This is a genomic window from Marinobacterium sp. MBR-109 (genome assembly GCF_040547565.1).
GTDB lineage: Bacteria > Pseudomonadota > Gammaproteobacteria > Pseudomonadales > Balneatricaceae > Marinobacterium.
In genome coordinates this window covers 452,784-566,734 of record NZ_JBEPPZ010000001.1, presented here as the reverse complement: position 1 = coordinate 566,734, position 113,951 = coordinate 452,784, and the positions used below count along the sequence as shown (strand labels likewise).

Sequence of the window (113,951 nt, the reverse complement as noted above, 5' to 3'; positions counted from 1 at the left end):
TGAGAGCCAACGGGGTTATTGAAACCCGTCAGGGTGGGCGCAGCCGCTGTATCAATCTGCTGGCGCAACACCTTGAACTGCCGCTGGAAGGGCGGGGGGATGATATCGATTTCCAGATGCAGGTGCTGGAGGCGCGCGCCGTGCTGGAGGCTGAGGCGGCCTGGTATGCGGCGCAGCGTGCCAGTGATGAGGAGCTGTTCGCTCTGGAGCAGGAGTATCAGCAGATGTGCGAACGTAATCGCCGCCCGCTCGGTCGTGGTGACAGCACGCTGGAAAAGGCCAAGGCGGATCTGCAGTTTCACATGCTGATTGCCCAGTCCAGTCATCATCTGCTGGTGTGTTCCTTCAGTCAGTTGTTCTACAGCCGTTACTTCAATGCGATCTACAGTGTGCTGTCACGCACACTGGGTCGTTTGGGACGCTACCCCGACGGGATAGGCAAGCAGCACGACAGCATTCATCGTGCGCTGCAGGCGAGGGATGCCGGCGCCGCGCGGGAGGCGGCCAGAACCCACATCCTCTATACCCGTGACTTGCTGCAGCGATGCCGCTGATTTTTACGTTCCCTGATCGCGCTTTGCAGGCTTGGCCGCTATAATCGCCGCTCGGACTGGCCGGCACCTCGTACCTGTCGCAGCCACAAGTCCGCTTTCATTTACCGTGTATCAATCAGGATGTGGCCTTTCGTATGGGTACATCCGTCAATCAGGGAACAGAGCATGCCTGTCATTACGCTTCCGGATGCGAGTACTCGCACCTTCAACGAGCCCGTTACCGTTCACGATGTGGCCGCCGATATCGGTACTGGCCTGGCCAAGGCTGCCCTCGCCGGCAAGATCAACGGTGAGCTGGTGGATACCAGCTATCTGATCGAAAACGATGTCAATCTGGCGATCGTCACCGCGCGTGATGAAGAAGGGCTGGAAGTGATTCGGCATTCCTGTGCGCATCTGATGGCGATGGCTGTACAGGATCTGTTTCCGGGTGCACAGGTCACCATCGGCCCGGTGATCGACGACGGCTTCTATTACGATTTTGCCTATGAGCGTCCGTTCACACCGGAAGATCTGGAAAAGATCGAGTCCCGCATGAATCAGCTGGCCAAGGAAAATCTGCCGGTCAGCCGCTCCGTGATGTCGCGTGAAGAGGCGATCAAGCTGTTTGAGCAGATGGGCGAGAAGTACAAGGTCGAAATCATCGACTCCATCCCGGGTGAGCAGCCGTTGTCCTTTTACAAACAGGGCGACTTCATCGACCTGTGTCGAGGCCCGCATGTGCCCTCAACCGGCCATATCAAGGCATTCAAGGTGATGAAGGTGGCCGGTGCCTACTGGCGCGGTGATGCCAAGAACGAGATGCTGCAGCGAATCTACGGCACCGCCTGGGGCGACAAGAAGGAGCTGAAAGCGTATCTGCACCGTCTGGAAGAGGCCGAAAAGCGTGACCACCGCAAGCTGGGCAAGCAGCTGAACCTGTTCCACATGCAGGAAGAGGCGCCGGGTATGGTGTTTTGGCACCCGCACGGCTGGACGCTGTATCAGCAGATTGAGCAGTACATGCGTACCAAACAGCGTGGCCATGGCTACCAGGAGATCAAGACTCCGCAGGTGGTTGAGCGTACCCTGTGGGAAAAGTCCGGCCACTGGGGCAAGTTCCAGGAGCAGATGTTCACCACTCACTCCGAGAGCCGTGATTTTGCCATCAAGCCGATGAACTGCCCCTGTCATGTGCAGGTGTTCAATCAGGGGCTACGTTCCTACCGTGACCTGCCGCTGCGTCTGGCCGAGTTTGGCTCCTGCCACCGTAATGAGCCCTCAGGCTCGCTGCACGGCATCATGCGTGTGCGCGGTTTTGTACAGGATGATGCGCATATTTTCTGTGCCGAGAACGCTATTCAGACCGAAGTGGCGGCGTTTATCGACTTCTTGCATGAGGTCTACGCCGACTTCGGCTTCAGTGACATCCTCTACAAGCTGTCGACCCGCCCGGACGAGCGTGTCGGGTCCGATGAAAGCTGGGATAAGGCTGAGAAGGCTCTGGCCGATGCGCTGAATACCGCCGGTCTGGACTGGGAAGAGCTGCCGGGCGAAGGCGCTTTCTATGGCCCGAAAATCGAATTCTCACTGCGTGACTGCCTCGGTCGCGTCTGGCAGTGCGGCACCATTCAGGTGGACTTCTCGATGCCGGGGCGTCTTGGCGCCCAGTTTGTTAACGAGCATGGCGAACGTGAAACGCCGGTGATGCTGCACCGTGCCATTCTCGGATCGTTTGAGCGCTTTATCGGTATTCTGATCGAGCATTATGCCGGTGCACTGCCACTGTGGCTGTCACCGCTGCAGGCTGTGGTGATGAATATTACCGATAATCAGGCGGCCTATTGTCGCGAACTGGCAGAAAAACTGGAAAAAAGCGGCCTTAGAGCCACTGCGGACTTGAGAAACGAGAAGATCGGCTTTAAAATCCGCGAGCGTACTCTACAAAAAGTGCCCTACCTGTTGGTGGTGGGTGACAAAGAGGTCGAGTCCGGAACCGTTGCAGTGCGTACGCGCTCCGGTGAGGATTTGGGTACGCTGACCGTCGATGCGCTGATTGAGCAGCTGGTTCATGAAACCGAGCGCAAAGGCCGTCAGGCAAAATAAAATCGTCAGGAGATATAGCTATCAGGCGTGATAACAGACGTGGAGGCCGTGCGCCTCTGCCGCCAATCAATGAAAATATCCGTGCCACCGAATGCCGTCTGATCGGCGCGGATGGAAACCAGATTGGTGTTGTTTCGATTCCAGAGGCTCTTGAGAAAGCTCAGGAAGCCGAACTTGACCTGGTTCAGATCTCGGATTCTGATCCCATTGTCTGCAAGATCATGGACTATGGTAAGCATCAGTACGAGGCCAAGAAGAAAGCAAATGAGGCGAAGAAGAAGCAGTCTCAGATGCAGGTCAAGGAAGTGAAATTCCGTCCGGGTACGGAGGAAGGGGATTATCAGGTAAAACTGCGCAACCTGATACGTTTCCTTGAAAGCGGAGACAAGGGCAAGGTTACCTTGCGCTTCCGTGGTCGTGAGATGGCTCACCAGGAGCTGGGCATGCAGCTGATGGAGCGGATCGAAAAGGATCTGACCGAAATCAGTACTGTTGAACAGCGTCCGAAAATGGAAGGTCGTCAAATGGTCATGGTACTGGCTCCGAAAAAGAAATAGTCACCCGACAGCAGGACCCGTCACCTCGATCTCTTCGGAAATCCGGTGACGGGTCTTGTCGTTTGTCCGGGTAGGCTGACTAACAAACGAATGCGTGGAGAAAGTTAATGCCTAAGATCAAAACTGTCCGCGGTGCGGCAAAGCGTTTCAAGAAAACCGCTAACGGCGTGAAGCACAAGCAGGCCTTCAAAAGCCACATTCTGACCAAGAAAAGCACCAAGCGTAAGCGTCAGCTTCGCCCGATGCTGCAGGTTCATGCTGCTGACCAGGCTCTGGTTAAGCGCATGCTGCCTTATCTCTGAGTTTTTTTCGGTCATTATTAGTTTTTATAGGAAGGAATTGCCATGCCTCGCGTAAAACGTGGTGTACAGGCTCGCGCCCGTCACAAGAAAATTCTGAAACAGGCCAAAGGTTACTACGGTGCCCGCAGCCGTGTGTTCCGTGTAGCCAAACAGGCTGTCATCAAAGCTGGTCAGTATGCGTACCGTGACCGTCGTCAGCGTAAGCGTCAGTTCCGCGCTCTGTGGATTGCACGTATCAACGCTGCCGCTCGCATCAACGGTCTGTCCTACAGCCGCTTTATCGCTGGCCTGAAAAAAGCCAACATCGAAATCGACCGTAAGGTTCTGGCTGACCTGGCTGTATACGAGCAGGGTGCCTTTACTGCGGTTGTCGAGAAAGCCAAAGCTGCACTGGCGTAACATACGCCCGCCTATTGGTAGGTAAATGATCGAATCGAATAGGGGAAGGGTGCAAGCTCTTCCCCTATTTTTGTCTGGAGCCGGAAATGGAAAATCTTGAGACCCTGTTGGCGCAAGGCAAACAGGCTGTTGCTGAAACTGATACGCTGGCTGCGCTGGACGAAATCCGGGTGCAGTATCTTGGCAAAAAAGGTGAGCTGACTCAGCTGCTCAAGGGGTTGGGCAAGCTGTCTGCAGATGAACGTCCTGCTGCGGGTGCCCGCATCAACGAAGCCAAGGATGCTTTGCAGGCCGACATTACGGCGCGTCGCGATGCACTGGAAAGTGCCGCGATGGAAGCAAAACTGGCGGCGGAAACCGTTGATGTGACCCTGCCGGGTCGCGGTCAACCGGTGGGTGGATTGCACCCCGTGACCCGCACCCTGGAGCGTATCGAGGCCTTTTTCGGCAGTATCGGCTACAGCGTTGCAGAGGGTCCCGAGATTGAAGACGACTATCATAATTTCGAAGCGCTGAATATTCCGGCTCATCATCCGGCGCGGGCAATGCATGATACCTTCTACTTCGATGCTCATACTCTGCTGCGGACCCACACCTCGCCGGTGCAGGTGCGTACCATGGAAGCGCAGCAGCCGCCCATCCGCATCATCTGCCCCGGTCGCGTATATCGCTGTGACTATGATCAGACACACTCTCCGATGTTCCATCAGGTCGAGGGTCTGTTGGTCGATCGCAACATTACCTTTGCTGACCTCAAGGGCACGCTGGAGCAGTTCCTGCGTGAGTTCTTCGAAGAGGATGTGAAAGTGCGCTTTCGTCCATCCTACTTCCCCTTCACCGAGCCTTCCATTGAGGTGGATATCGACCGCGGTGACGGCAAGTGGCTGGAAGTACTCGGCTGCGGCATGGTGCACCCGAAGGTGTTTGAATACTCCGGCATCGATCCGGAAGAGTTTACCGGGTTTGCGTTCGGTATGGGCGTTGAGCGTCTGGCGATGCTCCGCTACGGCGTGGATGATCTGCGCCTGTTCTTTGAAAACGATCTGCGCTTCCTCGGCCAGTTCAAGTAAGACGTCAACGCACACCAACAGATTTTTCAGGAAAGCAGCATGAAATTCAGTGAACAGTGGTTGCGCGAGCTGGTTCAGCCGCAGATCGGAACTCAGGAACTGGCTGACCAACTCAGCCTGTCCGGCCTTGAGGTCGATGATATTGAGAGCGTTGCCGGAGAGTTCAGTGGTGTCGTGGTCGGTGAAATTCTGACCGCCGAACAACACCCCAACGCCGACAAGCTTCAGGTATGTCAGGTCAATGACGGCGAGCAGACCGTGCAGGTGGTTTGCGGTGCACCCAACGCACGTGCCGGGCTGAAAACCGCGTTTGCCCGTGTCGGTGCCGTTCTGCCGGGTGACTTCAAGATCAAGAAGGCCAAACTGCGTCAGGTCGAGTCCTTCGGCATGCTCTGCGCCGAAGATGAGCTGGGTCTCTCCGAAGATCATGGCGGCATCATGGAGTTGGCGGAAGACGCACCGGTCGGTCAGGACATTCGTGAGTTTCTGAACCTGAATGACAAGATCATCGATGTTGATTTGACGCCAAACCGTGGCGACTGCCTCAGCATCGCCGGCATGGCGCGAGAAGTGGGCGTGCTTAACAAGACCGCAGTGGCTCAGATTGAAGCGGCACTGGTTGCGCCGCAGAAGGATGATCGCTTCGGGGTCGAACTGGTCGATGGCCATGCCTGCCCGCGTTATCTGGGCCGCGTAATTCGCAATATCAACCCGGGTGTTGCCACACCGCAGTGGATGCAGGAAAAGCTGCGTCGCTCCGGAGTGCGCAGCATCGACCCGGTGGTAGATGTGACCAATTATGTACTGCTGGAACTGGGCCAGCCGATGCATGCCTTTGATCTGAGCAAGCTCGAAGGCGGCATTCGCGTGCGTCTGGCTGAGCAGGGTGAAAAGCTGGTGCTGCTGGATGGTCAGGAAGTCGAGCTGAACGCCGATACTCTGGTGATTGCCGATGCCAATGGCCCGGTGGCCATGGCCGGTATCATGGGTGGCGAGCCGACCTCGGTCACTGAAGCGACACGCGATATCTTCCTTGAAAGTGCCTTCTTCGCGCCGCTGGCGATTGCCGGTCGTGCCCGCAGTTATGGCCTGCACACCGATTCCTCGCACCGCTTCGAGCGTGGCGTCGACTGGCAGCTGCAGCGCAAGGCGATCGAGCGTGCTACAGCGTTGTTGCTGGACATTGTAGGCGGTGAACCGGGTCCGGTGGTAGAAGCCGTTTCCGAGGCCGATCTGCCTGAAGTGCAACAGGTCCTCCTGCGTCGCAGCAAGCTGGCGGCGGTGCTGGCACTGGAAATTCCGGATGCCGAGGTTGAAGAGATTCTGAATCGTCTGGGCATGTTGCTGGTTGAAGTGGAAGATGGTTGGCAGGTCACCGTGCCGAGTTATCGCTTTGATCTCACCATCGAAGTCGACCTGATCGAAGAGATTGCCCGTGTGTATGGTTACAACAACCTGCCGGTGCACACGCCGACCGCTCAGCTGCCGATTCCGCCCATTGCGGAAGCGCGTTTGACCCTGCAACAGCTGCGCCGTCACCTCATTGCGCGCGGCTATCAGGAAGCGATCACCTACAGCTTCATTGAAGCCGAACTGCAGAAGGCGTTTGATGACCAGCATCAGGCGCTGGCACTGGCCAACCCGATTTCGGCTGAAATGGCTGTGATGCGAACTACGCTCTGGCCGGGCCTGGCCAAGGCGCTGCAGTACAACCAGCATCGCCAGCAGAGCCGCGTGCGTCTGTTTGAAACCGGCCAGCGCTTTGTACCCAAGGCTGAGGGTTTGCTGCAGGAAAACGTGATTGCAGGTCTGATCGCCGGTAACCGTGATGCCGAAGGCTGGACTGCAGGCAAGGACAAGCTGGATTTCTTCGATGCCAAGGGTGATCTTGAATCACTGCTGGCACTGGGCGGCTGTGCGGCCGAGTTCAGCTTTGTGGCCGACCGTCATGTGGCATTGCATCCGGGGCAGGCGGCGCGTATTGAACGCAAGGGTGAAACCGTCGGTTTCATAGGTGCGCTGCATCCGTCACTACTGAAAAAACTGGACCTGAACGGCCCGGTCTATCTGTTTGAAGTCACGCTCGATGCCGTGACGGGTGGACGCCTGCCGCGCTTTGCGTCACTGTCGAAATTCCCTGAGTCGCGTCGCGATCTGGCACTGGTGGTGGATCAGGCAACGGCGTTTGCCGACATCCGCAATACCGCTGCTGAAACGGCAGGAGAATTCATCAAGCAGGTTACACTGTTTGATGTATACCAGGGCCAAGGTATTGAACCGGGACGAAAAAGTCTGGCTCTGGGCTTGACCTGGCAGCACCCATCACGCACTCTTAATGAAGAAGAGATCAACAGTGCGGTGAGTGCCGTTGTATCTGCACTCCGCGACCGTTGTGGTGCAACGTTACGAGAGTAAACACAGGGTGACCGACATGAGCTCGTTGACCAAAGCCGATATGGCCGAGCGCCTCTATGAGGAACTGGGCCTGAACAAGCGCGAAGCCAAGGATATGGTGGATTCGTTTTTTGATGAAATCCGCACCAGTCTGGCGCACAACGAGCAAGTAAAGCTCTCTGGTTTCGGTAACTTCGACCTGCGCGACAAGCGCGAACGCCCGGGTCGAAATCCGAAGACCGGAGAGGAAGTCCCCATCTCTGCTCGCCGGGTGGTTACCTTCCGCCCGGGGCAGAAACTCAAGGAGCGCGTGGAGATCCATGCCGGACACCAGCCAGACAGCGTCTGAACTGGGGCCCATCCCTTCCAAACGCTATTTCACCATCGGCGAGGCCGCCGAGTTGTGTCAGCTCAAGCCCCATGTGTTGCGATACTGGGAGCAGGAGTTCAAACAGATACAGCCGGTTAAACGCAACAATCGCCGCTATTACCAGCACAAAGACCTGTTGTTGCTGCGCCAGATCCGAAGCCTTCTGCATGAGCAGGGCTACACCATTGCCGGTGCACGCCAATGGCTTGCCGGTGAAAGTGCCGGTGACGATGCGGCGCGTTATCGTCAGCTGCTGCGCCAGACGATTACGGAGCTTGAGGAAATACGTACACTGCTGAAGTCGGTATGACGGTTCAGGCCTGTACCCCGGTTCCGCTGCCAGTGGGTAGCTCAGGGGCAAAATCAACGCGTGCAACCAGTCCTGCTTTACCATCACTGCGCTCAAGCAGGGTAATCCTGGCCTGATGCAAGTGTGTAATCAGGCGCACAATCGATAGGCCCAAACCGCTCCCGGTACCGTTCTGCCCCTGGCGATAGAACCGCTCGAAGACGCGCATCTTCTGTTCATCATTGAGACCCGGGCCTGAGTCGATTACGCTCATTACGATATGATCATCGACCGATTCCAGCGTCAGGGTAACCTCACCCCCTGAAGGGGTGTAGCGCAGGGCGTTGTCGATCAGATTGCGCAGCATCAGGCTCAGATAAAAGGCATTGCCTTGCAGAGACAGGGGGTGGTCGGGTGCATTGAGTCCAAGGTCGATGTTCCGTGCAATCGCGAAACCGATCTGATCGTCAATGACGTCTCGGCACAGCTTGTTGAGGTTGACCTTTGCGCTATCAGGCAAGTGGGCTTGCGGGTCAAGTCGGCTCAGCTGAAGCAGCTGTTCGACCATCCGGTTCATCCATGATATTCCCTTTAACATCTGAGCACAGCTGATGCGACTCTCGCTGTCACCCAAGTCCTGATACAGATTTTCGCAATGAATTTGCAAGGCGGCCAGGGGCGTGCGCAGCTCGTGTGAAGCATCGGCGGTAAAACGGCGTTCGCGCTCGAAGCTCTGCTGCAGTCGTGCCAGCAGTGCGTTGAGTGCTCTGACCAAGCCATCAATTTCATCAGGTATTTGCTGTAAAGCCAGTGGCTCAAGGTGATCTGAGCCCCGCGCAGCAACCTCATGACTCAATGTTACCAGTGGGCGCAGATTGCGCCCAATCAGCCACCAGATCGTGAGTCCGAACAGTCCCAGAAAAATCAGGATAGGCAAGGTATTGGATATGGCAATTTTCACTGCCAGCTCACGGCGGATGCGATAGTCCTGAGAGACCTGTATATAGCGTTGGCCGATTGGTTCGGCAAGTGTAAAGAGTCTCCACTGGGTGCCGTTGACAGTCAGATTGCGGTAGCCGCTGGAGGCGACTGGCGGCGCGTCGATCTGTTCGGGGAAGCTGGGCGAGGTAATTAATACGCTGCCCGAAGCGTCGACGATTCGGTAGGAGAGCTGTTTCTCATAAGGGTGAGCCGGTGTCCATTCGAATTCGGTTGGCGTTTTGAAGTGAGGCAGCGGGCCTGTTGGCGCGAGCTGGCCTGTCAGGCGGGCCATCTGGGCCATCTGGGCATCAAACAGCTCTTCTGCTTCATCGGTCGCGGCCCAGAATGAAAGCGAAGCGGTGACCAGACCCGTAACGAGGCCGATGCTGAGCAGACTGAGGCTGAGTGTGCGGCGAATGGATGTCATGTGTCCACCCTGTCCATCATATAGCCCACTCCGCGTACGGTACGTATGACCGAGGTGTTAAGCTTCTTGCGCAGGTGGTGGATATGGACTTCGAGCGTATTGCTCTCAACCTCATTCCCCCAGCCATACAGGGACTCCTCCAGCCGACTTCTGCTAAGAACCTTGCCGGCATTTTCAGCCAAGGTCAGCAACAGGCCATATTCGCGTCTGGAGAGAACAACTGCGTGTCCACAATAGCTTACGCTTTGACCCTGCGTGTCGATGCTGAGATCACCTAGCTGCAGCAACGTGTCGCTATAGCCCTTGTAGCGGCGGGTAACTGCGCGCAGACGCGCACGCAGCTCAGCCAGGTCGAAGGGCTTTAGCAAGTAGTCATCGGCGCCGGCGTCCAGCCCTGCGATACGATCTTCGATGGCATCACGAGCAGTCAGAATCAACACCGGCAGGGTGTTACCCGCCTTGCGTAGCTGACGTAACAGACTGAGACCGTCCATACCGGGCAGCCCGAGATCGAGAATCATGCAATCAAAGTGCTCAAACTGCAAAATATGCCAAGCCTCTTCGCCCGAGGTAAGCCAATCTGCACTGTTACCCGTCTTGGTTAATGCGCGGGTGATGCCATCCCCCAACAGGGGATCATCCTCGACGATCAGTATGCGCATCCGCAGGTCCTTATTTCAGTTGTTGCAACAGCGTATGAATCTCTTCGCGTCGACCGGCATCAGCCTGTTGTCGTCCCGGGCGTGCCGGTGCCGCCAGCGCCTTGTCCAGTAATGCTTTAGCGCGAGTATTGTCGCCTTTTTCGAGCAGGAAGGCCGCATAGAAATAGTTGCTGTCGATGCCGTCCGGATTGATCGCCAGTGCCTGTTCGAACAGCTCCTGTGCCTTGTCATCGCTACCGAATCCAAGTGGCCAGCCCGGGACTTGATGGTAAAGAGTAGCGAGGCTGGTCAGTGCCGATCCGTTCAGAGCAGAGGCATCCTGTTCAATGGCGGCCTCAAACAGTGTGCGTGCCTGCTTTACCAGCTTTAAGGCTCCCAGGCCGCCCTTGGCGCCCGCTTGGGAGCTGAGAACGATACCTTGCCAGATCATCAGCTCGGGGTCGTGGGGCTGAGCGGTCAGCTGCTCGGCCAACTGTGTTGCAAGGTCATCGAAGGCATCGGCCTGGGCTTTTTGATCCAGACTGTACTGTATTTCGGCCCAGCGTTGCTGGTACGGCAGCAGCTGTTCAGGTGTGGCCGCTTGGGTAATAGTGGCACAACCGAGCGTGAGGGTCAGCAAGGCAGTACGCATGTGTGTAGCCAGTTTCATGACAAGGCTCCCGTTTAGTGGTGCTTGGCGAAGGGTTTTATTTTGCCGAGTTGCTTGTTGAGGACTGCGCTGATCACCTCAGGGCGCAGGCCGTTGAGTCTGACCAGCAGTTTTTCCGGCCAGCCGATGGTCACCTGGGCCCGGCCAGAGCGCAGCAGTTTCAGTGCGATCTGAGCAACCTGTTCCGGACTGTCAGAGGCGCTACCTGTGGCTGCCAGCATGGCGTTGGTACTGTCAGAGTTGATGTCGGTGCGGGTGGCACGGGGGGCGAGATACTGTACCCGCAGCGGCGTGTCACTGAACTCGCGAGCCAGTGCTTCGGAGAACAGGCGAATCGCTGCTTTGCTGGCACAGTAGGTGCTGTAACCGGGAAAGCCGAGCGCACCGAAGGCGGAGCCGATATTGAGGATGACCGGTGATTCGCCCGCTGTTTCCAGCAGGGGGGTGATCAGTGCACGGGTCAGCAGGATGGGTGCGGTGATGTTGGTCGTCAGCAGTTGCTCAATCTGCTCGGGTGTTTGCTGGTCGAACACCTGAAAACGACTTATCCCCGCGTTATTGATCAATGTGTCCAGCTTTGAAAAGTTGCTCTGTACATGGTCGGTCAGTACGGCACGTCCTTCGGTCGTGGCCAGATCAGCGCTGCAGACCTGGACCTCTCGGGCGCCGAGCTGGCGACATTCATCGGCCAGTGTTGTGAGTGTGTTCCGGTTACGACCATGCAGGAGCAATGCCGCCTTTTCGGTGGCGAGTGCACGGGCGAGTGCGGAGCCGATACCACCGCTGGCCCCGGTAATCAGGATATGTCGACGGTCAAATTGCATGGCTACCTCTCATGCGGTGGGCAGGCTACGGAAAATATCGGCGTAGAGGCGGTAGAACACCTGTGCGCTGTGGATAATCAGGGCCTGCTCGTCAGGGTTGTCGATACGTTCCATCAGACTTTGAAAGAACTTGATGTGGTCCTGATCCAGTGAACCGTGTGAACGCAGATAACTGAACGCACTGTCAGGCAATGCCAATCGATCTTGAATGATGTGTGACAACGGCGTAGCCAGCGCAACGCTGGTGCCTTCGAGCACCTGAACCATGCCGAAGAAGCCGACCGGGTTGACCCGCTGGATCATGTCGTAGGCGTAGGCAACCATCAGTTCCGTTTCGATCGACGGCTGCCCTCGACGTACGGCTTCCTTGTCCAGGCCACAGGCGGCCAGATCGTTGAGTATCCACTCCTGGTGCCCGGTCTCTTCCTCGATATATTCGGCGACCGCTTCGCGCAACCACTCATGGCTTTCGGGCAGTCGTCCACCGCACGCCATCAGCAGCGGCAGGGTATGTTTGACATGGTGGTAGGCCTGGGTCAGAAACTCAGTGTACTGGTTGTGACTGATCTCGCCGCGTTGGCAGGCGACAATAATCGGTGCGTCCAGCAGGTACTGGCGTGCATCGCCAGTGTCGCGTTGTAGCTGATCGTAGAAGGACATGGCGCTATCCCTTTCAGTGGTCAAGTTGATAAACGGATTCAAGACGTTCGGTAAAGCGTGTGGCGATCGCATCGCGGCGTGGTCGTCCATTCAAAGTGAACAGCCCCTCGGCACTGCTCATCGCATTCGGGACCCGAACCCAACGCAGGGCGCGAGCGTAATCGGGCAGGCGGGTGTTGACCTGAGTAACACTTCGTTGCAGCGCCGCATCGTCCAGTGTCGGGGCGTGGATCAGTGCGGTATTGAAGGGGCGTGCTTCACCAAACAGAACGGCTTGCTCGATTCCCGGCTGTGACAGCAGTTCCGATTCCACCCACTCAGGGCTGATATTGCGACCGAAGCTGTTGATAATGACGTTGCGCATGCGACCTTCGATATGCACAAAACCGTCTTCATCAAGGCGTACAAGATCGCCGGTCGCATAGGGGCCAGTCGGGGCCGGTTCTCCGAGGTAACCGAGCATTCGATTACCGTCAATCAGCAGTTCGCCCGCGGCGCTGACGCTCAGACTGTTGTGTGCCAGTGGCGCTCCGGCACTGCCGATACAGTCTTGCGCGGGCGTATTCAGACTGACAACCGAGGCACACTCCGACAAACCATAGCCTTCGTAAGCGGGCAGGCCAACGGCACGTGCGCGCCGGATCAACTCAGCCCCCACGCGGGCACCGCCAACGGCGATAAATTTCAACATCGGCAGCGCTGCGCCCTGCTCAGCAGCCCGGGTGAGGGCCGACAGTACGTGTGGCAGCGTGATCAGAGAGTCCGGCTGATGCTGGTGCAAAGCACCCAGCAAACATTGGCTATCGAGCCCGCTTGAGCCTTGCCAGCCCAAACTCTGCAGCGAAGGTAGCTCGATACAGGCTCCCATCAGAAGGGCGGTGTAGACGCCCGCGATGTTCTCCAGCAAAGTGGCCAGAGGCAGCAGGCACAGGTGTCGGCGGATGGCCAGCGGAGCCAGTTGTGTGGTGAGTGCGCGGGCGACGTTGAGTTGCTGCTCAGCGCTCAAACAGACCCCTTTGGGTGCCCCGGTGGTACCCGAGGTGAAGGTGATCTTGGCGGTGCCCGCATGCAGATCGGTAACAGGATTGCTCAGGCGATGCAGTTGCAGTTGATCCTGTTCGCAAGTGATCAGTGTATCGATGCCCGCCCGCTCAAGCAGATGGCTGCGTTGTGTGTCAGAGAAGAACAGAGGCACCGGCACCAGGACCCGTCCCAACTTCAGTGCCGCCAAGTCGGTCAGTATCCAGTGACGGCTATTGTCGGCGAGCAGTGCGAGACGCTCGCCTCCGTGCTCGCTCAGGCGCAGAGCCAATGCATCAACCGCCGCCGGTAATTCACCCCAGTGCACGGTGCCATGGGTATCACGCAGTGCGACAGCATCAGGCTGGCTCTGAGCCAGCCGGGTCAGTTCAGCAAACAGATGGGAGGGCATGGGCGTTCTCGGTGGTGGTAAGTGTTGGGCGCTCGTACGTGGCGTGAGTCGGGTGGGTCATTGCCTGGCGACGCAGGCAGGCAGCACCGGCCGGAATGGAAACGGCAACCACCATAGGCTTCTGGTCGTAATAATGCCCCCAATTGCTGCTGCCATGGCTCAGCCGTTCGTGCCGAGCGGGTGCCAGCGGATGCAACTCCAGTCCCAAGCGTCGAAAGCTGTTGATCAGCGTTGGCGTCAGAGTCAGCACTGCCCACTCGAGCTGGCGGCGGTCGAACCAGGCTGCCAACGTCACAATCAACTGGCGAACCTGGCCGGGCTTAAGGGTGGCGAGATTGCCGACCTCAACGATCCTGTCGCGTGTCGGCATTACTGTAAGCCGGTCAGCCAGACAGTGTTCGATGGGCGTATCGAGATAGGTCTCCAGAAACAGGGATGCCTCAGCGGCCAGCTGGAAACCGGCAGCGGCTACCAGCTCGCCGCGTGCGTTACGGCAACTGACCAGCGTCGGCAGAAAGTCATGAATATCAGCAGCATGTACGACTCGGAAACGTTCGCGAATAAACGCTTCAATACCCGGACGCACTGCGCAGGCCTGATCATGCAGACTAAGACTGGTCGGCTGGTTGATGCGTGGAGGGTTAAGACTCATGGCGTGACTCCTGTTCATAGCCACGCATTCTGGTCTTGAAAACTTAAAGAAGTCTTAAGGGAGTGAAAATCACGTTTTAACGAGGTTGAGGTGAGGCAAAGCAGGCTGAATTTCGGATTTGGATACAGACACCCCGGTCAGGGGGTGTCTTGTCAACGACTGCCTTCAGAGACGTTCAAAGATAACCGCGATGCCCTGACCGCCACCAATACACATGGTGACCAGCGCATATTGCCCTTGAGTTCGCTGCAATTCGTGCAGCGCCTTGGTGGCAATATAGGCGCCTGAGCAGCCTACCGGATGACCCAGTGCAATGGCGCCGCCGTTGGGGTTGGTCTTGGCAAGATCCAATTCCAGCCCTTTGGCCACCGCCAACGCTTGTGCAGCAAAGGCTTCGTTGGATTCAATAACGTCCATTTGGGCCAGACTCAACCCGGCTTTCTTGAGTGCCAGGCGTGTAGCCGGGATGGGGCCTTCGCCCATGATTTCATTGGAAACACCCGCTACCGCGTAAGAGACCAGCCGGGCCATCGGTTTGTGGCCATCCCGTGCGGCTGCCTGGGCAGACGCAAGCACCAGATAGGAAGCACCGTCGTTGATGCCTGAGGCGTTACCGGCGGTCACCGTGCCATCTTTTTTAAACGCGGGTCGCATGGCGGCCAGAGTGTCGACGGTTGTGCCGGCTTTCACATGTTCATCGGTATCGACAATCAACTCACCCTTGCGCGTTTTGATACTGATCGGGACAATCTGATCCTTAAAATGACCTGCCTCAATTGCCGCAACGGCGCGACGGTGAGATTCAGCGGCGAATGCATCTTGTTCTTCGCGAGTGATCCCCCACTTCTCGGCCAGATTTTCTGCAGTGATGCCCATGTGTCCGACACCGAACGGGTCACTCAAGGTAGCGACCATCATATCGATCATGGTGCTGTCACCCATACGTGCACCATTGCGGAGGGCGGTCGACAGGTAGCCTGAGCGCGACATGACCTCGACGCCGCCGCCAATACCGTATTCGTAATCATCCAGCATGATACCCTGAGCCGTGGACACAACTGCCTGCAAACCGGAACTGCAAAGACGGTTTACCGACATCGCCACCGAGTCCATGGGCAGCCCCGCCTGAATGGAAGCCACACGTGCAACGTAGGCAAAACGCGAATCAGTCGGTATGCAATGCCCTGAGGTCACGTAGCGGATCAGCTCAGGGTCTACTCCTGAACGTTCAATGGACGATTTCATTACCTGTCCGGCCAGTTCAGAAGGCTCCAGCTGGCTCAGACCACCGCCGAAAGAGCCGATAGCCGAGCGCGCAGCGCTCAGCACGACAACATCATTATTGTTCATATATGTCTCCATTGTTCTGATTGTTTTCTCAACGTTATATATTCCGAGGTTGGTTGTCTTGTCCTCAATCAGCGTAGACAAAAAACCATTGTGAAAGCTTCCTTTTTTCAAAACCTTAAGGTAATATTCGCGTCCTCTTCGGAACTGATCAGTCAGTTCCCGCCTAGTCGGGGCGTAGCGCAGTCTGGTAGCGCACTTGCATGGGGTGCAAGGGGTCGCAGGTTCAAATCCTGCCGTCCCGACCATTTAAATAAAGCAGTTACATCAATCGCCACTTGGCGATTTTTTTGTTTCTGGCCCAGGGCGCATTTGGGTTGACACCCAATCTAGCCGATTCACCACTGCAGTACTGGAACCCACAACTGTCGACCGGGTGCGCTGACCAAAAAGCCCATCAAACCCACGTTAAGAATAACCGTCCACCAGAAGGTTGTCCGAAAAGCCGCTTTGCGCGATTTGTGACGCAGCATGTTCTGTGCGCACAGTGCACCAGGCCAGCCGCCCAACAATGCCAACAGGTGCAGGGTTGACTCAGGTGTGCGACGGCGGTCTGCCTGTGCTGCGGATTTGTCGATGGCATAGACAATAAAGGTCCAGATACTCAGCAGTCCCATCAGTAGGGGCAGTTGCCAGGGGAGCAAGCCAACCATCGCAGCCATTCCCAAGACAACAAAAAGAGCAAGAAGCGGTATAAGCACATGGTTGGAGGAGTGTTGGACTCGGCTCTGTCGCCGGACACTGGTGCCTGCCAAAATGACCGATACGGCGCGGGGCCGATTGTCTTTATCAGTGTCAGGCTCAAAAGTGACCAGCTGATTGATCTGGGGCAGAAGGCTTCGGTCGCGCATGGCGCTGATATGGAAAAAGAGGTCATCCCCACCTTCCAGCGGCTGAATAAAGCCAAAACCTTTCTCGGCGTTCCATTTCTTGATGCGTCCTTTCATCGCCATATGTCATTCCTGAAAGTATGTGATGGCAGCCGATCATCTTCGTCCATCCATTGAGCAAGGGCTCAGGGCTTGATCTGCCAATAGGGCTTGGGAGCGTTCGGGCAAGCCGTCTACTCCCGGTTCAGCACTTCCAGCAGCTCAATTTCAAATATCAGGTTCGCGTTTGGCGGAATCTTCTCGCCAAAGCCGCGCTCGCCATATCCCATCTGGGCAGGCACCCGCAGTTTGCGTTTGCCACCGACCTTCATGCCTTTCAGCCCTTCGACCCAGGCAGCAATCACTTTCTTGCGGCTCAGTACCGTCTGAAATGGCTGAGCTCTGTCGTAGGAGGAATCAAACTCGGTTCCGTCTTCGAGAAAGCCGCGATAGTGAGCCGTGATCAGGGCACCGCCTTTTTTCACTTCGATGCCTGTGCCCTCGACAATATCCTCAATTACCAGTTGTTCAAATTCAGCCATGGTTGTTCCCGTAAGTATCAACAAAGTCGTATCCAGCCGCTGAAAAGTACGGCTCTGGCTCAGCACAGTACCAAACCAGAGCCTGCGAGCAGGTCGGAATCAAGTTGCCAACCAGTGAGTATCAGTCTTCGCGGCTGGTCACTTCCAGAAGGTGATAACCGAACTGGGTTTTCACCGGTCCCTGAACTTCATTGATGGGTGCACTGAACACGACTTCATCAAACGCTTTAACCATCTGGCCTGGGCCGAAACTGCCAAGCTCGCCCCCCTGCTGACCTGAGGGGCACTGGGAGTGCTCTTTGGCCAGGGCGGCAAAATCGGCGCCATTGGCGATTTGATCTTTCAATGCCTGGCATTTGGTTTCAGAACTGACAAGGATGTGACGTGCGCTTGCGCGGGCCATGGGTTTTCTCCGTAGCAGGTTGGATATTAGCTTAAGCATGGTTGTGTTTTCTGTCGGGTTACATCAATTCTACGTCAGTGGTGGTGACCGCCAACGCCATGCGCGTGGCCGTGAGCGATCTCTTCATCTGTCGCGGCACGCACATTTGCCACTTCAATATCGTAGATCAGGGTCTTGCCGGCCAGCGGGTGGTTGGTATCGACCAGTACCATTTTCAAGCCAGGTTTGACTACGGTCACCTGACGCATGCCCTGATCGGTCTGTACCATGGCGACCATGCCGGGTTTCCAGCTGCGTACGCCTTTGGGCAAGCCTTGCAAATGCTTGAGCGGCACACGCTGTTGCTGGCCGTCCTTGCGCTCACCGTAGGCCTGTTCGGGCGTCAGAGTCAGGTGCAGCGTTTCACCGGCGGATTTGCCTTCCAGTGCGGCCTCGATGGCCGGCATCATGCTGCCATGGCCGTGGAGGTAAGCGACAGGATCGGCTCCATGGTTGGTTTCGATCTGGATATCGTTGGTGTCGGTCAGCGTGTAGTAGAACTGAACCACTGTATTGTCGGTAATCTGTGTCAACGCAAGCCCCTCGTGCATCAATTGTGAAAGCGTGAAGTATCCGGGTATGAAAAAGGCTGCGCAAGGAAATCACAGTCGGGACACTCGCGCAATTTGGATCCGCACCGCTCTGGCCTGTATCCATCGGGTCATGAGCCTGGTTCAATCGTGATTGTACAACCCTGAACTGGAAAAGCCCGGCTCACTTATTGTTGTTGACCAGAGGCAGCAGCCGGTCGTACTCACGCTTGACCACTGCATAGCACTCGCAGACCCTCGATTCCAGTCCTGCCCGATCCATAACGGTGATATGGCCACGGTGGTAGTGAATGAGGCCGGCAGCCTGAAGTTTGCCTGCGGCTGCGGTAACACCTTCACGGCGTACTCCCAGCATGTTGGCGATCAATTCCTGAGTCATCAGTAGCTCGCTTGATGGCAGTCGGTCAAGACTCAGCAGAAGCCAGCGGCACAGTTGCTGGTCAAGTGAGTGGTGTCGGTTGCATACGGCAGTCTGGGACATCTGTGTCAGAAGCGCCTGGGTATAGCGCAGCAACAGGTGCTGTTGTGTGATCGAGTCGTGAAATGCCTGCTTTAATAATGCTCCCGGAAGCCGGTAAGCGTTGCCGGCACCCTGTACCACGGCACGATTTAGCATGGTTTCACCACCCATGAACAGGGCTATGCCGATGATACCTTCATTACCAACCACGGCGACTTCGGCTGGCGCACCATCGAGCATGACGTAAAGAAGCGAGACAAGGGAATCAGTAGGAAAATATGCGTAGCGCAATTCGCAACCCGATTCATACAGGACCTGTCCGAGCGTTAAGGAGACCTGCTCCAGATGTGGGCTGATGCGGGCATATTCATCGGACGGAATGGCTGCGAGCAAGTGGTTCTGTCGTGGGTCAAGAGGGGCAGACACGCTTGATCTCCTGTTCTTGCGGGTCAAAACAATACAATACACCTCTATCGGTATTGATGTTGGATGGAGTGCCATCCCTGGCGCTTATCAGGCTACGGGGGCGTTACTTGACCCTCATATCATTTCTGACGGATTTTACGCCCTCGACACTTCTCGCTATTTCAACAGCCTTGTTGATATCAGACTGAGAATTGACGAAGCCACTGAGCTGCACGACACCCTTGAAGGTCTCGACGTTGATTTCGGCCGACTTCAGAGTGGGTTCGTTGAATATCGCCGCTTTCACTTTGGTGGTTATGACCGTGTCATCTATATACTCGCCGGTCCCTTCCTGTTGGGATGTGGATGCGCAACCTACCAGCAAGGCCAACATTGCAGCCAGGAAAAAAGCGGGGAAACGTTGTAGTAATGTCATGATTTAGTGCTCCGGATAGTCTTGAAGACTGGCAGTCGGTTAGCGTTCGACTGAACTGACAAGCAGCACGTACGGCGCACGTCCTCTCTGTCGGTCTTAATGATAGTTGAATTCTGCAATTGCGCTTTTATCTGTGTACGGGTGCTAGCGCACAGATGACAGGGAACAATAGAGGGACAATGACAATTGCAACCGAACGGTTGTGGCTAGACATCCTGTGAAAGGATGAAAGAGGTAATACCATGAAAAACTTGCAGCGTTTAGTACTTGTTCCTGCAGCGGCTGTCATGCTGTTTGGCCTGACAGCCTGTTCGGGCATGTCGGCACAAGACCAGAATACCGCGATAGGTGCCGGTGTTGGTGCCGTTGGTGGTGCGGTTTTAACCGGAGGAAGTGCAGTCGGCACCGTTGGTGGTGCGGCAGTGGGTGGCGTAATCGGCCACGAAATTGACAAGTAAAGGTTGGTCGGCGGTACATGGATCGGTCTGGTCTTTGTATCGCCGGCTGACGGTGATCTCTGCGGCACGTTTACAGCGGCCACACCAGCAACAACAGTGGAATACTGATAACCACGACGAGCAGAGAAACGGGCAGCCCCAGACGCCAGTAATCTCCGAACTTGAAGCCACCGGGCCCCAGGATCAGGGTGTTGTTTTGATGCCCTATTGGCGACAGGAAGGCGCATGAAGCGCCGATGGCAACCGCCATCAGAAAGGCATCGGCATCAACACCCAAGGCAGCGGCGGTACCCAGTGCGATGGGGCACATGGCGGCGGCTGTCGCGGCGTTATTCACAACACTGGAAATCAGCATGGTGAGCGTCAGGATCAGCGCGATTGCGATCGGGCCGTTGCCTTGGGCGACATGCTGCATTAAAAGCTCGGCAATCAATGTTGCAGTACCTGTGCTTTCCATCACGGAGGCAACGGGCATCAGCGCCCCGAGCAAAACGATTACCGGCCAGTCGATGGCGTCATACACTGAGCGCAGAGGTACCGTTCGCAGCACCATTGATGCCAGTACGCCTGCCGCAAAGGCGATGGCGGTGGGCAGGAGTGCGAAAGCGGCTGCCGCCACCGATGCCAGCATGATCAGGCTGGCGGTCAGCGCCTTGCCGCGATCAGGGATGCGCAACTCCCGCTCTGCCAGTGGCACACAGCCGGTATCCGCTGCAAATCCGGCCAGCGCCTCTTCAGAGCCTTGCATCAGCAGCAAGTCGCCGGGTCTTATTTTGAGTGTACGCAGGCGGGCCTTGGAACGGGAGCCTTCACGCGATACGGCCAGAAGGTTGAGTCCGTAGCGAGTGCGCAGCAGAATATCACGAGCGGAACGGCCCTGCAGTGATGATTCGGCACGCACTACCAGCTCCATCAGCATCATGCCGTCGCCGTTGTTGTCAGACTCGCTGTCATCCTCTTGCTGCTCTGTATCTTCATCAGTTTTGGCAGCCTTTTCGTCCTCCTCGTCCTCCGATGACGAGCCAGCTTCTTCCAGCTCCAGTCCCAGTGCGCTCAGTACACCGGCCAATGACTCCACATCAGCCTCGATGACCAAGATATCCCCCGCCTTGATACGACGTCCGGAAGAGGGCGCATTCACTTTGACTTCGTTACGTACCAGGCCGATAACCTGGGCATCAGCCTCATCGAGTTCGGCCTCTACCTCACGCAGGTACATGCCGGCCACTTTGCTGTCCTTGGGGACCCTGGCCTCAGTGATATAGGCGCCGGTCTCGAAGCCTTCTGTGCCCGGCTGCTTACGTGCCGGTACCAGCCGCCAGCCAAGCAGAGCGATAAACAGCACACACAACACAGCCACCGACAGGCCCACGGCGGTGAAGTCAAACATTTCGAAACCGGTGCCGATACTCTCACGGCGAAAGCCGGACACAATCAGGTTGGGTGGGGTACCGATGAGCGTTGTCATGCCCCCAAGAATGGTGCCAAAAGCCAGTGGCATCAGTACCTGTCCGGGGGTAAGTCCAAGACGGCCAGACAGTTGCACCGCGACCGGCATCAGCAGCGCCATGGCGCCGACATTGTTCATGAAACCGGACAGGAATGCACCCAGCCCCGTCAGGGCGGCAAGGCTGAGTGTAACGCCTGCCTTTTTAGGCAGTGCGTGACGCGTCAGAATATCCACAGCGCCGGATATCTGCAGGCCTCGACTCAGGACCAGCACGCAGGCAACCGTCACGACGGCCGGGTGTGCGAAGCCAAGAAAAGCATCCTGCGGATCGATCAGGCCCACAAGTACGCATGCAAGCAGTGCACTGCCCGCCACCATGTCATGCCGCCAGCGGCTCCAGATGAACATCACCATGGTAACCAGCAGGATGAATATGATCAGAAGCTGGTCCTGAGTCATCAGGTTGGCTCTTGTGTTGGGTTAGGTTGCTCCAGTCGCAGATTGGCCGGTGGAGCACTGCCGTTCTTTTCCTGACCGAAGTACAGGGTGGTATGCGGGAAAGGAATCTCGATACCGGCATTGTCGAAGTGGATTTTGACCAGCCGGTTGTAGGCTCGGCCCACCGAAAACTGATCGCCCGGTGTGGTTTTGATCCGGACGCGAATATTGACCGAACTGTCAGCCAGTGCCGTTACGCCTGAAATCTCGATCGGTTCCAGTATCTTGCTTTTTGTTTCTTCATTGGCCGCCAGCTCCTCAAATGCGTTCTGCAAATGAATGATCGCCTCATCAATGCTTTCCCGATAGGCAATGCCATAGACGCCCACGTGATAACCGAACTCACGCATGTAGTTGGAGACGGTATCTACGCTGGAAAATGGAATCAGGTGATAGGTGCCGTTCAGGTCACGGATCCCGACCGAGCGGATGCTCAGGCGCTCAGCCGTGCCGGTGATACCGCCTACGGTGACGATATCGCCGGTATTCATCGCATTTTCGAGCTGGATGAACACTCCGGTGATGATGTCCTGGACCAGTTTCTGCGAGCCGAAGCCGATCGCCAGCCCCAGTACCCCGGCACCGGCGATCAATGGGCCAATATTGATACCGATTTCGGACAGTACCACCATACCCGTCATGGTGATGAGCGTGATTGCCGCCGCGTTGCGGAACAGTGCCAGTAGCGTTTTGATGCGCGGTGACGGTTCACCGGTACCGGTTTCGGGATTCAGTTTATGCTCAATCACACTGGCAAGAGCGACCCAAGCTGCAAAGGCGACGGTGAGGATGACCGCAATTGCGATGGTCTTGCCAACCAGCATACGACCGATTTCAGAGGCAAGCCAGTCGCTGATGTTGAATGCTCCCCAGGCGCCCAGGATCAGCATGACAACAAAAACAAACAGAATGGCCCGCAGGAAGTAGAGCGCACTGGGCAGATAGCTGTTGATGCGAGACTCCAGCAGCGGCAGTTTGTGTTTCAGCTCGTCGGACAAGGTCAGTCGGCGGCCCAGTGTCTGACCGAGAAGAGTCGAAAGCAGCAGGCCAGCCACGATGGCAGCAATACCCTTGATGGTTGCCAGCAGTACAAAGGGCAGTGCATCTTCCGGCCGAGTGAACGTAAGTACCAGTACCAGTGTAAAGTAGGCAATTGCCAGCAAGTGCCAGCTGCGGGACAGCAGTTTCAATAATACCTGGGCAATACCACCCTCCGTATTGTTCGCGCGCAATTCAATCGCCATGCGCAGGCGATTGCGGTGCTTTAATACCACGGTCATTGCATAGCCATATGCCAACAGCGTGATCAGGGTACCGACTGCTTCGCCCAGTGTTTTGGACAGGTACAGGTTGATCAGCGGTACCAGTGTCATCAGGCCGTAGCCCACAAGGCTGATCAGCTTGCCGATCCAGCGGTTCCAGAACTCTGCTTCGTTGGCATCAATGGCCAGCAAGCGCAGCCCCTGATGTTCGGATTGAAGCAGCATGCGAATACCCACTTTCAGGCCTTCGATGATCAGAAACGCGTTCAAAAACAGGGAGGCCCGAGTGGTCAGCTCACCGCTCTCGCCAATCAGGAATGTGCCGATCAGGCTGCCGCTGACATAGGCCAATACCACCAGCAGCAGGTCCAGTACCGTTGCAAGTGCGACACAGAGCACCAGGCGCAACACGGGTGTGGGTCTTGCACCTGCGCCAGTCCAGCGACTGAATACAGCGAACAGGGGACGCGTGAGGCGCCTCACCAGAAAGAAAACGGCCAGAGTGGACAGGATCACCATGCCCAAATTAAGGGCTGCATCAGTGAAGACGACAGAGTCGAAACCGGACTCGGACCCGGTGAGTTCGCCTGACAGCAAGTCACGGGCCGTTGAGGCCAGATGTATGACCTGCTGTCCCATATCGGCTGCGATACTGCTGCTTAGCTGTGCCAGTTTACGCGGCAGCGAGAGGGGGGCTTCCGCATCGGTTTCAGCCGTGAGACTTTCAATGTGTGCGGAGTCTGCAGCGGGATCGGTGCTGGCGGGTTCGGCGAGGGCCAAAGGGGTGCATACAAGACTGACAAGAATGAGCAGGTATCGCAGTGTAAACGTCAATTTGGGCCTCCGTTGATTGCTCGACGCAGGTCCAGATTAGCATAACGCCGACAGCGGGAATATCTGTCGGCGTTGTCGTTTCTGGCTCAGCCGTCAGCGTTGATGCGTGTGATCAGCTCGTTCAGAACCGCTTCGGCACGGTCGTTCTCAACCTGACAGGTACCGGCTGCATGATGACCGCCACCGCCGTATTGCAGCATCAACTCGCCGACATTGGTTTTGGCGCTGCGATCAAAAATGGACTTGCCGGTGGCAAACACCGTGTTCTGTTGCTTGAGGCCCCAGAGTACGTGAATAGAAATGTTGCACTGGGGGTAAAGCGCATAAATCATAAAACGGTTGCCGGCCCAGATCTGTTCCTCATGGCGCAGGTCCAGTACCACAAGATTGCCGTGAACGGTCGCGCAGCGTTGAATCTGCTGCTTGAACTTCTCTTCCTGTTCAAAGTACAGCTCAACCCGCTCCTTCACATCGGGCAGGTCAAGGATCTCCTCAATGCTGTGGTTTTTACAATAATCGATCAAATCCATCATCAGGGAATAGTTGGAGATGCGAAACTCCCGGAAGCGCCCGAGGCCGGTACGGGCGTCCATCAGGAAGTTGAGCAGTACCCATCCTTCTGCGTTAAGCACCTCTTCCCGAGTGAACTGGGCCGAGTCGCCCTTGTCCACGGCGTCCATCATCTCGTCCCACGCAACGGGGAAGGCGTCATGGCCGCCGTAGTATTTCCATACCACGCGGGCGGCTGAGGGTGCATCGGGGTCGATGATGTGATTGTCCACCTTCTCGTTACGAAGGGTTTCAGACAGGTGATGATCAAATGCCAGATTGACCCCTTTTACGTAGGGCAGGTTAGTCGTGATATCGCGAGCGGTGATATCCACCTTGCCATCCTGCATATCCTTGGGGTGAACGAACTTGATATCGTCGATCAGGTCCAGGTGCTTAAGCAGCACGGCACAGACAAGACCGTCGAAATCACTGCGGGTAACGAGGCGAAATTTTTCAGCGGACATCAGCAACAGCTCCCAGAATTAATTGACCGTATCCGGAAAGTAACACAGCCGTACGGGTGGCTGAAGCCTGAAGCGCTTTGTGGGGCAGGAAAAAGCGTGCTTGTTGACCTGTAACGCCTATGCACGAGGTGAATGTAGCCAGCTGCGCAAAGCCGGCCAGCGATTGACCAGCATCGCTGTAAAGATGAGCGCGCAGCCACTGAGCTGCAGTGTGGTCATGGATTCTCCGAGCCAGAGCATCGCCAGCAGGGCTGTCCAGACGGGTTCCAGTGTCATGATAATGGCCGTGTGACTGGGGGGGGCCAGGCTTTGAGCATGGGTTTGCACCAGAAAGCGCAGGCTGGTGGCAATGAGTGTGCTGGCGATCAGCCAGCCCCAGATGCTCGCCGACTGATCAAATTGCCACTCCTCCAGAAACACCGAGGCCAGCGCGCTTATCAGGCCAGTGACCAGCAGTTGCACGGCGGTCAGGGGCAGCACCGGCAGGCGTGCGGCGGCACGACTGTTGAGAATAAACGTGAGCGAGAAAAACAGGGCGGACAGCAGAAACAGCGCTTCCGCCACGCCAAGGTGAAATTCACTGTCCAGTGACAGACAGGCAAGGCCAGCGATGACCAAAGGCAGTGACAGGAAAACATAGGGCCCGGAGCGGTCACCAAACAGCAGGCTGATCAAGGGCACGAGGACGACCCCAAGCCCGGTCAGAAAGGCACCGACTCCCACATGATTGGTCATCTCCAGTGCCACTATCCAGAAGCTAAGTGCCGTACCAAAAAAGACACCGACCAGGCAGGCACTTTTCCATTGCAGCCGTGTAAACAGACGCATGGCTGACCAGCCAATAGCCGCCAGAATCAGGCCGGCACTGATAAACCGCAGTGCCATGAACAGCAGGGGTGACATGCCCTGCACGGCCTCACGCGAGAAAATCCAGCCAGCCGCAGCAAGAATGGTGGTGAGCAGCAGCAACAGGTCGGCTTTCTGATGGGTGGACAAGATCTGCATCCCTTGCGTAGTCGGTGGGCAAAGCGTGTATGTTAGCAGAAAGTCTAAATCGGGACGTTCTCAAAAAGATGACCGATGCCCAGTGGATCAGGTGCAGAGCGCAAACAGCTGGGCGCGGCTGGTGATGCCCAGTTTTTCATAGGCGCGTTTGCGATAGGTGATCACGCTGCTGGCGGCAATGTCCAGCTCGGCGGCGATGGCTTCATTTTTTTTGCCACGCAGTACTGCCCGGCATACCTGTTGCTCGCGTTCGGACAGAAACGCCAGCGGGCCCTCGAGGCGCAGCCGTTCATTCAGAGCAAAGTGCTTGGTCAGCAGTACGCTGATCAGGGCGCCCACGCGGCGAGTAAAGCTGTCGTCGTCAAAGCGGCTGTCAAAGCTGGAGCTGCGGCGGTAAAGGTTGACGTAATAGTTGCCGCTTTCGGTCCCCCTGATGATCGCCAGCTTGTCGAGAAAGCCCGGCGATTCAAAAAAGGCCTTGCGATAATGTAACCCCATATCATTGCTGACGGAGTCAAAGCGAACCACCTGTACCTCGCCCGGCGCGATGGTTTTCAGGATGCTGAAATTCGGGTCCTGCAGGTAGTGTCGCTCGCCGACGTAGGCTTCGGCCAGCTGTCTGGCGGAGGCCTCTCGCGCATAGTCCTTGAACAGCAGAGTCGAGACCTGATGGCCGTCTTCACAGTAGAACACCATGCACTGTTCGGTACCGAACTCCTGGTGAAGCCAGTCAAGAAAGACATCGTAAAAACTGTGAGTACCCAGTTGTTCGAGTACATCCAATACATTGAACAATGGGCTCCAGTCAGGTGTCATCTGTGATGGCATCCAGCTCTCCTGCGGCAAGTGCGGGTGGTTCTTATGCTTTGCTGAAGCTTAACCCAGAACGGGCACGGGCGGGAGAACGCAATCAAAAGCCGGAGAGCGGTTCGACCACGGACTGCCGTCTAATCAGTCGGTGGCCGGCCCTCCGGCAACCGGCATGCTCGGGGGAACATGCCGGGGTGGAAACAGCGTGTCGTGCTTAGCGGCAGGCGAGACTGGTCAGAATCTTCTTGAAGGTTGCGATCTCGTCTTCGCTGAACTCACCGAACATCTTGTCCTGTTCCTGCCTGGACAGTGCCCAGAGGGCTTCGGCCTGCTCTTCGCCGCTGGCGGTGATGTTGTAGTGCTCATCCGAAAGGCTCACCAATCCTTTGCGCTGCAGGATCTCAGCCGCATTGTCGACTTCAACCTCAGGCATGTTGACTTCACGCAGCAGTTCCTTGCGGCACAGCTTCGGCGTTTCCTGAAGTACCATCAGCATGCGTGCTTCACTGGTGCGCAGACCTGTGGACAGCTGCAGCGGCGCATAATCGGCCTGATAGGTACGAATCGCCTGCACCATCAAGTAGTACAGGTTGTCCTTGAAGCGGGACTTGAGACGTTCGATGGCAGCCGGCTCATCCTCTTTCTTGGCAGGGAAGCGGGAGTGTGGCATCACCACAGAGTAGCTGCCCTGATGGTAAACCAGTGGTGCACGGCCGGTATCCTCAAAGGCTACAACCTTGCCGATCAGAATCCAGTGATCGCCACCATCAACGGTTTCGTAGGCTTCACACTGGAAGCAGGCAGCGGTATCCGGCAGCAAGGGAGCGCCACCGAGACCGGCGTTGAAATCAGTACCGGCAAATTTGTCTTCGCCGGGACGAGCAAAGTGGTTTGACAGATCGATCTGGTCAGCAGCAAGGATGTTGACGGCAAAATGAGTTGCCTTCTGGAAGATTTCGCAGCTGCCGGAGCGCTTGTCGATGCTCCACAGAATCAGAGCCGGGTCCAGGGAAACGGAGTTGAAGCTGTTGGCGGTTACACCTGTTTTAACGCCGTCCGGGGTTTGTGCGGTAACAACGGTAATACCGGTGGCGAAGTTGCCCAGCGCACGACGAAATGCCTTGGGATCGAATTCAGTGACTTGATTGCTCATAACAGCACCTGGGGGTCGGGTTAACAACATTCTTATAGTAGACGAGCTACAGACAACACACCTGACAGCGGGTGAGGTGTTCCCGTCAAAAGGAAAAAGGCGCCCGCCCGCAAGGAACAGGAGGGCGCCTCTGGATATTGCAGAGATCAGAGCAGTGTGGGATCCGGCTCAAGACCCAGCAGTTCACGACCAATGATCTGGGCACAGACATCATAGTCGGTGTAGGCGTGGGCCGCGGTCATGTTGGACTCGTGCCACAGGCGCTGGCTCTCGCGATCCTCATACCAGTTGGAAGCACCCATCACCGCCCAGAGGCGGTTGACGGCTTCAACACACATCTTGATGGCATAGGCCTGGTTGGTACGCCAGTGCGCCAGAGTGTAACGGTCCGGGTATTCGTGACGCTCACCATACTCCTTGTGCTCGTTCCAGGTCTTTTCCAGATAGGCGCGAGCGGCACATACCTGCTGATAGGACTCGGCGATACGCAGGATCGGCGGAATGGACTCTTTCACCTGAGCGCCGGTGTAGGCACGGACACGGTTCTGGGTCAGTTCCTTGTAAACATCAATCATGCGCTCGGCGACACCCAGGCTCATGGCAGCAAAGCCACAGGCAAAGTATGGGCGGTATGGAGTATGGAAAATCTTGCTGTCCGGGTACAGAGGACGACCGGCGTGGCGGCCTTCCATCATGTCGCGGGCTGCCTGGATGCGGTGTTCGGGAACGAATACACCCTTGATGCTGGCGGTTTTGGTGCCGCTGCCCTGCATGCCGACCGAGTACCAGTCATCGATGATGGTGAAATCGCTCTTGGGGATGACCGCAAAGCTGTATACCTTTTCACCGGCTTCGTCGAAGCGGTTAAAGCCGACGATGATCCAGTCAGCATGGTCAACACCTGAGCTCCACCTCATATCACCGGTAAAGATGATGCCGCCTTCGGTTTCTTCATGCTTGCCAAAAGGTGCGATGGAGCTGGACGCTACAGTATCCGGGTTTTCGGCCCAGAACTCATCCTGTGCCTTTTTGGAGAACATCGCCATCTGATGGTTGTGGGTGCACAGCAGGCTGTAGGCCCATGCAGTGGAGCAACAGGCGCCGGCCAGGGCAGCGATGCAGTCAGTAAATTCGGGCAGAGACATTTCCAGGCCGCCGTAGGCCTTGGGCAGGAACGCACGGTTCAAACCGATACCGTGCAGCATCTCAATGTTTTCCTGAGGTACCTGACGCAGCTCAATCGCCTTGGGAGCGTTGGCGCGAATGGCAGGGAGGATCTCCTTGAGTTTGTCGAGCATCGGATTCTGTTTGTTCATCTGGATCGTCTCTCTTCTAATAATGGAATCGGTTACATCGCAATTGGGTTTTCGAGTGGCTACCCGAACAACAACTTGATAATGATCCGTGAAGGATTGAAACGATTATGCGGAGTCAGGCTCGTGCAGGAAATGTAAATTTCTGGTTTATTATTGCACTTTTCTTTATTTAAGCCGGATTGCTGTTGTCTGCCTGGCTTCGGGCTATCGATCAAAAAGTAACCGATAGCCCAAGTATAGTTCAGCCAGGCTCAGGCTGCAGAGTGACGGGTCAGGGCCAGAGCCGCCAGTGAGCCGCAGCCAGTCAGGCCAATGATCAGTGCCATCGGCAGGGCCGTACCATCGTGCAGAGCACTGGCGATTGAGCTTGCCAGAGCCCCCAGACCGAACTGACAGGCAACCGCCAGTCCGGCTGCGGCACCGGCCTGTTCTGGATAGCGTGACAGCAGGCTGGCCATGCAGTTGGCGCCGAGTACACCGGTGACGCTGACAAAGCCCAGCAGGGCCAGCACAATCAGCGGCAGGCCGCCGATCTCCGTAATGCCGGCGAAGGTCAGTAGAAGCCCTGAAAAGGCCGCAAGAGAGGCTCCGGCGAGCAGCAATCTCTGTGTACCGAATTGTCCCACATAACGGGCATTCAAGCTCACCAGCACGATAACGCCGCCGATGTTCAGGCTGAACAGCCAGGCGTAGTTCTGTGGGCTGACACCAAAGTACTCGATGTAGACGAAGGGCGATGCCGTGATATAGGCGAACATGCCCGCAAAGGTCAGCGACATGCAGAGAATGTAGCCGATGGCCACCGGCTGCAGACCAATCCTGAGGTAAGCCTGAAACACGGCCAGTACACTGGCGCGGCGTGAATCGCCGTGATGGGTTTCAGGAATTTTCCAGGCACTGGCCAGCAGTACGATTGCCGCGAAGATGAACAGCACGACAAACAGTGAACGCCAGTCAGAGATCATGATCAGATAGCCACCGACCAGTGGTGCAATCAGGGTTGCGATCATGGTGACCAGGTGCATCAGCGACAGGACGCGGGCGGCTTCGTTCAGCGGGAACAGGTCACGCACAATGGCGCGGGCCAACACCGAGGCGGCGGCTGCACCCAGTGCCTGCAGGAAGCGTGCGGCGATCAGCCACTCGGCACTGGTCGCCAGCATGCAGGCGATACTGGCAAACAGGTAGAGTGTGATGCCGCCAAGCAACAGGCGACGACGGCCGTACTTGTCCGACAGTGGGCCGTAAAACAGCATGCCGATAAACAGGCCGATCAGAAAGGCGCTGATGGTCAGCTGGATACTGGATTCAGGGGCCTGCAGGTCCTGTGCGATCAGGGGCAGGCTGGGCAGGTACATGTCGATCGACAGTGGGCCGAAGGCGACCAGCGCGGCCAGCAGTACGATCAGGCGTTGGGGGTTGGCTACCGATGACATCCTTGGGTCTCCCGGTGAGGTGTTGGGTTGTTACAGTCAGGATATTACCACTGCTGAGAAGCTATTTAATATGTTAACAAACTTTCGTGCACAGGGTGCCCAAAATGAAAACGGCCTGCAGGTGCAGGCCGTTGGGAGTGCGGGCATCAGGTATCAAACGCGGCTTGAACCCGGTGCAAAGGACTTGGTGACGGATGCCTGTGGTGCAGGAACCTTATCACCTGTAACGGGAGACACCGGGAACACGGCGTTGATCTGGCCGGTACCGGAGCTGCCGAAGTAGGGGGTCAGCACTTCCACTTTCTGATCGTACTCGGACCAGCCCAACGCACCCAGCAGCATGGCGGTGTCGTGCATGAAACCTTCACCGTGACCTTTCACGGCGTATTCAGGCAACATTTCGCAGAAATCTTCCCACTCGCCGTTCTGCCACATTTCAACGACCTGATGGTCCAGTCGCTCAAGGAACGGGGACCAGGTTTTGGTGGCAAAATCCGGTGCCTGACCGTTCTGGGCGAAGCGGTGTGACAGCGAACCGGACGCCAGAATGGCCACGGTACCGTCGTACTTCTCTTCAATCGCCTTGCGCATGGCCCAGCCCAGACGTGCACTGTCGTTCAGGTAGTGCACAGTGCACATGGCGGATACCGAGATTACCTTGAAATGGCGGTCCTGGTTCATGTAGCGCATGGGCACCAGCGTGCCGTATTCCGGGTCGAGGCTGGTGGAGTCATGCGCCAGGGTTTCAACGCCCTGAGCGTTACACTCTTCTGCCAGCAGGCGGCCCAGTTCCGGGTTACCATCGTATTCAAACTCCATGTTGGAGATGAAGTGTGGCAGCTCGTTGCTGGTGTAGTTGCCGGCCCAATGCGCCGCACAGTTGATGTGGTAGTTTGCGTTGACCAGCCAGTGAGTGTCGAACACGATGATGGTGTCAACGCCCAGCTCGCGGCAGCGACGGCTGATTTCGTGATGGCCGTCGATGGCCGCCTGGCGGAATCCCTTTTGCGGGCCGTCCAGCTCGGACAGATACATCGACGGGACATGCGTAATTTTTGCAGCTAATGCGAGTTTACCCATCAGGTTTTCCTCTCTTGTCATTGCCGGGGCGGTCAGGCCGCGACCCGGTCAGCATAGTCTTGAATCATTGACCGGCGTGTTGTGGTGGGCGTCCCTGCGCATTGTCAGGCAGCCTGGTCGCAGCGCCGGCGCCAGGCACTGAAGTGTGCCAGCAGAGCGACTACGGGTGCTGCCAATATGCATCCGAATACCAGTGTAGTGCCATGCTCCAGCAGGGATGGCACCAGCTGGGCAATGGCGGCACCTGTGAGCAGCTGGATAAAGCCCATCAGCCCTGAGGCGGTCCCGGCTGAGCTGTCACTGCTGCTGATGGCCGCCGATTGTGCATTGGGCTGGCTCAGCCCCCGGCCAAAGATCACCAGCGCCATCGGCAGGAACAGGCCCGCAAAACTGAGCTGGTCCAGCAGTGAAAGTCCCAGCAGCAAGGCGGCTCCCAACAGTGAGAGCAGATTGCCACAGAGAACCATCTGGTCGACACTGAAACGGCTCGCCAGCCGCGTTGACAGAAAACTGCCTGCCATGAACGCCAGCGACACCGTCAAAAACCAGCTGCCGAACTGTGCCGAATTGCCGCCCAGCTCACCCGTAACGATGTAAGGGCTGCTGCCGACAAACAGGTAGAAGGCAGCGGCTACGGCCGTGGTTGACAGCACATAGCCCAGATATTGCCCTGAGCCGAGTACTTCGCCATAGCGCCTGAAGATGCCGCTCAGGTGCAGACTGTCACTGCGTGCCAGGCTGGTTTCAGGCAGCAGGCGCAGCGCGACCAGCCAGACCAGTGCGCCCATGAACACGGACAGATAGAATATAGAGTTCCATCCTGTCCAAAGGTTCAGGAAGCCACCGATGGTCGGCGCCACGGCCTGCGCGATGGCAATGGCCATCACCACATAGCCCATACGCCCGGCAGCCCCTTCACGGCCATGTACATCCAGGATGATGGTGCGAGCCAGGGCCATGCAGGTACTGCCACCCAACGCCTGCAGGACGCGCCCGGCAATCAGTACCTCGACGCCATCCGCCGAGGCGGCCAGCAGGCTGCCAAGGGTGTGTAATCCCAGACCTGTCAGCAGCACCGGGCGACGGCCAAAATAGTCCGCCAGCGGTCCAGTGATCAGCTGGCCAATGGCCAGGGTCAGCAGATAGCAGGTAAAGGTCAGCTGAATGGTGGCGATATCCGCATCCAGCGCAACGGCTGCATCCGGCATTGCCGGCACGAATGCATTCAGGGCCAGCGGGCTGGCCATGGCGATCAGTGTCAGCAGGGCAACAGGTGGATTCGGTTTCACGATATATCAGCCGGTCAGGCGGTCGGTGCAGCCCGACAGGACTGCACCGGACAGCACTTACTTGGGATCGCGAATCACCAGCAGGCGCAGCTCAGTCATGTCCTCGATCGCATAGCGAACGCCTTCACGACCCAGACCGCTGTCCTTCACGCCACCATAGGGCATGTGGTCCACGCGCCAGGACGGAACATCACCGATCACAACGCCGCCGACTTCCAGCTCGTTCCAGGCCTTCTGGATCTTGTAGATGTCACGGGTGAAGATGCCGGCCTGCAGACCAAAATCGGAGTTGTTGACTTCCTTCAGTGCTGCATCAAAGTCGGAGAACTTCGACAGGATCGCAACCGGACCGAAGGCTTCCTGGGTATTGACGTTCTGATCCGCGTCCACGTTTTCCAGAAGTGTCGCCTGCAGCATGGCGCCATCACGTTCGCCGCCGGCCAGAACCGTGGCACCGGCGTCTTTTGCTTCCAGTACCCAGTTGTGCAGGCGTGTGGCTTCCTTCTCGGAGATCATCGGGCCGATGAAGGTGTTTTCGTCTTTCGGGTCGCCGTGAACCAGTGCGTTGACCGCCTTGGACAGCTTCTCGCGGACTTCATCGTAGTGCGCTTCGTGCACCATGATGCGCTGTACGCTGATGCAGCTCTGGCCGGACTGGTAGTAAGCGCCGAACACGATACGGGCAACCGCATCGTCAAGGTCAGTGCCTTCGTCGACGATACAGGCGGCGTTGCCGCCCAGCTCCAGTACCACCGGCTTTTTGCCGGCCTTGGCCTTCAGCTGCCAGCCCACATCCGGTGAGCCGGTGAAGCTCAGCAGTTTCAGACGATCATCGGTGGTGAACAGGTCGGCACCATCGCGGTGGCAGGGCAGAATGGAGAATGCGCCCTTGGGCAGATCGGTTTCGGCCAGTACTTCACCGATGATGATGGCGCCGATCGGCGTCAGGCTCGCCGGTTTCAGAATGAACGGGCAGCCCGCTGCGATGGCCGGGGCCACCTTGTGTGCCGCCAGATTCAGCGGGAAGTTGAACGGTGAAATGAAGGAACAGGCGCCGATGGGGACGCGCTTCCACATGCCGGTGTAACCTTCGGCGCGGGGGCTGATATCCATGGGGACAACCTCACCGCCGATGCGGACCGCTTCTTCGGCCGCGATACGGAAGGTATCGATCAGACGGGTGACTTCGCCACGGGCGTCCTTGATCGGTTTGCCGGCTTCGATGCAGAGGGCTACGGCCAGCTCTTCGGCACGCTCTTCAAAACGCTTCACGCAGTGATTCAGGATCGCCTGTCGCTTGTAGGCCGGCAGTTTGCGCATCGGCTCAGTTGCGGCATCGGCCGCTGCGATCGCCTTGTCGATGGCGGCAGCATCGGCCATGGCAACACGGGTAGCCGCTTCGCCTGTGAACTTGTCATACACCACCAGGTCCTGATTCGGAGCTTGGGCTTCGTTGGCCAGGTAGTAGGGGTAAGATGTCTGCAGCATGGATGGTCTCCGCCTGCTTATGAGTGTTGGGTTATGTGTTTAGAGTAGGCTGAATCAGCCGCCGGGGCGAGGATCCCCGGCGGGTGTTGCAAGAGTTACTGTACCGGGAAGATCACATTGGCCTGACCGGTACCGGAGCTGGGGAAGTACTCGCCAATCAGCTCGCCCTTACCGGTGTACTTGTCCCAGCCGAGGGCGCCGAACAGCATGGCGGTATCGTGCATGCCGCCTTCGCCGGAGCAATGCTGAGCGTATTCCGGCAGCATTTTCAGGAAGGTGTCGATTTCACCGTTCTGCCACAGCTCCAGTACTCGCAGATCCACCTGACGGTTGAATTCACGTGAAATGGTGAAGGTGCCGTTGTTGGCTTCGTACAGCTCGTTTTCCCAGATCTTGTGCGACAGTGAACCGGACGCCAGCAGCAGAACCTTGCAGTCGCTCTCTTTTACCGCTTCAGTGATCGCTTCACCCAGCTTGCGTGAATCCTGCAGGTTGTGAACGGTGCAGAAAGCGGCTACGGATACGATCGGCATGTCGCCGGGCTCCATGAAGTGCATGGGTACCAGGGTGCCGTATTCCAGATCCAGTGTTTCAACCTGATGCGACAGAGTGAATACACCTTTGTCGGTCGCCTTGGCGGCAATCGCATCGCCCAGAGCCGGATTACCCTTGTATTCATATTCCAGATTCTGGATGAAGTGCGGGAACTCGTGGCTGGTAAACTTACCCTTGAATACCGGGTTGCTGTTGATGTGATAACCGGCGTTGATCAGCCAGTGAGTATCCAGCACCACAATCGTGTCAGCACCGAGCTCACGCGCGCGGCGCATGATCTCGCGATGACCGTCGATCGCCTGCTGACGACAGCCCTGAAGTTTACCCGGCTGCTCGGACAGCAGCATGGTCGGTACGTGAGTCACTTTTGCAGCTAATACGATTTCGCCCATGGTTAACACCTTCTTTTATTGTGGGACAGCCGCCGGAATGATGAGCATGCCTGTGTGCAGTTCTGATCAAGGTTTTTGCAGGTGCAAAAACCCGGGCTGTCTTTCGTTAACATGTTAAGTAATGCTAGTTAACATATTATCTAAAGTCAACGGCCGTCCAAAAGGGGCGGCACGTTCAACCTTGAAGATTATTGACGGGTGTCAGGGTTTAATCTGGCAGAGCTGATTCAGCAGCTTGTCCAGCTGCTCCATGTTCTCTTTGGAGAACTGCTCGGTGATCTGCTGGTAGCAGGCTTCCAGTGACGGGCTGATGCTGTCAAACATCTGCTTGGCCCTGTCGGTCAGGCTGATCAGCACGCGGCGCTGATCTTCCGGTGAACGTCGACGCTGGATGTAGTCCTGCTGTTCCAGTCGGCTGATGATGCCGGTGAGGCTAGGGCTGAGGATGCAGCACAGGTCAGCCAGCTGCTTGGATTCAAGCTCGCCGTGTTCATCGAGTGCACGAATCACGCGCCACTGCTGTTCGGTGAGCGGGATCTCCTGCAGCACAGGGCGGAAGAAACTCATGGTCACCTCGCGCGCCTTCAGCAGTTTCAGGGGGATGGAGTCTTCGTATTTACGCATCAGAGTCTCACTACCTGTTGTTCGTATCGGCTGCAGGATGGTCACCGGACCCCCATATACTGCATTAAGTAGATCAGCAGGCTGGCCGCGACCAGCATCATCACTGAATAGTTCAGGTTGTTTGTCAGCAGGCTGCGCGCCGGGCAGGCAAAGCGCGCCTGAAGAATAAAGTTTACCCCGCTGAAGGTGCTGCCGGACATGGAAACCGATGTGGCCACTATATAGGCGATCGCCATCAGTGTCGGGGCCGTGGTGACATCAGCCAGCAGACCGGCACAGATCGCCACCAGCGCGAACTGGTGAATGCCCAGATAGGCAAGCACCACGATCGAGACCATCACCATTGATGCCACCGTCGCATCGGTGTGGGTGAACGGCAGATCGATCAGCCCTGCAGCAATGCATGCCTTGACCCCGGCCGCGAGAAAGCCGGCGCTGAGAAAAAGTGATATTTCGGCGCGAGTATCCGCCAGACGTTGGGTGACATGCTCAATCACTCGGGATGTCGCCTGTAACGGGCCGCTGCGCAGCGTCAACAGCAGCAGTGGCGTCAGTATCGCCAACAGTGATACAGCACCCACGGTCGGCAAATGTGGCCAAATCCATGCAACGAGCAGGATTGTACTGATCAGGCACAGCGGCAGCAACAGGGTACCCAGTGTCATGGGGTAGCCGGAATAGTGACGATATTCGTCGTTATGTCGATGGCGCACATCCACAAAAGTGAGCAACAGGCCGATCACCGCCAGTGCGGCCGAGAACGGATAAATACTGTAGAGGTCAGCACCGGGCACCTGCTCAAGCACCAGCGGAAGTATGCTCAAAAAGGGTGACCACATGATCGCAAGGCTGAAGCCGCGTGCCAGAATGATCTGTGATAACGGGCTAAGGGTTCCTTTGCGCTTGATCTGCTCGCCCACCAGCAGCATGGATGAGAAGTTGGCGACGGATGAAAACAGGTGCATCCCGCCGAGCGTGAGCAGAAAGCTGCGCGGACCGGGCGTATCGGTGGCCGGTGCCAGGCGGGTACTGAGGCGGATGAAGTTCACGGCCGCCAGCAGCATCGCCAGTTTGAGGTGCTCACCCAGCAGGTCGATCAATCGTGCATCCGAGCCTTGGCTCCAGGCCCAGCTGGTAAACGCCGCTCCGATGGCACATAGTGCGCTGATCTGAATGCGTTGCTTGCGGTTCAGGCGCAGATATTCGAGCAGCACAAAGGCCCAGGCCGTGAGCGTTGCCGGCAGGGCCAGCACGGCCAGATCGAAGGTATCGATCAGTGCCATGACCAGGGTGGCAAAGATCAGCAGGCCTGAAAGGGCGTCTATGGCGATTCCGGAGCGTTCCCCGGCAGTTGGGTTCTGTTGCATGGCAGCATTTTATTAATATATTAATTAACAGTCCAGCCAGCCTATTGCTGTTGGCTGCGATAACGCTGTGCCGTGACGCCGGTGTGGCGTTTGAAGAAGCGGGAAAAGTAGGCAGGATCAGAAAATCCCAGCTGATAGCAGATGTCACTGCTGGAGAGGTTGCTGAAGGTAAGCAGCCGTTTGGTTTCCTGAATGATGCGGTCGTGGATCAGTTTTTTGGGTGAACGGTTGGAGACCCGCTGACAGATCTGATGCAGCCGGCTCTCGGAGATACCCAGCCGATCGGTGTACTCCGGCAGGTGCCAGTGTTCGCGGTAGTGCTCTTCGATCAGATCGGAGAAGCGCCGGAAGATCTGCAGGTCATCGTTGTTGACGGCGGTGCTTTCCGCCTCCTTGGCCGAGAGTCGGCTGATCTGAATCAGCAGTAGCCGTACCAGTGTGTGCAGTGCCAGCCGCTTGGCCGGATGTTCCCGAAACCACTCGACCTTGAGGTTGCGAAAGGTCTGGGTAATCAAAGGCCACTGGGTGCGCTGTTCGGGCTCCAGATCGGCACGCACGATGCAAATGCCATGATTCAGTTCGGTCTGCATCTCCTGCTCAAGGCCATCCTTCAGCAGTTGCCAAACGATGGACTGATGAATGGTCAGTACATGGCCGCAGGCTTCGGGTTCGGTCAGAAATGAGTGAGGGACTGAAGGGGGTGTCAGGATCAGGCTGGGGCCGCGGGCGTGGTAGATCTTGTCATCGATGTGGAAGCTGATCTCGCCCCGGTCGATGTAGTGAATCTGCAGGTATTGCGCGTGGCGGTGAACCGGCATGTCCCGGCCGAAGAATACGGCCAGATTTTCCAGTACGTCATAATGGATCGGCGCGTCGATATAACGACGGTCGTAATCCTGTCCCAGAATGATGTTGGGAATCCATTCGCTGTGATCGCTGGCGCTCATGAGGCCACTATAACAGAAAAGGCAGGCAGCCACGCCGGCACCCGAAGGTGCCGACAGGGCTGTAGCGGCAAGGCTTAGCGCTTGCCAAGCGTCGGTACACGGTGGGTGCCGTGCGCGATGCAGACGTTCTTGGTTTCCATGTAGAAGTCGAAGCTCCAGTCACCGCCGTCACGGCCGATGCCGGACATTTTGATACCGCCGAACGGAGACGGCAGGTTGCGGTTGTTTTCGGAGTTCACCCACAGCATGCCGGCTTCAACGTGCTTGGCCATGCGCATGGCGCGACCGGTGTTCTCGGTCCAGATGTAGCCGGACAGACCGTACTGGGTGTCGTTGGCAATCTGGATCGCTTCTTCTTCGGTATCGAAGCTGATGGCGGTCAGCACCGGGCCAAAGATCTCTTCCTGGGCGATGCGCATCTTGTTGTTGGCACCGGTGAACAGGGTCGGGTGGACATAGTTGCCAGCCGGGTTCAGCTCAGCCTTGGCTTCGGTAATGCGGCTGCCGCCCACGGCGATGTTGGCACCATCTTCCTTGGCGATGTCGAAGTAGCTCAGCACCTTGTTGAAGTGCTCGGTGGCGACCAGCGGGCCCACTTCGGTTTCCGGATCCAGTGAGTGACCGACACGCAGGTTACGCACACGCTGCTCCAGCGCCGCGATGAACTTGTCGCGGATACCGCTCTGAATCAGCAGACGGCTGGAGGAGGTGCAGCGCTGACCGTTCAGGCTGTAGATCATGAATACGACTGCATCCAGTGCGCGTTCAAAGTCGGCATCGTCAAATACGATAACCGGGTTCTTGCCGCCCAGCTCGAAGTGCATGCGCTTCAAGGTTTCGGCACCCTGACGCATGATGTGAGACCCGGTAGCGGATTCACCGACCAGCGCCACTGCCTTGATGGCCGGATGTTCGGTCAGGCGTTTGCCGGCGTCTTCGCCGAAACCGTTGACCATGTTCCACACGCCCTTGGGCAGCACTTCGTCCGCGATTTCAGCCAGGATGTAGGCGCTCAACGGTGTCAGCTCAGCCGGCTTGTGTACTACGGTGCAGCCGGCTGCCAGTGCCGGTGCGATTTTCCAGGTGGACAGCATGAACGGCGTGTTCCACGGGGTGATGATGCCGACCGGGCCAATCGCCTTGCGGATGGTGTAGTTGGTGTGTTCATCCTGATGCAGTGCCAGACCGTTCTGCGCTTCCGGTGCCTTGTCGGCAAAGAAGCGGAAGTTGGCGGCGCCGCGCAGGGCAGCCTGCTTCATGAAACGGATCGCCTGACCACAGTCCATGGACTCGACCAGTGCGATCTCGTCGGCACGCTCAACCAGACGGTCGGCAAACTTGTGCAGCAGGCGCTTGCGCTCCGCACCCGGGGTGTTGGCCCAGGCATCGAATGCATCTTCGGCCGCCTGGCAGGCAGCATCCATGTCGGCGACAGAACCGGCCATGACCTTGCCGATGGAGCTGTTGTCGGTCGGGGTGTGGTTGTCGTACTCACGACCGCCGTTGCCCAGCGTGAATTCACCGTTGATGTAGTGACCGGTGGTGTTGTTCTTGAAGCGCTCCAGGTATTTCTGTGCGCGTTCCAGATTGGTAGCCAGTGTATCGCTCATTATAGTCTCCTGAAGCTCTTAGTATTTATCGCCGTAGTATTCCTGCTCGCTGACCATGCGGGTCTCGAGGGAGCAGACATCTTCGATAGAGCAAACAATGGTATCGCCCGGCTGGCAGTCAACGATGCCGTGCGGTGTGCCGGTGCAGATCATGTCGCCGGGGTTCAGGGTCATGATCTTGCTGAGGTATTCGATTACGAACGGCACATCAAAGATCATGTCCTTTGTGGAGCCGTCCTGAGTCACCTTGCCGTTGACCGTTGTGGTCAGTTTCAGCGCGTTGGCATCAGGGATGTCAGCGGTATCCACGATCCAGGGTCCCATCGGCAGCAGCGAGTCACGGCTTTTTACCCGCAGGTTGGGGCGGTAGTAGTTTTCCAGATAGTCGCGGATCGCAAAGTCGTTGCAGACGGTGTAGCCAGCCACGTAATCCAGTGCATCTTCACGCTTGATGTTCTTGCCGGATTTTCCGATCACGGCGACCAGTTCACACTCATAATGCTGATAGTCGATGTTGTCGGGGCGGTAGCTCACCTGCTTGTGGCCGGTCAGCGTGTTGGCGTGCTTGATGAAGACCAGCGGCTCTTTGGGTGGCTCAAACGCCAGCTCGGTCGCGTGATCGGCATAGTTGATGCCCAGCGCGAAAATGGTGCCCGGCTCTTTTACCGGCGGCAGCCAGGTGATCTGGTCAGAGCCCAGTGCTACGTCCAGCACCTCACCTTCGGAGGTGGTGATGCGGTCATTGGCGTCGATGTCGATATCCAGCTCGCGGCCGTCAAAAATGATGCGTGCGTGTCTCATGGTTCAGGCACCTCCCAGCGTGTTTTTCAGGGTGCCAACACCCTCGATGCTTGCTTCAACCTTATCGCCCTTGGCAACAGGTACACGGTCACCGGCAAAGCCGACGGCGATGATTTCACCCGGTTGCAGGGTCATGATGCGCGAGATGATGCTGATCAGCTCGGCAACGCTGCGTTCCATGTTGGCCAGCTCGAAGACGCTCTTCTGCGTGCCATTGACGCTGACAGTGACTTTCAGCTCGCTCGGGTTGCCGATTTTGTCGGCCGCTACGATTTCAGGGCCCACCGGAGCGGAGGTGTCCAGGCACTTGCCCTTGATGTCCGGGCGATAGTAGTTCTGCTCCGGCAATGAGTAGTCGGCCACGACTGTGTAGCCGCCGACGTACTGCAGCGCTTCTTCAGCGGATACCCGGCAGGTTTCCTTGCCGATCACCACGCCCAGGCTTGCGCCTACGGCCATTTCAGCCACGTCGTTGCCGTCAAAGTCTTTAGCCCACTCGACTTCGGCACCGTCAGCACTCCAGGTGTTGCGCGGCTTGTAATACAGTACCGGCTGGGTGGGCGGCTTTTTGTAGGGAGCTTCGTTGAATGTCGCGTCCAGAGCAGCCAGCTGCGCCTTGTCGTTCAGTGCGACGCAGACCAGCTTGCTGTTGACCAGAGTGTTTGCAGTCATGGTTAACCTTCTCGTAATGATGACCGGCGATCAGTAGCCGGCCTGAGGTTTTTCGTCTTCAACCGGAGCGCCCTGTTTAAAGCGCTGCGCCAGCTTGCGGGTTTCGTTGGCCAGAATCATGGTGTCGACACCGACGCCAACAAAATTGGCGCCCTGCTCAACATAGTCCTGTGCCAGTGACGGGTCCAGGCACAGCAGGCCGGCATATTTGCCTGCATCGCGGATCTTGTTGAGTCCGGTGTTGATGGCCTTGACCACCACCGGATTGCCGGCATCGCCGATGTAACCCATGGATGCGGACAGATCGGACGGACCGATGAATACGCCGTCAACACCTTCGACCTGCAGGATCGCATCCAGATTTTCCATCGCGCCGGCGGTTTCCACCTGTACGATCAGGCAGATCTCGTCGTTGGCCTTTTTCAGATAACCCGGTACCTGGTTCCAGCGTGCAGCACGCGCCAGCGATGTACCCAGGCCGCGAACGCCGGCTGGCGGGTAGCGCACGGCACGCACCAGCTGCTCGGCCTGTTCGGCGGTTTCCACCATGGGAACCAGCAGGGTCTGAACGCCAATATCCAGCAGCTGCTTGATCAGAGCCGTGTTGCCTTCCACGCAGCGTACGATCGGCGCCACGTCGTAGGGCGCCATCGCCTGCAGATGTGACATGATGGTGCGCAGGTCAAACGGGGCGTGCTCGCCGTCGATCAGCAACCAGTCAAAGCCGGCAACGGCGGCGATTTCAGCAGCACTGTTGTCCGGCAGGCCGAGCCAGAGGCCGTATTGTGGCTGACCGCTGGCCAGTCCCTGCTTGAAGCGGTTTTGTGGCAGTTCCATACTGCGCTCTCCTGTTCAGCGGGTGCTTATTCGAAATGCAGGGTGACGCCACCGAGTGAGCCGAAGTCGGCATGTACGGTGTCACCGGCCTTGACCGGAACCGGACGGGTAAAGGAGCCGGACAGAATCACCTGGCCCGGCTCCAGGCCGATGCCGTGCGGTGCAAAACGTTTGCATACCCAGGTGATGCCCTTGAGCGGGTTGCCCAGTACGCCGCCGGCCAGGCCGGTCTCTTCGATCTGACCGTTCAGGTACAGCATGCAGCCGGCCCAGCGCAGATCGATATCCATCGGCTTGATCGGGCGGCCGCCCATGACGATGCCGGCGTTGGCGGCATTGTCGGAAATGGTGTCATAGACCTTTCGAGTGTAGCCGGTTTCCGGATCGGTACGCAGGCAACGAGCGGCGATCAATTCCAAGGAGGGGATAACGTAGTCGGTGGCGTTGATGACATCAAAGATGGTGACGTTTTCACCGAACAGCGGCTTATTCAGTACGAAAGCCAGCTCAACTTCGATACGCGGGTCAAGGAAGTCAGATGCCTTGATGGTGGCGCCGTCATCAAACAGCATGTCGTCCAGCAGCACGCCGTAATCGGGCTCGTCGATGTTGGAAGACATCTGCATGGCACGAGAGGTCAGGCCGATCTTGTAACCGATCACCTTGCGGCCTTCGCTGATCTTGCGATCAACCCAGGCTTTCTGCACGGCGTAGGCATCGGCCATGTCCATGTCGGGGTGGTCCAGTGTGAGCGCCGGAATCTGCTTGCGGTTGACTTCGGCTTCATACAGACGATCGGCCGCAGCCTGGATCTGCTCTTTATTCAACATGCTCGGATGCACCTTTCTTGTTGTCCGGTTTGTTCGCGCTCTGTGCACCAAGGATATGCACAGATGATCTGAAAATCATTTTAGTTAAGATGTTAACTAAGTCAATACCCGTTGCCCTTTCGGCGTGCTGGAACTGTGAACCTTGGCTCAAGTATTTCGGGAACTGCAGACTGATTCTGAGACAATGGCAGGTCAGGTTGCAGTCCTGGCAAACGCGGGACGATTGTCATTTCGGCTGGAGTGAACCTGACTGTCATCTTGTTGACAAAAGTTAATATGTTAATTAGATTCCGCCTGTTTGGCTGCGGTGCTCTGGCTGTTCAGAGCCTGGTGGCCGCATGCGCACTAATCATCTGGAGGAGTGGAGCGATGCCCCATTTTATCGTTGAGTATTCAGGCAACCTGCATGATCGACTGGAATTCCAGGAGCTGTTCAAGGAGCTGCATGAATATGTGGTGTCCACTGGCCACTTCCCGTTGGGTGGCGTGCGCAGCCGTGCCATTCGCTGTGATGACTTTCGGGTTGCAGACGGGCGTGAGGACTTTGCGTTCCTTAACCTCAATCTGAAGATCGGTCATGGCCGAGACATGGCGCTGAAACAGGAAGTTGCGGAAAACGTCTTTCGTATTTTGTGCGATTGGATGAGACCGATCACCGACAACAGCTACTGCCAGATTTCGTTTGAGATGACTGAACTTGATCCCGTGCTCAAGTTCAACAAGAACAATATTCACGCCCTGTTTGCCGCTAAATCCTGAGCAGCAGCCGGCGTATACATAACAAGCGTGGCCAGAGCGGAACACCGTATCAGGCCCGATATTGGCTGGATAACCGGCTTTTAAACCACTTCCGAGCAACAGACTTTAGATTCAGGAGACAGACCATGAAAACCCTTTTCAAGTCGTTGGCGGGCGCCGCTGCCCTGACACTGGGGATGGCAGCATCAGCTAGCGCATCCGCAGAAACGACACTGGTAGTCGGTACCTGGCAGCCGCCGGGCAACCCGATGAACACCATTGTGTGGCCGACTTGGGCTGAGTGGGTTGAAGAGGCGACCGAAGGGCGTGTCAAGGTCAAGATCGAGCAGGATGTCGGACACCCCAAGACCTACTTCCAGCTGGTTGAAGATGGCGTCATAAACGCGGGCTGGAGCTATCACGGCTATGTGCCGGGTCGCTTCAAACTGCCGATCGCGGTTGAGCAGCCGGGTCTGGGTGTCAGCGCTGAAGCGGCATCCGTTGCGCTGTGGCGTGTGCAGGAAAAATATTTTGCCGATGCAGGCGAGTTTGAAGGCCTGACGCTGCTGGCGATGCTGACGCATGGTCCTGGCCAGATTCACTCCATCGACCCGATCAACAGCCTGTCAGACCTGAAGGGCAAGAAAATCCGCATCGGTGGCGGTGTTCAGACCGAGATCGGTGAGCGCATCGGTATCACGCCGGTTGCCGCTCCGGGCTCCAAGGTCTACGAAATGATGCAGCAGGGCGTCATTGACGGTGTGTTCATGCCGGTTACCGAACAGAAGGCCCTGCGCCTGACTGAGGTGGCACCGAACCTCACCGTGCTGCCAGGTGGTATGTATTTGGGCAGTTTTTCCATGTTCATCGACCCGTACTTCCTGGAAGATCTGGACCCGAAAGATGCCGAAGCCATTATGAGCGTATCCGGTGAAAAACTGTCCGCTCTGGCGGGTCGTGCCTGGGATGAGGCTGACAAGGAGGGCTTTGAAGCGGCCCGTGCAGCCGGTGTGACGATCAATGATCTGACAGCCGACTCTGCATTGGTACAAGAATTCAATGAGCTGATCAAGGGTATGGACGACGCCTGGATCGAGAGTGTTTCCGACCGTGGTGTAGATGCCCGTGCCGCTCTGGAAGAGTTGCGCAGTATTGCACGCGAGTACGAAGCCCAGAAGCAGGAGTGATCCATGTCCGTAAGTGCCTGGATTAAGGAGCACTACGACGAGAAGGGGCCAGCCTTGTGGTTGGCCTTTTTCCTCGAAGCAGTGGCTTCCCTCGTTCTCTTTATTCTAATGGCGTTGACCTGTGTCGATGTCATAGGACGTTACATATTCAACAGCCCGCTGCATGGCGGTACCGAGCTGACCGAGATCGGTTTGGCGGTGATGGTGTTTGCCGCCATGCCGGTGGTGACCTGGCGCGGCGGCCACATCGTGGTCGATCTGCTGGATCGTTTTCTGGGATCGGTGATCGTGAAGGTGCTGGCGCTGTTTGCCGCGTTGGTGATGTCCACTTCACTGTATTTTCTGGCCTGGCGCATTTTCGAACTGGGCGAACGTTCGATTGGGCGTGGAGTCGTGACCGAGTTTCTGGGCATGCCCAGCGGTTACGTGGTGATGTATATCGCCGTGATGAGCTGGGCCACCGCGTTCGGCATGATCACCTATGGCGTGTATCGCATCCTGTTCCAGGATAAACACTAACCAGAACCGCTACGGGTATTGTTATGTCAGTTATTTTGATCGGCTTTGCCGTTCTGCTTTTTCTGATCATTGTGGTGCGGATGCCGATTGCGTTCGCCATGGGTCTGGTTGGGTTCTTCGGTTTCTCGGCCCTGATGGGGCTTGAACTCGGCAATATTGACACCTTCCGCTGGACCGGTCCGCTGTCGATGGCCTCCAACCGCGTGATCGACACCGTACAGGAGTACAGCCTGTCGGTGATTCCGCTGTTTATTCTGATGGGTAACCTGGTGACGCGTTCGGGTCTGTCACAGGAGCTGTATCAGGTTTCAAACGCCTTCCTTGGGCACCGTAAGGGTGGCCTTGCCATGGCTACAGTCGTTGCCTGTGGTGGTTTCTCCGCCATCTGTGGTTCAAGCTTGGCGACTTCGGCTACCATGTCTAAGGTGGCGATGCCCTCGATGCGCAAGTACGGCTATGCCGATTCTCTGGCCGCCGCCTCTATTGCGGCCGGTGGCTCTTTGGGTATTTTGATTCCGCCCAGCGTGATTCTGGTGATCTACGGTCTGCTGACCGAGTCCTCCATCCGTGAACTGTTTGCGGCCGGCTTTATCCCCGGCATTCTTGGCATCCTGCTGTATCTGGCGGCGGTGCGCTATGTAGTCTGGCGCAACCCCAAAGCCGGTCCTGCCGGTGAAAAAACGGCCTGGAAAGAGCGGATGATCGCGATGAGGGGCGTCTGGGGTGTACTGGTGCTCTTCACTCTGGTGATGGGCGGTATCTATCTGGGTGTGTTCACGCCGACCGAAGCGGCCGGTATCGGTGCCGGTGGTGCCTTCCTGATCGCCCTGTTTCGTGGTCGCCTGACCGTATCGAATCTGTTTGATACTCTGGCGGATACGGCGCGTACCTCGGCGATGCTGTTTGCGGTGGTGATCGGTGCACTGATCTTCTCCGACTTCATCAATCGTGCGGGTTTGCCGGACATGTTGCTGGAGTTCGTGACTTCCATGGATGTGGCGCCGATCGTGGTGATCTTTGCCATCATGGGGATCTACATCGTGCTGGGCATGGTGTTCGAGAGCCTGTCGATGATGCTGCTGACGGTACCGGTGTTCTATCCGGTGGTCGCTTCGCTGGGATTTGATCTGGTGTGGTTCGGCATTGTGGTAGTCGTCGTGACCGAGATCAGTCTTATCACGCCGCCGGTGGGGATGAATGTGTTTGTGCTCAGTGCGGTGCTGCGCGATATCAAAACAGGGACTATATTCAAGGGCGTGACACCGTTCTGGGTGGCGGATATTGTGCGCCTGATCATGATCATTTTTATCCCTTCAATTGCACTCATTCTGCCGCAGGTGCTGTACCGCTGAGGCAGGCCGCCTGTCCAGGGAGGGACAGGTGAAAGTGTTACGAAGATTACACTTGTCTGGCTGCCTAACTGTCTGTAGTTTCAGACTTGGACCGTGTCTAAACGGAATCGAGTCTGCAGCAGCACTTCCGTTGACTGCTACTGGGACTGGAGCAGGGGGGCTGAGCAACTTTTGTAACGAAAGTGGCAACAGCTATTTGCTTAAAACGATAAAATGATACAATAATTGTGAACCAAATATACTTATAAGTATCACAACGCGTATAACCACAACAAGCAGGAGCAATACCATGATTAAAACAATAAAATTTGCCACCAAAGCTGCAGCGCTGGCTGTGGGTCTGTCTGCATCAGCCAATGTGCTTGCAGCTGACACCACACTGATCGTTGGTACCTGGCTGCCGCCGACCGCGGTACAGAACGCTGTCGTATGGCCGACCTGGGCCAAGTGGGTGGAAGAAGCCACTGAAGGTCGTGTCGAAGTCAAGATTGAATATGATGTAGGTCACCCGAAAACCTATTTCCAGCTGGTTGAAGACGGCGTAATCGATGCAGGCTTCAGCTACCACGGTTATGTACCGGGCCGCTTCAAGCTGCCAATCGCAGCTGAACAGCCTGGTATGGGGGTAGGCGCAGAAGCTGCCTCTGTTGCATTGTGGAACGTACAGCAGAAATACTTCGACAAGGCTAACGAATTTGAAGGTCTTGAGCTGCTGGGTATGTTTACCCACGGTCCGGGTCAGCTGATGACGACTGCTCCGATCAACAGCATCGACGAGCTCAAGGGCAAGAAGATCCGTATCGGTGGTGGTGTTCAGGCCGAAATCGGTGAGCGTATGGGCATTGCTCCGGTAGCCGCTCCGGCTACCAAGGTTTATGAGATGATGCAACAGGGCGTTATCGATGGTGCACTGCTGCCGCTGGGTGAGCAGAAGGCTCAGCGTCTGGCGGAAGTGACCAACACCCTAAACGTGATCCCGGGCGGCATGTACCTGGGCACCTTCTCCATGTTCATCAATCCGGACTTCCTGGCGGATCTCGACGAGAAGGACCGCGAAGCGATCATGAGCGTGTCTGGTGAGAAGCTGTCAGCGCTGGCTGGTCAGGCTTGGGAGCAGGCAGATGTTGATGGTCTGGCCTTTGCGCGTGAGCAGGGTGTAAACGTAGTCGAGCATGATGCGTCTTCTGCATTCGTACAGCAGTTCAACCAGCTGGCTGAGGGCATGGATCAGGTCTGGATCGACAACGTTTCCGACCGTGATGTTGATGCTGCAGCGGCCCTGGCCGAGATGCGCAAGATTGCTCGTGAGTACGAAGCTCAAAAACAGGAGTGATCCATGTCATTCGGTGCTTGGTTGAATACGCACTATGACGAGAAGGGGCCGGCCAAATGGCTGGCCTTTTTTCTTGAACTGGTGTCGTCTGGTGTACTGTTTATTCTAATGGGACTGACCTGTGTTGACGTGGTCGGCCGTTATGTATTCAACAGCCCGTTACATGGAGGTACAGAGCTGACCGAGATCGGTCTGGCCGTGATGGTGTTTGCGGCCATGCCCGTAGTGACCTGGCGGGGAGGCCACATCGTGGTCGATCTGCTGGATCGTTTTCTGGGATCGGTGGTCGTGAAGGTGCTGGCATTGCTGGCAGCGCTGGTGATATCCAGTTCACTGTATTTCCTGGCGTTGCGCATCTTCGAACTGGGAGAGCGTTCGATCGGGCGTGGGGTTGTGACCGAGTTTCTGGGTATGCCCAGCGGTTACGTGGTGATCTACATCGCCGTGATGAGCTGGGCCACAGCGGCCGGCATGATCACCTATGGCGTGTATCGCATCCTGTTCCAGGATAAACACTAACCAGAACCGGTACAGGTATTGTTATGTCAGTTATTTTGATCGGCTTTGCCGTTCTGCTTTTTCTGATCATCGTGGTGCGGATGCCGATCGCGTTCGCCATGGGTCTGGTAGGGTTCTTCGGTTTCTCAGCCTTGATGGGGCTGGAGTTCGGCAATATTGACACCTTCCGCTGGACCGGTCCGCTGTCGATGGCCTCCAACCGCGTGATCGACACCGTGCAGGAGTACAGCCTGTCGGTGATTCCGCTGTTTATTCTGATGGGTAACCTGGTGACGCGTTCGGGCCTGTCGCATGAGTTGTATCATGTGTCACATGCGTTTCTGGGGCATCGCAAGGGTGGCCTGTCGATGGCGACCATCGTGGCCTGTGGTGGTTTCTCCGCCATCTGTGGCTCCAGTTTGGCAACCTCGGCCACCATGTCCAAGGTGGCGATGCCGCCGATGCGCAAGTATGGCTATGCCGACTCGCTGGCCGCCGCCTCCATTGCGGCCGGTGGCACGCTGGGTATTTTGATTCCGCCCAGCGTGATTCTGGTGATCTACGGTTTGCTGACCGAGTCCTCCATCCGTGAACTGTTTGCGGCCGGTTTTATCCCCGGCTTCCTCGGTATCCTGCTGTATCTGGCGGCGGTGCGCTATGTGGTCTGGCGCAATCCCAAAGCCGGCCCTGCCGGTGAAAAGACTCCTTGGCCTGAACGTCTGGTCGCACTGAAAGGGGTCTGGGGTGTACTGGTACTGTTTACTGTCGTCATGGGCGGTATCTATCTGGGTGTGTTCACGCCGACCGAAGCGGCCGGTATCGGTGCCGGTGGTGCCTTCCTGATCACGCTGTTCCGTGGCCGACTGACACTGGCTACGCTGTTTGACACTTTGGCGGATACGGCGCGTACTTCGGCGATGCTCTTTACCGTGGTGATCGGTGCGCTGATCTTCTCCGACTTCATCAACCGTGCCGGTTTGCCGGACATGCTGCTGGAGTTCGTGACTTCCATGGACGTGGCACCGATCGTGGTGATCTTTGCCATCATGGGGATCTACATCGTGCTGGGCATGGTGTTCGAGAGCCTGTCGATGATGCTGCTGACGGTGCCGGTGTTCTATCCGGTGGTCGCTTCGCTGGGATTTGATCTGGTGTGGTTCGGCATTGTGGTGGTCGTCGTGACCGAGATCAGTCTTATCACGCCGCCGGTGGGGATGAACGTGTTTGTGCTCAGTGCGGTGCTGCGCGATATCAAAACAGGGACTATATTCAAGGGCGTGACACCATTCTGGATGGCGGATATTGTGCGCCTGATGCTGATCATATTCATTCCGTCAATTGCGCTTATCCTGCCGCAGCTGCTGTACCGTTGATTGCGGTACAGTCTCCGGAAGCGTTTTGTACCGATAAGGAGTTCCACCATGTTGCCAGATGTTAAGAAGATTCTTTACGTATCCGATCTCGAAAGCGGCTCACGCCCGGCGTTCCGTGCTGCGGTCAGCCTGTGTGGTCATTATGCCGACTCCGAGATTACCTACCTGCATGTGATCGAATCTCTGTCGGGTACCACCCGCAGCGTGCTGAGCAACATGATGGAAAAGGAAGAGATGGATGAATTGCTCAAGAAGGGTGTTGAGCAGCTCAGCGAAAAGATTCAGGAGCGGATCGAACGCTTCTGCGAGCAGGAACTGGAAGAGCACGAAGTGCTCACCCTGAAAAATATTACGGCACGTGTTGAAGAAGGGACCCCCTGGAAAACCATTCTGAAGGTGGCCGATGAAATCAATGCGGACGTGATTGTCATGGGAACGCGCAAGCACAGCTCCATTGGGCAGATGCTGCTGGGCTCCACGGCTACCAAGACCCTTGGTCATTCCAAGCGCCCGGTGCTCGTGGTACCTCTGGGTACCAAGTGAACAGGCACTCGATTGCAGTTAATTAAATGGGGCTTTTAGCCCCATTTTTGTCTCTTCCATCCTAAGCTGCCACTATACGCATCCGAATTTTCCTGACGGGATGGTGTTATGTCCCCCCTGATTATGAAGTTTCTGCCGTTTCTGCGCTGGCGTGACCAGATTACGCCGGACAGTCTGAAGGCCGATTTCATGGCCGGTCTCACCGGCTTGGTGCTGGTGCTGCCGCAGGCGGTTGCCTATGCCTTTATCGCGGGCTTGCCGCCTGAGTATGGTATCTATACCGCAATTGTTTCCTGCTCGGTGGCAGCTCTGTTTGGGTCCTCTTGGCACCTGGTTTCAGGCCCGACTGCGGCATTGGCCATTGTGGTGATGAGTGTGATCAACGGGCTGGGAGAGCACACGCCTGAACAGTATATTGCACTGATGATCAGCCTGACGCTGCTGACCGGTTTGATTCAGTTGGCGCTGGGTGTATTCAGGCTGGGTACGCTGGTCAATTTCATCTCGCATACGGTGGTGATCGGTTTTACCGCCGGGGCGGCGGTTCTGATTGCTGCCAGCCAGCTAAAACATCTGATGGGGGTGGAGCTTGGATCGGGGTTATCGCTTTGGCAAACCGTTGAGCAGCTCTGGGCGCAGTGGGGGGCGGTCAATCTGATCGCGGTGCAGGCTGGCGTGATCACCATACTGGTTGCGGTTGTTGTCCGCCGAGTCAACCGCCGCTTGCCCTATTTGCTGCTCGGCATGGCCGCAGGCAGTCTGGCCTGCTTCCTTCTGGACAGTGATGGCACCCGGGTAGGGTATGTGGGCGCCTTGCCGGGACAGTTGCCGGTGCCATCGCTGCCCGAATTTTCCTTTGCCAGTCTCAAGTCACTGGCATCGGGTGCACTGGCGGTGGCGCTACTGGGATTGATCGAAGCGGTGTCGATTGCCCGTGCGGTAGCGGTGCGCTCACAGCAGCATATCCACGGCAATCAGGAGTTGATAGGGCAGGGGATGTCGAATCTGGTAGGCAGTTTCTTCAGCTGTTTTGCCAGCACCGGCTCTTTCACCCGCTCGGGTGCCAATTATGACGCCGGGGCACGTACTCCATTGGCGACCGTATTTGCTTCAGTGATGTTGGCACTGGTTGTGGTGTTGGCTCCTGCGATCACTGAGCGCCTGCCGTTGTCGGTCATGGCGGGTTCCATTCTGCTGATTTCCTGGAATTTGATCGATTTTGGCAGTATCCGCCACATCCTTTCCAGCAGTCGCTCCGAAGCGGCCATCCTGCTGGTGACCCTGTTTTCTACCTTGCTGGTTGAGCTGGAGTTCGCCATCTATATCGGTGTCCTGCTGTCGCTGGCGATCTATCTGCGACGTACCTCGCAACCGCGCATTGTGCGAGTTGCACCACTGCAGCAGACTGAACGGCGTCACATGCGCAATATCCAGCGCTACAGCCTGGAGGAATGTCCGCAGCTTAAAATTATCCGGGTGGACGGGTCTCTGTTTTTCGGGGCGGTAGACCATGTACAGCAGCAGATCCGGCAGTTGACGGCGCCGGGCAGTGGAGTGCGTCATATCCTGCTGGTCGGCAAGGGGATCAACTTCATTGATGTGGCCGGTGTCGAGATGCTGCATCAGGAGATCAACCGGCTCGAGCGTCTGGGTGGAAAGCTGATGATCAGCTCACTGAAAGGCACGGTGATGGATGAGCTGGAACGCACAGGCGCACTGAAATCGCTGGGTGAGGATCATTTTTATGAAACACCCAAAACGGCGCTGGCCGATCTGATCCCGATGTTGGATCGGGACCGCTGTGACAGTTGTACAGTGCGCATCTTTTCAGACTGCCCGCCGCCGCCACCCGAGAAGGTTTAAACAGGGCGGGCATTGCTGCCTGTCGGTGCTGTGGCTCAGTGCTGAAGGAAGTCCAGCACCATGCGGTTGAACTTGTCGGCATGTTCCCACTGAGCCCAGTGACCACACTGGTTGAAGATGTGCAGCTCGGAGTTGGGGATGCCGGCAATCAGGCGCAGGCCGGTGTCCATCGGTACAAAGCGATCGTTACGGCCCCAGATCACCAGCGTTTGTTGCTTGATCTCCGGCAGGCGCGGGCTGAAATCCGGGAACTGCCTGGGATTGATCTCAAGGCTCTTGACGAAGTTTTCCAGATGATCACGGCGTTTGAGCATGTTGTCCAGGCGCGCCTGAAACAACTCTTCGGTCAGGTCACTGCTGTCGAACACGAACACCGCCATCATCTTTTTCAGGTTTTCAATGGTCGGTTCACGATACAGTCCCTGCAGCAGCTTGATCCCTTCCGCCGGCATCGGCGTGAACAGGCTGGCACCACCGGTACCGCCGCCCATCAGCACCAGTTTGCCCACACGTTCGGGGTTCTCCAGGGTGAAGGCCACGGCGCTGTGACCGCCCATGGAGTTGCCGAGGATATGAATTGTGTCCAGACCCAGCCCATCCACAACGGCTTTCAATGCGCGGGCGTTGAGGTCAGAGCGTGAACCGGCGCAGACAATGGAGTCACTTTTGCTCCAGCCTGGGCAGTCGAGCAGAATAACGCGGTAACCGGCGTTGACCAGCGGCTCTATATTGCGGTTGAAGTTGGCCCAGCCGCTGGCGCCGGGGCCAGAGCCGTGCAACATGATGACGGTTTCGCTGCCTTCGCCACAGTCGTTGTAATGCAGTTTGACCGGCTGGCCATCCAGCGTGATGTCGATGAAGCGGCTGCTGTCGGCCTCGGTGATATTCATACTCATTCAATTCTCCAGTCTCTTAAATCAGTACACCCCGGCAGGGGCCGGGGTGAGAACGGGTCGACAGGCTTATTGTGGAATCTGCCGGAAGCCGCCGTTCAGGTAAATCAGTGCTTCGCCATCTTCGCGTTCGCGCATCGCCAGCACCTCACACAGAAACGCGTGGTGGGTACTTTCATCAAATACCTTCACCACCCGGCAGTCGAAGTTGGCCAGTGCACCCTGCAGGGTCGGTGCGCCGGTAGCCAGCGTGTCCCACTGACCATACTCGAAACGGGCTTCGCCCTGAACTTCCTTGATCATGCCGGCAAAAGCCTTGGCCACTTCTTCCTGCTCGCCGGCGAGCAGGTTGACGCACAGGGCACCGGTTTTAAGAATCAGTTCGCTGGCGTAGACCCCCTTGTTGACGAAAACCACCAGGCGGGGCGGATCGGCGGTGACCGAGCAGACGGCGGTGGCGGTCAAACCGGCGCGGGCCTTGTTGTCACCGCTGGTGATGGTGCTGACACCCATGGCGAAATGACGCATGCCGCGGCAGTGCTCTTCGGCGCTGACCATCGGTTTTTCGTTCAGCTCGGTGTTGGGTGTCCAGTCGAGCAGCTGATTGATGTGCTGGTTCATGGCGGTTTCTCTTGTTATGGGGGTAGATGCTGCCTGCCGTTGTGACAGGCAACGATCGGGTCAGGCCTTGACGCCAAAAGGGTTTGGCTGAGGCAGCGGGTTGCCCAGCAGCTGACCGCCGAGCAGGTCACCGATGTTGTCCTGGTTCTGGGTGATATGGTTGGCACCCACCAGAATGTCGCGCATCTGACGCTGCATCGGGTTGTTGAGCCAGACACCGCGGGTAGAGGTCTTTTTGAAGATCATGTGCGCCGCATCGAAGCAGTCACCGCCGGTAAACTGGTTGGTGGCGAAGTGACGTACACGCACATCGGCCGGCACCAGCTCGCCACGGGAGGCGTAGCTCCAGGCTTCATCGGTGTTGGACAGCACGCGCGCTTCGGCTGCCGTGATCTTGGCGAACGCTTCACCCAGCTTGCCCTTGATGAACGGGTCATTGACCGCAGCGCCCACCGCCTGATTCAGGTTCTGGCGCGGCACCATGTGCTCCACATACAGGTCGACCATGCCACGGGCCATGCCGATGATCACGGAGGATACGGCTGCATAGAACACGTAGAAGAACGGCATCTTGAACAGGTTTTCCACATGACCGTGTGATTCCTGATCGTAGGCACCGATCACATGGCTTCGGTAGGTCGGTACAAATACATCCTTGATCACCAGCTTCTTGCTGCCGGTGCCCGCCAGGCCCACTACATGCCAGTCATCGACGATCGCTTCGATCTGCTCGCGCTGCACCCAGAAAGAGCGGAACACCATTTCTCCGTTCTCCTGTACCCGTCCACCCACGAAGGCACCGCCTTCGGCATGATCGCAGCCGCTGGATGTCAGCCATTCGCCGTTCAGACGATAGCCGCCTTCAACCGCATCCACGGTGCCGAAGGGCGCATAGGAGGACGAAACCAGTTTGGTGTTGTCCTTGCCCCAGAGTTCATCCCCAACCTGTTCCGGCAGCAGGCCCACTTCAAACGGGTGCACGCCCAGTACCATCACGTTCCAGGCACTTGATGGGCAGCCGCGGGCCAGTTCGATCAGTACCCGGTTAAGTACGTTGGGGCTCATTTCATAGCCACCCCAGCGCTTGGGCTGCAGGATCTTGAAAAAGCCGGCCTGCTGGAAGTCCTGAATGGTTTCTTTTGATACCATTCGGGCCTTTTCGCAGGCGTCAGCACGCTCGCGCAGGGTCGGGATCAGGTCGCGGGCGCGTTTTACAATTTCGTCTTCGGTCGGAATTTGGGTGACGATAGCGTTCATATCGGTCTCTCCTGATGAATCTCGGTATTATTGTTCAGCTGTGGTCAGCTCAGGCGGGAGTGGCGCTGACCACGCCGTAGCCCGCAATCCATTCATTGATCGGTCGGTAGTAGTCCTTGCGTGCCTGGTAAGGGCCGGCAGCGGCAAGTGCTGCAAAGGCGGCTACCCAGGTGCGAACTTCGTGTGTGGAGCGCCCGGCCTCTGCCGAGATCTGCTGGATATCGAAATCGTCCACCTGATCCAGTTCACCGCTGAGCAGGAGTTTGATGAACGCTTCATCCCAGGCCGCATTCAGCGGAGTCTGCTGACACAGCTCTGAACCGTAGATCTTGCCGGCAGCAATGGTGCGTGCCTCACGGGCAGCGCGGGCTTCCGCTGTGGGATTGCGGCCACAGATCAGGAACTCCTGTACCTCCGCCGGTGATTCCGCAAGTAGCGGGACGGGTGGTTCATGCGACAAACCGCCGGTGCCCAGAATCAGCACGCGCTTGTTCAGCCCGGCCAGAAACTGGCCCACGGCCTCGCCCAGCTTGCGGACTCGGCGATAGGGTACAAAGGGCGGTGCTACAGAATTGATGATGATCGGAATCACCGGGTAGCGGGTCAGGCTGCCGGTCATCTCTTCCAGTGTCTGGGTACAGCCGTGATCGACCTGCAGGCGATGGGACAGAGAAACATCCAGGTCGCTGTCCATCAGATGCTTGGTCAGCTCCAGAGCCAGTTCGGCATCCACCGACAACGGGCCGGGCAGCGTGCCGTAATCGCCCACCGACTCGGCGGCGGTCGCAACGACAAAGGGAGGCATCAAGTCGTAAAACAGGCCGTTATAGTGATCGGGTGCGAAAATCAGGATCAGTTCAGGATCGAAGGCTTCCACTTCGGCACGGGCTTTGGTCAGAACAGCATCGACATCGGCAACCACGTCGGCACCGGGATCGTTGCGACCGCGCAGGGGGGTATGCGACAGGCATTTAAGCATGATACTCATAATCTCTTCCTGTTTTTCTTATCGGGAAGCGGTTTATTTTCAACTTGGAAAATAACGGCTTAAAACCCTGCTGAGAGACCATTGAATCCGAATATTTATAAGTCGGTATTCAGTAGTACATATATAAAAGAGGTGTTGGCAGCTCCCGTTAAAATCGGTCTGCCACACTGTTGAAATGGATTTTGGACAGGGGAGAAAATAACATCAAGCAAAAACACACCCTGTGTGCACATAGTGAACGAAGGGTGTGGACAAGACTAATCAATAGCGGGATTCATGCGTGCTTCAATCCGGTCAACAACCGACTGCATCGCATCAAGATAGCGCCGGGCGGCTTCGTCGATGGTCATTGCATCGGCAATGTAGACCAGGTTAAGGCAGCCAAGTACCCGTTCTTCATGGCGAATGGGCAGCGCGATGGCGGCGATGCGACCCTCTTCACCCCAGTCACGGTAGTTTGAGCCGTAGCCGTCCTGACGGGTTTTGCGGACCAGTTTGTCGATGTACTCCGGGTCTTGTGCCAATCGACTCTGACCATCGTTGCGGTTGCTCAGCAGCTGCAAAATATGCGCGCGCTCCTGATCGGGGCAATTGGCGATATAGGCACGCCCGGCCGCGGTGAGCAGCATTGGCAGGCGTCGGCCGACCATGGACCGATGGAAGGAGAGGCGACTGAAACGGTGTGTGGTTTCACGAATTACCATGGCATCCACATCCAGCGTGGAGATGTCGGTAGGCCATACGACTTCCTGCAGCAGCTCACCCAGAAGCGGTGCAGCGCATTGGGATACCCACTGTTCATCACGAAAGCCCTCGCTGAGCTCGCGTACCCTCAGTGTCAGCAGGTAGCTGTCATCCGAGTCGCTGCGGCGAACGTATCCCTCATGCTGCAGGGTTTCAAGCAGGCGCCTGACCGTGGTGCGATGCAGCCCGGTTTGTTGTGCCAGTTCTGTAATGCGAGCACCACCGTCACAGCGGTTGAGGCAGTTGAGTAGCTGCAGGCCGCGAATCAGCCCCTGCACGCGCTTGTACTCACCACGGGGTGATTCATTCTGCTGCTCGGCCATCATCTCTCCTGTTGATGAATCGTGCACATAGTGCACCTTGGGTGCGATTTCTGTTGCTGCGCTTTGCGGGCAGTTTCTATACTCCGGTGCATAATAAAAATATGCAATAACGGAGTCCACAGGTGAAAACGGTTAAATTTATAAACTGTATTGTATATATGCGTACAGTGTTAAAACTTATTGCTCGCCTGAGGATATCAATATGCGGTAAACAACATGTCCGCAATATTGTTTTATCAGGAGTGGCTGCAGATATTAATATGCTGCTGCCCGCTCAGTCTGGTGTCGTATATGGCTTCAGCTGGGCGGCCTTCCCACCGATACACTCCGATTGCACGCATCCAGCTACCAACCCGCCGCTGCACGGCGGTGCCATTCAGGGTTATCGTCACAATGATACATGAACAACAGCTACAGGCACTTGCCCTGCGCTTGCGTGAAGCCGAGCAGCAGGGGCGTGCAACTGCACCGATCCGCGACCAGCTGCAGCCTCAAGACGCAGAATCCGCCTACCGTATCCAACAGATCAATACCGAACATGCCGTTGCTCAGGGGCGTCGCATTGTGGGGCGCAAGATCGGCCTGACCAACCCGCGTGTGCAGACCCAGCTCGGCGTTGATCAACCGGATTTTGGCACTCTGTTTGCCGATATGAGCTACGGCGACAACGATTGCATTCCGGTCGGAGAAGTATTGCAGCCCAAGATCGAAGCTGAGATCGCCTTCATCATGGAGCGTGACCTGCCACAACAGGACTGTACACACGCAGAACTGCTGCAGGCGATCGGCTGGGTGCTTCCGGCGCTGGAAATAGTCGGCAGCCGCATTGCCGACTGGGATATCCGTTTTGTGGACACGGTGGCAGACAATGCGTCCAGTGGCTGCTTCGTGCTGGGAACGCCGGCGCGGCGGATCGATGGTGTTGATCTGCGCGGTGCCCGTATGCGCATGAGCCGTAATGGTGAAGTGGTATCGGAAGGCAGCGGTGCCGAGTGTCTGGGGAACCCGCTCAACGCCGCGCTCTGGCTGGCACGCACCATGAGTCGTATGGGAACGCCGCTGCAGGCGGGCGATCTGGTACTGACCGGTGCGCTTGGGCCGATGGTGGCCTGCTCAGCTGGCGATCAGTTTGAAACCGAAATCAGCGGTATCGGCCAGGTAGCCGTGACCTTTGCCCAGGCCTGAGCCTGAGTTCAGCCTCTTTGGGAGTCAGAATGAAAAAGATGAAAGTAGCCATCATCGGTTCCGGCAATATCGGTACCGACCTGATGATCAAGATCATGCGCAACAGCCGCTATCTGGAAATGGGTGCCATGGTCGGCATAGACCCATCCTCCGATGGTTTGACACGCGCTGCACGAATGGGTGTTGCAACCACACACGAGGGGGTTGAAGGGCTGGTTCAGATGCCGGTATTTGCCGATATCGACTTCGTGTTTGATGCCACTTCTGCTGGCGCGCATGTGAAGAATGATGCCTTCCTGCGTCAGTACAAGTCGGATATTCGCCTGATCGACCTGACCCCGGCGGCCATTGGTCCCTACTGTGTGCCGGTGGTGAATCTGGAGCAGAACCTGGAAGCGAAAAACGTCAACATGGTGACCTGCGGCGGTCAGGCGACCATTCCGATGGTGGCTGCGGTATCCCGTGTGGCCAAGGTGCATTACGCCGAGATCATCGCGTCCATTTCCAGCAAATCTGCCGGCCCCGGCACCCGTGCCAACATCGATGAATTCACCGAAACTACATCGGAAGCGATCAGTGCAGTGGGCGGGGCAGCCAAGGGCAAGGCGATTATTGTTTTGAATCCGGCTGAGCCACCGCTGATTATGCGCGATACAGTGTACGTCCTGTCTGAAGCAGCGGATCAGGCACAGGTGGAAGCATCCATCGAAGAGATGGCCGCCGCAGTTCAGGCTTACGTACCCGGCTACCGCCTCAAGCAGAAGGTTCAGTTCGACCTGATCCCCGAGGACCGGCCGCTCAATATTCCGGGTGTGGGACGTTATTCGGGGCTGAAAACCTCGGTTTTCCTTGAGGTTGAAGGTGCGGCTCATTATCTGCCTGCCTATGCCGGCAACCTCGACATCATGACCTCAGCAGCCATGGCCACCGCCGAGCGGATGGCTGTTTCCATGCAAGCGCAGTAACAGGAGCGGAAACATGTCATTCAACCCAGGCAAGAAACTCTATATCTCCGACGTGACGCTTCGCGATGGCAGCCACGCAGTTCGACACCAGTACTCGCTTGATAACGTGCGTGACATCGCCCGTGCGCTGGACAAGGCGAAGGTAGACAGCATCGAAGTGGCCCATGGCGATGGCCTGCAGGGCTCCAGCTTCAACTACGGTTTCGGTGCCCATACCGATCTGGAATGGATCGAAGCGGTGGCGGATGTAGTCGAGCATGCGCAGGTGGCCACCCTGCTGTTGCCGGGCATCGGTACCATTCATGATCTCAAGGCAGCCTACAGCGCCGGTGCGCGCGTGGTGCGTGTGGCGACTCATTGCACCGAAGCGGATGTATCTAAGCAGCACATTGAGTGTGCGCGTGAGCTGGGTATGGATACCGTTGGTTTCCTGATGATGAGCCACATGACCACGCCACAGGGGTTGGCGCAGCAGGCGAAGCTAATGGAGGGCTACGGCGCGACCTGCATCTACGTGGTGGACTCCGGCGGTGCCCTGGGCATGCAGGATATCCGCGACCGTTTCCGGGCCGTCAAGGATGTACTGGACCCGGCCACCGCCACCGGTATTCACGCCCACCACAACCTGTCACTGGGCGTTGCCAACTCCATCGTGGCGGTGGAGGAGGGTTGTGACCGCATCGACGCTTCACTGGCGGGTATGGGGGCGGGTGCCGGTAATGCGCCGCTGGAAGTGTTCATCGCCGCCGCCGAGCGCATGGGCTGGGAGCACGGTACCGATCTCTACACGCTGATGGATGCAGCCGATGAGCTGGTACGACCGCTGCAGGATCGTCCGGTACGCGTTGACCGTGAAACGCTGGCGCTGGGGTATGCGGGCGTTTACTCCAGTTTCCTGCGCCACTCCGAAGTGGCGGCCGAAAAATATGGCCTCAAGACAGTCGATATCCTGGTGGAGCTGGGCAAGCGCCGGATGGTCGGCGGTCAGGAGGACATGATCGTGGACGTGGCGCTGGATCTGCTTAATCAGCGCTGAAACAACAGACAACACTCTGATAAACATAACTAAAACAGGTATAGCAATGAAAAAACTGAAGACAACAGTGGCGTTGGTTGCCACGCTGGGTGCGCTGTACAGCACTTCTGCCATGAGCCAGACCGTCATGCGTTTTGCCAGCTGGATGCCGCCGACGCACCCGGTGAACGAAGTCGTTCTGCCAACCTGGAAAAAGTGGATCGAAGACGCTACCGACAACCGGGTAACACTGGCGGTGGAGTACAACATGGGTCATCCGAAAACCATGTTCAATCTGGTTGAAGATGGCGTGGCCGATGCCAGCTGGGGCTACCATGGCTACGTGCCGGGGCGTTTCCGCCTGACCCAGATTGTTGAGCAGCCGTTATTGGGTGTGTCTGCCGAAGCAGCTTCGGTGGCGCACTGGCGCGTTCACAACAAGTACTTCCAGAGTGCACCGGAGTTCGATGGTCTTGAACTGGTGGCGCTGGTGACGCATGGGCCGGGCCAGGTACACAGCACCTTCCCGGTCAACAGCATCAGTGACCTGCAGAACAAAAAGATCCGCATCGGCGGCGGCGTACAGGCCGTGATTGGTGAGCGTACCGGCCTGGTGCCTGTGGCTGGCCCCGCACCCAAGGTATATGAAATGCTGCAACAGGGCGTGATCGATGGGGTGTTCCTGCCGGTGTGTGATGTCAAGAACCTGCGTCTGGATGAAGTGATCACTCACACTACCCAGCTGCCGGGTGGGATGTATCTGGGCAGTTTCTCCTTCTTCATCAGCCCTGATTTTCTTGCGGAGCTGGACCCGAAAGACCGTGAAGCCATCATGAAAGTGTCGGGCGAACAACTGTCCGCATTGGGTGGTCGCGCACAGGATGAGTCCGATGTAGCCGGCCTTGAAGCCGCGCGTGCGGCCGGTGTGAATATCAACGTTGTGGCTGAGGGTGATCCGCTGGCGCAGGAGTATGCCCAGCTGGCCGAAGGCATTGATGATGCATGGATCGAAAGTGTGGCAGACCTCAAGGTTGATGCCCGTGCAGCGCTGGATGAGCTGCGTGCTGTTGCACGAGAATATCAGGCTCAGATGGACAAGTAAGCGATTACTGACCTGCTTGTATTGCCGGCCCCAGTGGCCGGCATTTTTGTTCTGGCGTGCGCCACGGGAGCGTAATACGGGTTACATTCGGCTCGGCTCTGAATATACTCGTTGAATTCCATAACCATTTTCAACAACAAGAGAATCAGCCGTGTTTACCCATACTGTCACACCTGCCTTTTACGATACTGATGGACTTGGCCATATTAACAATACCCGCGTACCCCAGTGGTTTGAGGGCGCGCGTAATGACCTGTTCCGCATATTTACCCCTGATCTCGACATGAAAAAGTGGCAGCTGATCATGGCACGGATTGAGGTGGACTTTGTTGGTGAGCTGTTTTATGGCCGCGATGTCGAAATTCGGACCTATGTCTGCAAGATCGGCAACAGCTCTTTCACCGTGTATCAGGAAGCCTGGCAGGACGACAAGGTCGGCGCCAGGGGCAAGGCCTTTATGGTACGTTATGACTTTGCCACTGGTCGTGCCCAATCATTGACCGAAGAGCAGAAAGCGATGCTGCAGGTGCATTTCAAGGCGGTTGACTGAATCAGCCGCGATCATCTGTTCTAACAGGGAGTGATCATGTCCTCACCGGATCCATTTACCGTTTCTCCGGGTTTCAAGTGGCTGCTGGGTATTGCCGCCTTGATGGTTATACTGGGCGCATTGAAACAGGCTGAAGCCATTGTCATTCCCGTCTTGCTGGCGTTCTTTGTTGCCATCATCTGTGCACCGCCACTGGCCTGGATGACCTCTCATCGAGTGCCCCCCTGGTTGGCGATTGTGCTGCTGGTGGTCGGGCTTGTGGTGTTTGGCTCTGTGCTTGTGTTGTTTGTGGGATCGGCCATCGATACCTTTACTTTGCGGTTGCCCACCTATCAGACGCGCTTACAGGAAGAGGCGGTCAAACTGGTGCCCTATTTTGAACGCCTGGGACTGCCTGTAACCCGTGAGCAGATGTTGAACCACTTCAACCCGGCATCCCTGATGCGGTTGGCAGGCAATGCACTGACCAATCTGGGTAGCTTGCTGACCAATCTGTTGCTGATCGTGTTTATCGTGATTTTCCTGCTGCTGGAAGCAACACTGCTGACAGACAAGTTGCATAAGGCGTTGCCCAGTGCTGAAAAGTCGCTGGACCAGGCCGGCAGCTTCGTACGTCAGGTGAATACCTATCTGGTGATCAAGACAACCATCAGCATTGTAACCGGCTTGCTGATCAGCCTCTGGCTATGGATTCTGGGAGTGGACTTTGCTCCGCTTTGGGGTCTTATCGCCGCATTGATGAACTTCATACCCAATGTGGGCTCCATCCTGGCTGCTATTCCGGCTGTTCTGTTGGCTATAGTGCAGCTGGGCGCGCCCGATGCCGCCCTGGTAGCCGCAGGTTACATCGCTGTGAATGTGCTTATGGGGAATATTCTGGAGCCTCGATTCATGGGTAGTGGGCTCGGGTTGTCACCGCTGGTGGTGTTCCTGTCCTTGATGACCTGGGGCTGGATGTTCGGTCCGGCGGGGATGTTTCTGTCGATACCGCTGACGATGATCGCCAAGATAGCACTGGAACAGAACCCTTCGACCCGCTGGATCGCCATCATGTTGGGTAACTGAAAGACTGTCGTTGTCATTATTCTGAGCTAATCTTCTACTGCTGACAGAATAAGTGGCGGTGGATCATGGACAGGAAACAGAGCTGCGGATTGCGCTTGCGCTGGGTTATCAGCCTTACCATCATGCTGAGCATGCTGGCATTGAGTGCGATTCTGGTGATCAATGCCTACATGGGGCAACGGGATGTGCTGCTGGAGGCAAGTCGCAGCTCCGCCCAGCAGTTTGCCAGCAAGCTTGACTCTGAGACCCTGCGGCTGATTCAGCCACTGCAAAGTACACTTCGGTTACTGGTGCACGACCCTTTGACCACTGCCGAGCAGCTGGAGCAACGCCTGCAGCGGCTACCGGTTTTGATTGAAGCACTGCGCGCCAACCCGGTGATCAGTGCTGTGTATGTTGGTTACCCAGACCGTAGCTTCTGGTTGGTACGGTCGTTGCGACAGCCCGAGTTCCGTCGCTCCGTATCCGCTGCTGAGGGGGCAGCATATCTGGTACAAAGCATTGAGGTTGCCACAGCCGAAAGGCCGCAGCGGGCCGTGTGGCTCTTCTTGTCCGAACAGCTTGAGGTGATCAGGCAGGATGAAAGGCCGGATTATGTTTTTGACCCTCACTCTCGTCCCTGGTATCAGTCGGCGCTGAGTGCACAAGCCCCAATCCTGACCGCTCCCTATCTGTTCTACACCACGCGAGAAACCGGAGTGACCCTGGCCTTTAAAGGGGCGTCCGGTGCGGTAATCGGTATTGATGCATCGGTTCAGGATATATCCTCGGAACTGGCACGACTGAGGCCCGAACAGGGCTATGAGCTGGCCGTAGTTGACCGGCTGGGGCGTACGCTGGCATACCCTGAAGTTGAAAAAATGATTGTACGTCAGGCGGGTGATATTCGCCTGGCGACACTGGATGAACTCCAGGTGCCCGCACTTGTCCAGTTGATGAGTCAATCAAGTGAGCCCGGCAAGTTGGTCGGCTATGCGGCGGATGGTCGTGAATGGTACGGCGTGCGTGTTCCCATGCTGGCACTGGCCGATGAATCGCTGGAGTTGTTGATGGCGGTGCCCGCCGAGCAGTTGCTTGCCAATGCACACAGACACGGGCAGCGGATGCTGCTCTGGTCGCTGGCGTTTACCCTTTTGTTACTGCTGATTGGCTACTGGTTGGCGCATTGGGTGGTGAAGCCACTGGATCAGCTGTCCGAAAAGGTGTTTGCGCTGACGCGGTTTGACTTCAGTGGTTCAGTACAGGTGAAATCACGCATAGTCGAAGTGCGTGAACTGGGAGCCATCATCCAGCGACTGGTGACCGTTGTGCAGCACTTTCAGTCAATCAGCAAAACACTGGCACGTGAGCGCAGGCTGGAAAGAATGTTGCCGGATGTGGCTGAAGATCTGAAGGCGAGCATGCAAGCGGACAGCTGCGCTATCTACTTGTACGATGCCGATGAGCATGCACTGCTGCTCTCCAGTGTGCATCATCAGGATCATGTACGTCACCATTACCCCGATTCCATTACGGTTACGGAGCCGCGCACCTCGCATCTGGTGGAGGCAGTCAAAGACGCACTGATTGATGCGGATGGAGTGATGGTGACACCGCTCAAAGGTCGCTATAAGTATCCGGCTGGGGTAATGGTGCTGAGCATGAACGGCGATGCCCGTGTGGAAGGCGATTCCGTTTCGCGCTTTCTGGAAGAGCTGGCCGGTTCTGCGGCCACTGCCATCGAGACCCGGCAGCTGCTTGAGGCTCAGGAGAAACTGCTTGATGCGATCATCCGCCTGTTGGCCGATGCCATTGACGCCAAGTCGCCTTACACCAGCGCCCACTGCGAGCGGGTACCCATTCTGGCCGAGATGCTGGTGGATGCCGCCTGCAAGAGTCAGGGAGGGCGTTTCAATACGTTCCATATGGATGAGCAGGACCGGTATGAGTTTCGTCTGGCGGCCTGGTTGCATGACTGTGGCAAGATCACCACACCCGAACATGTGATGGACAAGTCCACCAAACTTGAAACCCTGTACAACCGTATTCACGAGATTCGTACGCGATTTGAAGTGCTGTGGCGGGATGTGGAGATAGCCTACCTCAAGGGTGTCATCGAAAGTGGAGCGGAATCCCAGCTGCGAGAGCGCCGGGATCGACAGCGGCGTCAGTTGCAGCAGGAGTTTGAAATCGTGGCTCGCTCCAATCTGGGCAGCGAGAAGCTGCCGGATGATGATATCGCCAAGCTGCATAAAATTGCCTCTCGCAGCTGGGCGCGTCACTTTGACCGTCGTCTGGGGTTGTCACAGGCTGAGCTGGATCGATTGCCGAATGATGATGAGCGCCTGCCCGCCCGTGAAATGCTGCTGGCTGACCGGGTTGAGCATATTATTCCATGGGGGGATCGCAGGCCCCCGGTAGAAGCCAATAACCCAGATAACATCTGGGGTTTTGACATGCCCCTGCCGGAACATGAGGCCAATCAGGGTGAGCTGTACAACCTGACCCAAGTCTATGGGACCTTGACGGCGGAGGAGCGCTTCAGCATCAACAACCATATTGTGCAAACCATACGCATGCTCAGCACCTTGCCGCTGCCGCCGTCTCTGCGTCGTATTCCGGATATTGCCGGCAACCATCATGAGCGTATGGATGGCGAGGGCTATCCACGGCGACTGGATGCCGCCTCGCTCACCGTTCCGGAACGCATCATGGCGCTGGCTGATGTGTTTGAAGCGCTGACGGCCGCTGACCGGCCCTATAAAACGGCCAAAACGCTATCGGAGTCGCTGCGAATTTTGGCCTTCATGTCCCGTGACGGACATCTGGACCCAGAGGTGTTCTGCCTCTTTCTTGAGTCGGGCGTTTATCTTGAATATGCCCGCCGTTTCCTCAAGCCCGAGCAGATCGACAAGGTCGACCTGCGCCAGCTGACGCTTTTGTCACGATCCGCGAAGCAGGGGTAGTACTCAATCGGAGAGTGTTTTCAGATTATCGTACAGCTTTGCCAGCAATACGTTGGTACGGTGGATCTGGGCTGAACTGAGCCCCTTAAAGCTGTTGCGGAACAGCTGACTGACTGAACCCCTGATCAGCTCCAGGCTGTCCAGCCCCTTGTCGGTCAACGATACCAGAGTGACACGACCATCTTCACTCGAGGTGGTCAGGTTAACCAGCCCCTCATCCCGCATGCGGTAAACGATTTTGGTGGTGGTGGGCAGCTTGGCCACCGCGTGGCTGGCAATCTCTGAAATGCTTAACTCCGAGTGCTCCTTCAGAATCATGATGATGCGCCAGCGCGGCACATCCATATCCACGCGTTTCAGCAAGCGCTCCATCTCGTGGCTGTAGAGTGCATTGAGCTGTGCAATCCAGTAGAAGGGGAATTCACGACGCTTGAAGTCGTCACTCAGAGGATCGTACATGTCGGCTTTACGGTTACTGCTCATTGGACAGCGAGGTCTCCGGCTGCATCCGACCGGCAGGGGGGCGGATGAAAGTTGATCTGGAAAGTATATAGAGATTCTAAAATGAGTGAAAACCTTTGGTGCAGCTCTTTTGCTTTTGCGCCTTTTTAGAGCGGATTACAGCGGCTGGATCAGGTGGGATCTTGAAAATCCATTTATGAGAATAATTCATGATAGGTGCTCGTTGGTAATATTTTGAATGCACTTTAGCCGATTTTTGCCCATTTTTTGTGGTTTTTTACTCTATTTTTCATGGCGGTTTAAGAAGTGGCCTGACTCTTGCTTTGTCATTCTAGGACGCCGTGGTGTGACCATGATCATGGATTTAATGCTGGATAATTAGTTGACGATTCAAGTGATAAGTGAAATTCTTTAGGCAGCTCTTGAGCAACCTCCGGTCAAGCGGAGTTGCCACACAATAACAACTAGACCCGACAAGAGAGCCGCTATGACAATGCTGATCACCTGCTGCGAGCAGAGTGCCCTCGAAGGGCCTCACGCCGTCAACACAACCTGCCCGGGTCTGATACCGGGTGGTTCCTCCTGCAGCCCGAGTGCAACCATGCGACCGGGTTTACCAATGACGTATCTGGCGCCGAATGTGGTGAGCCGGTACGTGTACCTGCAATAAAGACAACAACTAGGGAGCCTAGCGAATGCCTGGTTATCAGATCGACAAATCCCTCTGGGGCGGGGAGACCGTGTTCGATGCCCTGCTGGATGAAGTGCGCAAGCGCCGACAGGAGTTCGAGGATCAACAATACATCTCCCACGACATCATCGAGTCCTTCAAGGATGTCGGTGTGTACCGGGCAATGGTGCCAAAGGCACTGGGCGGCGATGAACGCAGCCCAATGGAATTCCTGCAGATGGTTGAAGCCATGGCGGCGGCTGACGGTTCTGCCGGCTGGGTTGCCAGCTTCGGCATGAACCCGGCGTACCTGTCGGCACTGCCACCGCAAACCATCGACAAGGTGTGGGCCGAAACGCCCAACATCGTGTTTGCAGGCGGCATCTTCCCGACTCAGCCGGCCAAAAAGGTCGAGGGCGGATATATCGTCAATGGTCGCTGGAAGTTCGGCAGTGGCTGCATGGGTGCATCCCTGATCGGTGTTGGTGTGCAGCCGGATAACGGTGAGCCGCTGCCGCGCATGGCGGTGATGCCGGCAGACAAGGTGAAGATCGAGCCCAACTGGGACGTGATCGGCATGGTCGGCACCGGCAGCCATGACCTGGTGGTTGAGGATGTGTTTGTGCCGGAAGAGTGGACCTTCGTGCGTGGCGGCAAGCCCAATATCGATGCGCCTTTCTTCCGTTACCCGACACTGGCTTTCGCCGCTCAGGTGCTCTCTGTCACCACTGCAGGCCTGGCCCGTGAAGCGCTTGATGTCGTGCAGGCGATGGCGGCTGGCCGTGCGTCAGTGACCGGAGCGCCCAATCTGGGCGAGCGCGAGTATGTGCAGATCGAAATCGCCAAGGCGGAAGCCAAGGTGCGTTCATCTCGCGCCTTCTTCTACGAAGCGACCGAAGACGCCTGGAGCAGCATTCTGGCCGGTGGCGAGCCAAGCCGTGATCAGATCAACCTGATCCGTCTCGCGACCACCAATCTGGCACATGAATGTGCCGATGCGATTCGCAGTACCTATGAAGTGACCGGCATGACCGGTACCTACAATGACCACCCCCTGTCGCGCATTGTGCGTGATTCCATGATGTGCACTCAACACGCGTTCATGGGGGCGGTCACCCTGAAAAATGCAGGAGCCATGTTCTTCGGCCACGACCCACTGCCGGGCTATCTGTAATTGAACAAAAACAAGGAGATACACCATGAGTGATAAGAAACCTTTGCGCGTCCTGTTTTGCATGGGCATCAACCAGAACTTCATGGATGCTCCGCGTGAAGAGCAGCTCGACGTATGGGCGGCCTTCGGCGCAATGTGGAACGGCATCCACGACATGGATGGCGTTGAAGTGATCGGCAACATGGATGACGACCAGAGCATGGTTGGGCCTTCCAGCGGCTATCCCTGGACCACCTACCTGCTGGCTGACGTGGCGGATTACGACACCGTTGTCGCCTGCTGCAACCTGTTCCGCAGTACTGAAGTGGGCAGCGGGCCCTACAAGCTGTGGCGCTACGCCAAGGTTGAGGCACGCATCGGTCGTGAATTGATCGTTCAGCGGGCGTGAGGGTTTTCTGATGAGCGAACTGGAGCAGCTGCGTCAGCGGGTGTTTGCACTGGAATCGGCGCGCGATGTGAGTGCCTGTCTGCATGAATACATGCAGCTGTGCGATTACCTCAACGAGGGTTTCGACCTCGACCCGCTCATGGCGCTGTTTACTGAAGACGCCATTTGGGAAGGCAAGGGCAAACGCTACGCAGCCACCTTCGGTCGCCGTGAAGGGCGCGAAGCGATCAGGGAGATGTTCGTGAAATACACCCTGCCGCCGGCGCACTTTGCCCTGAACGTGCATTTTCTGACCTCTGAAAAGGTGAACGTGCAGAGCGAAACCGAAGCTGAGGGCACTTGGGTGCTGCTGCAGACTGCCACCTTTACCGATGGCCGCTCACAGCTCAGCAGTGCGCTGTTGAATGTGGGTTTTCGCAGGGAAGAAGGGCGCTGGAAGATCGCCCATTTCTGTACCACCAGCCGGTTCAACCGGCCGGTACAGACCCCCTGGGATAACCCCCAGCCACTGCCGGTCCCTGAAGAATAAGTGCTCGGCGGCAACGTCCGCCAGCAAGGCAACGAATGAAGAGAGCAAGACCATGAGTGAACTGATCGAAATGCAGAACATCAGCCTGAAAGCGGCTGAAATGGTAGAAGAGGGCCGGGTACACAAGGATCTCTACTCCGATCCGGCCATCTTCGAGGAAGAGCTGGACAAGGTGTTCAACAACACTTGGGTATTTGTCGGTCACGCCAGTGAAGTGCCTGAAGCGGGCAGCTTCAAGACCGCCTACATCGGTCGTCAGCCGGTCATCCTGAGCCGTGACCGCAAGATGAACCTGCATGTACTGCAGAACCGTTGCCGCCACCGTGGTGCCACTGTCTGCGAAGCGCGCAAGGGCAAAACCAAGGCGTTCACCTGCCCCTATCACGGCTGGGGCTATGGCCTTGACGGCAGCCTGCGTGCGCTGCCCAAGCCGGAAGAGTACGACGGCGTGTTCGACAAGAGTGAGCTGCCGCTGGAAAGCCTGCGGGTGGAAACCTATCAGGGCATGGTATTTGCCACCTTCAGAGATGACATCGAGCCGCTGGAAGATTTCCTCGGCGGTGCGAAAAAGTGGATCGACCTGTTCATGAAGCAGGGCGGTGGTTACCCGGTGAAGGTGCTGGGCGAGCACCGCTTCAACTTCCCGGGCAACTGGAAAATCCAGCTTGAAAACACCACCGATGCCTATCACTTCCCGATTGTACACAAGTCATTTGTGACCTCTCTGGATGAAGCCACGGCCGACATCTTTGACTTCCTCGATGGTGAAGGTTTCGTTGAAGACCTGGGCAACGGCCACAGCGTGATGGTGATGATTCCCCAGCTGGTGGATCTGGAAGAGGATCTGGATCAGCCGATCCCGGCTCGTTTTGAGCAGCTGGCACAGGCGCTGCGTGAAGAGGGCAAATCGGAAGACGAAGTGAAGAAGCTGGTGCGTGCCGCCCACGGTACCGGTTTCAACCTCAACCTGTTCCCGAATGTGTCCTGCTCCATGGCGTTCTTCCGTGTATTGCGCCCAGTCAGCGTGGGTGAGACCGAGATTCAGCATGTCGCACTGGGGGGAGAGGGTGCTCCGGTCGCGTTCAACCGCAAGCGCATGCGTCTGCATGAACATTTCCAGGGTCCGATGGGCTTCGGTACACCGGATGACGGTGAGGCCTGGGAGCGGGTACAGAAGGGTTCCATGGCCGGTACCGATGGCTGGATTCTGGTCAACCGCGGCATGAACAACCTGCACCAGTCCAAAGACGGTAATGTGGCAGGAGCGGTCTGTTCCGAAACCGGCATGCGCGGTGCCTATCGCCAGTACAAAAAGATGATGGCAGCTGGAGAGGAGAAATAAGTGATGAAATCCAATACTCAACTGCTGGCGCAGGTGATCGAATTCATCGGTTACGAAGCGGATCTGCTGGACCATAAGGGCTACCAGGAATGGCTGTCTCTGTGGACCGATTCCGGTCTGTATATCGTGCCCGCTGATCTGAAGGAAACCGACTATCTGAACACGCTGAACCTGGCGATGGACGATGCCGACATGCGCCGCATGCGCGTGGCGCGTCTGGAAAACGGTGAATCCGTTTCTGCCATCTCGGTTGGTGAGACCGTGCGCATGATGTCCCGTGTACGTGTGCTTGAAGCGGGTGACGATCTGGTCATCGCTCGTTGTGCCATGACGCTGAACGAGCTGCGCCACGGCAAGCTGGTGACCTATCCGGCCAACGTGGAGTACAGCCTGAAACCGACAGCGGACGGTTTCAAACTGGAGCAGAAGGTCGTGAAACTGCTGCATGCGGACGGCTTCCTGCGCACCGTTAGCTTCATCTTCTAAGGAGTGGCCGCATGAGTAACCCAACACAGTCTCATATTGCGCTGGTCACCGGTGCTGCACAGGGCCTTGGCAACCACATTGCCGCTCGTCTGCTGGCCGCCGGTTACCGGGTCGCCCTGTCTGACCGTTCACTGGATGCAGCCAGGGCTGCCGCAACGGCCATGGACAGCAGTGGCGAATGGGTGATGCCGCTGGCGCTGGATGTGGCCAGCAAGACGGATTTTGAAGCCGCATTGGCTGCCGTGCTGGAGCGCTGGGGTGATCTGCATGTGCTGGTAAACAATGCAGCCGTTACCCGAGCGACTCCGGTGATGGAGATCAGCCCGGAGGAGTTTGCCGAAGTGGTGAACATCAACCTGGGTGGCACGTTCTCCGGCTGTCAGGTGATGGGCCAGCACATGGCTGACAAGGGTTATGGCCGCATCATTAATATGGCTTCGCTGGCCGGGCAGAACGGGGGCACCTCGACCGGTGCTCACTATGCTGCCTCAAAGGGCGCCATCATTACGTTGACCAAGGTGTTTGCCAAGGAGCTGGCCAGCCGCGGCGTGACGGTAAATGCCATCGCGCCGGGACCGATCGAATCACCCATGGTAAAGGCACTGGTACCTGAGGAACGTCTGCCAATGCTGTTGGGCGCCATTCCGGTCGGGCAGCTGGGTGATGCCGACTTCATCGGCGAGATGGTGGTACAGCTGGCACGGCCGGAAGCCTACTTCACCACCGGCACGACCCTGGACATCAACGGCGGCCTGTTCATGCGCTGAGGCGAGACCTATGACAAGCAATATTGATAACACACTCATTCATGTGACCATCACGCGGCGCGAAGACCAGACCGACGAGATCGCCGTGTTTGATCTGAGTGCAGTTGATGGCAACGCACTGCCGGCGTTTGAGGCCGGGGCCCATATCGATGTGATATTGGGTCCGGAACTGATTCGGCAGTACTCCCTGAGCAACGCGCCGGGCAGCAGCAGCTACCGGTTGGGGATTCTGAATGACCCCAATTCACGCGGTGGCTCCAGGCAGATTCATGCCGAATTGAAAGCCGGTGCCGAGGTACAGATCAGTGCTCCACGCAACCATTTCCCACTGGAAATGGATGCAGAGCACAGTCTGTTGATCGGTGGCGGTATCGGTATTACGCCGATGATCGCCATGGCATACGCTCTGAAGGCGGCAGGTAAATCCTTCGAGCTGCACTACTGCAGTCGCAGTGAAGCCAAGGCGGCGTTCCTTGAAGAACTCAAGCGCGAGTTTGGCGAGTGTCTGGTGCTGCACTTTGACGATGCCGGCGATACCGGTCGAATCAATCCAAAACAGCTGTGTACCGAGGCGCGCCCGGGTACTCATCTGTATGTCTGTGGTCCTGGCGGATTCATGGACTGGGTAATCGACCAGGCCAAAGCGGCAGGGTTGCCAGACAAGCAGATTCACTTCGAGTACTTCAATGCCGAGGTGGATATCAGTGGTGAGGCATTCGAAGTCTATGCCGAAGCCAGTGATGTGACTGTACAGGTTGGACCCAACGAAAGCATCGCCACTGCCTTAAAGGCAGCGGGGGTCAAGGTTCAGATGTCCTGTGAAGAAGGTGTATGCGGGACCTGCATCTGTGACGTGATCGAGGGAACCCCTGATCATCGTGACCATTTCCTCACTGACGAGGAAAAAGAGGATAACGACCAGATCGCACTCTGCTGCTCACGAGCCAAGAGCGCACGTCTGGTAGTCGATATCTGAAACAGTTCGCTGTAAAGGCCGGCCCTGGCTTCAAGCCCTGGCCGGACACCGGTTCGGACCGGACTCAAACCAGAAACTGGAGAACAACAATGAAGATGATGTTTCGAGTAGCTGCAACTGCAACAATCGCCCTTCTGGCCTCAACCGCACAGGCCGAAACGCGCCTGACCATGTCGTCCTGGCTGCCCTCCGGGCACCCGCTGGTACGTGACGTTATGGTGCCCTGGGCCAAGAACGTAGAAGAGGCGACCGAAGGTCGTGTAAAGGTCGTTATGCTGCCATCTGCACTGGGTCACCCACGTGTGCATTATGACCTGGCTGCTGAAGGTCAGGCGGATATCACCTACAGTGCCCACGGTTACACGCCGGGTCGTTTCAACCTCTACAAGATGGTCGAGTTCCCCTTCGGCGGTGACAGCGCCGAAGCCACGTCCGCTGCCTACTGGCAGGTATACAACAAGTACCTGAGCCCGGCTGACGAGCACAAGGATGTCAAGCTGCTGGGTCTGTTTACGCACGGTCCGGGTCATATCCACAACAGCCGTCGCAGCGTGAACAGTGCAGCCGACATGAAGGGCCTTAAGCTGCGTGTCGGGGGCGGTATCATGAACGAGCTGTCCACAGCTCTTGGCGCCGTATCGCTGCAGCAGCCCTCTTCCAGCACCTACGAGATGGTGTCCAGCGGCGTAGCCGATGGCACCCTGTTTCCGCTGGAGTCGGTACCGGCCTTCAACATTCAGGACAAAACCACCCACACCACACTGGTGCCGGGCGGGTTGTATAACTTCAGCTTCTTTGTCGTGATGAACGAAGACCGTTTCGAAAGCCTGCCGGAGGAGGATCAGGCGGCCATCGAGAAGGTATCCGGTGAAGCGCTGGCACGCCTGGCCGGTCGCATGTGGGATACCCAGGATGCCAAGGGGCTGGAAGCGATCAAGGCCAATGGCAATGAAGTGCTGACCGCGGACGAAGCGTTCATGAACGAAATTCGCACAGCCAGCGAGCCGATGGTGCAGGAATGGTTGAAGCAGGCTGAAGCAGCCGGCATTGACGGTGCAGCGGCGCTGGCGGAATTCCGCGAACTGAGCCGTGAACTGGCCAAAGACTGACAGGTGAGCCGATGAAAGCTTCTCTCAGAGCTTCAGCCGGCAGCCGAGAGGTGGTGGTACTGTTGTACCGCCACCTGCTCAGCGGTACGGCCGCCATCGTCATGTTCATGATGATGCTGGTGACACTGATCGATGTACTGGGACGCTATCTGTTCTCGTCTCCCCTGAATGGAGCCTATGAACTGACCGAGTTGATGTTGGCGGCGGTGATCTTTTTGGGACTGCCACTGATTACGGCAGAAGGTGGGCACATTGCAGTGGACCTGCTGGACTCCTTCTTCGGCAGCTGGGGACAGCGTATTCAGAACGGTTTGATTGAGGTGATCAACGTATTGGCCTTTGGCACCTTTACCTGGGTGCTGTGGGAGCACGCTCTCAAGGTGCAGCGTTACGCCGATACTACAGCTGTACTGCAAATCCCGCTGTCCTGGCTTGCTTTCATGATGGCAATTACCACAGGTCTTGCCACTCTGGCCCTGATCCTTCGATTGTTGTTTGGCAGCAGTGGTCTCTTTGCACAAGGAGAGCAGTAAATGGAAGCAAGTCTGATCGGCTTTGCGGCCTTAATGGTACTGATTCTGGCCCGAGTGCCGTTGGGAATCGCCATGGCGATTGTCGGCGTGGTGGGTTTTGCACTTGTGCAACAGGTTACCTATGGTAACCCTCGTGGCTGGAGTATCTCACTCAATATGGTGGCATCGACCGCCTTTGATACCGGTCTGGCATACGGCCTGTCGGTTGTGCCGCTTTTTTTGCTTATGGGCAACCTGATCACCGAATCGGGCATGTCAAAACAGCTCTACCGTGCGGCCAACGCTTTTTTGGGGCATTTCAAGGGTGGGCTGGCGCTTGCGACCGTTGCCTCCTGTGGTGCCTTTTCTGCCGTGTGCGGCAGCTCTATGGCAACATCAGCCACCATGGCCAAAGTGGCGATGCCTTCCATGCGTGAATATAAATATTCAGATGGACTTGCTACCGGTGCCATTGCCGCCGGCGGAAGTCTTGGCATTCTGATCCCTCCCAGTGTGATTCTGGTGGTATACGGCCTGATGACCGAGACGGATATTGGCAAGCTGTTCATCGCCGGCTTGATTCCGGGCATCATCGGTATTGTGCTCTATATGGCGGCGGTGGTTGTCACCGTCAGGCTGAAGCCTGAAAGTGGCCCTGCCGGTGCGCGCTCCAGCTGGAAAGAGCGGCTGATCTCCCTGAAGGGGGTGTGGGGCATCAATCTTATTTTCATCATCGTGATGGGCGGCATCTATGCCGGCATTTTCACCCCGACTGAAGCGGCCGGGATCGGCGCCTCAGGCGCTTTTCTGATCGCCATGTTCAGCGGCAAGCTCAGTCCGAAGATGATGTACCGCTCACTCAGCAATGCTGCACGGACAACCGCGATGTTGTTTTTCCTGGTGATCGGCGCGCTGATTTTCTCAAACTTCATCAACATGACCGGCATGCCGATGATGCTGCGTGACTGGGTGGTAGAGCAGGGGTTTAGCCTGTTTATGGTGCTGGTAGTACTGATTGCAATCTACCTGCTGTTGGGCTGTGCGCTTGAAAGTATGTCGATGATCCTGCTGACCGTACCGGTGTTCTATCCGATGGTACAGGCCATGGGGATGGATCTGATCTGGTTCGGCATTATGGTGGTTGTGGTCACCGAGATCAGTCTGATTACCCCACCCGTTGGCATGAACGTGTTTGTACTGCGCGGGGTCGTGCCGGATGTGAAACTGTCCACCATCTTCCGTGGTGTGGTGCCTTTCTGGCTGGCGGATATCGTGCGATTGGTACTGATCGTGTCCATTCCATCGCTGTCCCTGTTTTTGCCCAACTCACTGGGCTGAGAAATCGATCGAAACTGACATAACAATAAAAGCTGAGGTAACCCAATGAAAAAAGGTGTAATGCGTCCTGGGCACGTACAGATTCGCGTGCTGGATATGGATGAAGCCGTCAAGCACTACGTAGACCTGCTGGGTCTGATCGAAATGGATCGTGACGATCAGGGCCGTGTCTATCTCAAGGGCTGGACCGAAGTGGACAAGTTCTCGGTGGTGCTGCGTGAAGCGGACGAAGCCGGCATGGATTTCATGGGCTTCAAGTGCCTGAGCGAAGAAGTGCTGGACCAGCTGCGGGGTGAGCTGATCGAATTTGGCTGCGAAGTGGAAGACATCCCTGCGGGTGAGCTGAAAGACTGTGGCCGCCGCATCCGCTTCGTCGCGCCCACCGGTCACGCCTTTGAACTCTTTGCGACCAAGGAACAGACCGGCAAGTGGGGCGTGGGCAACCACAACCCGGAAGCCTGGCCGCGCGGCCTCAAGGGCATGCAGGCGACCCGTTTCGATCACTGCCTGCTGTACGGTCCGAATCTGGATCGCACGCTGGATCTGTTCCGTGACGTGCTCGGCTTTGATCTGGCCGAGCAGGTGATGACGCCGGACGGCAAGCGCGTCGCCCAGTTCCTGACCGCCAGCATGAAGGCGCATGATGTGGCGTTCATTGATCACCCGGAGCCTGGCAAATTCCACCACGCCTCCTTCTATCTGGAAACCTGGAACGACGTGCTCAAGGCGGCGGATCTGATCTCCATGACCGATACCTCGATCGATATCGGCCCGACTCGCCACGGCCTGACCCACGGTCAGACCATCTACTTCTTCGACCCGTCCGGTAACCGTAACGAAGTCTTCGCCGGTGGCGACTACCACTACCCGGACCACGAGCCGGTAACCTGGGATGCGACCGAGCTGGGCAAGGCAATCTTCTATCATGATCGTCAGCTGAACGAACGTTTCCTGACCGTGCTGACCTGAACCGGAGGCTGTGATGCCATTTGATCCGAAAGATTTTCGCCGGGCGCTGGGCAAGTTTCCCACCGGCGTAACCGTGATGACCACGCGTGATGCCGAGGGCAACCCCATCGGCATGACTGCCAGCAGCTTCAATACCCTGTCGATCGAGCCCGCGCTGGTGCTCTGGAGTATCGACAAGGGAGCGTATAGTCTGGATGCGTTCACCCGTGGGAAATCCTTTGCCATCAACGTGCTGCGCAATGATCAGGTTGAAATCTCCAACCGCTTTGCACGCCGGGGCGAAGACAAGTTTGCCGGCATCCACACCCGTGACGATCAGCATGGCTCACCGCTGCTGCATGGCACTGCCGCGTGGTTCGGCTGCAAGACCTGGAACGTCTACGAGGGTGGTGACCACTTCATCATTGTTGGTGAAGTGACGGACTACTCCTATGAGGAGAATGTCAGCTCTCTGGTGTTCCATAACGGCCGCTATGCAGTGCCCGAAACCCATCCGGCGGTGCAGGCACCGACCGGGTCGCTGGAAGCAAGGGGGTTTCTGGGTGACTACCTGCTGTTCCAGCTGCGCCAGACACTCAACGCCTACGCCTCAGACTTTTACCCAAGGTTGAGCCATTTTGGCGTGACCGCCGAGGAGTGGCGGGTGCTGACGCTGCTGGCCGATGGCGAAGCGATGGAGCAGGAGCAGATCGGTCGTTTTGTTTCGCAGCCCACGAAAGAGCTGGTGTTCACCGGCGAATGGCTGCAGGACAAGGGCTTGCTGCAGGTTGAAGGCAGCTGCTTCCGTCTCACCGAAAAGGGACAGCAACTGGCAACTCAGTTGCTGGACAAGGCGATCGAACATGAGCAGCAGGTGATGTCCTGCCTCAGTGAAGAACAGCAGAAGGCACTGAAAGAGAGTCTGCAGTTGCTGCAAAAGGGGCTTGGCTAGGGCCTGCCCCGTATCAGAGCCGATGCCGATTACTTTGACTCAGAGCGTTGGTCGGATCCCCCTCGGCCAGCATCTGCTGTAATCGCTGGCGCTCAGGATCACCGGGTACAATCCCGGTGACTTCCGCTTCCAGCACCGTTGTACCACCCGGGTTGGTCATCTCAACCTGGGCACAGGCGCGTCCCCTCGGGTCAATCTCAGTGATGGTCCAGCGGCAGGTAATCGCTTCACCCACGTAAACAGGCCGCCTGAAACGAAAATTCATGCCGGAGGCCAGCCAGCCGATCTGGCCACCGATCTCGGTCAACAGGCTGCCGGTCAGTAATCCGTGTGCGACCGGTGACTTGAACCCCTTCAACTCGGCGAAAGCCTGATCGAAATGTACCGGATTGTAGTCGCCCGACAGGCGCGCAAAGGCATCGACCTCCTCTTGTGTAAAGCGGCGGGTCACACTGAAGCTGTCACCCGGCTGCAGCCCTTCGGCTGCACGTTCTCGCATCGGATTCATGGGACTCTCCCTGTAACGATCTGCCTATCTTGCTTAAGCACCCGACCCGCGTTCAAACCTCTTTCAACGGTACCATCATCGGCTGGCCAGGTGTGGTGCAGCCGGTATCGCAGCAGCGACCGGGTTGACGGTTTTTGGTGATCGAGCGTTTCTCGTCATGCAGTACCCCACGCTCAAGCAGGCGTTCCACCAGCTCCACCTTCGAGCCTACCGGGTAGTTGCGCCAGATCTCCTGCTTCATTGCCGCGGGTGAGCCACCGCCGTGCAGGCTGATGACCGAGTACCAGCCGCCCTGATGAGAGGCGGTCAAATCCTCAATGAAACGGGCGGTCTGGATGCGTTTGTCGTAGGGGATGTCGGCGTTGGCCTGCAGTACCTCGGCCAGGCTGGCCGCCGTGGCCGGGTTATGGTCCTCGTCGGGGCCGGGCAGTGCGACAATAAGTCCACCCGAGACTTCATGCGCGAGGCGGTGCATGTCATAGATTTGTGTCGCCAGCAGCAGCTTGCCGATGTTGCTGAAGACCGGGTCCGGCATGAAGGTGCCGCTGTACGGGTCCTGTGTGGCATAGACGCTGGCGGCAACACCGCAGGCGTAGAACCCCTCTGTGATCTTGATCAGCTCGACCATCGGGTCGCGCAGGTTGCTTTTGCGATCAGGGTCAAGGCCGTTGGCCTCACACATCAGGGCGCCGGCACCGATCAGCAGGTCGCCAAAGCCTGCCCGGGCTGCAATGCAGCTGTGCCGGTGGTGAGTCGCATAGCTGTAGGTCAAAACGTGACTGTGTTCCCAGTCACCGGCATAGAACACTCTCTCCCACGGCACGAAGACGCGATCAAAAATCACCACCGCTGTCGCCTGGCCATACTTGCGTGAGAACAGCGCGTCGCCGTGCTCCAGCTTTTCGCCGGGGCGACCGGCGGGTCGTGACACCATCGTGATTCCCGGGGCGTCCACGCGTACGGCACAGCAGACGGCAAAGTCCGCATCTTCAGGCCCCATATCGCGACAGGGCATCACCAGCAGCTCATGCATGTAAGGAGCGCCTGTCACGATCGCCTTGGTGCCACTGATGACGATGCCCTTGCCGTTCTGTTCAACAACATGCACGTAGGTGTCCGGGTTGGACTGCTGGTGCGGTTTTTGGCTTCGATCACCCTTGGCATCGGTCATCGCCACGCCCAGCGACAGATCTTCATCCTGAACATGAGCCAGGTAGTTTTCAAAACGCGCACGGTGTTCAGTCGTCCCCCTGGCGTCATCAATGCGGGCCACGGCCTGGGCGATACCGTTCAGCGCATCATGGGCAAGGTAACGCTGGGCACAGCCGGTTTCCTGACACAGCACCCTGACCGCTTCCAGCTTGTTCAGGAGGTCGCCGGCGGATTCGTTCACATGAAGCATCCGGCTCACGATTCGGTTTCGGCTGGATTGCGTGGCCAGTGCGATGGGTGCCAGCTCAGGCTTGAGTGCATAATCATAGGTGTAGGCAAGCGCGTTGATGCCGGGCTGAAAGGCTGGCTCATCGGCCACGCTGCTGACTTCATGACCGTTAACAAAAACTTTGGGGGCGTATCTGCGCAGGGATTCCCGGTATTCAGCCCCTGACATCAGGGCTGCTTTTACCGGGGCTGCTGTATTGCTTGATGCCATGCTGACCTCCATTAAACACTTGTCAATTATATTGAACGGTGTTCAATAATCTTGTCAATGTTTATACTACCGCTCAGATTTCGTCAAATACGATGCCGCTTTTGGCGCGTAACCAGGAGACCTGTGCAGTGGAAAATCCGCGCCAACTTCGACATCAAAGCCTGACTGACGCACGTCGAGAGCTGATATTGAGTGCCGCCAGGTCCGCTTTTTTTGAGCTTGGAATGGACAAGGCCAGCATGCGGGAAATCGCGCATCGTGCAGGCTATTCACCCGGCGCGATCTACAGCTACTTTGCCAGCAAGGAGGAGTTGTACGGTGCCTTACTGGGGGAGTCCCTTGAACGACTGAATCGGCAGGTCGATGTAGCCGGGGCACAAGCTGATCAGGCTGTGGAGTGTCTTCAGGCATCCGCCTGGGCGTTTTTCGAGTTTTATCGGGAAAATCCACACGATCTCGACCTTGGCTTTTATCTGTTTCAGGGTATGAAGCCGCGGGGGCTTACGCCTGAACTGAACGAAACGCTCAATGCGCGGCTGCGCGATGCCCTGCAGCCGATACAGGATCGGTTGCAGCAACTCGGTATGCCTGAAGAGCAGGCGCTGGAAGAGGTGACGGCCCTGTTTGCACACAGTGTTGGTCTTCTGGTGCTGAGCCATACAGGGCGCATTCGCATGTTTCGACAGGATTCGGGCGACCTGTTTGCCCGCTACCTGGAACAGCTGGTCAAGCGTGCAAAAGGTGCTTAACACGGACGTCTTGATTCAAGACCGGCTGGTCTTACTTATGCCGTCTATGCGGGTCAGCTCGACGATTGATCGAGCGGGGAGTACACGCCAGATCCGCCATGGCGGCAATGTTTGGGTTGGGGGGCATCCAGATCATGCTCAGCTCTCTTTCTTTGCATCTGTTGCGGCAACGCCACGCCAGTCCTCAAGATCAAGCCGGGGGTGCTCGGCTCTGAAACGCGCGTACAGTTCAATCCCTCGCCGGTCTTCCAGAATATCGACCTGAATACCTTTGTCGCGCAGCAGTGCTTCAGTGCCGCAGGCGTTGGTAACGTCGCCCACCACCACACGGCTGAAACCACGCATGTAAAGCAGCGTGGCGCAGACATCGCATGGGCTGAGCGAGGTGAACAATGTGGTCTGGCTGAAGTTGATCCTGCCTGCATCCCGAATGGCAGAGGTTTCCCCGTGATTGTAGGGGTGACTTTCCTGCACCAGTGTATTGTGCCCCTTGCCCAGAATGCGGCGCGTAGCATTATCGATGATCACGGCTCCGATGGGGCAACCGCCCTCGTCACGGCTTTTGCGGGCAAGCAGCACCGCGATCCGCATGAAATCGGCATCTGACAGTTTCTGTGCAAACGCATCATCCATCAATACAGGCAGACTGGCTGTTGGCATGTGTGCAATCACGTTGAGCCTGGACTCGGTGATGAGGGTGTTCTCATCGAATAAAGAGGTCATGGGTGCTCCTGTCTTTTACATCACGGGCAGGCCAGCCGCCTTCCATTCCGGATAGCCTTCGGCAAAACGCCGTACTCTGAAGCCTTTTTCACGCAGTCGCTTGACGGCCTCATGGGATAGAGCGCAATAGGGGCCACGGCAGTAGGCGACGATCTCCCTGTCTTTGGGCAGCAGGTTGAACATCTGCTCCAACTGATCAATCGGAATATTGATCGCATCGGGCAGGTGGCCGGCCTGAAATTCATCGGCAGGGCGAACGTCCAGCAGAGCAAGAGAGCCGGTTTTCAGCCCTTGCAGCAGCATGTCCCGTGAAACGGGGTCCAGGGCTTCGTCTGCATTGTCATCGGCAAACAGTTGCCCAACCAATCGTTCCATCTCGGCCAGATTGGTGTAGGCAATCTGACGCATCAATTCGATCAGCGTCAGCGTGCGTGCATCGGTGAGGCGGTAGATCATCTGCTTGCCGGACCGGGTGGCCGTGACCAGACCGGCGCGACGCAGGTGCTGCAGGTGCTGAGAAGTGTTGGCAACCGTCAGCCCTGAAGTATCGGCCAGTACTTCTACTGCCGCATCGGATTGAGCCAGCCGCTCCAGCAGTGCAAGTCGATGGCCGTTGCCCAGTGCCTTGCCGACCAGGGCCAGGGTATCCAGCAGGTCTTGTTGTGATGTCATTGCAACTCCTCCCGTTACGCAATGCATTGTAACGCCTTGACAGAAACTTTGCGCGCAATCATTCTATTAATCAATTGAATGTTATGGCGTGTTTCTGTGCATGCCTGAAAAATCTCATATTCGGTTCAGGAGCAGCGTGCGATGCAGGTGACAGAAAAGCACTACACCGACTTCCAACACGGTATCCGTGAAAACCTGCATCAGTTCAGCCAACAGCTGATCCAGGTGTTTCTCGTCGGCCTCACCATCGGCATGATGCGCACGGTGGTGCCGGCGCTGGCCGAGTCAGAATTTGGCGTTGCCAAGGGTTCCTTCATGATGCTGACCGCCTTTGTGGTGGCCTTCGGTTTTGTAAAAGGGACGCTTAACTTCGTGGCCGGGCGCATGGCGGAACGGATCGGGCGCAAAAAGGTACTGCTGCTGGGCTGGCTGGCGGCAATTCCGATTCCGTTCATGGTGTTGTATGCGCCATCCTGGGGCTGGATTGTGGCCGCCACGGTGTTGCTGGGGGTCAATCAAGGCCTGTGCTGGTCGATGACTCAGACCGCCAAGATGGATATCACCCGGGCGGATGAGCGCGGCTTTACCATGGGCATGAATGAATTTTCCGGCTATGTCGGGGTGGCGCTGGCGGGCATCATCACAGGCTATCTGGCAATAGGGCTGGGGCCGCGCATGGGGCTGTTCGTGTTTGGAGCTGTTGTCATTGCACTGGCCATAGTGCTGGTGTTGTTGCTGGTACGTGAAACCCACGACTGGGCCAGGGCTGAAAGTGCCCGTCATGCCAGTGGCAACTCCATTGGGCCGCGTGCGCGCCTGCCGCAGAACATTTCGGATACGCCGACCACGGCTGAAGTCTTTGCACTGATGAGCTGGACCGACAAGCGTATGGCCGCGTTCAGTCAGGCGGGGCTGGTGGAGAAATTTGTCGACGCCCTGATCTGGGTGTTTTATCCGGTGTTTCTGTATCAGCAGGGGCTGGGGCTGGGCGCCATCGGCTGGGTTGTGGGTATCTATGGTTTTGTCTGGGGTGGCTCGCAGTTTGTCACTGGCCGTCTGTCAGATCATATCGGCCGGCTCAAGCCAATTATCTGGGGCATGTGGATCTGCGGTGGCGGCGTGGCGCTGATGCTGGTAGGGAGTGGGGTGATCTGGTGGTCGATCTCGGCTGCCGTAACCGGCTTCGGCATGGCATTGCTTTATCCCAACCTGAGTGCGGCGGTAGCGGATATTTCACACCCCAACTGGCGCAGTTCCGCCATTGGCATCTACCGCTTCTGGCGTGATCTGGGCTATGGCATCGGCGCGCTGGGGTTTGGTGTGGCGGCACACCTGACCGGGGCGGTGAGCAGTGGCTTCTGGTTTGTCGCCATCGCCATGTTTCTGTCGGGCGCAGTCGTGATGATCTGGGGCGAGGAGACTCACCCGCGGCTGAATCCTCGGGGCGAAAAGGTCTGAAGATGGATGTTTCGATATGCAACCCATTCCGGATTGTAAATCTCCCCCCATGCTTAATTGAGAACATATTGTTTGAGCCGTTTGCCTGGTATGAGGCTACATTCCATGTGGCTCGATTCCGGGGCATATCGGTGACAATGCGACATTGTCGAACAATGTTACTGAATGACAATGGCTGACAAATTCACGTGTGATCAGCTAACCATATGAAAAACATACTTTTTGGAAAGATGGCATATAACGTGCTGTTACCTGTCAGACACCCTTTGACCGGAGCATCACCATGGGCGCCACTATTTCGCTGGATTACATCACACACCGTTTCACTCCATCCTCAGCACCCACACTGAAAGAGATCGAAAACCGCATCGAGCCCGGCGAGCTGGTCGCATTGATTGGTCGCAGCGGCTGTGGCAAATCGACCCTGCTGCACATGTTGGCAGGGCTTCTGATTCCATCGGAAGGCTGTGTCCGTATCAACGGCCATCAGGTCTCCAGACCCAGTGCCAAGTGGAACATGATGTTCCAGAAGGCTTCTCTCTATCCGTGGATGAGCGTGAAGGAAAACGCGGCGCTGGGTCTGCTGTTTGCGGGCATCAGCAAAGCCGAAGCCTCTCAGCGCGTCGACGAACTGCTCGATATGGTCGGTCTGCACGACAAAAAGGATGTCAATGTACAGAGCCTGTCGGGCGGCCAGCAACAGCGTGTTGCGCTTGCGCGCTCACTGGCCACCGAACCTGAAGTCCTGCTGTTGGATGAGCCATTCTCCGCACTCGATGCCTTCACACGCACAGCCCTGCAGGAAGAAGTCCCCGCCATCTGCCGTGCTCGCGGTATCACCATGGTGATTGTCACCCATGACATTGATGAAGCGATCACCATGGCTGATCGGGTGCTGATCATGTCACAGAACCCCGGCCGCGTTGTGGATGAGCTGAACGTAGAGTTGCCTTGGCCGCGCCGTCATATGGACGCCGGTTTTCAATCCTTGCGCGACCGGCTGATGGAGCAGTTCAAAGGGACTGACAGCGGCCTTGCAGGTCGCCAGACCCACACCGAGCCGAGCAAAGACAGCGCCGAACATGCGGCGTAACGCTCAGCCTGCCTGACTCATTGAGGACCCAACCATGAAAAAACACAATGACGAACACAGCCCTATCTCCGCGTCTGAACTGGAATATTTGCAGGATCATGAGATGAGCCGCCGCGATTTCATGCTCGACAGTCTCGCCGTTGGTGGTTTGGCCGCTACGTTTGGACTTGCGGCCAGCAGCGCAGCCTGGGGCAGCATCCAGCCACCGGCTGATGAGGTTGTTCGTATCGGTTATCTGCCTATCACCGATGCAACCGTGCTGCTGGTGGCCCATGCCAAGGGCTATTTCGAGGATGAAGGCCTGAAAACCGAGCCCCCGGTGCTGATGCGTGGCTGGTCACCCCTGGTGGAAGGGTTTGCTGCCGCCAAATTCAATCTGGTGCACCTGCTGAAGCCGATTCCCATCTGGATGCGTTACAACAATGGCTTCCCGGTCAAGATCATGTCCTGGGCTCACCTTAACGGCTCAGGCTTGGTAGTGGGTCGTCATACCGGTGTGGAAAGCTTCGCCGAGCTCGGCGGCAAGCAGGTTGCGGTACCGTACTGGTATTCCATGCACAACATTGTGTTGCAGATGGGGCTGCGCCACGCGGGCCTGATTCCGGTGATCAAATCACAGGGTGAGCCGCTGGCACCCAATGAGGTCAATCTGCAGATCATGCCACCCCCGGATATGCCGCCAGCACTGGCAGCACGCAAGATCGACGCTTTTATTGTAGCCGAACCCTTCAACGCGGTGGGTGAGATGCTGGCCGGTGGCAAGATGCTGCGCTTCACCGGCGACATGTGGAAAAACCACCCCTGTTGCGTGGTCTGCATGAATGAAAATCAGGTTAATGCCAATCCGGTCTGGAGCCAGAAAGTGATGAATGCCATCGTCCGTGCCCAGATCTATGCACAACAGAACAAAAAAGAGGTGGCGCACTTGCTGTCCAAGGACGGCAAGGGCTACCTGCCGATGAAAGCGGACATCATTGAGCGAGCCATGACGCTGTATGACGAAGCCAGCTATGCCACGCCCGATGCGATCCAGAACCCGGGCTGGGGCAGTGGTCGTATTGATTTCCAGCCCTGGCCCTACCCATCGGCTACCAAGCTGATCGTCAATGAGCTCAAGAATACGCTGGTGGGTGGTGATACCACTTTCCTGCAGCAGCTTGATGCTGATTTCGTTGCCGAGGATCTGGTGGATTACCGCTTCGTCAAAGCGGCGATGGAGCAGCATACCGGCTGGCAGCAGGGGCCGGGGTTCAATGCTGACAACCCGTTCGAGCGTGAAGAGGTGATCAAACTATGAGTACTCCGACAACCCAGACGCTGGAGCGTATGAGCATCACCAGCAGGAGCTGTGCACCGCTGCTGGGCTGGTTGGCTCAGCTGCGTTACCCTGCCATCGGCATCACGGCTCTGCTTGTGGTGTGGTGGGCCGGTGGCTATGTGATCGCCAACGACCCGGACATGTGGGCCTTTGCCAATTTTGCCCCGGCACCTACGTTCAGTGCGCTGTATGATCTGGTCGCCAGTGGCTCGATCTGGCCAACCATTCAATCAAGCCTCTACCGTGTGCTGGTCGGCCTGTTCTGGGGCGTCATCATCGGCGTGCCGGTCGGGGTATTGATCGGCTATATCGGCACGGCCATGAAAATTGCCAATGTCCCTTTCCAGTTCCTGCGAATGGTCAGCCCGCTCGCCTGGATGCCGATTGCTGTACTGGCTTTCGCCAGCTGGGATGCCGCGATTATCTTTCTGATCGTCATGGCAACCGTCTGGCCGATCATATTTTCCACCGCCCATGGCGTGCGTCGTATCGACCCGAACTGGTTCAAGGTGGCAAAAAATCTGGGTGCGTCCGGCCCCCAGATGCTTCACAGGATCATTTTGCCGGCCATCATGACCGATGTGATGGCCGGCATACGCTTGGCGGTAGGGGTTGCCTGGGTCGTACTGGTTCCGGCCGAGTATCTGGGGGTTACCAGTGGCCTTGGGTACGCCATCAACGATGCCCGCGACACTCTGGCGTATGACACCCTGGCCGCCATTGTGATCGTGATTGGCGTGATCGGTTATGGGCTGGATACGATCTGCAGTCTTCTCATCAAGCGTTTCAATTGGCATGTCGAATAGATACTGCCATTCCTCCGCCCACAAAAGCCTGCTTTCTGAGCGGGCTTTTGTCGTTGACCCTCTTTTCCATACAGGAGCATGACTGAAATGGACAAGGAGCAGATTTCACCCATTACAGCTGCCAGTGCCAATGACCGCGGGGCTGCCGACCTTACGGTACTGCATGAAGCCGCCAAACTGATTGGCCATTCCGGCACTCCGGAGATCGCCATTACCGGCACCCTGCGGCTGATGTCCCAGATGCTGGGGCTCAACCGGGGCCGTGTATTATTGCCGTCAACCGCGGACGGGCTGTTGCGTATCCGTTATAGCTACGGTCTGACCGACACCGAACGCAAGCGTGGCCTGTACAGTTTCGAGGAGGGCATTACCGGCAAGGTAATGCAGAGCGGCCAGCAGGTCGTGGTACAGGATGTGGATCAGGAGCCCGGCTTTCTGTTCCGTGCCGTTGATCGTGCAACATTACCGGACGGAGTAGTCTCCTATCTTGCCGTACCCATCATGGACGGCAACCTCACGGTCGGTGTACTGGCCGCCCATCGGTTGCGCATGCGCCCCCGGGCAATCAATGCCGATCTGGTGATCCTGCGCATCCTGGCTACCTTCATTGCACAGATTATCAAGATCAACGGCTTGATTGACGAGCGCACCAGCCATCTGCGTGAGGAAAATCAGGAGCTGAAAGAAGCATTAGAGCAGCAGCAGAACAACTACGGCATCCTGGGCGAAAGTGCTGCCGTGCGTGATGCACTGTTGCAGATTACTCGTGTGGCAGACACTCCGGTAACCGTCTTGCTGACGGGTGAGTCTGGCACCGGCAAAGAGCGGTTTTCGCAGATTCTGCACCTGAACAGCAAGCGCCGTGATCAGCCCTTTCTGGCCATCAACTGTGCCGCAATTCCTGAGCAGCTGCTCGAATCCGAGTTGTTCGGCCATGAGAAGGGTGCCTTCACCGGTGCAACCGCCAGCAAGCAGGGCAAGATTGAACTGGCAAACGGTGGCACCCTGTTTCTGGATGAAATTGGTGACCTCAACATGGAGCTGCAGTCCAAGCTGCTGCGTGTACTGGAAAGTCAGGTGATTCAACGGGTAGGCGGCATTCGTGATATTCCGGTGGATGTGCGTATCATCACCGCAACGCACAAGAACCTGCAGGAGGCTGTCAATCAGGGCACCTTCCGACTTGATCTGTTCTACCGTCTCAATGTTTTCCCTATCCATTTGCCACCATTACGGCAACGAACCGGGGACGTACGCATTCTGGCGCGCCATTTTCTGCTCAATGCCAACCGCGAATATGGCCGTTACACCCTGTTTGGCAAGGGTGTCATGGAGCGGCTGGAGAGCTACAACTGGCCCGGCAATATCCGTCAGCTGGAAAATGTGATCAAGCGGGCAGTACTGATCGCGCTGAATGGCAACATCAGCATTGGTGATATCGAAAGTATTCTGCGGCAGGAATCCGTGATCAATAATCACCTGGAGGCTGGCCAGTCCGCCGCCCCGCAAGGAGCGCCAGCGTCCTTGCCCCAACTCAATGCGGCAGTGATCCAGCCGGTCAGTCCGGCTGGTACCTTGTCATCCAGCTCACGGCCCTATAGCTGGGTGCGTGAAGATGAAGAACAGTCGTTGCTGGAAGCACTGCAACAAACCGGTGGCAACAAGACCCGTGCGGCCGCTCTGCTGGGAATGACCGCACGCCAATTCCGCTACCGGCTGGAAAAACTGGCCCTGACAGATAGCCATTAATCGCCGCCACCACCGGACATTGTCGGACAATGTAATACCGACAATGTCTGACATTCCTGCTCGTTCTCCGTCGCCTAACTTCGATTAAAAAACATAACATATTGTTTTTAATTGACTAAAAAATATTTTACCGGGTTGGCACAGCTCCTGCTTTATACATGACAAGTCACTGCAAAGGTCCGCTCCGGACTGAACAGTGTCATCAAAACGACTGGAGAAATGCCAATGACCACTGCAACTGCAACCAAACCTGAAACCGTTACCAGCTACCTGCGCCCGATCGACCGGGACGGTCTGATGGCGTTTGCCGAAAAGGGCCGCAACAACCCGGGCACGCGCGGTACCAACAAAGTCCATACCGTCACTGACGGCCAGTACCGCACCGTCAGCCATATCAACCAGCACGAAGTGGTCGTTGATGAACCGCTCCATCTGTTCGGTGAAGACACTGCACCGGCACCGGGTGAAATTGTCCTGTCCGGTCTGGGTGGCTGCCTTGCCGTCGGTATTACTGCCGTCGCTACCTGGAAGCAGGTCAAGCTCAGCAAACTGGAAATTTTCATGGAAGGTGATATCGGCAACCCGGCAGCCTGGGGGGCGGGCGGTGCCGAGATGAAACCCGAGCAGATGGGCTTTCAGGATATCCGCGTCAAGGTTCTGGTCGAGGGTGATGCCAGCCGGGAAGTACTGGAGGAGATCGTGCAGCATGCCAACTATTTCTCACCAGTCGCCAATACCATGCGCAACCCGATCCCGTTCAGCATCAGCCTGATGGACTGAACCCAACACCTGACAGGAGAGGAGTGCCATGAACAACGTCGCCGTATCCACCTCACTTTTCACACCTTGGGCAGATGATGCTCAGGTTCTGGCTGATGTGGCCAAAGTCGCTCGGGAGCAACTGGCGCCCGCCGCCTACCGTATCGACCATGAGGGTTACTACCCGACCGATATCATGGCAGACCTCGGTCAGGCGGGTGCCTTTGCCGCCCATTTGAACCAGTACGGCAGCCGCTTTGGCCTGGCGCTGGCCAATATGCAGGAGATCAGCCGTCACTGTGGTTCTACCGGCTTCATGACCTGGTGCCATGATGTCTGCGCACTATACATGGAGCAGTCGGGCAACCCGGCTTTGCTGGCGCGTCTTGAAGACCATGTCGCAGGTCGTACCTTCGGCGGCACCGGCCTGTCCAACCCGATGAAGGCGCTGACCGGCATCGAGAAAATGGCACTGAAGGCGAAAAAAGTGCCGGGTGGCTATAGCGTCAGCGGTACCTTGCCATGGGTCAGTCATATCGGACCGGGCCAGTACTGTGGTGCCATTGCGGCGGTTGATCGCGCTGATGGCAGCCGCTCCCATGAGGTGATGTTCCTGCTGGATATTGACGAGCGGGTGCCGTTGCGACCCTGCCCTGAATTCTCCGGCATGGAGGGCACCAGCACTTGGGCGATACCGCTGAATAATTATTTTGTCAGTGAAGACCAGATCATTGCAGACCCCGCCAGACCGTTTATCCAGCGTATTCGTGCCGCATTTGTCCTGTTGCAGGTCGGCATTGCCGCGGGCGTGATTCAGGGTTCCATCGACTCGATTCGTGATGTCGAGAGCCAACTGGGACACGTTAACCAGTATCTGCATAACCGGCCGGATGAACTGCAGGCCGAATTTGATGAAGTTGCCGCAAGGGCTGGGCAGTTGGCTCAAAGTCCCTTCGATGGCAGCAAGGACTATCTGCTCGATGTGCTTGAGCTGCGCGCACATGGCGCTGAGCTGTCGCTGAAAGCCTCACAATCGGCACTGTTGCACCAGGGCGCACGAGGCTACCTGATGAACTCCGCCCCGCAGCGGCGCATCCGCGAAGCCCACTTCGTTGCCATCGTGACACCTGCCATCAAGCACTTGCGCTGGGAGATGGCCAAGTTGATGCAAGAGGAGATGCCGGCATGAGCACTGAAACATTCAGCCCCGAAGAGCGTCCCTGGCGGCAGTATATCTGTCTTGCCTGTGGCCTGATTTATGACGAAGAACAGGGCGACCCGGACAGTGGTCTGGCACCAGGCACCCGTTTCGAAGACATTCCGGATGACTGGGAATGCCCACTGTGCGGCGTCACCAAATCCGATTTTGAACTGCTGGAAGCCAAACCCTTTACTGCGGCCATTCCGGCTGGCCTCAGCTTCAGTCACACCCCCGGCATTATTGTCGTGGGTGCCGGCATTGCTGGCTGGTCAGTGGTTGAGGCGATCCGCAGCCTTGATCTGGAAACACCCATCACCCTGGTCAGTGCCTGTAATGCCAACCGTTATCACAAACCGGAACTGTCCGTGGCCCTGAGCCGTGGCCAGCAACCCGAAGCACTGGTCAGAGAGACGGCCGTCGATGCCGCCAACCGACTGGGTGTGCGCCTGCTCAGTGACACCTTTGTTGTCGGCCTGAGCGCCGCACGCCATGAGCTGCGTACCACACGCGGTACGCTGCGCTACACCCATCTGGTGCTGGCACAGGGTGCAAAACCGGCATTGCCGGATGAATTGCCTGCCTCGCTCTGCTGGCGCATCAACGATCTGGCCGGCTGGAGCGGACTGCATCAGCAACTGGCGGGCAGGCCACAACAGGTCGCCATTGTCGGAGCCGGTATGGTGGGTTGTGAACTGGCAGAAGATCTGACCCGTGCCGGGCATCAGGTCACTCTGCTGGACCGACAGCCTCTGCCGCTGACAGGCCTGATGCCGCCCGAAGCCGGGCAAGCATTACAGCAAAGCCTGTCGGCTCTGGGGGTGAATTACAGGCCCTCGGTTCAGGTCAAGGGTGTCAGTGCTGAAGATGGCCGCAAACAGGTCAGACTCGAGAACGGTGAAACACTGGAGGTCGATCAACTGATCGCCGCCACTGGCCTGAAAACCGACAACCGCCTGGCACAACAGGCAGGATTGGCGTTCAACGGCGGTATTCTGGTGGATCACCAACTGCGCAGCACTGACCCCTACATATATGCGCTGGGCGACTGCATCAGCCTGGATGGTCAGCCCTGCCGTTTTATAGAACCGATACAACAGCAGGCGAGTACGGTCGCCGCGGCTGTACTCGGCCTGGAAACAACACCCTACCAGCACAAAATGCCGGTTATCCGGCTCAAGACCCGAGCTCTGCCATTGGTTCTGCACGGCCTGCCCCAGCAGGACGGCCAATGGGAGATCAGTTACAAAAGTGACAACAGCATGGTCATGCAACAGCGCGTGGGCAATGAGGTTGTCGCCACATTGAATATCGGCCAGCCACTGCAAAGCAGGGCCGCCTGAACCAGCCATTTTTGTCATATAAAGGTGAACATCATGATCAGTACCCGTGAAGAAGTAACTCAGATGATCCTCTCGGCCAAGGTCAGTAAGGGCATCCAGTGGAGGCAGGTTGCCGATGCCATCGGACTTTCGAAAGAGTGGACAACTGCAGGCTGCCTGGGCCAGATGACATTCAACAAGCAGCAAGCCGAAATCGTCGGTGAGATTTTCGGCCTGTCCGATGAAGCCGTTGCCTGGCTGCAGGTGGTGCCCTACAAGGGGTCACTGCCCAGTGCGGTACCCACCGATCCACTGATCTACCGCTGGTATGAAGTGGTCAGCGTGTATGGCACCACCATCAAGGAGCTGATTCATGAGGAGTTCGGTGACGGCATCATGAGTGCCATCGATTTCTCAATGGATATTCAGCGTGAAGAAAATCCGAACGGGGATCGTGTCAACGTGGTCTTATCCGGCAAGTTCCTACCGTATAAATCATATTAAGTCCGGTCGATACTCAGCAGCCCGCTACTGCTGAGTATCGTGTTTTTATCGCTCGGCATGCTGGGTGGTAGGGTTTCCATACACTAGCCCAGTTCCAGCTTGTCACATGGGGCAGGGATGATCGTGCATCCAGGCCCATTCGTCTCATCAATCCAGTGTGTAACTTTCTGGTCTCTCAAGCTGCAGCCCATTGATCGACCCTGTCGGTCTTTACGCTTTTTTTACGCCCCCGGCTGTTTTGCTGTCTCGAACCTTTACGCCTTGCTGTCTGACAATTTGCCTGTCATCCATAACAGAGGGCCTTTCAGGCCACAGGCGATACGATGCGAATTGTCATACTGGGGGCCGGTCAGGTCGGTGCCACCCTGGCTGAACAGCTGTCCGGAGAGTCCAACGACATCACAGTGGTCGATGCCAATGCTGGCCGCTTGCGTACGCTGCAGGACCGGCTTGATATCCGCACGGTAGAGGGGCGTGCCTCGTTTCCTTCGGTACTGGCTCAGGCGGGGTGTGCGGATGCCGATATGCTGGTGGCCGTGACCAACAGTGACGAGGTCAACATGGTGGCCTGTCAGCTGGCACAGTCGCTGTTTAACATTCCTCGAAAAGTGGCGCGCATTCGTGGCAGCAGCTATCTCGGCTGTGCTGATCAACTGTTTCGGACAGGCGCGATTCCGGTAGATGTGCTCATCAGCCCGGAGCAGCTGGTGACCGATCACATCGAACAACTGACACGCTGGCCCGGTGCGCTGCAGGTGCATGATTTCATGAATGGGCTGGTCAAGCTGGCGGTATTTCGGGTCGGAAGCGGCTCCGGTCTGCGGGGCCATACCGTTGCCGAACTCGACAGTCTGCTGCCGGGGGTTGAGGTGCGCATTGTGGCCCTCTATCGGGGCGAGTCTCATGTGTCTTTGCACGGCGATCTTCAGTTTCTCGCGGGTGATGAGGTCTACATGATTGCGACCCCCGCCCATCTTGAAGCCGTGACTCAGCTGTTTGTCGGTAATCGACAGCGCTATCGCCAGATCATGATTGCCGGGGGTGGTAACATCGGCGCATCGCTGGCGGCGCGGCTTGAAGCTCGCTTTAATGTCAAGGTGATCGAAACCCGGCCCGAGCGCTGTCGAGAGATTGCGAATATGCTCGATGCCGCTGTGGTTATCAATGGCAGCGTATCGGAACTGGATATCCTGACCGAGGAGGGGATTGATGAGGTGGATCTTTTCTGTGCCCTCACCAATGATGACGAGGCCAACGTGATGTCATCCATGCTGGCCAAGCGCGCCGGAGCACGTCGGGTGCTGACCATTATCAATAACCCGGCGTATGTGGACCTGGTGGATGGTAATATTATCGACTATGCCATTTCGCCCGAGCAGATCACCATCGGCAGCCTGCTGGCCTATATCCGCAAAGGTGATGTGACGCGGGTGCACGCACTGCGCAAGGGGCAGGCCGAAGCGCTGGAAACGGTGGTACACGGTGATCGCAAGACCTCTCGTATCGTGGGGCGTCAGGTGGGTGAGTTGAAACTGCCGGCCGATACACGTATCGGTGCCATTGTGCGCGGCAACCGGGTCATCATGAGCCATGCGGACACGCGCATCGAGAGCGAAGACCATCTCATTTTCTTTATGACCAGCAAGCAGAGCCTGAAGCAGGTTGAAAAACTGCTGCAGGTTGGACTTGGCTATTTTTGAAGGGATAACAGGATGAAACTCTTTCGCCCGGTACTGTATGTGTGCGGTATGCTGGCTTTCATCATGGCGGGGCTGTTGCTGGCACCTGCGGTTTTTGCCCTGCTGACCGATGACGAGGAGTACAGTACCTTCTTCCTGTCATCCGGCCTCGCTGCACTGGCGGGGTTACTGTTGATGCTGCCGGGCCTTGGCCACCGCTTCACGCTGACGGCACGTCAGCTGTATCTGTTGACCAGCCTGAGCTGGTTATCCCTGTCTTTTTACGGTGCCTTGCCGCTGATGCTAAGTCACCACCCGCTGTCGCTGACTGATGCGGTGTTTGAAGCGGTGTCCGGCATTACCACCACCGGCTCAACCGTGATGTCAGAGCTTGCTGCCCTGCCGCACTCCATACTGCTGTGGCGCTCCATATTGCAGTGGGTCGGAGGACTTGGCGTGATCGGCATGGCAGTGTCGATTCTGCCATTCCTGCAGGTGGGTGGCATGCGTTTGTTCCAGACTGAATCTTCCGACTGGTCGGAAAAGTCACTGCCACGATTTCATGAGATGGCCCGTGCCCTTTTGCTGGTCTATCTGGGTATTACCCTGGCCTGTGCGCTGTCGTATCTGGCGGCTGGCATGACCCTGTTTGATGCCATCAACCATGCCATGACGACCGTTTCTACCGGGGGCTACGCCACCGACGACAGTTCCATGGGGCGTTTCAGCGATACCATTTTATGGATTGCGGTGCTGTTCATGCTGATTGGCGGCATGCCGTTCATGCTCTATATCCGCTTTTTGAGCCAGCGTAATCTGAATGTGTTCAGAGATCAGCAGGCACGAGGATTTCTACTGGTGGTACTTGGCTTGATTAGCCTGCTGACATTGCAGCAGCTGCTCACCACTGAACGAGAGCCGTTTGAAGTGCTGACCCATGCGGCCTTCAATATCGTGTCGGTGATAACGACCACCGGCTATGCGTCATCCGATTACACCCTGTGGGGCTATTTCAGCATCATCTTTTTCTTCATCGTGACCTTTATCGGCGGCTGTTCCGGCTCGACCAGCGGCGGCATGAAAATCTTCCGTTTTCAGCTGTCCTGGCTGTTTCTGCGTGACCAGATGAACAAGCTGGTGCACCCGCGGGGCGTGTTTTCGATCCGCTACAACGGCAAGGCGGTGTCGGACGATATCATGGTGTCGGCGGTGGCGTTTTCGTTTCTGTTCTTTCTCGTACTGGCACTGACCACCCTTGCCTTGGCGGCAACGGGACTCGATTTTGTGACGGCTCTCAGTGGTGCGGCAACTGCACTGACCAACGTGGGCCCGGGCCTCGGTGATATGATCGGCCCGGCCGGCAACTTCGCCGGGGTACCGGACAGCGGCAAGTGGATTCTGGGCTTTGCCATGATACTGGGCCGGCTTGAGCTGCTGACCGTGATGGTGTTGCTGACACCCGTTTTCTGGAGGGGCTAGATCGTGTCCGAGCATCAGGCTGGAAGCACGCAGCGACAGCATTGGCTGTTGGCATCGGCAGCGCCGTTTATGACCACACTGATCTGTTGGCCGCTGGCGGGTCTGCTTCCCAGTGCCAGCCTGTCGCTGCTGTATCTGGCCTGCGTGTTGCTGATCGCCGTACGCACCTCGACCCGACCCGCGCTCTGGTCAGCACTGTTGTCCTTTCTAAGCTATAACTTTTTCTTCACCGAACCCCGTTTTACCCTGTTCATCCTGCACCGTGAAGACATTATTACGGCGCTGGTACTGATGCTGGTGGCCCTGCTGACCGGACAGCTGGCGGCAAGCCTGCGTGAAAAGGTGGATGCGCTTGAGGTCAGCATCCGCTGGAACCGGGATCAGATGGCACTGGCGCAGGCGCTGTCCGATTGCATGGACCCGACTGCACTTGTGGACGAGTTTGCCACCCGATTGAAAGATCGGTTCAGTCATCGCCCCTGTTGCATCGAAGCTCTGGACGAGGCAGAAAACCGCAAGGGTATGGAGCAGCAGGTCGAATCGATTGTTTTGACAGAGCAGGAAGACGGGTATCGTCTTTACCTGCGCGACCAGAATGCAGAGCTGCATGGACTGGCATTTCTGTTTGATGTCGCGCGGATGCCGGAGCTGAAGGTGCAACTCAACTCGGCGCTTGAGCTGTTCAAGCTGGCGTGGAGTCGCATTCAACTGGCTCAGCGGTTGCAGCGGGAAACGCTGGAGAAGGAGCGCGAGCAGCTCAGGTCGGCCCTGCTGTCGTCGATATCGCATGATCTGCGCACACCACTGGCGACCATGATCGGCTCGGTCAGCACCCTCATCGATCTGCCCGGGAGCCTGTCGCACGAGCAGAAGGAGGAGCTGTTGGGCAACACACTGACAGAGGCAAGGCGGCTTGATCGCTATATTCAGAAGCTACTCGATATGACCAAGATCGGACAGGGCGAACTGAAACTGGAACGCGACTGGGTAGGTGTGGATGAAATACTGAGTGTAGCGCTGCGGCGCCTGCAGCCGCTGCTGAGCGGGCAGCGCGTTGAGATCGGCTGTCCGCCCGACCTGCCGCTGTTCAATCTGCATGGAGCGCTGGTTGAACAGGCGATTTTCAATGTGCTGGAAAATGCAGTCCGTTTTACACCGCCCGGCGAGCCGATCCGCATCGATGTTTCCGTGTACGGGGATGACCTGAATATTGATATCACCGATTCGGGGCCCGGTATTCCGGCTGAACACTGGCCGCGCATTTTCGACATGTTCTTTACCCTTTCACGAGGGGATCAGCAGACGGGCGGAACTGGACTGGGCCTGGCGATCTGCCAGAGTGTGCTGGGTGCACATGGTGGAGAGGCCAGCGTTCTGTCCAGCGCACCGGACCGTGGCAGTTGTATCCGGCTGCGTCTGCCGCTTGAACTGACGCACAGGGAGGCATCCGCATGACACGCATCCTGATCATTGATGACGAGCCGCAGATCCGGCGTTTTTTGACCATCAGTCTGGAGTCGCAGGGGTATCAGATTATCGAGGCAGAGTCCGGTCGCAGGGGGCTTGAACAGCTGGCGCTGGAACAGCCGGATCTGGTGGTGCTGGATCTTGGGCTGCCGGATGTGGATGGGCAACAGGTGCTGAAGGATCTGCGCGGGTTCAGTGACCTGCCGGTCATTGTCCTGTCGGTCCGCAACAGCGAAAAGGAAAAGGTACAGGCGCTGGACAGCGGGGCCAACGATTATGTTGAGAAGCCCTTTGGCGTCAAGGAACTGCTGGCCCGCATCAGGGCTGTACTGCGTTCAACCTCGGGCAAGGAGGTGCCGCCCAAGGCCTATGATGATGGCCGCCTGCGGATCGACTACCACTTGCGGACGGTGGTGCTGGCCGGTGAGCGGGTGCACTTCTCGCCACGGGAGTATGACCTGCTGCTGGAACTGGTACAGCATCCGGGTCAGATACTGACGCAACAGTACCTACTGAAAAAGTTCTGGGGACCATCCCATCTGGAAGACAGCCACTATCTGCGCATTTTCATTCGCCAGATCCGCAGCAAACTGGGGGACGACCCGGCCCGGCCTACCTATATTGAGACCGAGCCGGGTGTTGGCTATCGCTTTATTGGCGGCAGTTAACCGAGCAACGCCCCGGCCAGCCGCTCATAGCTGCGCAGGCGATCATGGTAGTCGTGGGTCACGGTGACAACCCCCACTTCCTCGGACTGGTAGCGGTCGGCCACGCGGGTGATCTGTTCGGCGCACTCATCGGCTGTCCCCAGTATCATTGAGTTCATAACCGCATCAAAGAATGCCTGATCTGACGGGCTCAGCTGCTGTTTCAGCCGCAGTGCTTCATCCGGGCTTTTCACCACTTCTCGAATTCCCTGACGGAACGCCATCACCTTCCAGTACACCGCTGGCGCTGCCAGATACTCGGCCTGTTCACGGCTGTCGGCGCAGAGTGCGGCGACCGCGATGCTGGCCTCGGGCTCACCTGCATGACCGGCATCGCGCCAGGCCTGTTTGTATTCGCTGATGACGCTGGGCGGTGCCGGGTCGGGGCTGATGAACAGGGCCAGACACATCTTCATGCCGACCTGGCCGGCGAGCCCGGCGCTGCCGCCGCTGGAGCCGAGCATCCAGGTCTGCGGGATGGCGGGTTTGCCCGGCATTACCTGCAGGCTCTGGTAGGGATGATCTTCCGGCAGGCTGTGGTGCAGCAGATTCTGCAGCAGCCAGGATTGCTCGGCGTAGTCTTCCAGTCCCGGCTGGGCGGGGTAGGCCAGCGCATGGGATGCCAGCGCGTCACCGCCCGGTGCGCGACCAATGCCCAGATCGATACGACCCGGATATAGGGTTTCCAGCATGCTGAACTGCTCGGCCACCTTGTAGGGGCTGTAGTGGGTCAGCATGACGCCGCCGCTGCCAACACGGATACGCTCCGTTACGCTGGCGATATGGCTGATCAGTATCTCTGGGCAGGGGCCGGCGAAGTTGATGCTGTTGTGGTGCTCGGCCAGCCAGTAGCGATGATAGCCAAGGCGGTCGCAGGTCTGGGCCAGCTCAACCGTCAGGGCTACAGGCGAAATGTCGCTGGGCAGGCCCTGCACGGGAGATTGGTCAACAACGGTCAGTTTCAAAGTCATGGGTATTCCTGAATTCCTTGGAGCCTGTTTTCAGGCCGGGCTCAGCTCAGCGTTCGTTCTGCTCCCGCTTGGGGAACAGCCAGAAGGCGAACCAGCGGGTGAAGCGAGGCATCAGCAGGTAAGACATGGCGATCATCACCACGGCGGTAATCAGCATGGTGCGCAGCAGCAGCGGTACCTGTGCCAGCAGATCGCCAAACAGCAAAAAGATGATCGTCACCGTGGGGTAGAGTGCCAGCCAGCTGACAAAGGTCATTTTGTACTTGGGCGGTGGCTTGACCGGGTTGTGGCCGGGCAGGGTAAACCAGGTAACGATGCCTGAGGTGGTCTCCACCTGGCTGGGAGTGACCAACAGGGGTTCGATCTGTTCCAGCAGTTCGGCGCGTTCGGCAGACTGCTGCCAGGCAGACAGGCAGGTCTCGTCGGTAAACTTGAAAATGATGCGATACTCGGGATCGTCGGAACTGGCAGGGCGAAACATGTTGGCGCCGAGGTAACCGGGGTAACGCGCCGCACGCTCGGTCATCTGACTGCTGAGGCGTTCGAATTCGGCTTCCTGGCCCTTGACGACGCGACGGGAGATTACCACCGTAACGGGGTTGATACTGTTGTCCGCTGAGGTCTGGTCTGACATGTCGATGTCCTGAATCCCGAAAATGAGTGGAGAAAGCCGAAGCCGAGTGGTGTAGCATCAAACGATTCGGCTTGCACGATCCGCCTGATGATGCTCAATATAGGCGTTCAGGGATATTTATCCACACGCTGCGCGGGACGGCGTGATTTCATTTTTGAGAACTACACTATGAACTATCAGGATCTGTACTACTTCATCAAGGTGGTCGAGAAGGGGAGTCTGGTGGCGGCGGCGCGCTATCTGGATATTCCGACTTCAACCCTGTCACGCCGGCTGCAGGCGTTCGAGCAGGATTTGGGCTACAAGCTGGTCCATCGCAGCTCGAAAAAATTCGGCCTGACGGAGTCCGGTCAGCGCTTTTACAACAGCCTGTCCAGCGTCGTGACCGAGCTGGAGATGCGCACCGAGGATGTGAATACCGAGCTGTCCTCAATGTCGGGCGATATCAAGATCACCGCACCACTGACCCTTGGGCACCATTACGTCAAGAACTGGGTGTTCGAGTTTATGGAGATGAACCCGCGCATCAGTGTCGAGATGTTTCTCAGCAACGAGAACGTGGATCTGGTGAAGAACAGCATCGATATCGCCTTTAGACTGGGCAAGGTCACGCTCAACGACTGGGTAATGCGCCCCCTGCTCAGTACCGAGATGGTGGTGGTGGCCACACCTGAGTTGCTTGGCCGCCACACACCACCCCAGCGGCCCGAAGAGTTGAGCCAGTTGCCGCTGGTGGTACTCAAGCGTTCGGCATTCTGGCGTTTTATGGACCCGGATGGTCACGCGATTACCTTCACCCCGCATGCCCATTTGCGAACCGATGAGATCCGCTTTGCCGTGGATGCGGTAAAGAAGAATCTGGGTGTCTGTTGCATGCCACGCTACGTTGTCGCGGCAGAACTGGAGCGGGGCGAGTTGGTCCAGTTGCTGCCCCAGTGGTCGATGGAGGGAAGGACCATGCATATGCTCTATCCACACCGGGAAAGCCTGCCGGTCAAAACCCGGGCCTTTATCGAGTTCGTCATGGACAAGGTGGCGCACATGGAGGCAGGTATGGCCGAGTGACGTTGATTAAAAAACAGGCATTGCATCGAGGGGTCTTTTACCTATAATTAAGCCGTTAACAATAATTACAAAATACGGTGCAAGCCATGTTCTCCAACGTGCTCAGTAATACTGTGATTTTTGATCAGGCACACCCGCTGGAAGTGTCCGAATACGTCAATCGCCATGTAGGACACCACAAGCTTGAGTTTGCCGATCGCGAGTGTAGTCGTTCACCGGCCTCGCGACTGAACCACCGGGACTTTGCCGGTCTTGGTCTGTCATCCATCAGTTATGGCGATCAGGTGGATGTGCGCTGCCCTGAACTGCAGGGGATCTATCATTTTCAGGTCGTTACCCGTGGCGAGTGCCACTGGCGCTTCCGTGATAAAAGTGTTCGGCTCTTGCCTGGTCAAGCACTTATGGTTAATCCCAATGAGCAAGTATCTTTAACCTATTCTGCTGATTGTGAAAAAGTTGTTGTCACAGTACCTCAAGCTCTAATCAGCGAAGTAAGCCTTCATGAGGCAGGTTTATTGCCTCGTGAAGGAATAAAGTTTTCATGTGATGTTATAAACTTGAACAAATCATTAGGTTTCTTGAAGTTGCTTGAAGCGTTGCTGCTGGAGGCCAATGAAACCGAGCTGGACCTGAGCCATCTGCAGCTGCCCTACCGCGATATTCTGATTCGCAAGCTGTTACAGCAGTTTGACAGCAATGCGGCTTCGGGACGTGACCTGCATGCCAATGATCGCAGTTTTTCCCACCTGCTGGCCTACGTCGAGGCCAATATCCGTGATGATCTGAGTGTTGAAGAACTGGCGCAGGTCGGTAACGTCAGTGTACGTACCGTATACAACCTGTTCGCCAAATATTTCAATGTGACACCCAAGCTGTTCATCAAGCAATCCAAACTGAAAAGCCTGCGTGAAGAGCTGGTCAGTGGCAAGGCGGTTCGCAATGTAACCGAGGTGGCGCTGGACTATGGCTTCACCCACCTGGGCCGTTTCTCGTCCGACTATCGCAAGATGTTTGGTGAGCTGCCGTCCGAGACACTGCGCCGCAAGCGTTGATCGCGCTGTACCTCGCGGCTGAATGACCTTAGGCGACATACCGGATCAGGTGTGCCGCTTGAGGTGCTGCTGGCCGCAGATGGCTTCCGTCACCTGCTCGGCGCATCCAGTGAGTTGCTGCTGCAGCGCCGAGCCGGGACGGATGTCCGTATCACCCGCCATCCCCATCAAACTGATGACCGACGATATATTGCCGTTGATATCGAAGATGGCGCTGGCGGCCACATTCAGATCGGGCAGATAATCGCCGTAGAAACAGCACAGGTTGTCCTGTCTGACTTGATCCAAATGCTCCCGGAATGCATCACGCTGCAGCAACTTGCCGCCATGACGCGGCAGGGCCAGCGGTTGCTGGAAAAATGCATCCAGCATGGCTTCGCGTCGCTCCTGCGGCAGGTTGGCCAGGAAGATACGACCGGAGACCGAGAAGAAGGGGGACAGCTCCAGCCCCAGCCGAATGTTGACGGCGACCGGCTGGCTGGCATCCAGCCATTTGATGACCAGTGGTGCCTGGCCGTTCCAGACCGTCACCGACACGGTCTTGTCCGTGGTTTCATTGAGTTCTTCAACGGCTGTGAATGCCAGCCTGATCGGGTCGATGCGGCGGATGGCTGCCACGCCAAGGGTCAGGCAGGATCTGCCCAGGGTATAGCTGCTTCCGTTGTCATGCATGATGTAGCCCATGCGCAGCAGACTGACAATGTACTTGTGCAACCGGCTGGGCGATAGCTCAAGCTGGTCGGACAGGTTTTTAAGCGTCAGCGGTCTGGGCGACTCGGCGATGGTATCCAGAATTCGCAGACCGATCTCAAGAGAGCCGATCCCCTGACGTGGGGTTTCAGAGGCTTTTTCAGTGTCCGCAGTCATGGGCGGGGGTCCCTGTAGCGCTGCATAAATAGGGGATTGTACCAAGTATTCACCCCGGGCCGGACACACCCCGGGCCGGAATCAGCCCGGAGTGCAGCGTGGAAAGTGGGTCAGACACCGAGGTAGGACTCAACCTCGTCCAGCCGTGACAGCAGCTGTTCCGAGTTGTCGTTGAACACCACTTTGCCTTTGACCAGCACCACATGCCGGTCACACAGCTCCTTGAGTACCTGGATGTTCTTGTCCACGATCAGGGTGGAAATACCGCTCTCCTTGATGGTGCGAATCACGTCCCAGATCTCCTTGCGAATCAGGGGCGCCAACCCCTCGGTGGCTTCATCCAGAATCAGCAGATCCGGATTGGTGACCAACGCTCGGCCGATGGCCAGCATCTGCTGCTCACCGCCGGACAGTTGGGTGCCCAGATTGCTCAACCGTTCCTGAAGGCGCGGAAAGGTTTCCAGTACCCGTTCGTAATTCCAGTGCTGCTCGCCACGATTGTTGGGGCGTGCGGCCATTTCAAGATGCTCCTTGACCGTCAGGTTGTGGAACATGCCGCGACCTTCGGGAACATAGGCAATGTCCTTTCGCATCCGCTGCCAGGTGGGCAGAGCAGAGATCTCTTCGCCCTGAAAGAACACATGGCCGCTGCGTGGCTGGACCAGCCCCAGAATCGACTTCAGCGTGGTGGTCTTGCCCATGCCGTTACGTCCCATCAGGCTGACGGCCTGACCGGCTTCGATATCGAAGCCGACGCCGTGCAGGATGTGGCTTTCATCGTAGAAGCTGTGCAGTCCCTTTACTTCAAGCAGTTTAGTCATCTTCAGAATACCTCGTCGTCCTGGCCTAGGTAGGCTTCCTTCACGCGGGGGTCATCACGTACCTGATCCACCGTACCGGTGATCAGATGCTGACCGTCCACCATCACCGTGAGCTGGTCCGACAGTTCGAACACTGCATCCATGTCGTGCTCAACCAGCACGATGCAGTATTCCCGTTTCAGTTTTTTCAACAATTCGATGATCAACAGTGACTCTTCATGCCCCATGCCCGCCATGGGTTCGTCCAGCAGAAGAACCTCGGGGGCTGTTGCCAGCACCATGGCGATCTCCAGCTGACGCTGTTCGCCGTAGCTGATGTGTGAAGCGATTTCGTCACGCCGCGCACCGAGGCCGACCTTCTCCAGGGCTTCGGTGGCGATCTCATCCAGCACTTTCTGGGTGTAGCGCGAACGCAGGAAGTTGAAGTTGCCGCCCATGCGTCGTTGTACCGCTACGCAACAGTTTTCCAGGCAGGTCGCGCCGGGGTAGATGTTGGTTTTCTGGAAGCTGCGACCAATCCCTCGGCGGGCAAAGGCGTGGGGCTTGATCGCCTCGATCGGCTCCCCCTTGTGCAGAATCCGCCCGCTGGTGGGTTTGTAATGGCCGCACAGCAGGTTCAGCAGGGTACTTTTACCGGCCCCGTTGGGTCCGACAACACCGTGCAGTTCCTTGTCACGAAATTGGAGGGAGATGTCATCCAGTGCTTTCAGGCCACCCCAGTATTTGCACAGGCCCTCGGTTTCCAGCATCAGCTCTGTGGTCATGAGCGTTTCTCCAGCAGTTTCTCCAGATAGCCGGCAATGCCGTTCTTGAACACCATTACCATTGCGATGATCAGAATGCCCATGAACAGCATCCAGTGCTCGGTCATGTGCTCAAGGCCGTAATGCAGCCCTTCATACACGAAGGTGCCGAGAATGGCGCCATAGATGGAGCCCATACCACCCAGAATCGACATCACCAGTGCCGAGCCGGAGGTGGTCCAGGCCAGCATGGATGGGTTGACGAAGCCGTACTGCAGGGTGAACAGATAGCCGGCATAGGCACCCAGCGCAGAGGCGATCACGTAGCTCATCAGGCGGAACAGAAAGATGTTGTAGCCAAGCGCTGTGGTACGGCTGGGATTTTGGTGAATCGCGTCGACCACACGACCGAAGCGGGAGCGGATCAGCAGCTTGAAAAACACCAGGGTGTTGAACAGCGACAGCAGGCAGAGATAGTAGAAGTGGACCGGGTTATCCAGATCGAACAGGCTCAGGCCGAAAATGCTGGTTTCGGGCTTCACATAAATGAACAGCCCGTCATTGCCACCAAACTGAATGGAGTCGGAGAAGAAATAATACGCCATCTGGGCAAAGGCCAGGGTGATCATGATCATGTAGATGCCGCTGGTACGCAGCACCAGGAAGCCGATCACCAGTGCAATGGCGGCGGCGATCATGCACACATAGAAGGTATATACCCAGAAATTGACCTCGGTGTACTCCGGCGCAATCATCCAGAACAGATAACCGCCCAAACCATAAAACATGGCATGGCCCAGAGTGATCAGGCCACAGCGGCCCACCAGATAGTCCAGCGACATCACGAACAGGGCAAAGATCATGATGCTGGTCAGCTTGCTGACATAAAAGGTGTTCTGCTCCAGAAACAGCGGCAACAGCAGTGCCAGCGGAAAGAACACCCAGATGAAGATGCGTTCGGTACGTTTATTGAACAACATGACACAGACTCCGGATCAGGAAGAGAACAAGCCCTGCGGCTTGATCAGCAGGATGAACGCCATCAGGATGTAGATCATCATGCTCGAGATTTGGGGTACCAGAACGGACGAAAAGGTATCCACCAGTCCCACCAGAAGTGCCGCAACAAAGGCGCCCTTGATCGACCCCATGCCACCAATGACCACCACTACAAAACAGGTGATCAGCACATGTTCACCCATACCGGGCATGATGGAGGACATGGGTGCAGACGCCACGCCTGCAATGGCGGCGAGCATCACGCCGATGGCGAATACAATGGTGTAGAGGCGACGGATATCGATGCCCAGACACTCCACCATCTCGCGGTTGGATTCGCCGGCGCGGATCAGCATGCCCAGACGGGTCTTGTTGATCATGTAATACATGACAAAGGCGATGGCGATACAGAGCAGCGCTACAAAGATGCGGTAGACCGGGTACTCGATCACATCGGTCAGCGGTACACGGCCGGACAGCGCTTCGGGTACCGGTACGCCAAGGGGGTCGTTGCCCCAGAGCAGGCTCTGCAGGGCGTTGAAGACAAAGATCATACCGATGGTGAGCAACACCTGATCCAGGTGGTTGCGCCGGTAGAGGTGGCGTATCAGACCCCGCTCCATGACGATGCCGATCAGCAGAGCGATGGCGGCAGAGATCAGTGCACTGATGCCGAAGCTGCCGGTATGTTCAAAGAAATACCAGGCAAGATAGGCGCCAACCATGAACATGGAACCATGCGCCAGATTGAGGATGCCCATGACGCCAAATACCAGCGTCAGGCCGGAAGCGATCAAAAACAGCAGCAGTCCATACTGCAAGCCGTTGATCAGCTGCACAAGAAACAAAGAGGTGGTCATAACAGCACCCGGGATGATCAGTCAGGTTAATTCAGCCGGGCAGGAGGCAATACCTGCCCGGCGTTGCAGGCTTAGAGCTTGCAGCCGCGTGCCGGGTCTTCCAGCATCGGTGTTGCAATCTCGATCACCTTGTTTTCGCCGTTTTCAACCGTACGCAGATAGATGTTCTGAACCGGGTTGTGGGCCTTGGAGAAAGTGAAGTCGCCGCGCGGACTCTTGACGGTGGTGTTGGCCATCGCCTTGATCAGCGCATCGCGGTCGGAAATGTTGCCGTTAAGCTCGTTGATTGCGTTGGCGATCAGCAGGCCGGTGTCATAACCCTGTACCGCATAGATATCGGACGCCTTGCCGAACTGCTCGCGGTAGGACGCGCGGAACTTGTTGTTCAGGTCGTTATCCAGCGTATCCGCATAGTGCAGGGTCGTGAGTACGCCTTCGGCGGAACTGCCCTGTGCTTCCAATGTGCCTTCGGTCAGGAAGCCGGAGCCGAGCAGCGGAATCTTGCCTTTCAGCCCCAGCGCTTCGTAATCCTTGGTAAATTTGACGGCACCACCACCGGCAAAGAACACGAACACGGCATCAGGCTTGAGCGATGCAATTTCGGACAGGTAGGACTGGAACTCGGTCTGCGGGAAGGGCACCAGCATCTGCTTGACGATCTTGCCGCCACCGGCAGTGAAGGATTCCTCGAACGCATCCAGACTCTCGCGACCCATGCCGTAGTTCCAGCTCATGGTCACGACATTCTTGTAGCCCTTGTCGAGCGCCACCTTGCCCATGGGGTAGGACGGCTGCCATGAAGAAAATGAGGTGCGGAACACGTTGGGCGCGCACAGCGGACCGGTCACGGGGCCGGCACCGGCGTTGGGCACGATCATCACGGTATCCTTGCCGCGCAGCACCTTCAGCATGCCCATGGCCACACCCGAGTGAACCGGGCCGATGATGAAGTCGGCCTTGCTGCGATCCAACAAGGAAGAAGCGATTTCAGGTGCGCGCTCCGGGCGGGCTTCGGTATCGATCTCGATATATTCGATCTTGCGGCCGTGCAGCTCGGATGCCTTTTCCTGTAACGCCATTTTCAAGCCGTTGCGGGTGGCATCACCCGGAGCGGCATAAATGCCACTGAAGGGTAGCATGATACCAATCTTGACTGGCTCATCCGAGGCAAACACCGGTGTGCTCATGCTCAGGGGTAGGGTTGCCAGGCCGGCAGCGACGACAGTTCGCAGAATGTTGGTCTTGAACATATAAAACCTCTCACAGAGTGCGTTATTTTTATGGTCTGCTGATTAGAATGAACTCTGATCTGCATCAATAGCCGCTTGATGCAGATCTGTGTCCAAAAACTGCAACGACGCTGGACAGGTACGCGGCACGCGGTATGCAGTGTGCGGATAAAACTTGCACCCACCGGATTTTATCCGCCGACAAGGCCTGTAATAGTCGATCTCAGTTGTAATCGGGCCGGTAGCGGCTAAGGATTATCATAACAAGAGGTGGCTATGAAAAAAGGTGTAATGCGACCCGGGCATGTACAGATTCGTGTGCTGGATATGTATGAAGCCGTCAAGCACTACGTGGACCTGCTGGGTCTGATCGAAATGGACCGTGACGATCAGGGCCGTGTCTATCTCAAGGCCTGGACCGAAGTGGACAAGTTCTCGGTGGTGCTGCGCGAAGCGGACGAAGCCGGCATGGACTTCATGGGCTTCAAGTGCCTGAGCGAAGAAGTGCTGGACCAGCTGCGGAGTGAGTTGATCGAGTTTGGCTGCGAAGTGGAAGATATCCTTGCGGGTGAGTTGAAAGACTGCGGCCGTCGCGTGCGTTTTGTCGCACCCACCGGTCACGTCTTTGAACTCTTTGCGACGAAGGAACAGACCGGCAAATGGGGTGTGGGCAACCACAATCCGGAAGCCTGGCCGCGCGGCCTGAAAGGCATGCAGGCGACCCGCTTCGACCACTGCCTGCTCTATGGCCCGAACCTGGATCGCACGCTGGATCTGTTCCGTGACGTACTCGGCTTCGATCTGGCCGAGCAGGTGATGACACCGGACGGCAAGCGTGTCGCCCAGTTCCTGACTGCCAGTATGAAGGCGCATGATGTGGCGTTCATCGATCACCCGGAGCCGGGCAAGTTCCATCATGCCTCCTTTTTCCTGGAGACCTGGAACGACGTGCTCAAGGCGGCGGATCTGATCTCCATGACCGATACCTCGATCGATATCGGCCCGACTCGCCACGGCCTGACCCACGGCCAGACCATCTATTTCTTTGACCCGTCCGGCAACCGTAACGAAGTGTTCGCCGGTGGCGACTACCACTACCCGGACCATGAGCCGGTGACCTGGGACGCGACCGAGCTGGGCAAGGCGATCTTCTACCATGACCGTAAATTGAATGAAAAGTTCATGACAGTACTAACTTAAAGTTACACAAAGCATTTTATGAAATTATTCTTTTATGGTTTTTGTTTTGGAAAATATTTTATTCAATCTTTATTTTTTCTTGTTGTAAGAGCTAGTTTTGTTTATATACAATTAAGAATATATCCTAATAATTTTTCTATAATTATGTCCATTAAGATAAAGGAAGTTATTATCGTATCCAAAAAAATCGGCACTGATCTGCTGATGAAAATTAAGTGTTCCGACTGGATTGAACTTACAAATAATTTAGCCGGGAGAATAGATAGATGAGTAAGAAGTTGAAAGCAGTCATTATCGGCCCCGGTAACATCGGCACCGACCTGCTGATGAAAATGCAGCGCTCCGAGTGGATCGAGCCGGTCTGGATGGTCGGGATTGATCCCGAGTCCGAAGGCCTCAAACGTGCCGCCGAAATGGGCATCAAGACCTGCGCCACCGGCGTGGATGGCATCCTGCCGCACATCATTGAAGACGATATCCGTGTCGCCTTCGACGCCACCTCGGCCTATGTGCATGCCGAGAACAGCCGCAAGCTGAACGAGCTGGGCGTGATCATGGTCGACCTGACCCCGGCCGCCATCGGTCCCTACTGCGTGCCGCCGGTCAATCTGGCCGACCATGCCAAGAACCTGGAGATGAACGTCAACATGGTCACCTGCGGTGGCCAGGCGACCATCCCGATGGTCGCAGCAGTTAGCCGCGTGCAGCCGGTTGAGTACGGCGAGATCATCGCCACAGTGTCCTCCCGTTCCGTTGGGCCGGGTACACGCCAGAACATCGACGAGTTCACCCGCACCACCGCCGGTGCCGTGGAAAAGGTGGGTGGTGCCAAGCAGGGCAAGGCGATCATCATCATCAACCCGGCCGAGCCGCCGCTGATCATGCGTGACACCATCCACTGCCTGACCGAAGGCGAGCCGGATCAGGCCGCCATCACCGAGTCCGTGCACGCCATGGTGAAAGAGGTGCAGAAGTACGTACCGGGCTACCGTCTGGTCAATGGTCCGATCTTCGATGGCAACCGCGTCTCCTGCTTCATGGAAGTGGAAGGGCTGGGCGACTTCCTGCCCAAGTACGCCGGCAATCTGGACATCATGACCGCTGCCGGTCTGCGCACCGCTGAGATGTTCGCTGAAGAAGCGGCCAACGGCGTCATCACACTGCCTGCACGCGGCTAAGGGGAGAACAGCACATGAACCTGAATGGCAAGAAAGTAACCCTGCACGACATGAGCCTGCGTGACGGTATGCACGCAAAGCGTCACCAGATCAGCCTGGACGAAATGGTCCGTATCGCTTCCGGCATGGACGCAGCGGGCATGCCCCTGATCGAAGTCACCCACGGCGATGGCCTGGGCGGCGCCTCCGTCAACTACGGTTTCCCGGCCCACAGCGATGAGGAATACCTCAAGGCTGTAGTGCCCAAGATGAAGAACGCCAAAATCTCTGCGCTGCTGCTGCCGGGGATCGGTACCGTTGACCACCTGAAAATGGCCAAGGACTGCGGCGTCTCCACCATTCGCGTGGCGACTCATTGCACCGAAGCGGACGTGTCCGAACAGCATATCGGCATGGCTGCCAAGATGGAAATGGACACCGTCGGCTTCCTGATGATGGCGCACATGGTCAGCCCCGAGAAGATCCTGGAGCAGGCCAAACTGATGGTCGGCTACGGCGCCAACTGCATCTACGCCACCGACTCGGCCGGCTACATGCTGCCGGATGACGTGACCGCCCGCATCGGCCTGCTGCGTGCCGAGCTGCCGAAAGAGGTCGAAGTCGGCTTCCACGGTCACCACAACATGGGCATGGCGATTGCCAACTCCCTGGCCGCGATTGAAGCCGGTGCCACGCGCATCGACGGCTCCGTAGCGGGTCTGGGTGCCGGTGCCGGCAACACGCCGCTGGAAGTGTTCTGCGCCGTACTGGACCGCATGGGCGTCGAGACCGGCGTTGACCTGTACAAGATCATGGACGTCGCTGAAGACCTGATCGTGCCGATCATGGACCAGCCGATCCGCGTGGACCGTGATGCCCTCACTCTGGGTTATGCGGGTGTCTATTCTTCATTCCTGCTGTTTGCTCAGCGGGCGCAGAAGAAATACGGCATCTCGGCGCGCGACATTCTGGTCGAGCTGGGCCGTCGCGGCACCGTAGGCGGACAGGAAGACATGATTGAAGACCTGGCACTGACCATGTCCAAGGTCTCAGAAACAAAGCATGTTAACCATGCGTGATCTGCCCATCATCTAAAAATAACGAAAAGAGCTCACAATGGAACTGAATACTGATAACCCTGAAATTGCCCAGATGATCACTGCAGCGGGCTTTAAAACTAATCTTCATGATTACGGTGACGGTTTTCCGCTAATGATGATCCATGGCTCCGGTCCCGGTGTGACTGCTTGGGCGAACTGGAGATTAGTTATGCCAGAGCTCGCAAAATCACGGCGTATAGTTGCGCCCGATATGCTGGGTTTTGGCTATTCTGAGCGTCCTGAGGGCATCACCTACAATCGCGAGCTTTGGGTAAAACATGCAGTAGGTGTGCTCGATGCGTTAGGCCTTGATCAGGTTGATCTATTGGGAAACTCATTTGGTGGTGGTATTGCTCTGGCGCTGGCGTTAGCGTACCCGCAGCGGGTCAGGCGTTTAATTTTGATGGGTAGCACGGGAACACCCTTTACTTTGACCGAAGGGCTCGATGCTGTGTGGGGATATACCCCCTCGATCGACAATATGCGTAGGTTGCTTGATATATTTGCCTATGACCGGACGCTTGTAACCGATGATCTCGCTGAACTGCGTTATCAGGCCAGTATTAGCCCTGGCTTCCAGGAAGCGTTTTCCCAGATGTTCCCCACACCTCGGCAGAAAGGCATCAATGAGCTGAGCAGCCCCGAGGGTCAAGTGCGTCAGTTACCTCATGAAACCTTGATACTGCATGGCCGTGAAGACGAGGTTATTCCTTTGAGTGCATCGTTAACTTTGCATGACTGGATCAAGAACTCACAGCTCCATGTGTTTGGCTGTTGTGGTCACTGGACGCAGATTGAACATTCCGAACGCTTTGTAAGATTAGTGAATGACTTTCTTGATGAAGCAGGAAAAGAATCAAGTTGATTGACTTTTAAACTGAATTCATGCGCTTTCATGTTTCCATTCGAGGCGGTGGAAACCCCGGCCCAGAGGCGGGGTTATCAGACATCAGGTGAGGTCTGAACATGAATAACAACTATAACGCATCAACTCCGGAGGCGCCGCAACGGCACCGCATCGAACTGGCAGACGAACAGACCTGTTTCAATGCCAGCTCAGAGCACAGTGTACTGGTGGCCATGGAACGTGCCGGACAGGCACTGATTCCGGTTGGATGCCGGGGTGGCGGGTGCGGCAAATGCCGAATCCGGATTTTAAAGGGTGAGTATTTCAGCAAGCGCATGAGCAGGGCCTGGGTGTCTCCCGAACAGGAGGCAGAAGGTACTGTGCTGGCCTGTCGGGTGTATGCCCGCAGTGATCTGACTATCGAACCTGATCCGCCTGAAATCGCCACCAGCTGTGGTACGGCAGATCGAGCAAGCTAATAACGATAAGGAAAACGGCTATGAAAAAAGGTGTAATGCGTCCCGGCCATATCCAGCTGCGTGTTCTGGATATGGATGAAGCTTTAAACCACTACGTTAACCTGCTGGGCATGATCGAAATGGACCGAGATGCTCAGGGCCGTGTCTACCTCAAGGGTTGGACCGAAGTGGACAAGTACTCACTGGTACTGCGTCAGGCTGATCAGCCGGGTATGGATTTCGTCGGTTTCAAATGCCTTGATGAAGCCACCATTGATCGTCTTAGTGCTGACCTGCAGGCGGCCGGTGTTGCAACCGAAGAGATTGCAGCAGGCGATTTGAAAGACTGCGGCCGTCGCATTGCGTTCACAGTGCCGACAGGGCACCGTTTTGAGCTGTTTGCCACCAAGGAGCAGACCGGCAAGTGGGGCGTGGGCAACCGCAACCCTGAAGCCTGGCCGCGAGACCTCAAGGGTATGAAAGCGACCCGTTTTGACCACTGCCTGCTGTACGGAACAGACGTGGCGGCGACCGCCAAACTGCTGACCGATGTGCTGGGCCTGGACCTGGCCGAGCAGGTTGTTGACCCTGAAGGCAAGCAGTTGGCCGCCTTCATGACCGCCAGCATGAAAGCACACGATGTGGCCTTCATCGAACACCCGGAACCGGGCAAGTTCCATCACGCTTCCTTCTTCCTGGAGACGTGGAACGACGTGCTCAAGGCGGCGGATCTGATCTCCATGACCGATACCTCCATCGATATCGGCCCGACCCGCCACGGCCTGACCCACGGCCAGACCATCTATTTCTTTGACCCGTCCGGCAACCGTAACGAAGTGTTCGCCGGTGGCGACTACCACTACCCGGACCACGAACCGGTGACCTGGGATGCCGAGCAACTGGGCAAGGCGATTTTCTACCACGACCGTCAGCTCAACGAACGTTTCCTGACTGTGCTGACCTGATTCTGTTGTTGTGCTGCACCGGTCACGGCTCCCCTGTGACCAAACCTTTTGCGCCGTCCTGTGACGGCGTTTTTTTGTTTTTGAATTACAGGTCCAGTTCAAAATACACCCTCTGCAAATATGGGATAAAGAATGGCACTGGCTGGATAGTGAGCTCAGGCACCGCCCTCTAATCTGAGACAAACAATAAGGAGGGCATCGCCATGCAAGATAATCTGATAGCAAAAGTGGGCGGCATGATGGAGGTCGATAAAGAAAAAGGCCTGTATCGCGGTCGTCGCGACATGTTCACCGATCCCGAGCTGTTCGAGCTGGAGATGAAGCACATCTTCGAAGGCAACTGGATCTATCTGGCGCACGAAAGCCAGGTCGCCAATCCGAATGACTACTTTACCGGTTACATCGGTCGTCAGCCCATCGTTATCACCCGCAGTAAGGATAGCGAGCTGTACTGCTTCATCAACGCCTGCAGCCACCGTGGCGCTGTGCTCTGCCGCAAGAAAAAGGACAACAAGGCTGTCTTTACCTGTCCGTTTCACGGCTGGAGCTTCAACAACTCCGGCAAGCTGGTCAAGGTCAAGGACCCCAACGATGCGGGTTACCCGGATTCCTTCAATTGCGAAGGCTCCCACGACCTGAAAAGGGTCCGCATGGAAAACTATCGCGGTTTCCTGTTCGGTTCACTGAACGATGACGTTAAACCGCTGACCGAGCATCTGGGTGAAGCGGCCAAGATCGTCGATATGATCGTCGATCAGTCACCGGAAGGTCTGGAAGTGTTGCGTGGCTCATCGACTTACGTCTATGACGGCAACTGGAAAATGCAGGCTGAAAACGGTGCTGACGGTTACCACGTCTCCGCCACGCATTGGAACTACGTTGCCACTACGGCGCGTCGCAAGGCCGGCATGTCCGCCGATGATGTTAAGGCTATGGATGTATCTACCTGGAATAAGCAGGAAGGTGGTTTCTACGCCTTCGAACGTGGTCATGTTCTGCTGTGGATGAGCTGGCCCAATCCGCAGGACCGTCCGCTGTACGAGCGTCGAGATGAACTGATTGAAAAATTCGGTGTTGATCGTGCCGACTGGATGATCGGTAAGTTGCGTAACCTTTGCCTATATCCTAACGTGTTTTTGATGGATCAGATGAGTTCTCAAATCCGTCACTTCCGTCCGATCTCCGTGGACAAGACTGAAGTCACCATCTACTGCTTCGCGCCCAAGGGTGAGAGTGCGGAAGCCCGTGCACACCGTATCCGCCAATATGAAGACTTTTTTAACGCTTCAGGCATGGCGACTCCGGATGATCTGGAAGAGTTTCGCGCATGCCAGGAAGGT

General features: G+C 56.9%; 114 protein-coding genes and 1 tRNA gene (2 of these 115 cut by a window edge). 63 read left to right on the top strand and 52 right to left on the bottom strand.

Translation table 11 applies throughout. The features are described 5' to 3' along the window. The 9 genes from ABIE60_RS02745 to ABIE60_RS02705 all read left to right on the top strand — a co-directional run. A protein-coding gene (locus ABIE60_RS02745; RefSeq protein ID WP_354467558.1) for a FadR/GntR family transcriptional regulator crosses the window boundary here: on the top strand, positions 1-554 show its 3' portion. Its footprint begins 136 nt before the window's first position; only the last 554 of its 690 coding nucleotides appear in the window; its start codon lies off the left edge, out of view; its stop codon occupies positions 552-554. 165 nt (positions 555-719) lie between these two features. After that, positions 720-2,639 (top strand): threonine--tRNA ligase, encoded by a 1,920-nt coding sequence (gene thrS / locus ABIE60_RS02740; RefSeq protein ID WP_354467557.1) that lies wholly within the window; start codon positions 720-722, stop codon positions 2,637-2,639. Further along, positions 2,636-3,196, top strand: a complete 561-nt coding sequence (gene infC, locus ABIE60_RS02735; RefSeq protein WP_502914935.1) for a translation initiation factor IF-3 — start codon at positions 2,636-2,638, stop codon at positions 3,194-3,196. Before thrS ends, infC begins: the two co-directional genes overlap by 4 nt. A 107-nt stretch (positions 3,197-3,303) precedes the next feature. After that, positions 3,304-3,498, top strand: a complete 195-nt coding sequence (rpmI, locus tag ABIE60_RS02730) for a 50S ribosomal protein L35 (RefSeq protein ID WP_091821403.1) — start codon at positions 3,304-3,306, stop codon at positions 3,496-3,498. 42 nt (positions 3,499-3,540) lie between these two features. Beyond that, positions 3,541-3,897, top strand: a complete 357-nt coding sequence (gene rplT / locus ABIE60_RS02725) for a 50S ribosomal protein L20 (protein ID WP_091821399.1) — start codon at positions 3,541-3,543, stop codon at positions 3,895-3,897. Between the two features lie 86 nt (positions 3,898-3,983). Continuing rightward, entirely contained in the window at positions 3,984-4,967 is a 984-nt protein-coding gene (pheS, locus tag ABIE60_RS02720; protein ID WP_354467556.1) for a phenylalanine--tRNA ligase subunit alpha, read from the top strand. A gap of 39 nt (positions 4,968-5,006) precedes the next feature. Continuing rightward, positions 5,007-7,382: a phenylalanine--tRNA ligase subunit beta gene (pheT, locus tag ABIE60_RS02715; RefSeq protein WP_354467555.1), complete on the top strand. Its 2,376-nt coding sequence runs from the start codon at positions 5,007-5,009 to the stop codon at positions 7,380-7,382. A gap of 16 nt (positions 7,383-7,398) precedes the next feature. Then, positions 7,399-7,710 carry an integration host factor subunit alpha gene (ihfA, locus tag ABIE60_RS02710; protein WP_354467553.1) on the top strand — a complete coding sequence of 104 codons (312 nt, stop codon included), beginning with the start codon at positions 7,399-7,401 and terminating at the stop codon, positions 7,708-7,710. Beyond that, a complete protein-coding gene (locus ABIE60_RS02705; RefSeq protein WP_354467552.1) occupies positions 7,682-8,041 on the top strand; it encodes a MerR family transcriptional regulator in 360 nt (119 codons plus the stop codon). The genes ihfA and ABIE60_RS02705 overlap by 29 nt, the downstream gene beginning before the upstream one ends. 4 nt (positions 8,042-8,045) lie before the next feature. Here the strand turns inward: ABIE60_RS02705 and ABIE60_RS02700 are convergent, their stop codons facing one another. The 8 genes from ABIE60_RS02700 to ABIE60_RS02665 all read right to left on the bottom strand — a co-directional run bounded on the left by ABIE60_RS02700 (position 8,046) and on the right by ABIE60_RS02665 (position 15,657). After that, a complete protein-coding gene (locus tag ABIE60_RS02700) occupies positions 8,046-9,428 on the bottom strand; it encodes an ATP-binding protein (RefSeq protein WP_354467550.1) in 1,383 nt (460 codons plus the stop codon). Further along, positions 9,425-10,090 carry a response regulator gene (locus ABIE60_RS02695; protein ID WP_354467549.1) on the bottom strand — a complete coding sequence of 222 codons (666 nt, stop codon included), beginning with the start codon at positions 10,088-10,090 and terminating at the stop codon, positions 9,425-9,427. The genes ABIE60_RS02700 and ABIE60_RS02695 overlap by 4 nt, the downstream gene beginning before the upstream one ends. A gap of 10 nt (positions 10,091-10,100) precedes the next feature. Further along, the gene (locus tag ABIE60_RS02690) at positions 10,101-10,739 is read right to left on the bottom strand and encodes a tetratricopeptide repeat protein (RefSeq protein WP_354467547.1); all 639 of its coding nucleotides are present in this window, start codon (positions 10,737-10,739) and stop codon (positions 10,101-10,103) included. A 14-nt stretch (positions 10,740-10,753) separates the two neighbouring features. Then, positions 10,754-11,563 (bottom strand): SDR family oxidoreductase, encoded by an 810-nt coding sequence (locus ABIE60_RS02685; RefSeq protein WP_354467546.1) that lies wholly within the window; start codon positions 11,561-11,563, stop codon positions 10,754-10,756. Between the two features lie 9 nt (positions 11,564-11,572). Then, on the bottom strand, positions 11,573-12,223 hold the full coding sequence (locus ABIE60_RS02680; protein WP_354467544.1) for an iron-containing redox enzyme family protein: 651 nt from the start codon (positions 12,221-12,223) through the stop codon (positions 11,573-11,575). Between the two features lie 13 nt (positions 12,224-12,236). Then, the gene (locus ABIE60_RS02675) at positions 12,237-13,655 is read right to left on the bottom strand and encodes an AMP-binding protein (protein WP_354467542.1); all 1,419 of its coding nucleotides are present in this window, start codon (positions 13,653-13,655) and stop codon (positions 12,237-12,239) included. Then, entirely contained in the window at positions 13,633-14,307 is a 675-nt protein-coding gene (locus ABIE60_RS02670; RefSeq protein ID WP_354467541.1) for a thermostable hemolysin, read from the bottom strand. The genes ABIE60_RS02675 and ABIE60_RS02670 overlap by 23 nt, the downstream gene beginning before the upstream one ends. A 165-nt stretch (positions 14,308-14,472) precedes the next feature. After that, positions 14,473-15,657 (bottom strand): acetyl-CoA C-acyltransferase family protein, encoded by a 1,185-nt coding sequence (locus ABIE60_RS02665; RefSeq protein WP_354467540.1) that lies wholly within the window; start codon positions 15,655-15,657, stop codon positions 14,473-14,475. Between the two features lie 168 nt (positions 15,658-15,825). Here ABIE60_RS02665 and ABIE60_RS02660 point away from each other — a divergent pair. Further along, positions 15,826-15,902, top strand: a tRNA-Pro gene (locus ABIE60_RS02660). Between the two features lie 90 nt (positions 15,903-15,992). Here ABIE60_RS02660 and ABIE60_RS02655 read toward each other — a convergent pair. From ABIE60_RS02655 to ABIE60_RS02630, 6 genes are all read right to left on the bottom strand, one after another. Next, positions 15,993-16,607: a DUF1294 domain-containing protein gene (locus ABIE60_RS02655; RefSeq protein WP_354467538.1), complete on the bottom strand. Its 615-nt coding sequence runs from the start codon at positions 16,605-16,607 to the stop codon at positions 15,993-15,995. Between the two features lie 110 nt (positions 16,608-16,717). Further along, positions 16,718-17,065 carry an FKBP-type peptidyl-prolyl cis-trans isomerase gene (locus tag ABIE60_RS02650; protein ID WP_354467537.1) on the bottom strand — a complete coding sequence of 116 codons (348 nt, stop codon included), beginning with the start codon at positions 17,063-17,065 and terminating at the stop codon, positions 16,718-16,720. A 121-nt stretch (positions 17,066-17,186) separates the two neighbouring features. Then, a complete protein-coding gene (locus tag ABIE60_RS02645; protein ID WP_502914933.1) occupies positions 17,187-17,507 on the bottom strand; it encodes a peptidylprolyl isomerase in 321 nt (106 codons plus the stop codon). A gap of 35 nt (positions 17,508-17,542) precedes the next feature. Continuing rightward, positions 17,543-18,058 (bottom strand): FKBP-type peptidyl-prolyl cis-trans isomerase, encoded by a 516-nt coding sequence (locus ABIE60_RS02640; RefSeq protein ID WP_354467535.1) that lies wholly within the window; start codon positions 18,056-18,058, stop codon positions 17,543-17,545. Between the two features lie 163 nt (positions 18,059-18,221). Further along, positions 18,222-18,944 carry a Crp/Fnr family transcriptional regulator gene (locus ABIE60_RS02635; protein WP_354467534.1) on the bottom strand — a complete coding sequence of 241 codons (723 nt, stop codon included), beginning with the start codon at positions 18,942-18,944 and terminating at the stop codon, positions 18,222-18,224. A 103-nt stretch (positions 18,945-19,047) separates the two neighbouring features. Next, on the bottom strand, positions 19,048-19,359 hold the full coding sequence (locus ABIE60_RS02630) for a BON domain-containing protein (protein ID WP_354467533.1): 312 nt from the start codon (positions 19,357-19,359) through the stop codon (positions 19,048-19,050). 242 nt (positions 19,360-19,601) lie between these two features. Between ABIE60_RS02630 and ABIE60_RS02625 the strand changes: the two genes are divergently transcribed. Beyond that, on the top strand, positions 19,602-19,817 hold the full coding sequence (locus tag ABIE60_RS02625) for a YMGG-like glycine zipper-containing protein (RefSeq protein ID WP_354467531.1): 216 nt from the start codon (positions 19,602-19,604) through the stop codon (positions 19,815-19,817). 70 nt (positions 19,818-19,887) lie between these two features. On the opposite strand, the gene ABIE60_RS02620 is transcribed toward ABIE60_RS02625, so the two are convergent. From ABIE60_RS02620 to hpaH, 20 genes are all read right to left on the bottom strand, one after another. After that, a complete protein-coding gene (locus ABIE60_RS02620; RefSeq protein ID WP_354467529.1) occupies positions 19,888-21,726 on the bottom strand; it encodes an SLC13 family permease in 1,839 nt (612 codons plus the stop codon). Further along, positions 21,726-23,861, bottom strand: coding sequence for a mechanosensitive ion channel domain-containing protein (locus tag ABIE60_RS02615; protein ID WP_354467527.1), 2,136 nt, complete (start codon positions 23,859-23,861; stop codon positions 21,726-21,728). The genes ABIE60_RS02620 and ABIE60_RS02615 overlap by 1 nt, the downstream gene beginning before the upstream one ends. An 86-nt stretch (positions 23,862-23,947) precedes the next feature. After that, entirely contained in the window at positions 23,948-24,877 is a 930-nt protein-coding gene (locus tag ABIE60_RS02610) for an exopolyphosphatase (RefSeq protein ID WP_354467526.1), read from the bottom strand. A 117-nt stretch (positions 24,878-24,994) separates the two neighbouring features. Continuing rightward, positions 24,995-25,882 (bottom strand): DMT family transporter, encoded by an 888-nt coding sequence (locus tag ABIE60_RS02605; RefSeq protein ID WP_502914932.1) that lies wholly within the window; start codon positions 25,880-25,882, stop codon positions 24,995-24,997. An 87-nt stretch (positions 25,883-25,969) separates the two neighbouring features. Further along, the gene (locus ABIE60_RS02600) at positions 25,970-26,710 is read right to left on the bottom strand and encodes a helix-turn-helix transcriptional regulator (protein WP_354467524.1); all 741 of its coding nucleotides are present in this window, start codon (positions 26,708-26,710) and stop codon (positions 25,970-25,972) included. Between the two features lie 196 nt (positions 26,711-26,906). Next, entirely contained in the window at positions 26,907-27,845 is a 939-nt protein-coding gene (locus ABIE60_RS02595; protein WP_354467522.1) for a p-hydroxyphenylacetate 3-hydroxylase reductase component, read from the bottom strand. Between the two features lie 146 nt (positions 27,846-27,991). Further along, positions 27,992-29,161: a p-hydroxyphenylacetate 3-hydroxylase oxygenase component gene (locus tag ABIE60_RS02590; RefSeq protein WP_354467520.1), complete on the bottom strand. Its 1,170-nt coding sequence runs from the start codon at positions 29,159-29,161 to the stop codon at positions 27,992-27,994. A gap of 251 nt (positions 29,162-29,412) precedes the next feature. After that, on the bottom strand, positions 29,413-30,597 hold the full coding sequence (locus tag ABIE60_RS02585) for a Bcr/CflA family multidrug efflux MFS transporter (protein ID WP_354467519.1): 1,185 nt from the start codon (positions 30,595-30,597) through the stop codon (positions 29,413-29,415). A gap of 153 nt (positions 30,598-30,750) precedes the next feature. Then, entirely contained in the window at positions 30,751-31,677 is a 927-nt protein-coding gene (gene hpaD / locus ABIE60_RS02580; protein ID WP_354467518.1) for a 3,4-dihydroxyphenylacetate 2,3-dioxygenase, read from the bottom strand. A gap of 104 nt (positions 31,678-31,781) precedes the next feature. Further along, positions 31,782-32,966: a multidrug effflux MFS transporter gene (locus ABIE60_RS02575; protein WP_354467516.1), complete on the bottom strand. Its 1,185-nt coding sequence runs from the start codon at positions 32,964-32,966 to the stop codon at positions 31,782-31,784. Between the two features lie 57 nt (positions 32,967-33,023). Further along, positions 33,024-34,454 (bottom strand): aldehyde dehydrogenase family protein, encoded by a 1,431-nt coding sequence (locus tag ABIE60_RS02570; RefSeq protein ID WP_354467515.1) that lies wholly within the window; start codon positions 34,452-34,454, stop codon positions 33,024-33,026. 95 nt (positions 34,455-34,549) lie between these two features. Next, on the bottom strand, positions 34,550-35,401 hold the full coding sequence (hpaD, locus tag ABIE60_RS02565; protein WP_354467513.1) for a 3,4-dihydroxyphenylacetate 2,3-dioxygenase: 852 nt from the start codon (positions 35,399-35,401) through the stop codon (positions 34,550-34,552). 201 nt (positions 35,402-35,602) lie between these two features. Next, positions 35,603-36,025 carry a homoprotocatechuate degradation operon regulator HpaR gene (gene hpaR, locus ABIE60_RS02560; RefSeq protein WP_354467511.1) on the bottom strand — a complete coding sequence of 141 codons (423 nt, stop codon included), beginning with the start codon at positions 36,023-36,025 and terminating at the stop codon, positions 35,603-35,605. Positions 36,026-36,066: 41 nt separating this feature from the next. Next, a complete protein-coding gene (locus tag ABIE60_RS02555) occupies positions 36,067-37,392 on the bottom strand; it encodes a hypothetical protein (RefSeq protein ID WP_354467509.1) in 1,326 nt (441 codons plus the stop codon). A gap of 41 nt (positions 37,393-37,433) precedes the next feature. Continuing rightward, a complete protein-coding gene (gene hpaA, locus ABIE60_RS02550) occupies positions 37,434-38,339 on the bottom strand; it encodes a 4-hydroxyphenylacetate catabolism regulatory protein HpaA (protein WP_354467507.1) in 906 nt (301 codons plus the stop codon). Positions 38,340-38,413: 74 nt separating this feature from the next. Next, entirely contained in the window at positions 38,414-39,949 is a 1,536-nt protein-coding gene (gene hpaE / locus ABIE60_RS02545) for a 5-carboxymethyl-2-hydroxymuconate semialdehyde dehydrogenase (protein WP_354467506.1), read from the bottom strand. 18 nt (positions 39,950-39,967) lie between these two features. Beyond that, positions 39,968-40,750 (bottom strand): fumarylacetoacetate hydrolase family protein, encoded by a 783-nt coding sequence (locus ABIE60_RS02540; protein WP_354467505.1) that lies wholly within the window; start codon positions 40,748-40,750, stop codon positions 39,968-39,970. A gap of 3 nt (positions 40,751-40,753) precedes the next feature. Further along, a complete protein-coding gene (locus ABIE60_RS02535) occupies positions 40,754-41,422 on the bottom strand; it encodes a fumarylacetoacetate hydrolase family protein (protein WP_354467503.1) in 669 nt (222 codons plus the stop codon). A gap of 30 nt (positions 41,423-41,452) precedes the next feature. After that, on the bottom strand, positions 41,453-42,259 hold the full coding sequence (gene hpaI / locus ABIE60_RS02530) for a 4-hydroxy-2-oxoheptanedioate aldolase (RefSeq protein ID WP_354467502.1): 807 nt from the start codon (positions 42,257-42,259) through the stop codon (positions 41,453-41,455). Positions 42,260-42,285: 26 nt separating this feature from the next. Further along, positions 42,286-43,089, bottom strand: a complete 804-nt coding sequence (gene hpaH / locus ABIE60_RS02525) for a 2-oxo-hept-4-ene-1,7-dioate hydratase (protein ID WP_354467500.1) — start codon at positions 43,087-43,089, stop codon at positions 42,286-42,288. Between the two features lie 369 nt (positions 43,090-43,458). Here hpaH and ABIE60_RS02520 point away from each other — a divergent pair, with 369 nt between their 5' ends. The 9 genes from ABIE60_RS02520 (at position 43,459) to ABIE60_RS02480 (ending at position 52,495) form a co-directional block, all read left to right on the top strand. Further along, a complete protein-coding gene (locus tag ABIE60_RS02520) occupies positions 43,459-43,848 on the top strand; it encodes a 5-carboxymethyl-2-hydroxymuconate Delta-isomerase (RefSeq protein ID WP_354467499.1) in 390 nt (129 codons plus the stop codon). 125 nt (positions 43,849-43,973) lie between these two features. After that, positions 43,974-45,014: a TRAP transporter substrate-binding protein gene (locus ABIE60_RS02515; protein ID WP_354467497.1), complete on the top strand. Its 1,041-nt coding sequence runs from the start codon at positions 43,974-43,976 to the stop codon at positions 45,012-45,014. 3 nt (positions 45,015-45,017) lie between these two features. Continuing rightward, positions 45,018-45,533 (top strand): TRAP transporter small permease, encoded by a 516-nt coding sequence (locus ABIE60_RS02510; RefSeq protein WP_354467495.1) that lies wholly within the window; start codon positions 45,018-45,020, stop codon positions 45,531-45,533. A gap of 23 nt (positions 45,534-45,556) precedes the next feature. Continuing rightward, a complete protein-coding gene (locus ABIE60_RS02505; RefSeq protein WP_354467493.1) occupies positions 45,557-46,885 on the top strand; it encodes a TRAP transporter large permease in 1,329 nt (442 codons plus the stop codon). 289 nt (positions 46,886-47,174) lie between these two features. Next, positions 47,175-48,218, top strand: coding sequence for a TRAP transporter substrate-binding protein (locus tag ABIE60_RS02500; RefSeq protein WP_354467492.1), 1,044 nt, complete (start codon positions 47,175-47,177; stop codon positions 48,216-48,218). 3 nt (positions 48,219-48,221) lie between these two features. After that, positions 48,222-48,737, top strand: coding sequence for a TRAP transporter small permease (locus ABIE60_RS02495; protein WP_354467491.1), 516 nt, complete (start codon positions 48,222-48,224; stop codon positions 48,735-48,737). A 23-nt stretch (positions 48,738-48,760) separates the two neighbouring features. Further along, on the top strand, positions 48,761-50,089 hold the full coding sequence (locus ABIE60_RS02490; RefSeq protein ID WP_354467489.1) for a TRAP transporter large permease: 1,329 nt from the start codon (positions 48,761-48,763) through the stop codon (positions 50,087-50,089). Between the two features lie 48 nt (positions 50,090-50,137). After that, positions 50,138-50,632, top strand: a complete 495-nt coding sequence (locus ABIE60_RS02485; RefSeq protein WP_354467487.1) for a universal stress protein — start codon at positions 50,138-50,140, stop codon at positions 50,630-50,632. Positions 50,633-50,740: 108 nt separating this feature from the next. Then, positions 50,741-52,495 (top strand): SulP family inorganic anion transporter, encoded by a 1,755-nt coding sequence (locus ABIE60_RS02480; RefSeq protein ID WP_354467486.1) that lies wholly within the window; start codon positions 50,741-50,743, stop codon positions 52,493-52,495. A gap of 35 nt (positions 52,496-52,530) precedes the next feature. On the opposite strand, the gene ABIE60_RS02475 is transcribed toward ABIE60_RS02480, so the two are convergent. The 5 genes from ABIE60_RS02475 to ABIE60_RS02455 form a co-directional block, all read right to left on the bottom strand. Continuing rightward, entirely contained in the window at positions 52,531-53,391 is an 861-nt protein-coding gene (locus ABIE60_RS02475; RefSeq protein WP_354467484.1) for an alpha/beta fold hydrolase, read from the bottom strand. 66 nt (positions 53,392-53,457) lie between these two features. Continuing rightward, positions 53,458-54,009 (bottom strand): flavin reductase family protein, encoded by a 552-nt coding sequence (locus tag ABIE60_RS02470; protein WP_354467483.1) that lies wholly within the window; start codon positions 54,007-54,009, stop codon positions 53,458-53,460. Between the two features lie 60 nt (positions 54,010-54,069). After that, positions 54,070-55,266, bottom strand: a complete 1,197-nt coding sequence (locus tag ABIE60_RS02465) for an acyl-CoA dehydrogenase family protein (RefSeq protein WP_354467481.1) — start codon at positions 55,264-55,266, stop codon at positions 54,070-54,072. A gap of 49 nt (positions 55,267-55,315) precedes the next feature. Beyond that, positions 55,316-56,254, bottom strand: a complete 939-nt coding sequence (locus ABIE60_RS02460) for a 3-carboxyethylcatechol 2,3-dioxygenase (RefSeq protein ID WP_354467479.1) — start codon at positions 56,252-56,254, stop codon at positions 55,316-55,318. A 257-nt stretch (positions 56,255-56,511) separates the two neighbouring features. Beyond that, a complete protein-coding gene (locus ABIE60_RS02455; RefSeq protein WP_354467478.1) occupies positions 56,512-57,348 on the bottom strand; it encodes a DNA-binding transcriptional regulator in 837 nt (278 codons plus the stop codon). Between the two features lie 95 nt (positions 57,349-57,443). Between ABIE60_RS02455 and ABIE60_RS02450 the strand changes: the two genes are divergently transcribed. The 8 genes from ABIE60_RS02450 to ABIE60_RS02415 all read left to right on the top strand — a co-directional run bounded on the left by ABIE60_RS02450 (position 57,444) and on the right by ABIE60_RS02415 (position 66,148). Next, positions 57,444-57,725 carry a hypothetical protein gene (locus ABIE60_RS02450; RefSeq protein ID WP_354467476.1) on the top strand — a complete coding sequence of 94 codons (282 nt, stop codon included), beginning with the start codon at positions 57,444-57,446 and terminating at the stop codon, positions 57,723-57,725. Beyond that, positions 57,715-58,506, top strand: coding sequence for a 2-keto-4-pentenoate hydratase (gene mhpD / locus ABIE60_RS02445; protein ID WP_354467475.1), 792 nt, complete (start codon positions 57,715-57,717; stop codon positions 58,504-58,506). The genes ABIE60_RS02450 and mhpD overlap by 11 nt, the downstream gene beginning before the upstream one ends. Positions 58,507-58,535: 29 nt before the next feature. Further along, positions 58,536-59,471, top strand: a complete 936-nt coding sequence (locus ABIE60_RS02440) for an acetaldehyde dehydrogenase (acetylating) (protein WP_354467473.1) — start codon at positions 58,536-58,538, stop codon at positions 59,469-59,471. A 13-nt stretch (positions 59,472-59,484) separates the two neighbouring features. After that, positions 59,485-60,507, top strand: a complete 1,023-nt coding sequence (dmpG, locus tag ABIE60_RS02435; RefSeq protein WP_354467471.1) for a 4-hydroxy-2-oxovalerate aldolase — start codon at positions 59,485-59,487, stop codon at positions 60,505-60,507. A gap of 46 nt (positions 60,508-60,553) precedes the next feature. Then, on the top strand, positions 60,554-61,588 hold the full coding sequence (locus tag ABIE60_RS02430) for a TRAP transporter substrate-binding protein (protein WP_354467469.1): 1,035 nt from the start codon (positions 60,554-60,556) through the stop codon (positions 61,586-61,588). A 151-nt stretch (positions 61,589-61,739) separates the two neighbouring features. Beyond that, the gene (locus tag ABIE60_RS02425) at positions 61,740-62,138 is read left to right on the top strand and encodes an acyl-CoA thioesterase (RefSeq protein WP_354467468.1); all 399 of its coding nucleotides are present in this window, start codon (positions 61,740-61,742) and stop codon (positions 62,136-62,138) included. Between the two features lie 36 nt (positions 62,139-62,174). Next, positions 62,175-63,203, top strand: a complete 1,029-nt coding sequence (locus ABIE60_RS02420; protein WP_354467466.1) for an AI-2E family transporter — start codon at positions 62,175-62,177, stop codon at positions 63,201-63,203. A gap of 65 nt (positions 63,204-63,268) precedes the next feature. Next, positions 63,269-66,148, top strand: coding sequence for an HD domain-containing phosphohydrolase (locus tag ABIE60_RS02415; protein ID WP_354467465.1), 2,880 nt, complete (start codon positions 63,269-63,271; stop codon positions 66,146-66,148). Between the two features lie 3 nt (positions 66,149-66,151). Here the strand turns inward: ABIE60_RS02415 and ABIE60_RS02410 are convergent, their stop codons facing one another. Continuing rightward, positions 66,152-66,631 (bottom strand): MarR family winged helix-turn-helix transcriptional regulator, encoded by a 480-nt coding sequence (locus ABIE60_RS02410; protein WP_354467463.1) that lies wholly within the window; start codon positions 66,629-66,631, stop codon positions 66,152-66,154. 674 nt (positions 66,632-67,305) lie between these two features. On the opposite strand from ABIE60_RS02410, the gene ABIE60_RS02405 reads away from it, so the two are divergent. The 12 genes from ABIE60_RS02405 (at position 67,306) to ABIE60_RS02350 (ending at position 77,801) form a co-directional block, all read left to right on the top strand. After that, positions 67,306-68,454 (top strand): acyl-CoA dehydrogenase family protein, encoded by a 1,149-nt coding sequence (locus ABIE60_RS02405; RefSeq protein ID WP_354467461.1) that lies wholly within the window; start codon positions 67,306-67,308, stop codon positions 68,452-68,454. A 25-nt stretch (positions 68,455-68,479) separates the two neighbouring features. Next, the gene (locus ABIE60_RS02400; RefSeq protein ID WP_091828152.1) at positions 68,480-68,842 is read left to right on the top strand and encodes an IacB protein; all 363 of its coding nucleotides are present in this window, start codon (positions 68,480-68,482) and stop codon (positions 68,840-68,842) included. Positions 68,843-68,852: 10 nt separating this feature from the next. After that, complete coding sequence (locus ABIE60_RS02395; RefSeq protein WP_354467459.1) at positions 68,853-69,371, top strand: nuclear transport factor 2 family protein; 519 nt, start codon at positions 68,853-68,855, stop codon at positions 69,369-69,371. A gap of 52 nt (positions 69,372-69,423) precedes the next feature. Further along, positions 69,424-70,713 (top strand): aromatic ring-hydroxylating oxygenase subunit alpha, encoded by a 1,290-nt coding sequence (locus tag ABIE60_RS02390; protein ID WP_354467457.1) that lies wholly within the window; start codon positions 69,424-69,426, stop codon positions 70,711-70,713. Between the two features lie 3 nt (positions 70,714-70,716). Further along, a complete protein-coding gene (locus tag ABIE60_RS02385; protein WP_354467455.1) occupies positions 70,717-71,199 on the top strand; it encodes an aromatic-ring-hydroxylating dioxygenase subunit beta in 483 nt (160 codons plus the stop codon). A gap of 11 nt (positions 71,200-71,210) precedes the next feature. Beyond that, on the top strand, positions 71,211-71,966 hold the full coding sequence (locus ABIE60_RS02380) for an SDR family NAD(P)-dependent oxidoreductase (protein ID WP_354467453.1): 756 nt from the start codon (positions 71,211-71,213) through the stop codon (positions 71,964-71,966). Positions 71,967-71,976: 10 nt separating this feature from the next. Further along, positions 71,977-72,942 (top strand): PDR/VanB family oxidoreductase, encoded by a 966-nt coding sequence (locus tag ABIE60_RS02375; protein ID WP_354467451.1) that lies wholly within the window; start codon positions 71,977-71,979, stop codon positions 72,940-72,942. An 89-nt stretch (positions 72,943-73,031) separates the two neighbouring features. Then, complete coding sequence (locus tag ABIE60_RS02370; protein WP_354467450.1) at positions 73,032-74,051, top strand: TRAP transporter substrate-binding protein; 1,020 nt, start codon at positions 73,032-73,034, stop codon at positions 74,049-74,051. A gap of 11 nt (positions 74,052-74,062) precedes the next feature. Further along, complete coding sequence (locus ABIE60_RS02365) at positions 74,063-74,584, top strand: TRAP transporter small permease (RefSeq protein WP_354467449.1); 522 nt, start codon at positions 74,063-74,065, stop codon at positions 74,582-74,584. After that, positions 74,585-75,901: a TRAP transporter large permease gene (locus ABIE60_RS02360; RefSeq protein ID WP_354467448.1), complete on the top strand. Its 1,317-nt coding sequence runs from the start codon at positions 74,585-74,587 to the stop codon at positions 75,899-75,901. It abuts the gene before it with no gap. Between the two features lie 45 nt (positions 75,902-75,946). Then, a complete protein-coding gene (locus ABIE60_RS02355; RefSeq protein WP_354467446.1) occupies positions 75,947-76,870 on the top strand; it encodes a catechol 2,3-dioxygenase in 924 nt (307 codons plus the stop codon). A gap of 13 nt (positions 76,871-76,883) precedes the next feature. Further along, positions 76,884-77,801, top strand: coding sequence for a flavin reductase (locus ABIE60_RS02350; RefSeq protein ID WP_354467445.1), 918 nt, complete (start codon positions 76,884-76,886; stop codon positions 77,799-77,801). Positions 77,802-77,814: 13 nt separating this feature from the next. Here ABIE60_RS02350 and ABIE60_RS02345 read toward each other — a convergent pair whose 3' ends face one another. Both ABIE60_RS02345 and ABIE60_RS02340 read right to left on the bottom strand, forming a co-directional pair. Then, positions 77,815-78,309, bottom strand: coding sequence for a MaoC family dehydratase (locus tag ABIE60_RS02345; RefSeq protein WP_354467443.1), 495 nt, complete (start codon positions 78,307-78,309; stop codon positions 77,815-77,817). 52 nt (positions 78,310-78,361) lie between these two features. After that, entirely contained in the window at positions 78,362-79,960 is a 1,599-nt protein-coding gene (locus ABIE60_RS02340; protein ID WP_354467441.1) for a 4-hydroxyphenylacetate 3-hydroxylase family protein, read from the bottom strand. Between the two features lie 128 nt (positions 79,961-80,088). Here ABIE60_RS02340 and ABIE60_RS02335 point away from each other — a divergent pair, with 128 nt between their 5' ends. After that, positions 80,089-80,709 (top strand): TetR/AcrR family transcriptional regulator, encoded by a 621-nt coding sequence (locus ABIE60_RS02335; RefSeq protein ID WP_354467439.1) that lies wholly within the window; start codon positions 80,089-80,091, stop codon positions 80,707-80,709. Between the two features lie 138 nt (positions 80,710-80,847). Here ABIE60_RS02335 and ABIE60_RS02330 read toward each other — a convergent pair whose 3' ends face one another. Continuing rightward, positions 80,848-81,432 (bottom strand): nucleoside deaminase, encoded by a 585-nt coding sequence (locus ABIE60_RS02330; protein ID WP_354467437.1) that lies wholly within the window; start codon positions 81,430-81,432, stop codon positions 80,848-80,850. Positions 81,433-81,447: 15 nt separating this feature from the next. Continuing rightward, a complete protein-coding gene (locus tag ABIE60_RS02325; RefSeq protein WP_354467435.1) occupies positions 81,448-82,104 on the bottom strand; it encodes an ArsR/SmtB family transcription factor in 657 nt (218 codons plus the stop codon). 141 nt (positions 82,105-82,245) lie between these two features. Here ABIE60_RS02325 and ABIE60_RS02320 point away from each other — a divergent pair, with 141 nt between their 5' ends. The 13 genes from ABIE60_RS02320 to ABIE60_RS02260 all read left to right on the top strand — a co-directional run bounded on the left by ABIE60_RS02320 (position 82,246) and on the right by ABIE60_RS02260 (position 97,604). Then, entirely contained in the window at positions 82,246-83,562 is a 1,317-nt protein-coding gene (locus ABIE60_RS02320; protein WP_354467434.1) for an MFS transporter, read from the top strand. Positions 83,563-83,845: 283 nt separating this feature from the next. Further along, the gene (locus ABIE60_RS02315; RefSeq protein ID WP_354467433.1) at positions 83,846-84,655 is read left to right on the top strand and encodes an ABC transporter ATP-binding protein; all 810 of its coding nucleotides are present in this window, start codon (positions 83,846-83,848) and stop codon (positions 84,653-84,655) included. 34 nt (positions 84,656-84,689) lie between these two features. After that, a complete protein-coding gene (locus tag ABIE60_RS02310) occupies positions 84,690-85,952 on the top strand; it encodes an ABC transporter substrate-binding protein (RefSeq protein ID WP_354467431.1) in 1,263 nt (420 codons plus the stop codon). Then, positions 85,949-86,779, top strand: coding sequence for an ABC transporter permease (locus tag ABIE60_RS02305; protein WP_354467429.1), 831 nt, complete (start codon positions 85,949-85,951; stop codon positions 86,777-86,779). Before ABIE60_RS02310 ends, ABIE60_RS02305 begins: the two co-directional genes overlap by 4 nt. Before the next feature lie 78 nt (positions 86,780-86,857). Further along, complete coding sequence (locus ABIE60_RS02300; protein WP_354467427.1) at positions 86,858-88,528, top strand: sigma-54-dependent Fis family transcriptional regulator; 1,671 nt, start codon at positions 86,858-86,860, stop codon at positions 88,526-88,528. A 225-nt stretch (positions 88,529-88,753) separates the two neighbouring features. Then, positions 88,754-89,308: an OsmC family protein gene (locus ABIE60_RS02295; RefSeq protein WP_354467425.1), complete on the top strand. Its 555-nt coding sequence runs from the start codon at positions 88,754-88,756 to the stop codon at positions 89,306-89,308. 28 nt (positions 89,309-89,336) lie between these two features. Continuing rightward, on the top strand, positions 89,337-90,476 hold the full coding sequence (locus ABIE60_RS02290; RefSeq protein WP_354467424.1) for an acyl-CoA dehydrogenase family protein: 1,140 nt from the start codon (positions 89,337-89,339) through the stop codon (positions 90,474-90,476). Continuing rightward, positions 90,473-91,828, top strand: a complete 1,356-nt coding sequence (locus ABIE60_RS02285) for an FAD-dependent oxidoreductase (protein WP_354467422.1) — start codon at positions 90,473-90,475, stop codon at positions 91,826-91,828. The genes ABIE60_RS02290 and ABIE60_RS02285 overlap by 4 nt, the downstream gene beginning before the upstream one ends. A 33-nt stretch (positions 91,829-91,861) precedes the next feature. Then, positions 91,862-92,311 carry a cyanase gene (cynS, locus tag ABIE60_RS02280; protein WP_354467420.1) on the top strand — a complete coding sequence of 150 codons (450 nt, stop codon included), beginning with the start codon at positions 91,862-91,864 and terminating at the stop codon, positions 92,309-92,311. 323 nt (positions 92,312-92,634) lie between these two features. Beyond that, positions 92,635-94,011: a Trk system potassium transporter TrkA gene (trkA, locus tag ABIE60_RS02275; protein WP_354467419.1), complete on the top strand. Its 1,377-nt coding sequence runs from the start codon at positions 92,635-92,637 to the stop codon at positions 94,009-94,011. Between the two features lie 12 nt (positions 94,012-94,023). Further along, positions 94,024-95,469 carry a TrkH family potassium uptake protein gene (locus tag ABIE60_RS02270; protein WP_354467418.1) on the top strand — a complete coding sequence of 482 codons (1,446 nt, stop codon included), beginning with the start codon at positions 94,024-94,026 and terminating at the stop codon, positions 95,467-95,469. Positions 95,470-95,472: 3 nt separating this feature from the next. Next, positions 95,473-96,924 (top strand): sensor histidine kinase, encoded by a 1,452-nt coding sequence (locus ABIE60_RS02265; RefSeq protein ID WP_354467417.1) that lies wholly within the window; start codon positions 95,473-95,475, stop codon positions 96,922-96,924. Further along, positions 96,921-97,604 carry a response regulator gene (locus ABIE60_RS02260; protein WP_354467415.1) on the top strand — a complete coding sequence of 228 codons (684 nt, stop codon included), beginning with the start codon at positions 96,921-96,923 and terminating at the stop codon, positions 97,602-97,604. Before ABIE60_RS02265 ends, ABIE60_RS02260 begins: the two co-directional genes overlap by 4 nt. Here ABIE60_RS02260 and ABIE60_RS02255 read toward each other — a convergent pair. Together ABIE60_RS02255 and ABIE60_RS02250 are read right to left on the bottom strand one after the other, a co-directional pair. Then, a complete protein-coding gene (locus ABIE60_RS02255) occupies positions 97,601-98,614 on the bottom strand; it encodes an LLM class flavin-dependent oxidoreductase (RefSeq protein ID WP_354467413.1) in 1,014 nt (337 codons plus the stop codon). The genes ABIE60_RS02260 and ABIE60_RS02255 overlap by 4 nt on opposite strands. Positions 98,615-98,660: 46 nt before the next feature. Further along, positions 98,661-99,248, bottom strand: a complete 588-nt coding sequence (locus ABIE60_RS02250) for an antibiotic biosynthesis monooxygenase (protein ID WP_354467411.1) — start codon at positions 99,246-99,248, stop codon at positions 98,661-98,663. 168 nt (positions 99,249-99,416) lie between these two features. Here ABIE60_RS02250 and ABIE60_RS02245 point away from each other — a divergent pair, with 168 nt between their 5' ends. Both ABIE60_RS02245 and ABIE60_RS02240 read left to right on the top strand, forming a co-directional pair. Beyond that, complete coding sequence (locus tag ABIE60_RS02245; RefSeq protein WP_354467409.1) at positions 99,417-100,313, top strand: LysR family transcriptional regulator; 897 nt, start codon at positions 99,417-99,419, stop codon at positions 100,311-100,313. A gap of 86 nt (positions 100,314-100,399) precedes the next feature. Next, entirely contained in the window at positions 100,400-101,365 is a 966-nt protein-coding gene (locus ABIE60_RS02240) for an AraC family transcriptional regulator (protein ID WP_354467407.1), read from the top strand. 45 nt (positions 101,366-101,410) lie between these two features. Here the strand turns inward: ABIE60_RS02240 and ABIE60_RS02235 are convergent, their stop codons facing one another. The 6 genes from ABIE60_RS02235 to ABIE60_RS02210 all read right to left on the bottom strand — a co-directional run bounded on the left by ABIE60_RS02235 (position 101,411) and on the right by ABIE60_RS02210 (position 106,905). Continuing rightward, positions 101,411-102,232, bottom strand: coding sequence for an IclR family transcriptional regulator (locus ABIE60_RS02235; protein WP_354467405.1), 822 nt, complete (start codon positions 102,230-102,232; stop codon positions 101,411-101,413). Between the two features lie 110 nt (positions 102,233-102,342). Next, complete coding sequence (locus tag ABIE60_RS02230; protein WP_354467403.1) at positions 102,343-103,053, bottom strand: ABC transporter ATP-binding protein; 711 nt, start codon at positions 103,051-103,053, stop codon at positions 102,343-102,345. Positions 103,054-103,055: 2 nt separating this feature from the next. Then, entirely contained in the window at positions 103,056-103,817 is a 762-nt protein-coding gene (locus ABIE60_RS02225) for an ABC transporter ATP-binding protein (RefSeq protein WP_354467401.1), read from the bottom strand. Further along, positions 103,814-104,776 (bottom strand): branched-chain amino acid ABC transporter permease, encoded by a 963-nt coding sequence (locus tag ABIE60_RS02220; protein ID WP_354467400.1) that lies wholly within the window; start codon positions 104,774-104,776, stop codon positions 103,814-103,816. Before ABIE60_RS02220 ends, ABIE60_RS02225 begins: the two co-directional genes overlap by 4 nt. A gap of 15 nt (positions 104,777-104,791) precedes the next feature. Beyond that, entirely contained in the window at positions 104,792-105,655 is an 864-nt protein-coding gene (locus ABIE60_RS02215; RefSeq protein ID WP_354467398.1) for a branched-chain amino acid ABC transporter permease, read from the bottom strand. A 71-nt stretch (positions 105,656-105,726) separates the two neighbouring features. Then, positions 105,727-106,905, bottom strand: a complete 1,179-nt coding sequence (locus ABIE60_RS02210) for an ABC transporter substrate-binding protein (protein WP_354467397.1) — start codon at positions 106,903-106,905, stop codon at positions 105,727-105,729. 255 nt (positions 106,906-107,160) lie between these two features. On the opposite strand from ABIE60_RS02210, the gene ABIE60_RS02205 reads away from it, so the two are divergent. From ABIE60_RS02205 to benA, 7 genes are all read left to right on the top strand, one after another. After that, complete coding sequence (locus tag ABIE60_RS02205) at positions 107,161-108,084, top strand: catechol 2,3-dioxygenase (RefSeq protein ID WP_354467395.1); 924 nt, start codon at positions 107,161-107,163, stop codon at positions 108,082-108,084. Between the two features lie 266 nt (positions 108,085-108,350). Next, on the top strand, positions 108,351-109,262 hold the full coding sequence (locus ABIE60_RS02200; protein WP_354467394.1) for an acetaldehyde dehydrogenase (acetylating): 912 nt from the start codon (positions 108,351-108,353) through the stop codon (positions 109,260-109,262). Between the two features lie 14 nt (positions 109,263-109,276). After that, positions 109,277-110,320: a 4-hydroxy-2-oxovalerate aldolase gene (gene dmpG / locus ABIE60_RS02195; RefSeq protein ID WP_354467393.1), complete on the top strand. Its 1,044-nt coding sequence runs from the start codon at positions 109,277-109,279 to the stop codon at positions 110,318-110,320. A 37-nt stretch (positions 110,321-110,357) separates the two neighbouring features. Then, the gene (locus tag ABIE60_RS02190) at positions 110,358-111,206 is read left to right on the top strand and encodes an alpha/beta fold hydrolase (protein WP_354467391.1); all 849 of its coding nucleotides are present in this window, start codon (positions 110,358-110,360) and stop codon (positions 111,204-111,206) included. A 101-nt stretch (positions 111,207-111,307) separates the two neighbouring features. Then, positions 111,308-111,667 carry a 2Fe-2S iron-sulfur cluster binding domain-containing protein gene (locus ABIE60_RS02185; RefSeq protein WP_354467389.1) on the top strand — a complete coding sequence of 120 codons (360 nt, stop codon included), beginning with the start codon at positions 111,308-111,310 and terminating at the stop codon, positions 111,665-111,667. Between the two features lie 20 nt (positions 111,668-111,687). Next, on the top strand, positions 111,688-112,611 hold the full coding sequence (locus tag ABIE60_RS02180; RefSeq protein WP_354467388.1) for a catechol 2,3-dioxygenase: 924 nt from the start codon (positions 111,688-111,690) through the stop codon (positions 112,609-112,611). 203 nt (positions 112,612-112,814) lie between these two features. Continuing rightward, positions 112,815-113,951, top strand: the 5' portion of a protein-coding gene (gene benA / locus ABIE60_RS02175; RefSeq protein WP_354467386.1) for a benzoate 1,2-dioxygenase large subunit. Its footprint extends 204 nt past the window's final position; only the first 1,137 of its 1,341 coding nucleotides appear in the window; it begins with the start codon at positions 112,815-112,817; its stop codon lies off the right edge, out of view.

Excerpts from the sequence above, each read along its gene's own strand:
- thrS (WP_354467557.1), top strand. The coding sequence starts at position 720 with ATGCCTGTCATTACGCTTCCGGATGCGAGTACTCGCACCTTCAACGAG.
- rpmI (WP_091821403.1), top strand. The coding sequence starts at position 3,304 with ATGCCTAAGATCAAAACTGTCCGCGGTGCGGCAAAGCGTTTCAAGAAA.
- rplT (WP_091821399.1), top strand. The coding sequence starts at position 3,541 with ATGCCTCGCGTAAAACGTGGTGTACAGGCTCGCGCCCGTCACAAGAAA.
- pheS (WP_354467556.1), top strand. The coding sequence starts at position 3,984 with ATGGAAAATCTTGAGACCCTGTTGGCGCAAGGCAAACAGGCTGTTGCT.
- pheT (WP_354467555.1), top strand. The coding sequence starts at position 5,007 with ATGAAATTCAGTGAACAGTGGTTGCGCGAGCTGGTTCAGCCGCAGATC.
- ihfA (WP_354467553.1), top strand. The coding sequence starts at position 7,399 with ATGAGCTCGTTGACCAAAGCCGATATGGCCGAGCGCCTCTATGAGGAA.
- ABIE60_RS02705 (WP_354467552.1), top strand. The coding sequence starts at position 7,682 with ATGCCGGACACCAGCCAGACAGCGTCTGAACTGGGGCCCATCCCTTCC.
- ABIE60_RS02700 (WP_354467550.1), bottom strand. The coding sequence starts at position 9,428 with ATGACATCCATTCGCCGCACACTCAGCCTCAGTCTGCTCAGCATCGGC.
- ABIE60_RS02695 (WP_354467549.1), bottom strand. The coding sequence starts at position 10,090 with ATGCGCATACTGATCGTCGAGGATGATCCCCTGTTGGGGGATGGCATC.
- ABIE60_RS02690 (WP_354467547.1), bottom strand. The coding sequence starts at position 10,739 with ATGAAACTGGCTACACACATGCGTACTGCCTTGCTGACCCTCACGCTC.
- ABIE60_RS02685 (WP_354467546.1), bottom strand. The coding sequence starts at position 11,563 with ATGCAATTTGACCGTCGACATATCCTGATTACCGGGGCCAGCGGTGGT.
- ABIE60_RS02680 (WP_354467544.1), bottom strand. The coding sequence starts at position 12,223 with ATGTCCTTCTACGATCAGCTACAACGCGACACTGGCGATGCACGCCAG.
- ABIE60_RS02675 (WP_354467542.1), bottom strand. The coding sequence starts at position 13,655 with ATGCCCTCCCATCTGTTTGCTGAACTGACCCGGCTGGCTCAGAGCCAG.
- ABIE60_RS02670 (WP_354467541.1), bottom strand. The coding sequence starts at position 14,307 with ATGAGTCTTAACCCTCCACGCATCAACCAGCCGACCAGTCTTAGTCTG.
- ABIE60_RS02665 (WP_354467540.1), bottom strand. The coding sequence starts at position 15,657 with ATGAACAATAATGATGTTGTCGTGCTGAGCGCTGCGCGCTCGGCTATC.
- ABIE60_RS02655 (WP_354467538.1), bottom strand. The coding sequence starts at position 16,607 with ATGGCGATGAAAGGACGCATCAAGAAATGGAACGCCGAGAAAGGTTTT.
- ABIE60_RS02650 (WP_354467537.1), bottom strand. The coding sequence starts at position 17,065 with ATGGCTGAATTTGAACAACTGGTAATTGAGGATATTGTCGAGGGCACA.
- ABIE60_RS02645 (WP_502914933.1), bottom strand. The coding sequence starts at position 17,507 with ATGCTTAAGCTAATATCCAACCTGCTACGGAGAAAACCCATGGCCCGC.
- ABIE60_RS02640 (WP_354467535.1), bottom strand. The coding sequence starts at position 18,058 with ATGCACGAGGGGCTTGCGTTGACACAGATTACCGACAATACAGTGGTT.
- ABIE60_RS02630 (WP_354467533.1), bottom strand. The coding sequence starts at position 19,359 with ATGACATTACTACAACGTTTCCCCGCTTTTTTCCTGGCTGCAATGTTG.
- ABIE60_RS02625 (WP_354467531.1), top strand. The coding sequence starts at position 19,602 with ATGAAAAACTTGCAGCGTTTAGTACTTGTTCCTGCAGCGGCTGTCATG.
- ABIE60_RS02620 (WP_354467529.1), bottom strand. The coding sequence starts at position 21,726 with ATGACTCAGGACCAGCTTCTGATCATATTCATCCTGCTGGTTACCATG.
- ABIE60_RS02610 (WP_354467526.1), bottom strand. The coding sequence starts at position 24,877 with ATGTCCGCTGAAAAATTTCGCCTCGTTACCCGCAGTGATTTCGACGGT.
- ABIE60_RS02605 (WP_502914932.1), bottom strand. The coding sequence starts at position 25,882 with ATGCAGATCTTGTCCACCCATCAGAAAGCCGACCTGTTGCTGCTGCTC.
- ABIE60_RS02600 (WP_354467524.1), bottom strand. The coding sequence starts at position 26,710 with ATGCCATCACAGATGACACCTGACTGGAGCCCATTGTTCAATGTATTG.
- ABIE60_RS02595 (WP_354467522.1), bottom strand. The coding sequence starts at position 27,845 with ATGAGCAATCAAGTCACTGAATTCGATCCCAAGGCATTTCGTCGTGCG.
- ABIE60_RS02590 (WP_354467520.1), bottom strand. The coding sequence starts at position 29,161 with ATGAACAAACAGAATCCGATGCTCGACAAACTCAAGGAGATCCTCCCT.
- ABIE60_RS02585 (WP_354467519.1), bottom strand. The coding sequence starts at position 30,597 with ATGTCATCGGTAGCCAACCCCCAACGCCTGATCGTACTGCTGGCCGCG.
- hpaD (WP_354467518.1), bottom strand. The coding sequence starts at position 31,677 with ATGGGTAAACTCGCATTAGCTGCAAAAATTACGCATGTCCCGTCGATG.
- ABIE60_RS02570 (WP_354467515.1), bottom strand. The coding sequence starts at position 34,454 with ATGCTGCAGACATCTTACCCCTACTACCTGGCCAACGAAGCCCAAGCT.
- hpaD (WP_354467513.1), bottom strand. The coding sequence starts at position 35,401 with ATGGGCGAAATCGTATTAGCTGCAAAAGTGACTCACGTACCGACCATG.
- hpaR (WP_354467511.1), bottom strand. The coding sequence starts at position 36,025 with ATGCGTAAATACGAAGACTCCATCCCCCTGAAACTGCTGAAGGCGCGC.
- ABIE60_RS02555 (WP_354467509.1), bottom strand. The coding sequence starts at position 37,392 with ATGCAACAGAACCCAACTGCCGGGGAACGCTCCGGAATCGCCATAGAC.
- hpaA (WP_354467507.1), bottom strand. The coding sequence starts at position 38,339 with ATGAGCGCCAGCGATCACAGCGAATGGATTCCCAACATCATTCTGGGA.
- hpaE (WP_354467506.1), bottom strand. The coding sequence starts at position 39,949 with ATGAGCGATACACTGGCTACCAATCTGGAACGCGCACAGAAATACCTG.
- ABIE60_RS02540 (WP_354467505.1), bottom strand. The coding sequence starts at position 40,750 with ATGAGACACGCACGCATCATTTTTGACGGCCGCGAGCTGGATATCGAC.
- ABIE60_RS02535 (WP_354467503.1), bottom strand. The coding sequence starts at position 41,422 with ATGACTGCAAACACTCTGGTCAACAGCAAGCTGGTCTGCGTCGCACTG.
- hpaI (WP_354467502.1), bottom strand. The coding sequence starts at position 42,259 with ATGGAACTGCCACAAAACCGCTTCAAGCAGGGACTGGCCAGCGGTCAG.
- hpaH (WP_354467500.1), bottom strand. The coding sequence starts at position 43,089 with ATGTTGAATAAAGAGCAGATCCAGGCTGCGGCCGATCGTCTGTATGAA.
- ABIE60_RS02520 (WP_354467499.1), top strand. The coding sequence starts at position 43,459 with ATGCCCCATTTTATCGTTGAGTATTCAGGCAACCTGCATGATCGACTG.
- ABIE60_RS02515 (WP_354467497.1), top strand. The coding sequence starts at position 43,974 with ATGAAAACCCTTTTCAAGTCGTTGGCGGGCGCCGCTGCCCTGACACTG.
- ABIE60_RS02510 (WP_354467495.1), top strand. The coding sequence starts at position 45,018 with ATGTCCGTAAGTGCCTGGATTAAGGAGCACTACGACGAGAAGGGGCCA.
- ABIE60_RS02505 (WP_354467493.1), top strand. The coding sequence starts at position 45,557 with ATGTCAGTTATTTTGATCGGCTTTGCCGTTCTGCTTTTTCTGATCATT.
- ABIE60_RS02500 (WP_354467492.1), top strand. The coding sequence starts at position 47,175 with ATGATTAAAACAATAAAATTTGCCACCAAAGCTGCAGCGCTGGCTGTG.
- ABIE60_RS02495 (WP_354467491.1), top strand. The coding sequence starts at position 48,222 with ATGTCATTCGGTGCTTGGTTGAATACGCACTATGACGAGAAGGGGCCG.
- ABIE60_RS02490 (WP_354467489.1), top strand. The coding sequence starts at position 48,761 with ATGTCAGTTATTTTGATCGGCTTTGCCGTTCTGCTTTTTCTGATCATC.
- ABIE60_RS02485 (WP_354467487.1), top strand. The coding sequence starts at position 50,138 with ATGTTGCCAGATGTTAAGAAGATTCTTTACGTATCCGATCTCGAAAGC.
- ABIE60_RS02480 (WP_354467486.1), top strand. The coding sequence starts at position 50,741 with ATGTCCCCCCTGATTATGAAGTTTCTGCCGTTTCTGCGCTGGCGTGAC.
- ABIE60_RS02475 (WP_354467484.1), bottom strand. The coding sequence starts at position 53,391 with ATGAGTATGAATATCACCGAGGCCGACAGCAGCCGCTTCATCGACATC.
- ABIE60_RS02470 (WP_354467483.1), bottom strand. The coding sequence starts at position 54,009 with ATGAACCAGCACATCAATCAGCTGCTCGACTGGACACCCAACACCGAG.
- ABIE60_RS02465 (WP_354467481.1), bottom strand. The coding sequence starts at position 55,266 with ATGAACGCTATCGTCACCCAAATTCCGACCGAAGACGAAATTGTAAAA.
- ABIE60_RS02460 (WP_354467479.1), bottom strand. The coding sequence starts at position 56,254 with ATGAGTATCATGCTTAAATGCCTGTCGCATACCCCCCTGCGCGGTCGC.
- mhpD (WP_354467475.1), top strand. The coding sequence starts at position 57,715 with ATGATACATGAACAACAGCTACAGGCACTTGCCCTGCGCTTGCGTGAA.
- ABIE60_RS02440 (WP_354467473.1), top strand. The coding sequence starts at position 58,536 with ATGAAAAAGATGAAAGTAGCCATCATCGGTTCCGGCAATATCGGTACC.
- dmpG (WP_354467471.1), top strand. The coding sequence starts at position 59,485 with ATGTCATTCAACCCAGGCAAGAAACTCTATATCTCCGACGTGACGCTT.
- ABIE60_RS02430 (WP_354467469.1), top strand. The coding sequence starts at position 60,554 with ATGAAAAAACTGAAGACAACAGTGGCGTTGGTTGCCACGCTGGGTGCG.
- ABIE60_RS02420 (WP_354467466.1), top strand. The coding sequence starts at position 62,175 with ATGTCCTCACCGGATCCATTTACCGTTTCTCCGGGTTTCAAGTGGCTG.
- ABIE60_RS02415 (WP_354467465.1), top strand. The coding sequence starts at position 63,269 with ATGGACAGGAAACAGAGCTGCGGATTGCGCTTGCGCTGGGTTATCAGC.
- ABIE60_RS02410 (WP_354467463.1), bottom strand. The coding sequence starts at position 66,631 with ATGAGCAGTAACCGTAAAGCCGACATGTACGATCCTCTGAGTGACGAC.
- ABIE60_RS02405 (WP_354467461.1), top strand. The coding sequence starts at position 67,306 with ATGCCTGGTTATCAGATCGACAAATCCCTCTGGGGCGGGGAGACCGTG.
- ABIE60_RS02400 (WP_091828152.1), top strand. The coding sequence starts at position 68,480 with ATGAGTGATAAGAAACCTTTGCGCGTCCTGTTTTGCATGGGCATCAAC.
- ABIE60_RS02395 (WP_354467459.1), top strand. The coding sequence starts at position 68,853 with ATGAGCGAACTGGAGCAGCTGCGTCAGCGGGTGTTTGCACTGGAATCG.
- ABIE60_RS02390 (WP_354467457.1), top strand. The coding sequence starts at position 69,424 with ATGAGTGAACTGATCGAAATGCAGAACATCAGCCTGAAAGCGGCTGAA.
- ABIE60_RS02385 (WP_354467455.1), top strand. The coding sequence starts at position 70,717 with ATGAAATCCAATACTCAACTGCTGGCGCAGGTGATCGAATTCATCGGT.
- ABIE60_RS02380 (WP_354467453.1), top strand. The coding sequence starts at position 71,211 with ATGAGTAACCCAACACAGTCTCATATTGCGCTGGTCACCGGTGCTGCA.
- ABIE60_RS02375 (WP_354467451.1), top strand. The coding sequence starts at position 71,977 with ATGACAAGCAATATTGATAACACACTCATTCATGTGACCATCACGCGG.
- ABIE60_RS02370 (WP_354467450.1), top strand. The coding sequence starts at position 73,032 with ATGAAGATGATGTTTCGAGTAGCTGCAACTGCAACAATCGCCCTTCTG.
- ABIE60_RS02365 (WP_354467449.1), top strand. The coding sequence starts at position 74,063 with ATGAAAGCTTCTCTCAGAGCTTCAGCCGGCAGCCGAGAGGTGGTGGTA.
- ABIE60_RS02360 (WP_354467448.1), top strand. The coding sequence starts at position 74,585 with ATGGAAGCAAGTCTGATCGGCTTTGCGGCCTTAATGGTACTGATTCTG.
- ABIE60_RS02355 (WP_354467446.1), top strand. The coding sequence starts at position 75,947 with ATGAAAAAAGGTGTAATGCGTCCTGGGCACGTACAGATTCGCGTGCTG.
- ABIE60_RS02350 (WP_354467445.1), top strand. The coding sequence starts at position 76,884 with ATGCCATTTGATCCGAAAGATTTTCGCCGGGCGCTGGGCAAGTTTCCC.
- ABIE60_RS02345 (WP_354467443.1), bottom strand. The coding sequence starts at position 78,309 with ATGAATCCGATGCGAGAACGTGCAGCCGAAGGGCTGCAGCCGGGTGAC.
- ABIE60_RS02340 (WP_354467441.1), bottom strand. The coding sequence starts at position 79,960 with ATGGCATCAAGCAATACAGCAGCCCCGGTAAAAGCAGCCCTGATGTCA.
- ABIE60_RS02330 (WP_354467437.1), bottom strand. The coding sequence starts at position 81,432 with ATGACCTCTTTATTCGATGAGAACACCCTCATCACCGAGTCCAGGCTC.
- ABIE60_RS02325 (WP_354467435.1), bottom strand. The coding sequence starts at position 82,104 with ATGACATCACAACAAGACCTGCTGGATACCCTGGCCCTGGTCGGCAAG.
- ABIE60_RS02320 (WP_354467434.1), top strand. The coding sequence starts at position 82,246 with ATGCAGGTGACAGAAAAGCACTACACCGACTTCCAACACGGTATCCGT.
- ABIE60_RS02315 (WP_354467433.1), top strand. The coding sequence starts at position 83,846 with ATGGGCGCCACTATTTCGCTGGATTACATCACACACCGTTTCACTCCA.
- ABIE60_RS02310 (WP_354467431.1), top strand. The coding sequence starts at position 84,690 with ATGAAAAAACACAATGACGAACACAGCCCTATCTCCGCGTCTGAACTG.
- ABIE60_RS02305 (WP_354467429.1), top strand. The coding sequence starts at position 85,949 with ATGAGTACTCCGACAACCCAGACGCTGGAGCGTATGAGCATCACCAGC.
- ABIE60_RS02300 (WP_354467427.1), top strand. The coding sequence starts at position 86,858 with ATGACTGAAATGGACAAGGAGCAGATTTCACCCATTACAGCTGCCAGT.
- ABIE60_RS02295 (WP_354467425.1), top strand. The coding sequence starts at position 88,754 with ATGACCACTGCAACTGCAACCAAACCTGAAACCGTTACCAGCTACCTG.
- ABIE60_RS02290 (WP_354467424.1), top strand. The coding sequence starts at position 89,337 with ATGAACAACGTCGCCGTATCCACCTCACTTTTCACACCTTGGGCAGAT.
- ABIE60_RS02285 (WP_354467422.1), top strand. The coding sequence starts at position 90,473 with ATGAGCACTGAAACATTCAGCCCCGAAGAGCGTCCCTGGCGGCAGTAT.
- cynS (WP_354467420.1), top strand. The coding sequence starts at position 91,862 with ATGATCAGTACCCGTGAAGAAGTAACTCAGATGATCCTCTCGGCCAAG.
- trkA (WP_354467419.1), top strand. The coding sequence starts at position 92,635 with ATGCGAATTGTCATACTGGGGGCCGGTCAGGTCGGTGCCACCCTGGCT.
- ABIE60_RS02270 (WP_354467418.1), top strand. The coding sequence starts at position 94,024 with ATGAAACTCTTTCGCCCGGTACTGTATGTGTGCGGTATGCTGGCTTTC.
- ABIE60_RS02260 (WP_354467415.1), top strand. The coding sequence starts at position 96,921 with ATGACACGCATCCTGATCATTGATGACGAGCCGCAGATCCGGCGTTTT.
- ABIE60_RS02255 (WP_354467413.1), bottom strand. The coding sequence starts at position 98,614 with ATGACTTTGAAACTGACCGTTGTTGACCAATCTCCCGTGCAGGGCCTG.
- ABIE60_RS02250 (WP_354467411.1), bottom strand. The coding sequence starts at position 99,248 with ATGTCAGACCAGACCTCAGCGGACAACAGTATCAACCCCGTTACGGTG.
- ABIE60_RS02245 (WP_354467409.1), top strand. The coding sequence starts at position 99,417 with ATGAACTATCAGGATCTGTACTACTTCATCAAGGTGGTCGAGAAGGGG.
- ABIE60_RS02240 (WP_354467407.1), top strand. The coding sequence starts at position 100,400 with ATGTTCTCCAACGTGCTCAGTAATACTGTGATTTTTGATCAGGCACAC.
- ABIE60_RS02235 (WP_354467405.1), bottom strand. The coding sequence starts at position 102,232 with ATGACTGCGGACACTGAAAAAGCCTCTGAAACCCCACGTCAGGGGATC.
- ABIE60_RS02230 (WP_354467403.1), bottom strand. The coding sequence starts at position 103,053 with ATGACTAAACTGCTTGAAGTAAAGGGACTGCACAGCTTCTACGATGAA.
- ABIE60_RS02225 (WP_354467401.1), bottom strand. The coding sequence starts at position 103,817 with ATGACCACAGAGCTGATGCTGGAAACCGAGGGCCTGTGCAAATACTGG.
- ABIE60_RS02220 (WP_354467400.1), bottom strand. The coding sequence starts at position 104,776 with ATGTTGTTCAATAAACGTACCGAACGCATCTTCATCTGGGTGTTCTTT.
- ABIE60_RS02215 (WP_354467398.1), bottom strand. The coding sequence starts at position 105,655 with ATGACCACCTCTTTGTTTCTTGTGCAGCTGATCAACGGCTTGCAGTAT.
- ABIE60_RS02210 (WP_354467397.1), bottom strand. The coding sequence starts at position 106,905 with ATGTTCAAGACCAACATTCTGCGAACTGTCGTCGCTGCCGGCCTGGCA.
- ABIE60_RS02205 (WP_354467395.1), top strand. The coding sequence starts at position 107,161 with ATGAAAAAAGGTGTAATGCGACCCGGGCATGTACAGATTCGTGTGCTG.
- ABIE60_RS02200 (WP_354467394.1), top strand. The coding sequence starts at position 108,351 with ATGAGTAAGAAGTTGAAAGCAGTCATTATCGGCCCCGGTAACATCGGC.
- dmpG (WP_354467393.1), top strand. The coding sequence starts at position 109,277 with ATGAACCTGAATGGCAAGAAAGTAACCCTGCACGACATGAGCCTGCGT.
- ABIE60_RS02190 (WP_354467391.1), top strand. The coding sequence starts at position 110,358 with ATGGAACTGAATACTGATAACCCTGAAATTGCCCAGATGATCACTGCA.
- ABIE60_RS02185 (WP_354467389.1), top strand. The coding sequence starts at position 111,308 with ATGAATAACAACTATAACGCATCAACTCCGGAGGCGCCGCAACGGCAC.
- ABIE60_RS02180 (WP_354467388.1), top strand. The coding sequence starts at position 111,688 with ATGAAAAAAGGTGTAATGCGTCCCGGCCATATCCAGCTGCGTGTTCTG.